This is a genomic window from Streptomyces zhihengii (assembly GCF_016919245.1).
GTDB classification, from domain to species: Bacteria; Actinomycetota; Actinomycetes; order Streptomycetales; family Streptomycetaceae; genus Streptomyces; species Streptomyces zhihengii.
This window is the reverse complement of sequence record NZ_JAFEJA010000002.1, coordinates 768,405-883,747: the sequence shown is the minus strand read 5'-3', so window position 1 is coordinate 883,747 and position 115,343 is coordinate 768,405. Positions and strand designations below refer to the sequence as shown.

Annotated in this window: 88 protein-coding genes and 1 pseudogene (1 of these 89 only partly in view); 48 read left to right on the top strand and 41 right to left on the bottom strand. The window is 74.5% G+C overall.

Annotation, left to right across the window (positions count from 1 at the left end; all coding sequences use genetic code 11):
* The first annotated feature begins 2,003 nt into the window (after positions 1–2,003).
* The 12 genes from JE024_RS31610 (at position 2,004) to JE024_RS31555 (ending at position 18,118) form a co-directional block, all read left to right on the top strand.
* Positions 2,004–2,588, top strand: coding sequence for a hypothetical protein (locus JE024_RS31610; RefSeq protein ID WP_205377319.1), 585 nt, complete (start codon positions 2,004–2,006; stop codon positions 2,586–2,588).
* Positions 2,585–3,271: a hypothetical protein gene (locus tag JE024_RS31605; protein ID WP_205377318.1), complete on the top strand. Its 687-nt coding sequence runs from the start codon at positions 2,585–2,587 to the stop codon at positions 3,269–3,271. The genes JE024_RS31610 and JE024_RS31605 overlap by 4 nt, the downstream gene beginning before the upstream one ends.
* Before the next feature lie 5 nt (positions 3,272–3,276).
* On the top strand, positions 3,277–3,666 hold the full coding sequence (locus JE024_RS31600) for a LysM peptidoglycan-binding domain-containing protein (RefSeq protein ID WP_205377317.1): 390 nt from the start codon (positions 3,277–3,279) through the stop codon (positions 3,664–3,666).
* Positions 3,656–4,795 carry a hypothetical protein gene (locus tag JE024_RS31595; protein ID WP_205377316.1) on the top strand — a complete coding sequence of 380 codons (1,140 nt, stop codon included), beginning with the start codon at positions 3,656–3,658 and terminating at the stop codon, positions 4,793–4,795. The genes JE024_RS31600 and JE024_RS31595 overlap by 11 nt, the downstream gene beginning before the upstream one ends.
* Positions 4,796–4,841: 46 nt before the next feature.
* On the top strand, positions 4,842–5,372 hold the full coding sequence (locus JE024_RS31590; protein ID WP_205377315.1) for a phage baseplate assembly protein V: 531 nt from the start codon (positions 4,842–4,844) through the stop codon (positions 5,370–5,372).
* Positions 5,373–5,398: 26 nt separating this feature from the next.
* Positions 5,399–5,770 (top strand): hypothetical protein, encoded by a 372-nt coding sequence (locus tag JE024_RS31585; protein WP_205378449.1) that lies wholly within the window; start codon positions 5,399–5,401, stop codon positions 5,768–5,770.
* Complete coding sequence (locus tag JE024_RS31580; RefSeq protein ID WP_205377314.1) at positions 5,767–6,144, top strand: GPW/gp25 family protein; 378 nt, start codon at positions 5,767–5,769, stop codon at positions 6,142–6,144. The genes JE024_RS31585 and JE024_RS31580 overlap by 4 nt, the downstream gene beginning before the upstream one ends.
* Positions 6,141–9,329: a putative baseplate assembly protein gene (locus tag JE024_RS31575; protein WP_205377313.1), complete on the top strand. Its 3,189-nt coding sequence runs from the start codon at positions 6,141–6,143 to the stop codon at positions 9,327–9,329. Before JE024_RS31580 ends, JE024_RS31575 begins: the two co-directional genes overlap by 4 nt.
* Positions 9,326–13,390 (top strand): putative baseplate assembly protein, encoded by a 4,065-nt coding sequence (locus JE024_RS31570; protein ID WP_244883285.1) that lies wholly within the window; start codon positions 9,326–9,328, stop codon positions 13,388–13,390. Before JE024_RS31575 ends, JE024_RS31570 begins: the two co-directional genes overlap by 4 nt.
* 22 nt (positions 13,391–13,412) lie before the next feature.
* Complete coding sequence (locus JE024_RS31565; protein WP_205377312.1) at positions 13,413–15,569, top strand: hypothetical protein; 2,157 nt, start codon at positions 13,413–13,415, stop codon at positions 15,567–15,569.
* A 95-nt stretch (positions 15,570–15,664) separates the two neighbouring features.
* Positions 15,665–17,215, top strand: coding sequence for a DUF6519 domain-containing protein (locus tag JE024_RS31560; protein WP_205377311.1), 1,551 nt, complete (start codon positions 15,665–15,667; stop codon positions 17,213–17,215).
* Between the two features lie 27 nt (positions 17,216–17,242).
* Complete coding sequence (locus tag JE024_RS31555; protein WP_205377310.1) at positions 17,243–18,118, top strand: peptidoglycan-binding protein; 876 nt, start codon at positions 17,243–17,245, stop codon at positions 18,116–18,118.
* An 82-nt stretch (positions 18,119–18,200) separates the two neighbouring features.
* Here JE024_RS31555 and JE024_RS31550 read toward each other — a convergent pair whose 3' ends face one another.
* The 6 genes from JE024_RS31550 to JE024_RS31525 form a co-directional block, all read right to left on the bottom strand.
* Positions 18,201–18,416, bottom strand: coding sequence for a hypothetical protein (locus JE024_RS31550; RefSeq protein WP_205377309.1), 216 nt, complete (start codon positions 18,414–18,416; stop codon positions 18,201–18,203).
* Positions 18,417–18,564: 148 nt separating this feature from the next.
* Positions 18,565–20,106, bottom strand: a complete 1,542-nt coding sequence (locus JE024_RS31545; RefSeq protein ID WP_205377308.1) for a hypothetical protein — start codon at positions 20,104–20,106, stop codon at positions 18,565–18,567.
* Positions 20,103–22,088, bottom strand: a complete 1,986-nt coding sequence (locus JE024_RS31540) for a hypothetical protein (RefSeq protein ID WP_205377307.1) — start codon at positions 22,086–22,088, stop codon at positions 20,103–20,105. Before JE024_RS31540 ends, JE024_RS31545 begins: the two co-directional genes overlap by 4 nt.
* A gap of 156 nt (positions 22,089–22,244) precedes the next feature.
* Positions 22,245–23,639, bottom strand: a complete 1,395-nt coding sequence (locus JE024_RS31535) for an NADP-dependent succinic semialdehyde dehydrogenase (RefSeq protein ID WP_205377306.1) — start codon at positions 23,637–23,639, stop codon at positions 22,245–22,247.
* Between the two features lie 46 nt (positions 23,640–23,685).
* The gene (locus tag JE024_RS31530; RefSeq protein ID WP_205377305.1) at positions 23,686–24,072 is read right to left on the bottom strand and encodes a hypothetical protein; all 387 of its coding nucleotides are present in this window, start codon (positions 24,070–24,072) and stop codon (positions 23,686–23,688) included.
* Positions 24,073–24,360: 288 nt separating this feature from the next.
* Positions 24,361–25,053: a DUF6629 family protein gene (locus tag JE024_RS31525; RefSeq protein WP_205377304.1), complete on the bottom strand. Its 693-nt coding sequence runs from the start codon at positions 25,051–25,053 to the stop codon at positions 24,361–24,363.
* A gap of 684 nt (positions 25,054–25,737) precedes the next feature.
* Here JE024_RS31525 and JE024_RS31520 point away from each other — a divergent pair.
* Together JE024_RS31520 and JE024_RS31515 are read left to right on the top strand one after the other, a co-directional pair.
* Positions 25,738–26,652, top strand: a complete 915-nt coding sequence (locus JE024_RS31520; protein ID WP_205377303.1) for a S1 family peptidase — start codon at positions 25,738–25,740, stop codon at positions 26,650–26,652.
* 156 nt (positions 26,653–26,808) lie between these two features.
* On the top strand, positions 26,809–27,042 hold the full coding sequence (locus tag JE024_RS31515; protein WP_205377302.1) for a hypothetical protein: 234 nt from the start codon (positions 26,809–26,811) through the stop codon (positions 27,040–27,042).
* Between the two features lie 355 nt (positions 27,043–27,397).
* Here JE024_RS31515 and JE024_RS42400 read toward each other — a convergent pair.
* Positions 27,398–27,712, bottom strand: a pseudogene (locus tag JE024_RS42400) (ATP-binding protein); the annotation flags it as partial.
* A 235-nt stretch (positions 27,713–27,947) separates the two neighbouring features.
* Here JE024_RS42400 and JE024_RS31510 point away from each other — a divergent pair.
* Genes JE024_RS31510 through JE024_RS31500 form a run of 3 tightly spaced genes read left to right on the top strand, consistent with a single transcriptional unit; the run spans position 27,948 to position 32,200 of the window.
* The gene (locus JE024_RS31510) at positions 27,948–30,299 is read left to right on the top strand and encodes an FHA domain-containing protein (RefSeq protein ID WP_205377301.1); all 2,352 of its coding nucleotides are present in this window, start codon (positions 27,948–27,950) and stop codon (positions 30,297–30,299) included.
* A gap of 6 nt (positions 30,300–30,305) precedes the next feature.
* On the top strand, positions 30,306–31,211 hold the full coding sequence (locus tag JE024_RS42395; protein ID WP_244883284.1) for an SH3 domain-containing protein: 906 nt from the start codon (positions 30,306–30,308) through the stop codon (positions 31,209–31,211).
* Positions 31,211–32,200, top strand: a complete 990-nt coding sequence (locus tag JE024_RS31500; RefSeq protein WP_205377300.1) for a serine/threonine-protein kinase — start codon at positions 31,211–31,213, stop codon at positions 32,198–32,200. Before JE024_RS42395 ends, JE024_RS31500 begins: the two co-directional genes overlap by 1 nt.
* Positions 32,201–32,217: 17 nt before the next feature.
* Here the strand turns inward: JE024_RS31500 and JE024_RS31495 are convergent, their stop codons facing one another.
* Positions 32,218–33,501 carry a streptophobe family protein gene (locus JE024_RS31495; protein WP_205377299.1) on the bottom strand — a complete coding sequence of 428 codons (1,284 nt, stop codon included), beginning with the start codon at positions 33,499–33,501 and terminating at the stop codon, positions 32,218–32,220.
* 159 nt (positions 33,502–33,660) lie between these two features.
* Between JE024_RS31495 and JE024_RS31490 the strand changes: the two genes are divergently transcribed.
* The 3 genes from JE024_RS31490 (at position 33,661) to JE024_RS31480 (ending at position 38,224) form a co-directional block, all read left to right on the top strand.
* Positions 33,661–34,986 (top strand): DUF6777 domain-containing protein, encoded by a 1,326-nt coding sequence (locus JE024_RS31490; protein WP_205377298.1) that lies wholly within the window; start codon positions 33,661–33,663, stop codon positions 34,984–34,986.
* A 184-nt stretch (positions 34,987–35,170) separates the two neighbouring features.
* Complete coding sequence (locus JE024_RS31485) at positions 35,171–36,655, top strand: extracellular catalytic domain type 1 short-chain-length polyhydroxyalkanoate depolymerase (protein ID WP_205377297.1); 1,485 nt, start codon at positions 35,171–35,173, stop codon at positions 36,653–36,655.
* Positions 36,656–36,808: 153 nt separating this feature from the next.
* Positions 36,809–38,224 carry an alpha/beta hydrolase family protein gene (locus JE024_RS31480; protein WP_205378447.1) on the top strand — a complete coding sequence of 472 codons (1,416 nt, stop codon included), beginning with the start codon at positions 36,809–36,811 and terminating at the stop codon, positions 38,222–38,224.
* A gap of 165 nt (positions 38,225–38,389) precedes the next feature.
* Here the strand turns inward: JE024_RS31480 and JE024_RS31475 are convergent, their stop codons facing one another.
* Entirely contained in the window at positions 38,390–39,841 is a 1,452-nt protein-coding gene (locus JE024_RS31475) for a GH1 family beta-glucosidase (protein WP_205377296.1), read from the bottom strand.
* A 213-nt stretch (positions 39,842–40,054) separates the two neighbouring features.
* Here JE024_RS31475 and JE024_RS31470 point away from each other — a divergent pair, with 213 nt between their 5' ends.
* Positions 40,055–41,071, top strand: coding sequence for a LacI family DNA-binding transcriptional regulator (locus JE024_RS31470; protein WP_205377295.1), 1,017 nt, complete (start codon positions 40,055–40,057; stop codon positions 41,069–41,071).
* Positions 41,072–41,204: 133 nt separating this feature from the next.
* The gene (locus JE024_RS31465) at positions 41,205–41,618 is read left to right on the top strand and encodes a DUF6479 family protein (RefSeq protein WP_244883283.1); all 414 of its coding nucleotides are present in this window, start codon (positions 41,205–41,207) and stop codon (positions 41,616–41,618) included.
* A gap of 165 nt (positions 41,619–41,783) precedes the next feature.
* Here JE024_RS31465 and JE024_RS31460 read toward each other — a convergent pair whose 3' ends face one another.
* On the bottom strand, positions 41,784–42,008 hold the full coding sequence (locus JE024_RS31460) for a hypothetical protein (RefSeq protein ID WP_205377294.1): 225 nt from the start codon (positions 42,006–42,008) through the stop codon (positions 41,784–41,786).
* Positions 42,009–42,253: 245 nt separating this feature from the next.
* Here JE024_RS31460 and JE024_RS31455 point away from each other — a divergent pair, with 245 nt between their 5' ends.
* From JE024_RS31455 to JE024_RS31445, 3 genes are read left to right on the top strand one after another with little or no spacing between them, the layout of a single operon-like run.
* Positions 42,254–42,790, top strand: coding sequence for a (2Fe-2S)-binding protein (locus JE024_RS31455; RefSeq protein WP_205377293.1), 537 nt, complete (start codon positions 42,254–42,256; stop codon positions 42,788–42,790).
* On the top strand, positions 42,787–43,773 hold the full coding sequence (locus tag JE024_RS31450) for an FAD binding domain-containing protein (protein ID WP_205377292.1): 987 nt from the start codon (positions 42,787–42,789) through the stop codon (positions 43,771–43,773). The genes JE024_RS31455 and JE024_RS31450 overlap by 4 nt, the downstream gene beginning before the upstream one ends.
* Positions 43,770–45,884, top strand: coding sequence for a xanthine dehydrogenase family protein molybdopterin-binding subunit (locus tag JE024_RS31445; RefSeq protein WP_205377291.1), 2,115 nt, complete (start codon positions 43,770–43,772; stop codon positions 45,882–45,884). The genes JE024_RS31450 and JE024_RS31445 overlap by 4 nt, the downstream gene beginning before the upstream one ends.
* Here JE024_RS31445 and JE024_RS31440 read toward each other — a convergent pair.
* Positions 45,835–46,650, bottom strand: a complete 816-nt coding sequence (locus JE024_RS31440) for a uracil-DNA glycosylase (protein ID WP_205377290.1) — start codon at positions 46,648–46,650, stop codon at positions 45,835–45,837. The genes JE024_RS31445 and JE024_RS31440 overlap by 50 nt on opposite strands.
* A complete protein-coding gene (locus JE024_RS31435; protein WP_372449887.1) occupies positions 46,650–49,304 on the bottom strand; it encodes a SpoIIE family protein phosphatase in 2,655 nt (884 codons plus the stop codon). Before JE024_RS31435 ends, JE024_RS31440 begins: the two co-directional genes overlap by 1 nt.
* A gap of 97 nt (positions 49,305–49,401) precedes the next feature.
* Here JE024_RS31435 and JE024_RS31430 point away from each other — a divergent pair, with 97 nt between their 5' ends.
* Positions 49,402–50,325 (top strand): MurR/RpiR family transcriptional regulator, encoded by a 924-nt coding sequence (locus JE024_RS31430; RefSeq protein ID WP_205377288.1) that lies wholly within the window; start codon positions 49,402–49,404, stop codon positions 50,323–50,325.
* A gap of 336 nt (positions 50,326–50,661) precedes the next feature.
* Here the strand turns inward: JE024_RS31430 and JE024_RS31425 are convergent, their stop codons facing one another.
* From JE024_RS31425 to JE024_RS31380, 10 genes are all read right to left on the bottom strand, one after another.
* Complete coding sequence (locus JE024_RS31425) at positions 50,662–53,616, bottom strand: NHLP bacteriocin export ABC transporter permease/ATPase subunit (RefSeq protein ID WP_205378446.1); 2,955 nt, start codon at positions 53,614–53,616, stop codon at positions 50,662–50,664.
* Positions 53,617–53,650: 34 nt separating this feature from the next.
* On the bottom strand, positions 53,651–55,939 hold the full coding sequence (locus tag JE024_RS31420; protein ID WP_205377287.1) for an NHLP family bacteriocin export ABC transporter peptidase/permease/ATPase subunit: 2,289 nt from the start codon (positions 55,937–55,939) through the stop codon (positions 53,651–53,653).
* Positions 55,936–56,742 carry an HlyD family efflux transporter periplasmic adaptor subunit gene (locus JE024_RS31415; protein WP_205377286.1) on the bottom strand — a complete coding sequence of 269 codons (807 nt, stop codon included), beginning with the start codon at positions 56,740–56,742 and terminating at the stop codon, positions 55,936–55,938. The genes JE024_RS31420 and JE024_RS31415 overlap by 4 nt, the downstream gene beginning before the upstream one ends.
* Positions 56,743–56,951: 209 nt before the next feature.
* Entirely contained in the window at positions 56,952–57,170 is a 219-nt protein-coding gene (locus JE024_RS31410; RefSeq protein WP_205377285.1) for a type A2 lantipeptide, read from the bottom strand.
* Between the two features lie 534 nt (positions 57,171–57,704).
* Entirely contained in the window at positions 57,705–58,652 is a 948-nt protein-coding gene (opcA, locus tag JE024_RS31405) for a glucose-6-phosphate dehydrogenase assembly protein OpcA (RefSeq protein ID WP_205377284.1), read from the bottom strand.
* Positions 58,649–60,184 (bottom strand): glucose-6-phosphate dehydrogenase, encoded by a 1,536-nt coding sequence (gene zwf / locus JE024_RS31400; protein ID WP_205377283.1) that lies wholly within the window; start codon positions 60,182–60,184, stop codon positions 58,649–58,651. The genes opcA and zwf overlap by 4 nt, the downstream gene beginning before the upstream one ends.
* A gap of 284 nt (positions 60,185–60,468) precedes the next feature.
* Complete coding sequence (locus JE024_RS31395) at positions 60,469–62,904, bottom strand: beta-xylosidase/alpha-l-arabinosidase (RefSeq protein WP_205377282.1); 2,436 nt, start codon at positions 62,902–62,904, stop codon at positions 60,469–60,471.
* Positions 62,905–62,966: 62 nt separating this feature from the next.
* Complete coding sequence (locus JE024_RS31390) at positions 62,967–63,824, bottom strand: carbohydrate ABC transporter permease (protein ID WP_205378445.1); 858 nt, start codon at positions 63,822–63,824, stop codon at positions 62,967–62,969.
* A 5-nt stretch (positions 63,825–63,829) separates the two neighbouring features.
* Entirely contained in the window at positions 63,830–64,792 is a 963-nt protein-coding gene (locus JE024_RS31385; RefSeq protein WP_205377281.1) for a carbohydrate ABC transporter permease, read from the bottom strand.
* A 2-nt stretch (positions 64,793–64,794) separates the two neighbouring features.
* Positions 64,795–66,039 (bottom strand): extracellular solute-binding protein, encoded by a 1,245-nt coding sequence (locus JE024_RS31380; RefSeq protein WP_244883587.1) that lies wholly within the window; start codon positions 66,037–66,039, stop codon positions 64,795–64,797.
* 216 nt (positions 66,040–66,255) lie between these two features.
* Here JE024_RS31380 and JE024_RS31375 point away from each other — a divergent pair, with 216 nt between their 5' ends.
* The 5 genes from JE024_RS31375 to JE024_RS31355 all read left to right on the top strand — a co-directional run bounded on the left by JE024_RS31375 (position 66,256) and on the right by JE024_RS31355 (position 72,534).
* Positions 66,256–67,317, top strand: coding sequence for a LacI family DNA-binding transcriptional regulator (locus JE024_RS31375; RefSeq protein WP_205377279.1), 1,062 nt, complete (start codon positions 66,256–66,258; stop codon positions 67,315–67,317).
* Positions 67,318–67,658: 341 nt separating this feature from the next.
* Complete coding sequence (locus tag JE024_RS31370; protein WP_205378444.1) at positions 67,659–68,723, top strand: substrate-binding domain-containing protein; 1,065 nt, start codon at positions 67,659–67,661, stop codon at positions 68,721–68,723.
* 227 nt (positions 68,724–68,950) lie between these two features.
* A complete protein-coding gene (locus JE024_RS31365) occupies positions 68,951–69,739 on the top strand; it encodes an ATP-binding cassette domain-containing protein (RefSeq protein WP_205372873.1) in 789 nt (262 codons plus the stop codon).
* Positions 69,736–71,028, top strand: coding sequence for a sugar ABC transporter permease (locus JE024_RS31360; RefSeq protein WP_205372872.1), 1,293 nt, complete (start codon positions 69,736–69,738; stop codon positions 71,026–71,028). The genes JE024_RS31365 and JE024_RS31360 overlap by 4 nt, the downstream gene beginning before the upstream one ends.
* A gap of 189 nt (positions 71,029–71,217) precedes the next feature.
* Positions 71,218–72,534 (top strand): Tm-1-like ATP-binding domain-containing protein, encoded by a 1,317-nt coding sequence (locus JE024_RS31355; protein WP_205377278.1) that lies wholly within the window; start codon positions 71,218–71,220, stop codon positions 72,532–72,534.
* 137 nt (positions 72,535–72,671) lie between these two features.
* Here the strand turns inward: JE024_RS31355 and JE024_RS31350 are convergent, their stop codons facing one another.
* The 3 genes from JE024_RS31350 to JE024_RS31340 form a co-directional block, all read right to left on the bottom strand.
* Positions 72,672–73,148 (bottom strand): MarR family winged helix-turn-helix transcriptional regulator, encoded by a 477-nt coding sequence (locus JE024_RS31350; protein ID WP_205377277.1) that lies wholly within the window; start codon positions 73,146–73,148, stop codon positions 72,672–72,674.
* 65 nt (positions 73,149–73,213) lie between these two features.
* Positions 73,214–74,242, bottom strand: a complete 1,029-nt coding sequence (locus JE024_RS31345) for a S66 family peptidase (protein ID WP_205377276.1) — start codon at positions 74,240–74,242, stop codon at positions 73,214–73,216.
* A 196-nt stretch (positions 74,243–74,438) separates the two neighbouring features.
* Positions 74,439–76,847: a SpoIIE family protein phosphatase gene (locus tag JE024_RS31340; RefSeq protein ID WP_205377275.1), complete on the bottom strand. Its 2,409-nt coding sequence runs from the start codon at positions 76,845–76,847 to the stop codon at positions 74,439–74,441.
* 409 nt (positions 76,848–77,256) lie between these two features.
* Here JE024_RS31340 and JE024_RS31335 point away from each other — a divergent pair, with 409 nt between their 5' ends.
* The gene (locus JE024_RS31335; protein WP_244883282.1) at positions 77,257–78,462 is read left to right on the top strand and encodes a hypothetical protein; all 1,206 of its coding nucleotides are present in this window, start codon (positions 77,257–77,259) and stop codon (positions 78,460–78,462) included.
* Positions 78,463–78,658: 196 nt separating this feature from the next.
* Positions 78,659–78,841, top strand: a complete 183-nt coding sequence (locus tag JE024_RS31330) for a hypothetical protein (protein WP_147991948.1) — start codon at positions 78,659–78,661, stop codon at positions 78,839–78,841.
* Between the two features lie 39 nt (positions 78,842–78,880).
* Here the strand turns inward: JE024_RS31330 and JE024_RS31325 are convergent, their stop codons facing one another.
* The 3 genes from JE024_RS31325 to JE024_RS31315 all read right to left on the bottom strand — a co-directional run bounded on the left by JE024_RS31325 (position 78,881) and on the right by JE024_RS31315 (position 81,408).
* Positions 78,881–79,537: a maleylpyruvate isomerase N-terminal domain-containing protein gene (locus JE024_RS31325; protein WP_205377274.1), complete on the bottom strand. Its 657-nt coding sequence runs from the start codon at positions 79,535–79,537 to the stop codon at positions 78,881–78,883.
* A 71-nt stretch (positions 79,538–79,608) separates the two neighbouring features.
* Positions 79,609–80,724: a glycoside hydrolase family 12 protein gene (locus tag JE024_RS31320; protein WP_205377273.1), complete on the bottom strand. Its 1,116-nt coding sequence runs from the start codon at positions 80,722–80,724 to the stop codon at positions 79,609–79,611.
* A gap of 210 nt (positions 80,725–80,934) precedes the next feature.
* A complete protein-coding gene (locus tag JE024_RS31315) occupies positions 80,935–81,408 on the bottom strand; it encodes a VOC family protein (RefSeq protein ID WP_205377272.1) in 474 nt (157 codons plus the stop codon).
* 177 nt (positions 81,409–81,585) lie between these two features.
* Between JE024_RS31315 and JE024_RS31310 the strand changes: the two genes are divergently transcribed.
* Positions 81,586–84,033 carry a SpoIIE family protein phosphatase gene (locus JE024_RS31310; protein ID WP_205377271.1) on the top strand — a complete coding sequence of 816 codons (2,448 nt, stop codon included), beginning with the start codon at positions 81,586–81,588 and terminating at the stop codon, positions 84,031–84,033.
* A gap of 95 nt (positions 84,034–84,128) precedes the next feature.
* Here the strand turns inward: JE024_RS31310 and JE024_RS31305 are convergent, their stop codons facing one another.
* Entirely contained in the window at positions 84,129–84,983 is an 855-nt protein-coding gene (locus JE024_RS31305; RefSeq protein WP_205377270.1) for a glutathione S-transferase family protein, read from the bottom strand.
* A gap of 437 nt (positions 84,984–85,420) precedes the next feature.
* Between JE024_RS31305 and JE024_RS31300 the strand changes: the two genes are divergently transcribed.
* Positions 85,421–85,879, top strand: coding sequence for an RrF2 family transcriptional regulator (locus tag JE024_RS31300; RefSeq protein WP_205377269.1), 459 nt, complete (start codon positions 85,421–85,423; stop codon positions 85,877–85,879).
* A gap of 181 nt (positions 85,880–86,060) precedes the next feature.
* The gene (locus JE024_RS31295; RefSeq protein ID WP_244883281.1) at positions 86,061–87,302 is read left to right on the top strand and encodes an acyl-CoA dehydrogenase family protein; all 1,242 of its coding nucleotides are present in this window, start codon (positions 86,061–86,063) and stop codon (positions 87,300–87,302) included.
* 117 nt (positions 87,303–87,419) lie between these two features.
* Here the strand turns inward: JE024_RS31295 and JE024_RS31290 are convergent, their stop codons facing one another.
* On the bottom strand, positions 87,420–87,770 hold the full coding sequence (locus tag JE024_RS31290; RefSeq protein ID WP_205377267.1) for a hypothetical protein: 351 nt from the start codon (positions 87,768–87,770) through the stop codon (positions 87,420–87,422).
* Between the two features lie 368 nt (positions 87,771–88,138).
* On the opposite strand from JE024_RS31290, the gene JE024_RS31285 reads away from it, so the two are divergent.
* Entirely contained in the window at positions 88,139–89,062 is a 924-nt protein-coding gene (locus JE024_RS31285) for a glutamate ABC transporter substrate-binding protein (protein ID WP_205377266.1), read from the top strand.
* A gap of 120 nt (positions 89,063–89,182) precedes the next feature.
* On the opposite strand, the gene JE024_RS31280 is transcribed toward JE024_RS31285, so the two are convergent.
* The 6 genes from JE024_RS31280 to JE024_RS31255 form a co-directional block, all read right to left on the bottom strand.
* Positions 89,183–91,402 carry an NADP-dependent isocitrate dehydrogenase gene (locus JE024_RS31280; RefSeq protein WP_205377265.1) on the bottom strand — a complete coding sequence of 740 codons (2,220 nt, stop codon included), beginning with the start codon at positions 91,400–91,402 and terminating at the stop codon, positions 89,183–89,185.
* Between the two features lie 116 nt (positions 91,403–91,518).
* A complete protein-coding gene (locus tag JE024_RS31275) occupies positions 91,519–92,433 on the bottom strand; it encodes a carbohydrate ABC transporter permease (RefSeq protein ID WP_205377264.1) in 915 nt (304 codons plus the stop codon).
* Positions 92,430–93,785 carry a carbohydrate ABC transporter permease gene (locus tag JE024_RS31270; protein ID WP_205377263.1) on the bottom strand — a complete coding sequence of 452 codons (1,356 nt, stop codon included), beginning with the start codon at positions 93,783–93,785 and terminating at the stop codon, positions 92,430–92,432. The genes JE024_RS31275 and JE024_RS31270 overlap by 4 nt, the downstream gene beginning before the upstream one ends.
* Positions 93,786–93,796: 11 nt before the next feature.
* Entirely contained in the window at positions 93,797–95,128 is a 1,332-nt protein-coding gene (locus JE024_RS31265; RefSeq protein WP_205377262.1) for an ABC transporter substrate-binding protein, read from the bottom strand.
* A gap of 29 nt (positions 95,129–95,157) precedes the next feature.
* Positions 95,158–96,861, bottom strand: coding sequence for a glycoside hydrolase family 13 protein (locus JE024_RS31260; RefSeq protein WP_244883280.1), 1,704 nt, complete (start codon positions 96,859–96,861; stop codon positions 95,158–95,160).
* A gap of 233 nt (positions 96,862–97,094) precedes the next feature.
* Positions 97,095–98,363 (bottom strand): ABC transporter substrate-binding protein, encoded by a 1,269-nt coding sequence (locus JE024_RS31255; protein ID WP_205377261.1) that lies wholly within the window; start codon positions 98,361–98,363, stop codon positions 97,095–97,097.
* 165 nt (positions 98,364–98,528) lie between these two features.
* Between JE024_RS31255 and JE024_RS31250 the strand changes: the two genes are divergently transcribed.
* Genes JE024_RS31250 through JE024_RS31240 form a run of 3 tightly spaced genes read left to right on the top strand, consistent with a single transcriptional unit; the run spans position 98,529 to position 102,216 of the window.
* The gene (locus JE024_RS31250) at positions 98,529–99,035 is read left to right on the top strand and encodes a PadR family transcriptional regulator (protein ID WP_205377260.1); all 507 of its coding nucleotides are present in this window, start codon (positions 98,529–98,531) and stop codon (positions 99,033–99,035) included.
* The gene (locus JE024_RS31245; protein ID WP_205377259.1) at positions 99,032–99,904 is read left to right on the top strand and encodes an ABC transporter ATP-binding protein; all 873 of its coding nucleotides are present in this window, start codon (positions 99,032–99,034) and stop codon (positions 99,902–99,904) included. Before JE024_RS31250 ends, JE024_RS31245 begins: the two co-directional genes overlap by 4 nt.
* A gap of 2 nt (positions 99,905–99,906) precedes the next feature.
* Positions 99,907–102,216 carry an ABC transporter permease gene (locus JE024_RS31240; protein WP_205377258.1) on the top strand — a complete coding sequence of 770 codons (2,310 nt, stop codon included), beginning with the start codon at positions 99,907–99,909 and terminating at the stop codon, positions 102,214–102,216.
* Positions 102,217–102,306: 90 nt separating this feature from the next.
* Here JE024_RS31240 and JE024_RS31235 read toward each other — a convergent pair whose 3' ends face one another.
* A complete protein-coding gene (locus tag JE024_RS31235) occupies positions 102,307–102,966 on the bottom strand; it encodes a response regulator (RefSeq protein ID WP_205377257.1) in 660 nt (219 codons plus the stop codon).
* Positions 102,963–103,961: a sensor histidine kinase gene (locus JE024_RS31230; protein ID WP_205377256.1), complete on the bottom strand. Its 999-nt coding sequence runs from the start codon at positions 103,959–103,961 to the stop codon at positions 102,963–102,965. Before JE024_RS31230 ends, JE024_RS31235 begins: the two co-directional genes overlap by 4 nt.
* Positions 103,962–104,224: 263 nt before the next feature.
* Here JE024_RS31230 and JE024_RS31225 point away from each other — a divergent pair, with 263 nt between their 5' ends.
* The 7 genes from JE024_RS31225 to JE024_RS31195 all read left to right on the top strand — a co-directional run bounded on the left by JE024_RS31225 (position 104,225) and on the right by JE024_RS31195 (position 109,477).
* A complete protein-coding gene (locus JE024_RS31225) occupies positions 104,225–104,551 on the top strand; it encodes a TraR/DksA C4-type zinc finger protein (protein WP_205377255.1) in 327 nt (108 codons plus the stop codon).
* Positions 104,552–104,626: 75 nt separating this feature from the next.
* Positions 104,627–105,148, top strand: a complete 522-nt coding sequence (locus JE024_RS42390; protein ID WP_372449886.1) for a TraR/DksA family transcriptional regulator — start codon at positions 104,627–104,629, stop codon at positions 105,146–105,148.
* A complete protein-coding gene (locus JE024_RS31215; protein WP_205377254.1) occupies positions 105,145–105,966 on the top strand; it encodes a rod shape-determining protein in 822 nt (273 codons plus the stop codon). Before JE024_RS42390 ends, JE024_RS31215 begins: the two co-directional genes overlap by 4 nt.
* 217 nt (positions 105,967–106,183) lie before the next feature.
* On the top strand, positions 106,184–106,804 hold the full coding sequence (locus JE024_RS31210) for an Rv1733c family protein (RefSeq protein WP_205377253.1): 621 nt from the start codon (positions 106,184–106,186) through the stop codon (positions 106,802–106,804).
* A gap of 117 nt (positions 106,805–106,921) precedes the next feature.
* Positions 106,922–107,929 (top strand): Acg family FMN-binding oxidoreductase, encoded by a 1,008-nt coding sequence (locus JE024_RS31205; RefSeq protein ID WP_205377252.1) that lies wholly within the window; start codon positions 106,922–106,924, stop codon positions 107,927–107,929.
* Between the two features lie 96 nt (positions 107,930–108,025).
* Positions 108,026–108,739, top strand: coding sequence for a response regulator (locus JE024_RS31200; protein ID WP_205377251.1), 714 nt, complete (start codon positions 108,026–108,028; stop codon positions 108,737–108,739).
* A gap of 123 nt (positions 108,740–108,862) precedes the next feature.
* Positions 108,863–109,477, top strand: coding sequence for a VOC family protein (locus tag JE024_RS31195; RefSeq protein ID WP_205377250.1), 615 nt, complete (start codon positions 108,863–108,865; stop codon positions 109,475–109,477).
* A 35-nt stretch (positions 109,478–109,512) separates the two neighbouring features.
* On the opposite strand, the gene JE024_RS31190 is transcribed toward JE024_RS31195, so the two are convergent.
* On the bottom strand, positions 109,513–110,532 hold the full coding sequence (locus tag JE024_RS31190) for a serine/threonine-protein kinase (RefSeq protein WP_205377249.1): 1,020 nt from the start codon (positions 110,530–110,532) through the stop codon (positions 109,513–109,515).
* 285 nt (positions 110,533–110,817) lie between these two features.
* On the opposite strand from JE024_RS31190, the gene JE024_RS31185 reads away from it, so the two are divergent.
* Positions 110,818–112,206, top strand: coding sequence for an MFS transporter (locus JE024_RS31185; protein ID WP_205377248.1), 1,389 nt, complete (start codon positions 110,818–110,820; stop codon positions 112,204–112,206).
* A 445-nt stretch (positions 112,207–112,651) separates the two neighbouring features.
* Here the strand turns inward: JE024_RS31185 and JE024_RS31180 are convergent, their stop codons facing one another.
* Positions 112,652–114,541: a helix-turn-helix domain-containing protein gene (locus JE024_RS31180; RefSeq protein WP_205377247.1), complete on the bottom strand. Its 1,890-nt coding sequence runs from the start codon at positions 114,539–114,541 to the stop codon at positions 112,652–112,654.
* Between the two features lie 131 nt (positions 114,542–114,672).
* On the bottom strand, positions 114,673–115,343 hold the 3' portion of the coding sequence (locus JE024_RS31175) for a 3-hydroxybutyrate dehydrogenase (RefSeq protein WP_205377246.1). The gene runs 169 nt beyond the window's last position; the window shows 671 of its 840 coding nt (coding positions 170–840); its start codon lies beyond the right edge, outside the window — the gene reads right to left on this strand; it ends in the stop codon at positions 114,673–114,675.

Below are 115,343 nucleotides of genomic sequence, written 5' to 3'. Positions count from 1 at the left end.
CGCTGAGCGCGATCCTGCGGGCGCTGGGCATGGTCCTCGACTGGCTGAAGGCCGTCCGCGGCGGAGGCGCGGGCATCCTCTTCGCCAAGGCCGTCGCGGCGGGCGTGGTCGCCCTGCTGGAGGTCCTGTACCAGGCGCTGCTGAGCGGCATCGGCAAGTACGTCTCGAAGGTGGGCCGCCGGCTGAAGGACGTGGCGGCGAAGCTCGGCAAGCCGAAGCCGGGCAAGCCCAAGGGCCCGGGCGCACCGGACGCGCCGGCGGACGGACGGCCCGCGAAGCCGGAGGACCGGGCGCCGGGGAGGCCGGGGACACCGCCCAAGGACCGTCCCACCGACCCGAAGCGCCCGGCCCCGCCCAAGGCCCCCGCTCCCCCGAAGAAGCCGGCCGACCGCCCGAAGCCCCTGAGCACCACCGCCCCCACCCGCCCCAAGGACTCCGCCCGCCCCGACCGGCCCAGGGAGACGTCACGGCCCCAGGACACGGCCACTCCGAAGCCGCGCACCACGGACCCGTCCCGCCCCAGGGACACCGGCCGCCCCGACCGGCCCGGCGACAGGACCCCGGACCGGGACCCGAAGCGCCGGGACGACACCTCCCCCGACAGGCGCAGCCCCGACCGGGACGACGCCGGGCGCCGTCCCCGCCCGAAGGACGACAAGGACAGGGAGAGGGGCCGGCACAAGGACAGGGACGACAAGGGCAGGGACCGCAGGCCGAAGGACAAGGACCCGGCCGAGGCAAAGCAGCGGAGAAAGGACGAACGGAAGAAGAAGGAGGACTCCAAGGAGTCCAAGGACGAGCGCCTGCGCAAGATCGTCGCGCGGCTGCGCCCGAAATTGAACTCGGCTCTTCGCCGGTTGACGACAGGCAAGGCCTTCGAGTTCCTGCTCCGTGGAGCCAGGGTCTGGTATCGGCTCACGGATCTTTCATTCGAACGGGACCAGCAGTTCGACGTCATCGCCAAGCTCAACCCGGAACAGCGTGCAGCCGGAGGATTCCGACTCACAGGGGCAGAATTGCGCGAACTGGTTCACGAGGTGTCTCGTGACATGCTGCAGGATCCACGGGTTCAGGCTGCGGCAATCCGCATGCGGCTCGAGAAGATGGCCGACCCGGATGCCACACTCGATGTGAACTCGGCAGCCGACTTCCCGGGAGCCGTCGAGTACTTACGTGGCCGCGGAAGCAATCTCGCCGTGTCGACACCTTCCGGTTCACAGAATGTCAGTCCACACCAGCCGCCGGTGGACGCCATGGAGAACTATCGGGTCGGCCAGGACCGCGAACCCGTTCAGGAGCAGAACAAGCAGGGCGAGATCAATGCGTACACCCAAATAGAACTCGGCAGCACGAAAAGCGGCAAGCCGATCCCGTCCACCTACCCGAACATCGCAAAGAAGATCGAAGAACTGGCGGCGGAAGGACTGCAGGGGCCAACGCTCGCGGGTGCGCTTCACAGCTTCACGACCTTCGGAAGAATGCCAGGAAACCTCACCCCCGCCCAGAGGCGACTGATTCGCGAACTCCACTGGCTCGTCTTCGTGCGCGAGTCCGTCCGGAACCCCGCCAATCTTGGCTACGCGGCCATGCTCACCACTTTGATCGGCGCAGGAGATGTCGACTGGGACGAGGCGTTCAGGGGATACCAAGGTGGGCGCAATGCCAGAACCGGCCGCTGGCACGGCAGAAGGCGTCCCTCCCGGATCGGCGGGCGCGGACTGCATCCCATGTCCATGCTCGGGGCCGTGGCAGCGGCACGGCAATTGGTACAAGGCGTCGTCGGAAGAAAGAAGAAGAACGAAAAGGGAATCGAAGAGGACAGCATGGCACAACAACGCCGTGATGAACTGGTAAGGCGTGAGATAGAGTTGGCGGAGCGCTGGGCCCGAGCACAGACCGGAAATTCCGAGATTGTCGGCGAAACAGAACAAGATGTCATGAGCGAGGGGCGGCGCCTCGTGCGGGACTACATGTGGAACTACTACGGACTGTAAGAGGAAGCCGTGACGGACTATGACATCCGACTGACCCTGCGACCCGAGAAATCGGAGGCATCGATGGTCAGCTTGGCCATGAGAAACAGATGGGATATGCGCGTAATGGGAAACCGGAATGCGGACGTCTTCACTAACGTGTGGGTGACCTCTGCGGGAGTCTCGGTCCACTATGTTGAGGATCCACTCACCGGAACTCCCTTCGTCACACTCCGCGGCGCCGGCTCGGACGAGGCAGCTGAGCTGATCAAGACATCCTGCGATGTCTGGGAGTTTCCTGAAGCCGTGCAGGCGCTTGCCACGGCCACTGATCGGGACGATCGGCTCAGGGCGGCGTACGCGGCGGCGTTCACGGCCCCTGACCAGCCCGTGGAGGAATTGGTCATCCTCTTCCGTGCCATGGCTGCCGACTCCGATCCGGGAATCCGCCAAGCGGTGATTGTGTCCAGCGCCTACACGCCTTGGCCGCCCCTGGTCGACATCGTGCGCCACTTGGCGGTGAACGACTCCGTCGACCACGTGCGGGAGAACGCCCGGGTTCTGCTCGAAGGCATGCGTATTCACGGTGACACGAACGAGCGGGACAAGCGATGACCCGCTACCCCGACATCCCCAAACCCATCCGCTCCGGCATCGTCCTCGTCGACCCCGAGCGCGGCACCCCCCAGCGCATCATCGTGCTCCAGTTCAACCCCGACACCCTCGAACGCAGCCTCGCTCCCCAGTCGGCCGGGGGGAGTGGGGATTCGGGGGGCGGGGGGAGCGGGGGCGGGGATCGGAACGAGGCGTTGAGGCTGAAGGGGCCGGCGCAGGAGACGTGGAAGTTCACGGCCGAGATCGACGCCACCGACCAGTTCGAGGTGGCGGCCCCCGACGGGATCCATCCGCAGCTCGCGACGCTGGAGATGCTCGTCCAGCCCACGACCGCGCAGTTGCGCGAGGCCACCCGGCTGAGCCGGAAGGGGACGATCGAGATCACGCCGATCGAGATGCCGCTGACCCTGTTCACCTGGGGCAGCAAGCGGGTGATGCCCGTGCGGCTGACGGAGCTGTCGATCACCGAGTCCGCCTTCGACGTCCACCTCAACCCGATCCGGGCGAGTCTCGCCGTCGGGATGAAGGTGCTCACGGTCAGCGATCTGCCGGCCGGGCACCGCGGGGCCGAGCTGTACCTGGCGCATCTCGCGCAGAAGGAGCGCCTCGCGCGGTCGGCGCGGGCGGGGAGTCTGGGGGCGCTCGGGCTGACCGGGGCCGACATCGGGATGGGGAGGGCGTGAGGCGCATGACCGAGCCGTACGAGGGGACGGGCCCGCTCGACGCGATACCGGGCGCCCACCCGTACCCGCGCTCCAGCCGCTACCACGACGCCGTGATCGCGGTGCACCGGGCGGCCGACGGGACCGAGGTCCGCTACACCGAGCGGCGGTTGCTGCCGCCGCTCCCGGACCCGGGGGACGAGGAGACCGCCCCGCACACCGTCGCCGACGGCGAGCGCCCCGACCTGCTGGCCCAGCGGTACTTCGGCGACCCGTCCCAGTGGTGGCGGATCGCGGACGCCAACCCGGTGCTGGATCCGGCGGAGTTGACGGACGAGCCGGGCCGGGAGATCGACGTGCCGCTGCCGGGCGGCTTCCCGCACGGGACGGCGCAGGGGGGCCTCCGTGGGCGATGAGCCGGTGGGCGGCGGCCCCGTCCATCTGACGCTGCGGATGGGGCCGAAACTGACGCGTCCGGTGCCGCGGGAGGTCGTGGAGGCGCTGCTGTCGCTGCAGATCACCAGCACCGCGGGGGAACGCAGCGGTTTCCAGATGGCGTTCGACCTGACGAAGCGGGGCGCCATCACCGGGACGCTGCTCCCGGAGGGCTTCTTCGACCCGCGCACCCGGGTGATCGTGTCGACGACCGTCAGGGGCGTGCCGACGGTGCTCCTCGACGGGCTGATCGTGCGCCAGGAGGTCGGGGCGAGCAATCAGCCGGGGCAGAGCACCCTGACGGTGACGGGCGAGGACCTCACCGTCCTGATGGACCTGGAGGAGCGGACCGACCGCTTCCCCAACCTCTCCCCCGCGGAGCGGGTCCGGCGGATCCTCGGCAGGTACGTCGACTACGGCATCCAGCCGGACGTGCGGCCGGAGCAGATCTCGCAGCCGCCCCGGCAGCAGTTGCGGGTCGAGTACCAGAGCGCGACGGACCTGGGGTACGTGAACGAGCTGGCCCGCGCCAACGGCTTCACCTTCTACCTGGTGCCGGGGCCCGTCCCCGGGGTGTCCGTCGCCTACTGGGGGCCGCAGCGCCGGCTCGGTACGCGGCAGCACGCCCTCAACGTGAACATGGACGTCAACTCCACGGTCGACCAGCTGACGTTCGCGTACGACGGCGCGGCCCGCGAGGAACCGCAGGTGCGCTGGCAGGACCCGCTGTCGCGGGAGTCGACGCTGCTCCCCCAGCCTGACATCGGCCCGCTGCGGCCGCCGCTCGGCCGGCGCGCCACTCCGGCGCTCAAGCGCCGGCGCCTGGCGGGCACGGCGAAGCTCGGTCTCGAACAGGCGCGGGCCGAGGCGCTGGCCCGGGCGGCCACCTCGGCGGACTCGGTGACCGGTTCGGGGCAGCTCGACGTGAACCGCCACGGGTACGTGCTGCGCCCCCGTGAGCTGGTCGGGGTGCGGGGCGCGGGGGTCACCTACGACGGCGACTACTACGTCACCTCGGTCACCCACAACCTGACGCCCGGCTCGTACCAGCAGAACTTCACGCTCTCGCGCGAGGGGCTGGTCGCCCGCGGCACCACCGTACGGCCCTGAGAGGCGTTCCGGCGCCGCACCGTCGCAGGAAGGAAGCGGACACCGCATGGCAGCAGGAGGCAACAACCGGTTCCTCGGCAAGTTCCGGGGGCGGGTGGTGAGCAACGACGACCCGCTGAGGATCGGGCGGGTCACGGTCAAGGTGCCGGACGTGCTCGGTGACGAGGTGTCGACGTGGGCGCTGCCGTGCCTGCCGTTCGCGGGCGACCGGTCGGGGCACTACGCGGTGCCCTCGGCGGGAGCGGGCGTGTGGGTGGAGTTCGAGCAGGGCGATCCGAGCTACCCGATCTGGTCGGGCTGCTGGTACGGCGACCGTTCGGAGCTGCCGCCGGACGCGCTCACCGGGTCGCCGGCCCATCAGAACGTGGTGATCCGCACCTCGGACCGGCACGCGTTCGTGATGGGCGACGTGCCGGACGGCGGCAGCGGCATCCGGTTGCAGGCCGCGACGGGCGCGTACATCCAGGTGGACGAGAAGGGCGTGACGATCGCCGACGGCCAGGGGGCCTCGGTGCGGCTGACGGGCGGTCAGGTCGACATCAACGACGGCCGCCTGGTCGTGCCGGCGAAGAGTTGAGACGGGCAGGGAGACGGGGAGTGGCGATGGTGTCCGGTGACGGTGGCGGCCCCGGCGGGCCGGGGAACGTGGTGAGCGCGGCGAGCGGGCTGCACTGCCCGCACGGCGGGCGGGTGTTCGCGGTGTCCGGGCCCGGTGGGCGCGGCGGGGTGCGGGCCGACGGGCACGCGGTGCACACCGCGTCCGACGTGTTCGCCGTCGCGGGATGCCGCCACACGGTGAACGGGACGCCCGAGCCGTGTCTGTCGGTGCGGTGGAGTCCGCGCCCCGGCGGGGTGCTGGTCGACGGTGCGCCGGTGCTGCTGGGCACCTCGGGGGCGCAGTGCCTCGGCGCGGCGCTGGTCCCGCAGGGCGCGGTGGCCGTCACCGCCGGCCGGGGCGGGGTGGTCTGCGGATGAGGCCCGTACGTCATGACATCGCGTTCCCGTTCCGGGCCGACCTGCGCGGCAGGACCGCGCACGCCGGAGCCGACGGGCATGTGTGCGACCTGATCGAGCAGTTGCTGTTCACCAGCCCCGGCGAGCGGGTGATGCGTCCCGACTTCGGCTGCGGGCTGCTGGACCTGGTGTTCACCCCGAACAGTCCCGAACTGGCCTCCGCGCTGGAGCTGTCGGTGCAGGCGTCGCTCCAGCGCTGGCTGGGCGAGCTGATCGAGGTGGAGGCCCTGGACGTGGTGAGCGAGGAGAACGTGGTCCGGGTGTATCTGCGCTACACGGTGCGCTCCACGGGGAGCCTGCGTGACGAGATGTTCGAAGGGAGCGGGCCCGTATGAGCCGGCTGGAGGGGGACGTCCGCCGCGGCAGCGGACGGCGGGGCGCGGTCCGGGGGGCCGGTCTCGGGGGTGTGGACGCGGTCGAGGCCGGTGACGACGGACTGACGCTGACGGTCACGTTCCTGGGCAAGGCCCCGCACGGGCTGGGCCCGGAGAACATCCGGATCGACGGCGGGCGGCGGGTCTCCGGGATCGCCGCGGTCGAGGTCGCGGTGGAGCGCGAGGAGGACCCGGAGCTCGACGACCGGCTGCTCGTCACGCTGGACCGCACCGGGGACGGCGGCCCGTACCGGCTGTCGGTGGTGGACACCGATCCGTACGGCCGTCCGGGCACCGAGCCCTGGCCGGGCTTCGACCAGCGGTACTTCTCGGCTCCGTTCGTCTTCGCGAGCGAGCGTCCGGCGGCGTTCGATCCGGGCGGGCCGCGGCCCGCCCCGGCGTCGGTGCCGCCGCCGTCGCCGCTGACCGACTACACCCCGCGGGACTACGAGTCGGTGCGGCGGCTGATCCTGGACCGGCTGGCGCTCACCACGCCGGGCTGGACGGAGCGGAACCCGGCCGATCTCGGCGTCACGCTGGTGGAGCTGCTGGCGTACACGGCGGACCGGATCTCCTACCAGCAGGACGCGGTCGCGACCGAGGCGTACCTGGACACCGCCCGGCGCCGGGTGTCGGTGCGCCGGCATGTCCGGCTGATCGACTACCCGATGCACGACGGCGTCAACGCGCGGGCGTTCGTGACCGTCGAGGTGGCCCGGGAACTGACGCTGGTGCCGGGGACGTTCCGCTTCGCCGCCGTCGACATCGCCCGGCTCGGGCCGCGCGACCGGCCCGAGATCGGGACGGTGATCGACGACGGCGACCTCGCGGTGCTCGGCGAGCGGGGCACGGTGGAGGTGTTCGAGCCGGTGGCGGCGGACGATCCGCTGGTGCTGCGGCCCGCGCACAACACGATCCGCTTCTGGACCTGGGGCGGCGAGGTGTGCGCCCTGCCCGCGGGCGCCGTCTCCGCGACGCTGCGGGACGAGTGGGCCGACGAGGAGTGCGATCGCCGTTCGCTGGAGCTCGCCGCCGGCGATCTGCTGGTGATCGAGGAGGTGCGGGGGCCGCGTTCGGGCACGCCGGGGGACGCCGACCCGGCGCACCGCCGGGCCGTGCGGCTGACGTCGGTCACCCCGGGTGTGGACCGGCTGTGCGGACAGCCGGTGCTGGAGGTGACCTGGGCGCGCGAGGACGCGCCGGACTTCCGGGTGTGCCTGACGGCGCGGGCGGGCCTGGACTGCGAGCCGGTGGAGGACGTGAGCGTGGTCCGCGGGAACGTGGCCCTCGTCGACCACGGCCGGTCGCTGACGTTCGGGGGCCGGGAGCCGGAGACGGTGACGGTGCCGCCGGGGCCCGCGGTCCTCGGGTCGTGCGATCCGGCGGGCTGCCAGGACGGTGACGGCGGCAACGCGGTGGCCGGCCTGATCGGTCTGCGGCTGGACCGGGCCGGGCGCGGGAAGGCCCTGACGGCCGCCCAGGTGCGCGAACTGTTCGAGGGGGTCGGCGAGGACGCCGTCGCCCGGGCCGGTATCGGACTCGAACTGGCGGGCAGGCGGCGGGAGAAGGTGGTGCCCGGGACGGCGTACGAGCAGGCCGGGGCGCTGCGGACGCTGCTGGCGCAGACGGTGTACCCGGGGATCGCACCGCGGCTTCGGCCGGTGCTCGGGCGCTCCCCGGTGGTGCAGTCGGTGCCGTTCCCGCTGTCCGCGCATGTGTCGGCCGGGCAGGCGGCGCTGCTCGCCGCCGTCCCCGGGCGGGTGCGGGGGCGGCTGGTGGAGCTGTGGCGCAGCGCCCGGGACGGCGACGGCCTGTCGGAGGCGGAGACCGCCGAGCTGACGCTGCTGTTCGGGCTGCGGGTGCTGGAGCGGTTCGAACTGCGCCGCCGCCCGGTGGAGGCACTGCGGGAGCTGCTGCACCGCAGCGAGCGCCTGCTGGCGCCGAAGCTCCGCCGGCTGGCGGTGCTGACGGCGCGGGCCCGTGCGGGCGCGGTGCTCGACGGGTCGGTCGCCTGGGAGATCGCCCGTACCTGGGGACCCGCCCACGCGGTGGGGCTGCACCCGGACGAGCCCTCGCTGCGGGGGCCCGCCGCGGCCGTGCGGCAGGATCCGCGCGAGGCGCTGCCCGCGGTGCGGTCGGTGGACGGCGGGGAGGTCTTCGTGCCCCGGCGGGATCTGCTGGCCAGTGGTCCGCGGGACCGGCACCTGGTGGGCGAGCTGGAGGACGACGGGCGGCTGGCCCTGCGGTTCGGCGACGGCCGGCACGGTGCGCGGCCGCGGCCGGGCGCCCGGCTGGAGCTGCACTACCGGATCGGCGGCGGGACGGCGGGCAACGTGGGCGCCGAGGCGATCGGCCATCTGGTGCTGTGCCGGGACGCCGTGGCGGTGGACGCCGGTGACCCGGTGCCGGTGGCGGGGGTGCGCAATCCGCTGCCCGCGGTGGGCGGCACGGGGCCGGAGCCGCTGGAGCAGGTGCGCCGGCTGGCCCCGCTGGAGCTGCGGCGGACCCGGCTGCGGGCGGTGACGGCGGAGGACTACGCGGAGCTCGCGGCGGCGCTGCCGGGGGTGCAGCGGGCGGCCGCCGAGATCCGCTGGACGGGCAGTGCGCAGGAGGCGCATGTGGCCGTCGACGCGCTGGGCGACGCCGAGCCGACGCCCGAGCTGCTGGACTCGGTCGCGTACGCCCTGGAGCGGTTCCGGCGCATCGGTCACGAGCTGGTGGTCGGGCCGGCCCGTGCCGTGCCGCTGGACGTGGCGCTGCGGGTGTGCGCGGCGCCCGGGCACCAGCAGGGGCGGATCCTCGCCGAGCTGTACGCGGTGCTGGGCGGCCGGCGGCTGCCGGACGGGCGGCTCGGCTTCTTCCATCCGGACGCGCTGACGTTCGGCGAACCGGTCCGGCTGAGCCGGCTGGTGGCCGCCGCCGCGTCGGTCCAGGGGGTCACGGACGTCCGGGTGGTGCGGCTGCGGCGGCTCCACGCGGGCGGCCACGCGGCCGACCGGCACGGCCCCGGCGCCTGGGACGAGGACTCGGCGTTCGAGGAGGGCCTGCTGCGGACGGGGCCGCTGGAGATCGCGCGCCTCGACAACGACCCGGACCGGCCCGGGAACGGCCGGCTGTCCATCGAGATCGGCGGAGGTGCCCGATGAGCGGCGCGTGCGGCTGCGGCTGCGGCGGTGGCGGCCACGACGAACGCCTGGCGCCGCGGGCGCCGTACAACCCCCCGGGCCGTACGGCGCTGGACTACCGGGTGGGCGAGTACGGTTCGTTCCTCGCGGCGATGCTGGACCGGCTGGCCTCGCCGGCGTATCCGGCCCTCGGCGGTCTGACGGTCCGCACACCGGACGATCCGGTGATCGGACTGCTCGACGCGTGGGCGGTGGTCGGCGACCTGCTGACCTTCCACGGGGAGCGGATCGCGGACGAGGCGTATCTGCGGACGGCGGACGGGCACCGCTCGCTGGCGCTGCTGGGGCGGCTGGTGGGGCACCGGCCGCGGCCGGGGGTGGCCGCCGGCACCTATCTCGCCTACTCGCTGGACCGTGATCCGCGGGAGGCGGAGGTCCCGGTGCTGATCCCGCGGGGTGCGCGGAGCAACAGCGTGCCGGTGACGTCGGACGAGGAGTCGCAGGTCTTCGAGACGAGCGAGGAGCTGACGGCGCGGGCGTCGTGGAACGAGCTGGCCGTGCGCAGGCGTCGGCCGGCCCTGCTGACGCCCGCCGACCTGGGCCGGCGGGCGGAGATCCACCTCTCCGGCACGGCGACGGGGCTGACCACCGGTGACCGGCTGCTGTTCGTGTTCGCCTCGGCCGCGCCGGGCCCGGGCGACCCGGGCTCCGACGGCGCGGCCGTCCCCGGCGGGACGGCTTCCGGCGGCACGGCCTCCGCGGGCGCGGTCACCCCCGGCGGGACGGCTTCCGGCGACGCGGCCTCCGCGGGCGTGGCCGTCCCCGGCGGCGCGGCCTCCGGCGACGCGGTCACCCCCGGCGGCACGGACTCCGGCGGCTCGGCCGCCTCCGCCGGCGGGGCACTCGGCGACGCCGCGTCCGCCGGCGCGAAGGCCGACCCGGCCCCGCCCCCCGGGCAACGGCTGCTGCTGCCGGTCGTCCGGCTGCGGGTGGACCGCGAGGACGAGGTGACGGCGGTCGGGCTGCCCCCCTCCCCTCCCCCGTCGCTGCGCGAACTCGTCGCCGAACTGCGCGAGTGGATCGCCGAGGACGAGCCGTGGCCGCACGACGGCGGCCCGGCGCCGGAGCGGCCCCACCCGCGGCCCGTCAGCCGGTACGTCGACGTCTTCGACGCCCAGGTGCTCGCACCCCTGCGCGCCGACCTGGACGCGATCGCCTCCCCGGCCGCGTTCGCGGCACGCCTCGCGGAGCCGCACGAACGGCTCGCGGAGGCGCAGGCGGTGGCGGCCGCGCACGAGGACGCGGCCGCGTGGTTCGAGCGGCTGGAGGCCGTCGTCGGCGAACTGCGCGAGCGGGCGGCGGAGCTGGAGCCCTCCCGTCCGGCCCCGGCGCCCGCCGCACCGGCGGCGTCCGGGCACACGGCGCTCGGCGCGCTCGGAGCGGTGCTGCCCGCGCTGCGTGCGGCGCCGCCCGCGCGCCCCGGCACGGCCCGGGTGCCCTCCGGCGCCCGCCCCGTGGTCGGCGCCGAGCTCGGGGCGCAGGTGCTCGCCGCGCTCGACCCCGCTGTCGCGGAGGGCCTGTACGCGGCCTGGCGGCGGACGGCGCCGGGCGGTGCGCCGCTGCTCGACGAGGTGCAGGCGATGCGGGTGACCAGTGCGCCCTTCGGGGCGACGGCGCCGCTGCGGCCGGTGCAGGACGAGCGGGGGCGGGTGATCCGGCAGGCCGACTGGCCGCTGGTGGGATCGGCGCTGACCACGATGCGGCTGGTGTTCGACACGGCGGGCCGGGTGCCGGAGCGGGCCGAGTTCCAGCACACCGGGACCGGCGCGTCGGTCCAGGTGTCGGAGAACCTGCCGTCCGAGCGGACGTTCGGCCTCGGTCCGGGACGGGTGACGCTGCTGACCCGCTCGGGCCAGGACCACGACCTGAGCTGGCTGAACCGCCGCCCGGCGGACTCGCAGGAGCCGGGGGTCACGGCGCGGCTGCACGACGGACTCCCGGAGCGGACCCTGTTCGTGTCGCGGCCCGGTCAGGACGGCCGCGTCCATGTGGCCGTGCAGAACGGCGGGGAGCCGGCCGACTGGTGGCTGGCGCCGGGCGAGAGCCGCCAGGTCCGGCAGGGCGACGTGGAGGTGACCGCCGCGTACACCGTCGGCGGTGAGCCCGCCAACGTCGTCGTGGGCGTCGCCACCCTCACGGCCGACGCCGGCAGGCTGCGGGTGCTGCCCCTGGAGTCGGTGCAGGACTCGGTCACGGTGGGGAGCTGGGTGGCGATCGAGCGCCCCCGCAAGGGAGTCGCCGATCCGGGCGGCGTCCCGGGCGACCCCGGGCTGCGGTTCGTCACGACCCGGGTGACGGGGGTGCGCACCGCCGTGTACACGGACTACGGCGTCACCGGCCGCGGCACCGAGCTGACGCTGGCGGACCCGTGGCTCGACGAGCACGACGTGCTGCTGTCCAACATCCGCGACACCACGGTGCACGCGGGCGGGCTGCCGCTGCGGCTCGCCGACGAGCCGCTGGGCGAGGACGTGCACGGGGACACCGTCGAACTGGCGGAGCTGTACGACGGGCTGCGCCCGGGGCGGCGGCTGATCGTCACCGGCGAGCGCACCGACGTGTTCGGGGAACCGGGCTCGGGCTCGGGCGTCACCGGGACCGAGGTGGTGGTGGTCGCCGGCGTCGACCAGGTCGTCGACCCGCTGCTGCCGGGCGACCATGTGCACACCCGGCTGTCCCTGACCGCGCGTCTGGCGTACCGCTACCGCCGCGACACCGTGCGGGTGCTGGGCAACGTGGTCGCGGCGACGCACGGCGAGAGCCGGGACGAGGCGATCGGCAGCGGGGACGCGGACCGGCCGAACCAGGCGTTCGCGCTGTGGCGGTCCCCGCTGACCTGGCTGCCCGCGGGCGACCGGACCCCGGGCCCGGACTCCCCGCACCTCGCGTTCGGCGCGGCGCCGGTGCTGGAGATCAGGGTCGACGGCCTGCTGTGGCACGAGGTGGACAGCCTGGCCGGCCGCGGGCCGCGGGAGCGGGTGTACGTGACGGGCACGGCGGACGGGCACACCACGGTGAACTTCGGCGACGGCGTCAACGGCGCCCGGCTGCCGACCGGGAGCGAGAACGTGCGGGCCCGCTACCGCTTCGGCACCGGCCGGGCGGCCAATGTGCGGGCGCACCGGGTCACCCAGGCGGTGACCCGTCCGCTGGGGGTCACCGGGGTCACCAATCCGCTGCCCGCGTCCGGCGGCGCGGACGCGGACGGGCCGGGGCTGACGCGGCGCAATGTGCCGTCGGCGGTCTCCGCGCTGGACCGGCTGGTGTCGGTCGGGGACTACGAGGACTTCGCCCGGTCACGGGCGGGGATCGGCCGCGCGGTCGCCCGGGAGCTGTTCGACGGGCGGCGGCGGGTGCTGCACGTGACGGTCGCGGGGGTGGACGACGGCCCGCTCGCGGACGACTCGGAGGTGCTGCGGTCGCTGCGGTCCGCGCTCGCCCGCTACGGGGACTCCCGGCTGCCGGTGCGGGTGGACGTGCGGGAGCCGGTGCTGCTGCTGCTCGCGGCGCGGGTGCGCACGGAGCCGGACCACGGCTGGGACACCGTCGGGCCCCGGCTGCGGCAGGCGCTGCTGCGCCGCTTCGGGCCCGGGGAGCGTGAACTGGGGGCGCCCGCACTGCTGTCGGACGTGCTGGCGACGGCGCACCGGGTGCCGGGGGTCGGCCATCTCGACGTCGACGTGTTCGACGGGGTGGCCGCCTCGGCGGGCGCGGCGGGTCTCGCCGGGCCGGCGGAGCGTGCGGCGCAGGGGCCGGCGTCCGCCGTGCCGGCCGGGCAGGCGGCGTACGAGGAGGTGGTGCACCGGGTCACCGCCGAGGAGGGCGAGACGCTCACCGACGTGGTCCGCGCCACCGGGGTCCCGCTCGCCCGGCTGCTCCGGCTCAACCCGGACGTCACCGACACCGGGCGGCTGGCGAAGGGGCGTGCCCTGCTCGTGTTCCGCGGGATCCGTCCCGCGCGGCTCGCCCTCTTCGCCCCCGGCGTCCCGGACACCCTCCGGCTCACGGAGGTCACCGCATGAACACCGAGGAAGGGAAGGCCGCATGAGCAGGGAGCCGGACGGGCTCGCGGAGCTGCTGCCGCAGTGGCACCGGCTGCGGGACACCGGGACGGGGGAACAGCTCCGGGCGCTCCTGGCGGTGATCGCCGAGCAGGCCGATCTGATCCGCGAGGGCGTCGAGCAGGGGTACGACGACCTGTTCGTGGAGACGGCGGCGCCCTGGGTGCTGCCCTACCTGGGCGATCTGGTGGGCTACCGGACGCTGCCCGGCTACGAGCGGGTGCGTACGGACGGCCTGGGCGGGCCCGGCGGGGAGCCGCTCGCACGGCTGGCCGAGGCCGTCGCGCCGCGCCACGACGTGGCGCGCACGGTCGCGGACCGGCGGCGCAAGGGCACGCTGCACCTGCTGGAGGAGCACGCCCGGGAGGTCGCCGACTGGCCGGCTCGGGCCGTGGAGTTCTCCCGCCTGGTGGCCCATCACCAGCCGGTGCGGCTGTACGGGACGGGCACGGCGGCGGCCGATGCGCGGCGGGCGCGGCGCGGCCGCACGGCCGACGTCCGCCAGGGTCTCGAACTGGATCTGGCCGGCGGGCCGTTCGGCTCGGTCGCCCGGTCGGTGGACGTGCGCAGGGCGGGCTCGCCCCGCCGCCGGGGCGGGTGGACCCCGGCCGGCACGGGCCTGTTCGTGTGGCGGCTGAAGCCGTACGCGGTGACCCGGGCGCCCGCGTACTGCGTGGACCGGGCGCGCAGCCTGTACACGTTCTCGATCCTCGGCAACGACTCCCCGCTGGTGACGCTGCCGGTGCCGGAGCCGTCGGCGACGCACATCGCGACGGTGGACAACGTGCCGGCGTTCATCGGGCGCAGGCTGCTGGCGGACCGGCTCGCCGACTACTACGGGCCGGGGAAGAGCTTCACCGTCTGGCGCGACGGCCAGGGCGAGCCGGTGCCGATGGCGGACATCGTGGTCGCCGACCTCTCGCAGTGGCGCTACCGCCCGCGGCGCGGTCAGGTGGCCGTGGACCCGGTGCTCGGCCGGATCGCGTTCGGCTCGCGGTCGGCGCCCCGGCAGGGCGTGTGGGTGACGTACCACTACGCGTCGGCCGCGGACACCGGCGGCGGCGAGTACCCGCGTGAGCGCGGGACGCCGCCCGCGGCCCGGGTCTACCGGGTGGGGCCGCGCCGGGCCCATCAGAAGATCATGGACGCCTACGAGGCGTGGCGCGAGGACCGGCGGGCGGGCCGCTGCGGTCCCGACGGCGTCATCGAGATCACCCACAGCGGCGCCTTCCAGGAGCAGCTGGACTTCGAGCTGGAGCCCGGGGACCGGCTGGAGGTACGTGCCGCCGAGGGCTGCCGGCCGGTGGTCCGGCTGCTGGACTGGTACAGCAACCGGCCGGACGCCCTCAACATCCGGGCGCGGGAGGAGGACTGCCCGCCCGGCGCCGAGCCGCCGCGGATCACGCTGGACGGTCTGCTGGTCACCGGCCGCGGGCTGCATGTGAGCGGCCCGGTGGGCGCGGTGGTGGTGCGGCACTGCACGCTGGTGCCGGGCTGGTCGCTGGAGCCCGAGTGCTCCCCGCACTCGCCGGACGAGGCGAGCCTGGTCCTGGAGCGGACGACGGCGTGCGTGCGGATCGAGCACAGTGTGCTCGGCACGATCGAGGTCGTCGGGGACGAGGTCCGGCACGATCCGCTGCCGATCCATCTCCACGACAGCGTGCTGGACGCGACCGGGCACGGGCGCGCGGCGCTGTCCGCCCCGGACTGCGCGCCGGCCCACGCCGTGCTGCACGCCCGGCGTGCGACGGTGATCGGCGAAGTGCACACCCATGCCGTGGAGATCGCCGAGAACAGCGTGTTCACGGGACGGATGCGGGTGGCCCGGCGCGGGGTGGGCGGTCTGCGGTACTCGTACGTGCCGCCCGGCTCGCGCACCCCGCGCCGCTACCGCTGTGTCCCGGACGGCCCCGGGGAGGCGGGCGTGCGGCCGGTGTTCGCGAGCGAGCGCTACGGCACGCCCGCGTACGCCCGGCTCGCCGACGGGTGCCCGCCCGCGATCCGGCGCGGGGCGGACGACGGCTCCGAGATGGGCGTCTTCCACGACCTCTACGAACCGCAGCGGGAGGACAGCCTGCGGGCCCGGCTCGCCGAGTACACCCCGGCCGGCACGGACGCCGGGATCTTCCCCGTCACCTGAGGCGCCGGGAGCCTCCCGGTGCCCGGGGCGCCGGGGGCTCCCCGCCACCTGACACGACGTCGAACCGCCGAACCTCCCGAGGGGGACCCCAACTCATGCACGCAGACATCTCCCGTGTCACGTTCCGGCCGGAACGCAGCTACGCGGCGGTGATCGCCCAGCAGGGCCGGGTCCAGCTGGACGCGGACGCCAACGAGCAGGCCGCGATCCAGCTGCACCAGGCCAGGACCACCGCCCGAGACCTGATCGGGCGGCACGGCGGCCCGCGGGACGCGCTCGGCTTCGCGATCGGCTTCCTCGCGGGGAGCAGGGAACTCGACGACCTGTCGATCGGGGGCGGCCGCTACTACGTGGACGGCATCCTGCTCGACGCCGGCCGCCCCGCCGCCGGGGTGCCGGTGCCGGAGGACGGCGCGGACGGCGGCGCCCCGGCGGACGGCGCGCCGGAGCCGGAGGCGACCTGGACGTACTGGGACCAGCCCCACGCGCACCGCGATCCGGAGCGCCCCGGCGACCGGCTGCCCGCCCGGTTCCCGTACCTGGCCGCGCTGCGGGTGTGGGAGCGGGCGGTGACCGCCGCCGAGGACCCGTTCCTGCGGGAGCCGGCGCTCGGCGCGGCGCTGCCGGACACCGCCGCGCGCCTGAAGACGGTGTGGCAGGTGGTGCCCGTGCCGGGGGACGCGCTGGACCTCCCCGACGGGGCGACGAAGGACCAGGTGCGCGCCGCCTTCGACACCTGGGCCGCGGCACAGGGGCCTTCGGCCCGGATGGCGGCCCGCGCCGAGCGCCCCGACCGCGCGGACGAGGACCCGTGCCCGCTGCCGCCGGAGGCCCGCTACCGGGGCCCGGAGAACCAGCTCTACCGGGTGGAGGTCCACGAGGGCGGCGCTGCGGGCGACGCGACGTTCAAGTGGTCGCGGGAGAACGGGTCGGTGACCTTCCCGGTCGACGGGCTCGACGGCACCTGGGTGGAGGTGGCAGCGCTCGGCGGCGACGCCAAGCTCGATCTGAACACCGGCGACTGGGTCGAGTTCACCGACACCGCGTACACGGAGCGCCGTGAGCCGCTGCCGCTGCTGCGGGTCGAGGAGCTCGATCTGCCGGGCCGCCGGGTGCGGTTGTCCGAGGAGCCCCACCCGTCGGTGGGCCGGCGCCCGGAGCTGCACCCGTACCTGCGGCGCTGGGACCACCGGCCGCCGGCGGCGCGCGGCCGGGGCGCCGACCGGACCCGCGGGGGCGCCCTGCGGATCGAGGAGGGCGCCTGGATCGCGCTGGAGGACGGGGTGTTCGTCCACTTCGGGCGCGGCGGGACGTACCGCACCGGCGACCACTGGACGGTCGCGGCGCGTACGGCGACGGGTGACGTGGAGTGGCCCGCCGACGCGGCACGGCGTCCGCTGCTGATGGCGCCCCACGGTGTCCGGGTGCGTCACGCGCCGCTGGCCTGGGTGCTGGGCGAGGGCAGTGTCGCCGATCTGCGCCTGGCGTTCGGGCCGTCGGCGGCCCCGCTGCCGGCGGCGGACGCCGAGGCACTGGACGCGGAGGCGGACGCCGAGGCGGAGGCGCTCTCGGCCGAACGGGACGCGAACGCCGGTTCACCGGGCCCGGAAAGCGGGCAAAACGATCAGGGACGGTCCGAGAGCTGACGGTCGGCCCGGGAAAGGAGCACCACCATGGCTACGCCTCTGTCCGCCGACAGATTACTCAAAGCCCTGCGCGACGAAGGTCTGCGCGTCGTCGAGCACCGGAGCTGGCGGACCCACAACCGCAACCACAAGGGGCCCTGGGGCCCGGTCAACGGCGTGATGATCCATCACACCGTGACCTCCGGCACCCAGAGCTCCGTCGAACTCTGCTACAACGGGCACTCCAGCCTGCCCGGCCCGCTGTGCCAGGGCGTGATCGCCAAGGACGGCACGGTGTACCTGGTCGGCAACGGCCGGGCCAACCACGCCGGTCTCGGCGACGACGACGTGCTGCGCGCGGTCGTCAACGAGACGGCGCTGCCCGTGGACAACGAGGCCAACACCGACGGGAACCGGCACTTCTACGGCTTCGAGTGCGTCAACCTCGGTGACGGCAAGGATCCTTGGCCGGCCGCTCAGCTGGAGGCCATCGAGAAGGCGTCCGCGGCGATCTGCCGGGCGCACGGCTGGTCGCAGCGCTCGGTGATCGGCCACAAGGAGTGGCAGCCGGGCAAGGTCGATCCGCGCGGCTTCACCATGGACGCGATGCGCGACCGGATCCGGCAGCGTCTGGGCGGCAACCCCGACGGCCCGCCGGCGCCGCCCGCGCCGCCGCGCTACGAGCCCTTCCCCGGCGCGGCGTTCTTCCAGGCGGGCAGACGCAGCGCCGTCGTCACGGCGATGGGCAAGCGGCTGGTGGCCGAGGGCTGCGGCCGCTACGAGGTCGGGCCGGGGCCGTCCTGGTCGGAGGCCGACCGCAAGTCCTACGCGGCCTGGCAGCGCAAGCTGGGCTACTCGGGCAGCGACGCGGACGGCATCCCCGGCAAGACGAGCTGGGACAAGCTGAAGGTGCCCAACGTCTGAGCCGCCACCCGGTCCGGGCCGCGCCCCTCGCGGGCACGGCCCGGACCGGGGTGTGCCGGGCCCCCTGTGCGCGGGCGCCGGCTCAGCGGTCCCCGTGGGATGCCTCCAGCCACTCCAGTGCCCACGGCTCCAGGTCCAGCACGGCCCGTTCCACGAGGACGGCCAGGTCGCGGTGGGTCCACGCGTCCCCGTGCTCGGCGCGCAGCCCCTCGCACAGCCCGAGCAGCTTCCTGACGGTGGGCAGGGACAGTCCGTACGCGTACGCGGTGTCCTCGATCATCCGCTCCATGACGCTCATGCCGGACCAACGAGCCGTCGCGGGCCGAGGACACCGACCACCCCGCCACCACCGCCACCACCGAAGACGCCCGGGACGCCGGGGCCACCGAAGACGCCCGGGCCACCCGGACCACCGCCGCGGCCGGCGGCGCTCACCTGCCGGCCCCTCAGGTCCGGCTCGCCGTGCAGTCCGCCGGTGTGGGTCTGCCCGTCGGCCAGGCGAGGCCGACGAAGCGGATGCGGCCGGGGGCGTCGGGGGACAGCTCCACGACCGAGACGGCCTTGTTGTAGGGGTTCCCGTAGTTGTCGAGGCAGATCCAGCCGCTGGCGCCCTCGACCTTGCCCATGCCGTGCAGCCGCAGCCAGGCGTCGCCGATCCGGCCGAGGGCGGGGATGACGGGGTCGCTGTCGTCGCGCATCCGGATGGCCGTGATCGCGGTGAGGCCCGCGTCGTAGAAGGTGATGGTCCGGGAGTCGGTGAGCTCCACCTCGCCGATGTCGCCGGCCTCCTCGCCCGCGGCCAGGTCGGCGAGGGTGCGGTACGCGGCGGCCGAGCCGCCGGTGGCGGGGGCCCCGCGGCTCGTCCAGGCGTCGGGGTGGGCGACGGCCGCGTACTGGAGGGTGACGCCCTTGCGGAAGGCGTCCCAGTCGAGGAGGTCGTCGGAGGAGAGGGTGGAGGCGCCGGAGCCGGTGATGACGGTGTACTTCTTCTCGGTGCAGCCCCGGTTGCCGAGTTCGTTGACGAACTGCCGCAGCTGGACGGGGCGTCCGGCGAAGTAGATGACCCGGGCGGGCGAGGTGCAGATGGTGTCGACCATCTGGTCGAAGGCGTTCGCGGTGGTGCCCTCCTCGTGGAACTCGTCGGGCGCGCGGTACTGCTCGGGGGCCCTCGGCGATCCCGCGGTCCGTTCGGCGAAGGCCCGCTTGAGGGCGTCGACGTAGTTGTCCCCGGTGCGGATGTCCTCGACGACGAGGGTGTGCTTCGGGTCGATGTCCTTGTTGAAGTGGGACAGGGCGCGGGCCTGGTCGGTGGTGGTGGGCACCACCCGGGCGAGGCCGGGGTAGGCGTCCGGCCGGGCGGCGCTGTTGCCGAGGTCGTCGGCGGTGATGGGCCCGCCGACGACGGGGATGCCGCGTTCCCGGGTGAGGTAGGCGATGGCCGCCTGGGTGGTCGCGGTGGAGACGTCGAAGCCGATGACGGCCCGCAGGTTGTCCTTGCCGGACTCGGACATGTCGCCGAGCTGCTCGGCGACGGCGCGCCAGTGGTCGTGGTTGCGGCCCGGGTTGGCGAGCAGCAGCCGGATCGCGGGCTTCTTGCTGTTGGAGTCGTGGTTGGCCCGGTACTGGGCGAGGTAGGCGCCCTGGACCTCGTGCAGGGTCTTGCGCTGCTCGAAGGGCTGGGCGGCCGTCATGGGGAGCATCACGGCGACGGAGACATGGGGCTCGTCGCGGACGCGTTCGTTCTCGGCCTTGATGCGGGCGCTGACGGCGGCGAGGTTGTCGGCGAACACGAAGCTTCCGTCGGTGACCCCGGTGCACTCCTTGCGGCCGTCCGGGCCGCGTTCCTCGATGCCCTGCCCGCAGGCGGGGTCGGGGCCGAGGACGGCGTACGCGATCCAGGCCGCGCCGCCCAGCACGACGAGGGCGCCGAGGAGGGCGACCGCCTTGGTGAGCGGACCGCCGGGGAGTCTGCGGAGGAACGACGTCATGACGGAACCCCTTCCGGGACGGGCAGGTCGGGGGCCTGGTCCCCGGCCCGCAGACGGGCCGGCCAGGCGGCGGACGCCTCGCGGTAGGCGGCGTGCGCGGCCCTGTTGCCGTACAGCGTCTCCAGCGCGATGCGGACGGTGGTCAGTTCGTCCTCGCGGGGTGCGAGGGTCAGCGGGTCGGACAGCCGCCACAGCAGGGGGACGAGACTGGCGACGGCCTCGTGCTGCGGGCTGGGCTCGTCGCTGCCGCAGGCGGTGCAGGACAGGGGCGCGCCGGGGGCCGGCGGCTCGTAGCCCGGCCGGGGGCGGGGCGCGGAGCAGACGGTGTTGAGGGTGGTCAGCCAGTGGGCGGGGGCGGTGGTGGTGAAGCGGTGGTGCAGCGCGCAGACGACCTCCTCGGTGCGGCCGACGGCGAGGGTGTGGTGGAGGTAGGTGTCGCCGCGCGGATCGCACAGGGAGCGCAGCCGCAACTGGGTGTCGCGCCAGCGCTCGTGGGTCGTGGTGGCGGCGAACCGGTGGCGCAGCACCAGGTCGAGGGCGCGGTCGCCGTCGAGGCAGGAGGTGTGCCGGTAGTCGTCGGTCTCGCGGACGCGGGCGGCCACGAGGTCCCCGGAGTGGTCCTCGGGGTGCGCGAAGGTCCACAGGCCGCGCCGGGTCGCGGCGTCGGCGGCGGCGGAGAGCAGCACCAGCCGCTCCCGCATGACCGGGTCGGGCAGCAGCCTGGCGAGCAGGTCGGGGGCGGCGGCGTCGAGGAGGTCCGCCGTGGCGAGGCTCCCGGTCTCCCGGACGCCGCGGACGGCGGTGTCGGCGAGGGTCCGCGCGCTGGCGGCACGGCCGCCGCTCCAGCGGGCCACCAGCCGGGGCAGGTGGTCGGGGTAGTCCACGGCGCTGAGCATCTCGGCGATGTGGCCGCTCTCCACGGCGGGGATGCTCAGCACGAGGGGCCCGGCGTCCGGCAGGGCGCCCGCGGCGTCCGTGAGCGGCGGGTGCGCCGCGCCCCGGCCGAGCCGGGTGGCGAGGACGACGGGCCGGGTGACCGGGCCGGTCCCGGGGGCCCAGCTCCTCTCCAGCAGACCGAGGAAGGCGCGACCGGTCGGGGTGTGGGCGTTGTCCACCAGGAGCAGCGGGCGCGGTTTGCGGTTGAGCCGCCGCAGCCGGCCGTAGCACGCGTCGATGTCGTCGAGGAGGGCGGCGACCAGGTGCTCCTCGGCGGTCCGCCGCCGGTCGTCGAGGCGCCGGAAGACGCGGACGAACTGGAACAGCCGCTGGAGCGAGTCGCCCTGGTAGCCCTGGGATCCGTGCAGCCGCGCGCCCCACCAGGCGAGGGCGCCCTTGTCGGGCTCGCCGCGCAGGAGCTGCTGGCGGGCGGCGTCGAGGACGATGCCGGCGAGGGCGTCGAGGCCCGGTACGGCGGAGAGCACCTGCGGGAGGTTGGCGGTCACGAGGTCGAACCAGCGGCCGAGGCTCTCGCGGCGGCGGCGCAGGTCCGGGTCCTCGGCGGTGACGAGGGTGCGCAGGTCGGCCTCGGCACGGCGCAGGTCCGGCGGCCGTACGTCGCGCTCACCGGTGTTCGCCGGGCGCCACGCGGTCACCACCAGCAGCCCGAGGGAGAGCCGGGGGAAGGCGAGCGCCTTGCCGAAGTGGCGTACGTCCAGGCCGAGCCGGTACGCCAGCACGTACAGGAGGTGGGTGAGGCGGGAGGCGTTGGGGGCGTCCTCGTCGGCCAGGTCGGCGACGCCCGGTTCGCCGAAGCCGGGCGCGTCGAGGTCGACCCGGGCCAGCGGGACGCGGCCGCTGTAGGCGTCGTGGACGGCGTCGATCAGCGCGGTCCGGCCGCTGCCGCGGCCGCCGACGATCTCGACGACCGGGGCGCCCGCGGGGAAGGCCAGGGGGACCTGGTAGTTGCCGGTGTGGTGGAGTCCGACGAGCCGGGGCACGAAGTCCTCGTGCAGCGTCTGCTGGCCGTGCAGTCTCCCGCCCATCGGGCTCCCCCGTCTCCCCCGGGCGCGACGGGCTGATCAACTCGCCGCGCACAGAGGGAACTTACCCGACGGGAAGGCCGCTCACGAGGGTTGTGCGGGCCTGTTGTGCACGGTACCGAACTGTGACGTGACGCTGTGTCAGCACCCCGGCGCCGCCTATTCCTCGCCGTGCCACAGGGTGGTGATGTTGCAGAACTCGCGGATGCCGTGACCGGAGAGCTCGCGCCCGTAACCGGACCGCTTGACGCCGCCGAAGGGCAGGGCGGGGTGGGAGGCGGTCATGCCGTTGAAGAACACCCCGCCGGCCTCGATGTCCCGGGAGAACAGCTCCTGTTCCGCCCGGTCGCGGGTCCAGGCGTTGGAACTGAGCCCGAACGGGGTGTCGTTGGCGAGGGCGACGGCCTCCTCGGGGCCGGTGACCCGGTAGAGGGTGGCGACGGGGCCGAAGGCCTCCTCGCGGTGGATGCGCATCTCCTCCGTCACACCGGTGAGCACGGTGGGCTCGTAGTACCAGCCGCGGTCGAACCCGGGGGGCCGCCGGCCGCCGCAGGTGGCCTCGGCGCCGTGGGCGACGGCGTCCTCGACGAGTTCCTCCAGGTCGGCGCGGCCCTGCTCGGTGGCGAGGGGGCCGACGTCGGTGGACTCGTCCATGGGGTCGCCGACGGTCAGCTCCCGCATGGCGGCGGTGAACCGGTCGCGGAACGCGTCGTGGACGTCCTCGTGGACGATGAAGCGCTTGGCGGCGATGCAGGACTGGCCGTTGTTCTGGACACGGGCGGTGACCGCGGTGGCGACCGCGCGGTCGAGGTCGGCGGAGGGCATCACGATGAAGGGGTCGCTGCCGCCGAGTTCCAGGACGGTCTTCTTGATCGCGTCGCCGGCGGCCGAGGCCACCGCGCGGCCCGCCGGTTCGCTGCCGGTCAGGGTGGCCGCGGCGACCCGGGGGTCGCGCAGGACCGCCTCCACGGCGCCGGAGCCGATGAGCAGGGTCTGGAAGCAGCCCTCGGGGTAGCCGGCACGGCGGAACAGGTCCTCCAGGTAGAGGGCGGTCTGCGGCACGTTGGACGCGTGCTTGAGGAGACCGGTGTTGCCGGCCATCAGCGCGGGCGCGGCGAAGCGGACGACCTGCCAGAGCGGGAAGTTCCACGGCATGACGGCGAGGACGACGCCGATCGGCCGGTAGCGCACGACGGCGCGGGTGGCACCGGAGTCGCGTACGTCCTTCTCGTCGGGGTGCTCGTCGGCGAGCAGCCCGGCGGCGTGCCCGGCGTACCAGCGCATGGCCTTGGCGCACTTGGCGGCCTCGGCCCGGGCGGCGGTGACGGGCTTGCCCATCTCGGTGGTCATGGTGCGCGCGATGCCGTCGCGGTCCTCGTCGAGCAGGTCGGCCGCGCGGTGCAGCAGCGCGGCCCGCTCCTCGAAGGAGGTGGTGCGGTGGTGGGTGTACGCGGCGGACGCCGCGGCGATCCGCCGCTCGACGTCGCCGTCGTCGAGGGCGTGGAAGGTCTTGAGCGTCTCCCCCGTGGCGGGATCGACGGTGGCGATGGGCATGGGGTCTCCTGTGGTGGCTCGGGCCGGCGGCGGACGCCCCGGATGTTCAGAAGCGTTCGGTGGGGATGCCGCTGGTCAGCCGGAGCTGCACGTCCTTCTCCTGGTCGCCGGCCGCCATGCCCTCCTCGCGGACGGCGAAGCTGGCGTTCAGGGTCTCGGTCATCCGGTCGACCGCCCAGTAGCCGCCCTGGAGCTCGACCGTCACGGGTGCCGCGAGCGTGACCGGCTCCGGGCCGGCCAGCGGGTGGGACACGTCGAAGGTGGTGGCCCAGACGGTGTCGTGGCCTTCCGCGGTGTCCTTGGGCGTCTCGTGCGCGGCCCGGTCCGAGGTGTACGAGCGGCCGAGTGCGCGGAAGACGGTGTCCGCGTCGTCCGGGGAGCAGCCGGTGAGGGTCACGACCACCGACTCCTCGTGCTCCTGTGCTGTGTTCACCGTGGTTCGCCTTCCGTTCGTGCGTCGTCGCCGCCGCCCGCGCCGGGCGGGCCCTTGCCCTCCCAGCCTCACCCTGCGGGCGGGCCGGTGCGACCGGGCGGGCGGCCGGCGTCCTGCGGGTACCACCGGAGACCGGGCTCATGCACGGTCTCGGGGTCCGGGGTCGTGCACGGTCACTGAGGCCGGGGTCATGCACGGTCCCGGGGCCCGGGGTCGTGCACGGTCACTGAACCCGGGGTCACGCACGGTCGCGGGGGCCGGGGTCGTGCACGGTCACTGAACCCGGGGTCACGCACGGTCGCGGGGGCCGGGGTCCCGGGAACCCGCGCCGCGGAGGCCGGCCGCCCGGTCGGGGCGGCCCCGGTCGGCCGGCCGCAGGCTCCAGGAGAGGAGGACGAGGGAGGCGACGGCCGCGACCGCGCACCAGGTGGACACGAACGCGGTGCGCCACAGCAGGGCGCTGACGAGCGCCCCGGCGCCCGCGAGCGCGCCGAGCAGCCGCAGCCGGGTGTCGTCGGCGAGCAGCAGCGAGCCGACGGTGGCGAGCAGGTAGCCGCCCAGCACCAGGGCCGGCCAGGGGACGCCGATGCCGTATCCGACGGTGTGCTCGCGGATGTCGGCGCTCACCTCGGTGGTGGCGAGCACATGGGTGAGGACGGCGGCCGTCACGGCTCCCGCGGCCGCGGGCACGGCCAGCCGGGGGCGGACGCGGGCGGGTGAGGCGAGCAGGGTGCCGAAGGGGATCCAGACGGCGAGCAGGGGCAGGGCGATCACGGCCCAGGCGGTGGTCCAGGGGCCGCTGCCGCCGCCCCGGTGCCAGAGTGCGGCCTCGACGATCTGGTGGGCGCCGAGCAGCAGGGGGAGGGCGGCGAGCGGCAGCTCCCGGGGGCGGCCCCGGCGCAGGGTGACGGCGGTGGAGGCGAGACCGGCGGCGGTGATCACGGTGCCGGCCGCGAGGTCGGCCGTAGCACTCCAGCACATGCGCTCACGGTACGACGGTCGGGATCAGGACACCGCCGGGCACCGGGCGAACGGGAGCGATCGCGGCATTTGGGTGCCGGACGGGGGCCGGGGCCGCGGATGTCCGGGGCGGCGCCCCGGGCGCCGCCCCGGGGGCACGGCCGGTGGGAGCGGGCCCACGGGGCGGGGCCGGTGTGTGCGGACGCCACCGCCGGGCGGGCCGGGTGGGCCGCGGCGGCGCGGCCGGCCGGGAGCCCCGCGCACGGGGGTGCTCCGGACGGGCCCGCGGACCCGTTGCGGAACGAGGCGTTCCTGATCAGCCCGCCGAACGGCACCCCGCCGCACGGTGCCCCACGGCACCCGCGCGAGACCGGAGTGGTCCATTCCCCAACCATCGAGCTGACGGACGCTCAGCAAACGGTCCGTTGCTTTTGCTCTTTCTTTGCCCGGCGCGCCACCCCTCCCTCCGGCCGGGCGCACCCCGCCGCCGCACCCCCCGCGGTGACACGCGTCCACGGCCGCGAGGGGCGGACGCGCGTAGCGCGGCCGAAAGGCGATCTTGTCGCGACTCCTGTCGCACCCCAGGATTCACGGTGTCGCGATTGACAGGCTCATGACCGGCACCAACCCTTCGCCGGCCGTCCGTCTCTCGCTCTTCCACGGGCCCGCCCACCCAACGGGCCCCGATCCCCCACGGAGGATGCAGTGAAGATCAAGCGCATGTCCCCCCTCGGCGGTATGACCAGAGGCGCCCGGCTGATCGCCGTCGCGTCCGCACTCGTGGCCGCCTCCGCGCTTGCAGCCCCCTCGGCCATGGCCGAGGCAGCCCCCCAGAAGGCCACCGTCGCGCAGCTCGCCCAGGCGGGTGAGGCGGTCCTCGACGCCGACGTGGCGGGCACCGCGTGGTACACCGACCAGGCGACCGGCAAGGTCGTCGTGACGGTGGACTCGACCGTCTCCGCCGCGGAGATCGCGACGATCAAGAAGGAGGCCGGCGACCGCGCGGGCGACCTCACGATCAAGCGGACCGAGGGCACCTTCAACAAGCTCATCGCCGGCGGCCAGGCCATCTACGCGGGCGGCGGCCGCTGTTCGCTCGGCTTCAACGTCCGCAGCGGCAGCACCTACTACGCCCTCACCGCCGGTCACTGCACCGCGATCGGCAGCACCTGGTACACCAACTCCTCGTCCACCACCCTCCTCGGCACCCGGACCGGATCGAGCTTCCCCACGAACGACTACGGCCTGATCCGCCACGCCAACGCCTCGGCCGCCGACGGCCGGGTCTACCTCTACAACGGCAGCTACCGGGACATCACCACCGCGGGCAACGCCCGTGTCGGGCAGTCGGTCCAGCGCAGCGGTTCGACCACGGGCCTGCACGGCGGCACCGTCACCGGCCTCAACGCGACCGTCAACTACGGCGGCGGCGACGTCGTCTACGGCATGATCCAGACCAACGTCTGCGCCGAGCCCGGCGACAGCGGCGGCCCGCTGTTCTCCGGCACCACCGCGCTCGGCCTGACCTCGGGCGGCAGCGGCAACTGCTCCTCCGGCGGCACCACGTTCTTCCAGCCTGTCACCGAGGCGCTCAGCGCCTACGGCGTCAGCGTCTTCTAGCCGGGCGCGCCTTCGGGCGCTCCCCCGCTCGTCGCACCAGCCGGCGGCCCGCCCTCGGGGGCGGGCCGCCGGCCGCTTTCCCTCCCGGCTCCCGCGCGTTGTCAGAGGCGCGCGAGATGCTTGACGGTCCGACACCTTCACGAGGGGAAGAGCGAGATGAACGAACCGGAACGCGCCGCCGCGCAGGCGTATCTGCGTCTGCTCCAGACCGCCAGAGCCGCACTCGCCGATCCGCGGGCCGCCCCGCAGGCACTGCCGATGCTGGCGGCGCCGATGGCGGAGGCCGACGCCGCCCTCGGCGCCGTCGGACTCGCGGGCAACGAGGCGGACTTCTTCCGCCTGGTGGCCGGGCTGCATCCCGCCGAGCGGCCCGACAGGAGCGCCGCGTGACACCCCACGGCGGCCGGCCCCCGCCCCCGCGCGCGCCGGGCCCGGCCGCCCCGCACGGCATCACGGGACACCTCCGGCGCCGCCCCCGTCCCGGGGGGGACGGGGGCGGCGCCGGGGGTGCGGACGCGGGGCCCCGGCGGTGGGCGGGCCCCGCCGGGTTAAGTGGCCGGGCCCCCGCGCGGGCCGGATCGGCCGGCGGGCCGGCGGCCAGCGCCGCGGGCAGCGGGCGGAACTCGACGGCGGGCACCCTCGGCGCGCGCTGTCCGCGCCCGATCCGCTCGGACTGCTTCACCCGCCTGGTGAACCAGATCACCTTGCCGTCGTCGGTGCCGCAGGTGCCCCAACTGTCGCTCAGCTTCGCGACCTTGGCGAGACCGCCCCGGCTGGGCACCGAGGTGCGCAGCGGCGGCAGACGCCGGTCGCGGTCCGCGACGGAGGCGCTGAGCCGGCTGCCCGTCCAGCGCAGTTCGACGACGCACGTCTTGTCGCCCTCGACATGCCGGACGACGTTGCCGACGAGCTCGTCCAGGGCCCCGCAGACGGGGGCGACCTGCGACGCGAGGTTCCAGTGGCGCAGATGCGCGGCGACGATGCGCCGGATCTGCGGCACGCGTTCAGGTGTGGCGGGTACTTCGATGGTGTAGTGACACGCGGAAACCGGGACGTTCATGACCGTGGCTCCTCACCGCGACGGCCCTTCATTCGTGGATGGTCCCCGAGTACGAAGAGTGAGCACTTGTCGCTTCTGGGTCACCACGAGGATGACCCGGCTCCGCCCGCCCCGCAACCCGCACGGCCCGCGCCCGGTCGGCCCAATCGCCCGCCGTGCCGCCTGACCTGCGCGACCCCCGCCACCGGGGATCGGCCGTCGGGCGACGGACCTCCCGGATCGTTAGAATTCGGACATGGCAGAGCGGCCTCCCATGCCGACGGCGCCCGAACTCCTCGTGGAGACCGATCAAGGCTCCACGCTCGTGAGTCCGAGCCGGGACTACCACGTCGGCCGCGATCCCCTCAGCGACATCGTGATCGACGACGCGCGGGTCTCCTGGCACCACGCGGTGCTGCACGCCGAGGACGGCCACTGGACGGTGCACGACGAGGACAGCACCAACGGCACCTACGCCGAAGGGCACCGCGTGCGCACCTGGGACATCGGCCCCGGCAGCGTCATCCGCTTCGGGAACCCCGCGGACGGACCACGTGCCACCCTCGTCGGCCGCGCTCCCCCGCGGCCCGCCGCCCCGGCCCGGCCGTCGGCGGTCTCGATGCCCGCCGCCACCGGCACCTTCCGGCAGCCCACCAGCGTCCGGCCGCTGCCCGCGCGCACGGTGCGGATCGGCCGCTCGCCCGACAACGACCTCGTCGTCGACGACCTGATCGTCTCGCGCCACCATGCCGAACTGCGCTCCCTCGACGCCGGCGGCTACGAGATCGCCGACCTCGGCAGCCACAACGGCACCTACCTCAACGGCCGCCCCGTGGATGTCGCCCCGCTCGGGCAGGGCGACATCGTGGGCATCGGGCACTCGGCGTTCTGCCTGGTCGGCGACGAGCTCCAGGAGTTCGTCGACACCGGCGAGGTCTCCCTCGACGTGCAGGGCCTGGCCGTCTCCGTGGACAAGGGCCGGCGCACCCTGCTGGACCACGTGTCGTTCCCCGTCGGCGAGAAGTGCCTGCTCGCCGTCGTCGGTCCGAGCGGCGCGGGCAAGTCCACGCTGCTCAACTCCCTGACGGGGCTGCGGCCCGCCGACGAGGGCACGGTGCTGTACGACGGCCGCGACCTCTACCGGGACTACGCGGAGCTGCGCCAGCGCATCGGCCTGGTCCCCCAGGACGACATCCTGCACGCCCAGCTCACCGTGCGCCGGGCCCTCGGCTACGCGGCCGAACTGCGCTTCCCGCAGGACACCGCGCGCGAGGAGCGCCGGGAGAGGGTGGCGGAGGTGATCCGCGAACTCGGCCTGGAACAGCGGGCCGACCAGCCGATCCACAGCCTCTCCGGCGGTCAGCGCAAACGCGTCAGCGTGGCGCTGGAACTGCTGACCAAACCGTCGCTGCTGTTCCTGGACGAGCCGACCTCGGGCCTGGACCCGGGCATGGACCGCTCCGTGATGCACATGCTGCGCGGTCTCGCCGACGACGGGCGCACGGTGGTCGTCGTCACCCACAGCGTGCTGAGCCTCGACGTCTGCGACCGGCTGCTGATGCTGGCGCCGGGCGGGCGGATCGCCTACTACGGTCCCCCGGACGACGCGCTGGCCTTCTTCGGCTTCGAGCAGTGGCCCGAGGCGTTCGAGGCGTTCGAGAACGACAAGGACCGCGACTGGGCCGGGACGTACCGCGCGTCGCCGTTCCACGAGCGGTACATCGCCGGGGCGACCCGGCAGCCGCCGCACGAGGACGCCGGCCGGGCCGGGCCCGTCGCGCCGCCGCCGAAGGCGCAGAGCTGGGGAGCGCAACTGCGCACCCTGGTGCGCCGGTACACCGCCGCGCTGAGCGCCGACCGGACGTTCCTCGCCATCATGATCGCGCTGCCCTTCGTGATGGGGGCGATGGCCCGCGCCCTCGCCGGCAGCACCCTCGACCGGGAGACGGCGATGAACGCGCTGCTCATCCTGTGTGTCGGCGGTGTCCTCACGGGCGCGGCGAACGCGGTGCGGGAGCTGGTCAAGGAACGCGTCATCTACCAGCGGGAGAGAGCCGTCGGCCTGTCCAGATCCGCCTATCTGATGTCGAAGGTCGTGGTGCTGGGCACGATCACGGTGCTCCAGGCGGTCGTGCTGACCCTGGTGGCACTCGCCGGTGTCGATCTGGGCGCCCCGGGCGGCGAGGGCGTCCTGCTGCCCCCGCTGGTGGAGATCACCCTCGCGGTGGCGCTGCTGGCGTTCACCGCGATGATGCTCGGCCTGCTGGTGTCGGCCCTGGTGCGCAAGGAGGAGGTCACCATGCCGCTGCTGGTGCTCCTCGCGATCGTCCAGGTCGTCTTCTGCGGCGCGCTGCTGAAGCTGGACGGCGTCGCGGTGATCGAGCAGCTCGCGTGGTTCGTGCCGTCCCGGTGGGCGCTGGGGGCGATGGCGGGCACGATCGGGCTGGGCCGGATCGTGCCGGGCGACCTGACGGACGACGCCCTCTTCGAGCACTCCGCGGCCGTGTGGCTGCTGGACATGGGGATGCTGGTGGTGCTCTCGGTCCTTTTCGGCTTCCTGGTGTCCCGGCTGCTGCGGCGGCACGAACCGGCGATCATGCGAAAGTAGGCGCCTGTGACGAGCTGGGACTTCGCCCCCACGCATGTCGTCCCCCGGGCCGGACTCCCGGCCTGGGAGGGCCCGGACACGTCCCGGCCCACGGTCCCGCTGGACCCGCTGCTGCCCGTGCAGCTGCTGGAGCGCCGGGGCGACTGGGCGCAGGTGCTGTGCGTCAACGGCTGGTCGGCCTGGGTGGACGGCCGGCTGCTGGTCTCGGTCCCGGCGGACCCGCCGGCCGCCGGACAGCCGGCGGCCCGCACCGCCGACCCCCGGCCGCTGCTGGCGCGGGCCGAGGAGGCGCTCGGCCGCTACCGGCGCGCCGCCGGGGAGCTCGCGGACGGGAGCCTCGACGGCGAGACGTTCCGGCTGCGGACGCGCGGCCTGAAGGTGGGGATGGTCGTCGACGGCGAGTCGGTGTGGCTGTACGACGCCGAGCACGAGCGGTGGGTGCACTGCGACGGGCGGCGGCTGTCGACGCTCGCCGCGTCGGCGGAGCCCGCCGTGCAGCCCGGCCGTGCCCCCGCCGCACCGGCGGCACCCGGCGCGGCGGGCCCGGCGGACCTGACCCGGGTCACCGGCGCCGACCCGCCCCGCCCGCCGGACGGCCCCCGGCCCGCCGCCGTCGAGGACCCCCCGCCGCCCACCCGCGTCGTCCCCGACCGGGAGGCCCCACCCCCGGACACCGACGCACCCCCACCCACCCGCGTCGTCCCCGACCGGGAAACCCCGACCCCCGACACCGACCCACCCCCACCCACCCGCGTCGTCCCCGACCGGGAAACCCCGACCCCCGACACCGACCCACCCCCACCCACCCGCGTCGTCCCCGACCGGGAAACCCCGACCCCCGACACGGACGTGCCGCCGCCCACCCAGGTCGTGGACGGGCGGGGCGGGCCGGTGCGGCAGGGTGAGGACTGATGCCGCCGGACAGCTCGCTCCCGGGGGGCCGCCCCTCGGAGCTGGTCGGGAAGCAGGTCGCCGACTACCTCGTCGAGCGGGAGATCGGGCGCGGCGGCATGGCCGTCGTCTACCGGGCGCGCGACCTGCGCCTCGACCGCACTGTCGCACTCAAGCTGCTCGCCCCGGAGCTGGCGCGCAACGACACCTTCCGCAAGCGCTTCACCCACGAGTCACGAGTGGCGGCCTCCATCGACCATCCGCACATCGTGCCGGTCTTCGAGGCCGGCGAGACGGAGGGGCTGCTCTACATCGCCATGCGGTACGTCGCCGGCCAGGACCTGCGCGTGCTGCTGGACCGCCGCGGTCCGCTGCCCTTCGCCACCGCCTGCCGCATCGCCGCCCAGGTGGCCTCCGCGCTGGACGCCGCCCACGCGCACGACCTGGTGCACCGCGATGTGAAGCCCGGCAACATCCTCGTCGCGGAGGGCACCGACAGCGACCATCCCGAGCACGTGTACCTGACGGACTTCGGCCTCACCAAGAAGTCCCTCTCGCTCACCGGGTTCACCACGGTCGGCCAGTTCGTCGGGACGCTGGACTACGTGGCGCCCGAGCAGATCTCGGGCCGCCCCGTCGACGGGCGGTGCGACGTCTACAGCATGGGGTGCGTGGTCTTCGAGACCCTGACCGGCGGCCCGCCGTTCCGCCGCGACGACGACATGGCCCTGCTCTGGGCCCACCAGTACGATCCGGCGCCGGCGCTGACCTCGCAGCGCTCCGACCTGCCGGCGGCGGTCGACACGGTGATGGAGCGGGCGCTGGCGAAGAGCCCGGAGTCCCGCTTCGACTCGTGCGGACGCTTCGTCGCCGCCCTGCGCGCGGCGGGGAGCGGCCGCCCGGTGGTGCGGACGGCGACCCGGGTGGACGGCGGGCCCGCGCCCGAGGGGGCGCCCGGGCCCCCGCCGGATCCGCCCGCCTGGGCGCGGCCGGTCTTCCGGGGCCCGTAGCCCCGGCGGGCCGGTGGTCAGGGCCGCGGGGCCGGGGGCGCCTCGCCGTGGTGGCGGAAGCGGGTCGCCAGCAGACCGCAGAGGAAGCCGGACACCAGCCCCCATCCGGCGCCCAGCAGGAACGCCTGCCAGAGCATGGGCCGCAGCGACACCTCTCCCCCGAGGTCGCCGCCGAGGTCGCCGATGCCGAGGAGGGAGAGCCCGAAGTGCGCGGAGACCCGGGCGAGCAGGGACACCGCCGTCAGGGTGAGCGCGAGGGCGACGGCCATGCGCAGCGCGTGCTGCCAGGGCCGCACCCGGGCGGACGAGCGCACGGCCATGAGGAAGGCGGCGCCGAACACCAGGAGGGCGGCCACCACCAGCAGCCACCAGGCGCGGGCGTCGCGCTCGGTCAGCGCGCCGAGGTCGAGGGTGGCGAGGTCACCGGTGCGCAGCACCTCGTCCAGGAGCTGCGGCATCGGGAGGCCGAAGGGCCCCTTCACGGTGCCCTCCCAGCCGGTGCCGAGGCCCACGGTCAGCGCGAGCCACATCAGGTTGGGCAGCCCGAGCAGGATCACCGCGAGGGTCTCGGCGGCGTGCCCTCGGGTGGCGGCGACGACGATGCCGATGACGACGCCGATGGCCAGGGTCGCCAGCAGCAGCGCGACCATCGCGTACGCGGCGGGGCGGACGGCCTCCTGGAAGCGCAGCAGCCGCGGTGGCAGGGGTGCGCCCCGGGAGACCAGCAGGGCGAGCGCGAGGACGCCCGCCAGCCACAGCAGGCCGATGACGAGCGTCTGGGGCACCTCGGTGCGGAAGCCGACGCGCGGTGTCGCGCCGAACACGTCGCCGATCAGGCCGCCGGTGGGGTCGTCGAACTCGATGGTGAAGGTGTGCCGCGCGACGGCGGCGAGCACGCCCAGGCAGACCAGCCACAGCACGGCGATGCGCAGGGCCCAGCCCGCGAGTTCGGGGGCGCCGGCCACCGCGCGGCGGCGCAGCGGGCGCAGGAACAGCGCGGCGGCCACGAGGGCGCCGACCACGGTCACGGAGAGCGGCAGGGCGTCGAGCGCGGCGTCGGACCGGGCGATCTCGCCCGCGTCGCCCGCGACCTCGACGGAGCCGCCGACGGCGAGGACGACGACGGCGGCCACGACCTGGGGGAAGGCGCCGTCGGGCAGTCCGGTGGCGCCGGACGCCCACAGCCCGAGCACCGCGGTGACGATCATGGCCAGATAGCCGGCGAGGACGGCGGCGAGGGCCTGCGGCCAGCCGTGGGCCGCAGGGGTACGGGCCGGCTCGGCCGTTGCGTGCTGACTCACACGGACACGCTAAGCAGGGCGGACGGGGCCCGCTCCCCGGGTGGGCCGACCGCGTCCGCTTGCGGGCCCCACGGAGGGCGGGCACACAATGAAACACGGTGCGCGGCCCGGCGGGGAGTTCCGTCTCCCCCGCTCCGCCGCCCCTGGGAGGTAGTGCCCATGAGCATCGAACCGCCGTCATCCGGACGTCCCGCGGGCCCGCCGTCGGGTCCGCTCTCCGGGCCGTCCCGGCCGGGCGCCGGAGGTCCGCCGTCCGGCCCGTCCGGAGGATCCGCGCCGGGTTCCGGCGGGCCCCCGTCCGGTTCCGGGGAGGGCCCCGGCCCCGGCGGTCCCCCGCCGGGACCGCCGAGCGGTCCCGGCGGGACCGGCGGCAGCGGTGGCGCGCACGAGGGGCCGCCGGGGGACGCCGGGGGCCCGGGCGGTCCGCAGCGGCCGTGGTGGCGGTCGGCGCCGAGGATCGCGGCCGTCTCGCTGCTGGTCGTCGCGGCGGTGGTGGTGACGGTGGTGCTGACCCGGCCCGGCGGCAGCGGTTCCGGCAGCGCCGAGGGCGAGGTCTTCCTCCAGGCCGCCAGCGCCGACGGCCCCGATCCGTTCACCGGGTCGACCGCGCGGGACACGTCGCCGGCGCCCGCGCCCAGCACGTCGAAGCCGGCTCCGAGCGCGTCCGGCACCAACGTCACGCGCGCCGTGGGCGGTGCCACGCCCGGCCTGTACGGCGGCACCCGCGACGTCGCGAGCTGTGACGTCGAGCAGCAGATCCGGTCGCTCGGGGCGGACGCGTCGAAGAACGAGGCGTTCGCCGGCGCCCAGGACATCTCCCCGGGCCAGGTGCCCGCGTATCTGCGCTCCCTGACGCCGGTTCAGCTCCGGATGGACACCCGGGTCACCAACCACGGATTCCGGGACGGGAAGGCGACGCCGTACCAGGCCGTCCTCCAGTCGGGCACCGCGGTGCTCGTCGACGACCGGGGCATCCCGCGGGTGCGCTGCGCCTGCGGCAATCCGCTGCGTCCGCCGGTCGCCCAGGAGACCACGCCGAAGCAGACCGGCACACCGTGGCCCGGGTACCGCGCCTCGCAGGTCGTGGTGGTGACGCCCGCCCCGCGCGACGTGGAGACGTTCGTGCTGTACGACCCGAAGACCGGCGAGTGGATCGCCCGTCCGGCCGGTGACACCGGCAAGCACGACAAGAAGACCGAGCCTCCCGAGCGCACCTCCCCCTCGCCGTCCACGCGTACGCCGTCGGACGGCACCACCGAGCCCGGCACCTCCTGTCCGCCCGGCGGCGGTCCCGCCTGTCCCGGCGACGAGTCCGGGCCGGCGTCCGACCCGGCGACGGAGCCCCCGCCCGGGGAGTCCCCGCAGAGCCCCGCGCCGGAGGAGCCGCCCCCGGCGTCCGAGGCGCCGCCGGGCGAGCAGTCGGGCCCGGCCGCGGGCTCCGACGCGCCGGCGCCCGGCTCCGAGGCCCCCGCCTCGCCGGGCTGACCGTCACCGGTGCCGCGTCCGGCCCGGAGCTGTTTTCGCGACATGCCGTAGCAGTCCGACTCCGCATCGCGCAAGGGTGTGTGACACGCCGTCGGCGGCCCACGCTATGGGCCGCCGTCCCATTTCTGGGCCCGGCGGTCCCTTCCTACTGTGACCGGCATCTCAGTGACCCGCGGAGGTTCGGATGTCTGTGCACGAGTACCGGAGGGAAAGCGCCCGCCCGGCGCGGCGGACGGTGAGCCGGCTGCTCGCCGTCCTCGCCGTCCTGCTGGGCGGCCTGTGGTTCACGCCCGTGGCGCCCGCGCAGGCGGCCGTGACGCTGGAGCGGGTGACCGCCTTCGGCGCCAACCCGGGCGCGCTCCAGATGTACGTCTACCGGCCGGCGTCGCTCGCGCCCTCCCCCGCCGTCGTCGTGGCCCTGCACGGCTGTACGCAGAGCGCCCAGGTCTACGCGGACAACTCCGGGCTCACCGCGTTCGCCGACCGCCACGGTTTCCTGGTGGTGTTCGCCGGGACCACCTCGTCGAACAACCTCAACAGCTGCTTCAACTGGTTCCAGACGACGGACAACCGGCGCGGCCAGGGCGAGGCGGCGTCCGTCCGCCAGATGGTCGCCCACGCGGAGAGCGCCTGGGGCGCCGACCCCTCGCGCACCTTTGTGACCGGCCTGTCGGCCGGGGGCGCGATGACCTCGGTGATGCTCGCCGCCTACCCGGACGTCTTCGAGGCCGGCGCGGTCGTCGCCGGGATCCCGCACGACTGCACCGCGGACAGCGGTCCGTACCTGTGCATGAACCCGGGCACGGACCGCACGCCCGCGGTGTGGGCGCAGCGGGTGCGCGACGCGTATCCGTCCTACGGCGGGCCGTGGCCGAGGGTCGCCGTCTGGCACGGCGACAACGACACCACCGTCGCCCCGCTGAACGCCGCGGAGCTCAGGGACCAGTGGACGGCCGTGCACGGGACGGACCAGACGCCGGACCGGTCGGACACCATCGGGACCAACGGCACCCGGCGTGAGCAGTACACGGACGCCGGGGGCCGGGTGGTGGTGGAGGTCGACCGGGTGCCGTCCATCGGCCACGGCACCCCCGTCGACCCGGGCACCGGGCCCGACCAGTGCGGGAGCACCGGCACGGCCCACTTCATCGACTCGATCTGCTCCAGCCGGTGGATCAGCGAGTTCTTCGGGCTCACCGGGGGCGGCACCGGGCCGGGGCCCGGCACCCTGCCCGCGCCCGGCGGGCTGAGCGCGCAGGCCGCCTCCGACACCTCGATCGTCCTGCGCTGGAACGCGGTCGGGGGCGCCGCCGGATACGCCGTCCACCGGGGCGGCAGCCGGGTCGCCGTGGTCTCCGGCACCACCTGGACCGACACCTCGCCGGCGCCCGGTTCCACCCACACCTACACCGTCGCCGCGCGGGACGCGGCGGGGACCGAGGGCGCGCGCTCCGCGCCGGTCACCGCGACGACCACCGGCTCCGGCGCGGTGTGCTGGACCGCCCACAACTACGCCCATGTGCAGGCCGGCCGGGCGACGACCACGGGCGGGCTGGTGTACGCGAAGGGGTCCGGCCAGGCCATGGGGCTCTACAACACGTTCGTCACCCACACCCTCAAGGAATCCCCGGTGGGTCACTACACCGTGGCCGACGGCGCCTGCCCCTGAGCCGCGCCCCCGTCCGCCATCCGGTCACCGGACCAACCGATCACCCGAGCACCGTCACCGGCGGCCCGCCGGTGACGGTGCCGTCACCTCACCTCACCGAATTTCACGTCATCAGGAGGCTGTTCCGTGCCGTCCCCCTCGTCCCCCGGCGTCCTGCCCGCGGCTCCCGGCCGGCCCGCCCGGCGCGGGTCCCGGCGGGCCGTCCGGCTCGTCGCCGGCGCCGCGCTGCTGCTCGGCCTGGTCGCCGTCCCCACGGCGCAGGCCCGTGAAGGCGGCCACTGCGCGCGCCAGGCGTCGCTGCGCGTCCCCGGCGCCGCCCACCAGGAGGTGTCCTGCCTCGGTGAACTGACCACCGCGGGCACCGTCGCCTCCGGGCACACCGACCAGGCCGACTGGGCGGGCCTGACGCCGGCGGGGCTCGCCGTGCCCTCCGGTGTGCCCGGCATCCAGATCGACGGCTACTTCCCGGACGACTCGACCACCAACACCAACCACGGCTGGCAGCACGACTCCCAGTTCGTGATCCGGCTGCCCGACCGGTGGAACGGCGGCCTCGTCGTCGCGGGCTCGCCCGGCAACCGGGAGCAGTACGCCAACGACCGGGCGATCTCCGACTGGGTGCTCTCCCGCGGCTACGCCTTCGCCGCCACGGACAAGGGCAACACCGGACTCGGCTTCCACCGGGACGGCGACCGGCCGGGCGAGGCGATCGCCGAGTGGAACGAGCGCGTCACCCAGCTCACCAGGGCGGCCCGCACAGTCGTCGCGCAGCGCTACCGCGAGCGGCCCCGGCACACGCTGATGACCGGCATGTCCAACGGCGGCTATCTGGTGCGCTGGCAGCTGGAGAACCACCCCGGGCTGTACGACGGCGGCGTGGACTGGGAGGGCACGCTGTGGCGGGCCGACGGCCCCAACCTGTTCACCTTCCTGCCGCCGGCGCTGACCGCCTACCCGCGCTACGCCGCGGGCGGCCCCGGCGCCGCGGACGCCCACCGGGAGATGCTGGCCGCCGGGTTCCCGGCGGGGTCGGAGTTCCTGTGGCCGTACCACCACCAGTACTACTGGGACCTGACGCAGCGCATCTACCGCGAGGAGCTGGACCCGGGCTTCGACGGGGCGGCCGAGGCGGGGACGCCGTTCTGCGCACCCGGCACCCCGGCGTGCGACACGGACTACGACTACGCCTCACGTCCGCGCGAGGTGCACCGGGCGGTGGACCGCATCGCGCTGACGGGAAGGATCGGCAAGCCGCTGATCACCCTGCACGGCACGCTGGACGTGCTGCTCCCGATCGGCGAGGACTCGGACGTGTACGCCCGGATGGTGCGCGACGCCGGGCGGGAGAAGCTGTTCCGCTACTACCGGATCGAGGGCGGCACCCACACCGACTCGCTCTACGACGTGTTCCCCGACCGGCTGCGTCCGCTGACGCCGTGCCACCGCTCCGCGTTCACCGCGCTGGAGTCGTGGATCGGCGGCGGGCCGAAGCCCGCGCCGAGCCGCACGGTCGCCCTGCCGGCCGACCGGAGCGGGCTGCTGACCGACTGCGCCCTCGGCCGCGGCTGACGGCCCCGCCCGCCGGTTCGTTCCGCCGCTCCCCCGGCGGAACGAACCGGCGGGCGCGCACGGGTCAACGGACCGGCGGGCGCGCACGGTTGGACGAACCGGCGGGTGCGCGACGGATGGGCCGGCGGGCGCGCACGGTTGGACGGACCGGCGGGCGCACCCCGTTCAGGCCAGCGGGTCCAGCCTGCCGGTGCGCGCGAGGCCCGCGTACCAGCGGGCGCTGGACTTGGGGATGCGGGTGCCGGTCGGGTAGTCCACGTACACGGCGCCGAAGCGCTTGCTGTAGCCGTAGCCCCACTCGAAGTTGTCCAGCAGCGACCAGAGGAAGTAGCCCCGCACGTCGACGCCCGACTCGATGGCCCGGTGCACCGCCTCCAGATGGCCGTGGAGGTAGGCGACCCGGTCGGGGTCGCGGACCTCGCCGCCGGGGTTCACGTAGTCGTCGAAGGCCGCGCCGTTCTCGGTGATCATCATCGGGGTCCCCGGCAGATCGGCCGAGAGCCGGCGCAGCAGGTCGTACATGCCGCTCGGGTCGACGGCCCAGCCCATGGCCGTGGTGTCCCCCGGCGGCAGGTGGAAGGCCACGCCCGAGGCCCCGGGCCAGGGACTGTGGGCGCTGCGGCCGTGCCCGTCGGAGGTGTGGGTGGCGCCGTCCGGGGAGGCGGCCGACACCACGGTGGGCGTGTAGTAGTTGACGCCCAGGAAGTCCAGCGGGCGGCGGGCGGTGGCGGTGTCGCCGTCGCGCACGAACGACCAGTCCGTGAGCCCCGCGGTGTCCTCCAGCAGGTCGTCCGGGTAGGCGCCGTGGAACATCGGCCCGGTGAAGATCCGGTTGGCCAGGGCGTCGATGCGGCGGACGGCGTCCGCGTCGGCGTCGCTCGCCGTCAGCGGCCGCACATGGTGGACGTTGAGCGTCACCGAGACCTGGGACTTGGACGGCAGCGCGGCCCGCAGCGCCTGGACCGCCCGGCCGTGGGCCAGGTTCAGGTGGTGCGCGGCGCGCAGGGCGGCGACGGGGTCGGTGCGCCCGGGGGCGTGGACGCCCGAGCCGTAGCCGAGGAAGGCGCTGCACCAGGGCTCGTTGAGGGTGGTCCAGGTGGTGACCCGGTCGCCGAGCGCCTCGGCGGCCAGCTCCGCGTAGGCGGCGAAGCGTTCGGCCGTGACGCGCTCCGGCCAGCCGCCGGCGTCCTCCAGTTCCTGGGGCAGGTCCCAGTGGTAGAGGGTGGCGACGGGCTTGATGCCCTTGTCGAGGAGTTCGTCGGCGAGCCTGCGGTAGAAGTCGAGGCCGCGCTGGACGGCGGGGCCGCGGCCGGTGGGCTGGACCCGCGGCCAGGAGATCGAGAAGCGGTAGGCGCCCACCCCGAGGTCGGCCATGATCGCGACGTCCTCGCGCCAGCGGTGGTAGTGGTCCGTGGCCACGTCTCCGGTGTCGCCGTTGCGGACGCGGCCCGGGGTGCGGGCGTAGGTGTCCCAGATGGAGGGGGTGCGGCCGTCCAGGGCCGCGGCGCCCTCGATCTGGTAGGCGGCGGTGGCCGTACCCCACAGGAAGTCCGGCGGGAAGGTGCGGGCGGCGGAGAGCTGGTCGTCGGGCACGGGGCGGCGGATGGCGGTGGCCACGGGGTTCCTTTCCCGGAGTTGACGGTGGGTACGTTCCCATTCGAGGGTGGGAACGTGCCCAATCCGAGGTGGGAACGTACCCACCCGATGTCCGGAAGACTGACGCCCGGGCGCCGCCGGTGTCAAGGAGCCGGTGGGCGCACGGTCGGGAGCACCGGGCGTTCTGGCACAATGCGCCAGGTGAACGGCCCGGCCGAAGCACGAGGAGGGTCCATGGGGGGCGGTCAGCGACCGACCATCAAGACCGTCGCCGCCCGCGCCGGCGTGGGCCGCACGACGGTCTCGCGGGTGATCAACGGCTCGTCCCTGGTCAGCGACGAGGCGCGCAGCGCGGTGATGACCGCGATCGCGGAGCTCGGCTACGTGCCCAATTCGGTCGCCCGCGGCCTGGTGACCAGCAGGACCGACTCCGTCGCGCTCGTCGTCCCGGAGTCGGAGAGCCGGCTGGGCTCGGAGCCGTACTTCTCCGCCGTCATCCGCGGGGTCAGCACCGGCCTCGCCGACACCCGCACCCAGCTCCAGCTCGTCCTGGTGCGCGACGCGGGCGAGCGGGACCAGCTCACGCGCTCCGTCACGGAACGCCGGGTCGACGGCGTGCTGCTGGTCTCGGTGCACGCCGACGACCCGCTGCCCGGCCTGCTGGAGGAGATGGGCCTGCCGACCGTGCTGGCCGGCCGCCGCTCCCCCGGCGAGTCGCTCAGCCATGTGTACGCGGACAACCTGGGCGGCGCGGCCTCGGCCGTGCGGCATCTGCTGGCGGGCGGCCGCCGCACCGTCACCACCGTCGCGGGGCCGATGGACATGGACGTGGGTCTGAGCAGGCTGCGCGGCTGGCGGCAGGCGCTGGACGCGGCCGGCCGGCCGTCCGGCGAGGACCTGGTGGCCGTCGCCGACTTCACCGAGGAAGGCGGCCGGCGGGCGATGGGCGAGCTGCTGGACCGGGTGCCGTCGCTGGACGCCGTCTTCGTGGCCTCCGACGTGATGGCGGCGGGCGCGCTGCGCGAGCTGCGCACCCGGGGCCGGCGGGTGCCCGAGGACGTGGCGGTGGTCGGCTTCGACGACTCGTTCCTGGCCCGGCACACCGATCCCCCGCTGACGACCGTGCGCCAGCCGGTGGAGGAACTCGGCGTCACCATCACCCGGCTGCTCCTGGCGGAGATCGCCGACCCTGCGACGCCCCGGCAGCACGTCGTGCTGCCGACCGAGCTGGTCGTGCGGGGATCGGCGTAGGACGCGGCGGACCGGGCACCCGGCCCGGGCGGGGCCGCCGACGGGCGGCCGGGCGGGCCCCGGAAGCGCCCACGCCTTAGGACGTCCGGGTCGAAAGCTGTCATATCCGGGGCAAACTGGGTAGTCGCTATCCATGACCACTCACAGTCCTCCGGCACAGGGCGCCCTCACCGATCTCGCCGCGGGCGAGGGCGCACCAGCAGTGATCGTCTTCCTTCTCATCGTGGTCGGTCTGCTGGTCCTGCTGGTGTGGATCGTCTGGCAGGTGGGAGCGCGCAGGCGGCGCGACGCGGCGCCGACCCGGGACGAGCTGCCCACCCCGCCCGACCACCGCACCCATGTCGAGAGCCGTCTCGAACCCGACGAGGTGGACCCCTCCCAGGGCCGCCAGACACCGGGACGCCTGACCCCGCACGAGATGCACGGCTACGGGAACATGGGCGCGCGCCCCTCCGCCGAGGAGCCGCCGCGGCCCGAGCCCGGCGCCGAAGGGGACACCGGCCCAGGTCACGAAGGCGGCCGGCCGGGCGCAGGCCCGGGCGTCTGATCCCCCGCCGGACGGCCACCGCGCCGGGCGATCCACCGCCCGGCGCGGCTCGCGCACGTCCGGGGCGGGCCGGGCCCGGACGGGCACCGTCGGCAGCCTCCGGGCCGCACGGCCGGTGCCCGCACCCCCGGCGGGGGTGCGGGCACCGGATCTCACCGCGTCGCGTCAGTCGTCGCCGCGGACGATGTGCGCCTCGGGTCCCGCCTCGCGGGGCTCGCGCTCCGTTCCGGCATCCCGCCGGATCACGGCGGGGCGGCAGATGCGCACCCGTTCGTCCTCGGGTACGCGGCTGGTGGTCGGTCGGGGGTAGGCCCGGGTGTCCACGGCCTCCATCTCCTTCGGTGTCTGCGTACCGGCCTGCGTCTTCAGCGCCGGTCGGGCGTGCGCCACGGCCGGGACGGCGGCACAGGGCCGCCGGTCGCCGGCCGGTCACGGCACGCACATCCGATCGGTGTACCCCGATCGGCGCACAATATTCGCTTAACCGTACGAACAGTCATCTCCGGCGGCCGTTCTCCGCCTCCCGCGGGCGGGAGCACGGGCGCCCCTGTCCGGCGCGCGCTCCGGCCCGATCCGGCACAGGCTGGGAGGCACGCCCCAGCGGGGAGCGCCCCGCACGGAACGGAGGACGGCACGTGGAGTCCAGCGCACGACCCGACGACCCGGCCCAAGCGTCGGTGGTCACCCTGCACGTCAACGGCGTCGCCCGCACCGTGGCGCTCGACCACCGCACCACCGTCCTGGACGCCCTGCGCGAGGGGCTCGGGATCACGGGCCCGAAGAAGGGCTGCGACCAGGGGCAGTGCGGTGCGTGCACGGTCCTGGTCGACGGGCGGCGGGTGCTGAGCTGCCTGCTCCCCGCGGTGGCGTACGACGGGGCGCGCATCGTGACGGTGGAGGGCCTCGCCGGCGACCGGGGAGCGCATCCCCTCCAGGAGGCGTTCGTGGCCCGGGACGCGCTGCAGTGCGGCTACTGCACGCCGGGGCAGCTCTGCTCGGCCGCGGGCCTGCTCGCGGAGGCCCGGGAGGGGCACCCGTCGCTGGTGACGCGGGGTACCGAGGGGCCGGTGGAGCTGACGGCGGAGGAGATCCGGGAGCGGATGAGCGGCAACATCTGCCGCTGCGGCGCCTATCCCGGCATCGTGGCCGCCATCGAGGACGTGGCCTCGTGAAGCCGTACGGATACCTGCGCGCGTCGACCACCGGCGAGGCGCTCACCGCCTGGGCCGCCCGCCCCGGGGCGCAGTACCTCGCCGGGGGCACCAATCTGGTCGACCTGATGAAGCTCGGCGTGGCCGCGCCCCGGATGCTGATCGACGTGCGCCGGCTGCCGCTGGACTCGGTCGACGCGACGCCGGACGGCGGCCTGCGCATCGGAGCGACGGTCCGCAACAGCGACCTCGCCGCCCACCCCGCCGTACGCACCCGCTACCGCGCGCTGTCGCAGGCGCTGCTGGCCGGGGCGTCGCCCCAGCTCCGCAACTCCGCGACCACCGGCGGCAATCTGCTCCAGCGCACCCGGTGCACGTACTTCCAGGACGTCGGCAAGCCGTGCAACAAGCGCGAGCCGGGCACGGGCTGCCCCGCCGTGGAGGGGATCCACCGGGATCTGGCGGTGCTGGGCCACTCGCCGCACTGTGTGGCCACCCACCCCTCCGACATGGCCGTGGCCCTCGCCGCCTTCGACGCCACCGTGCGGACCGAGGGCACGGACGGCCCCCGGTCGCTGCCGGTCACCTCGTTCCACCGGCTGCCGGGCGACCGTCCGGACGTGGACACGGAGCTGCGGCCCGGCGAGCTGATCACCGCGGTCGACCTGCCGCCCGCCCCCGGCGTCCGCTCGGTCTACCGGAAGGTGCGCGACCGTGCCTCGTACGCGTTCGCGCTGGTGTCGGTGGCGGCCTGCCTGGCCGTCGAGGACGGCCGGATCCGGCATGCCTCGCTCGCCTTCGGCGGGCTGGCGCACCGCCCGTGGCGGGCGTGGACGGCCGAGGAGCGGCTGCTCGGGGCCGCGCCGACGGCGGCGGTGTTCGAGCAGGCCGCGGAGGCGGAGCTGGACGCGGCCGAGCCGCTGCGGGACAACGCCTTCAAGGTGCGGCTCGCGGGCGATCTGGCCGTGCGGGTCCTGACGGAACTGGCCGGGGAGGCGGCATGACGGAGACGGGACGCGTCCTCGGCGCCGGCGCCGAGCGCAGCGAGGCGCGCGACAAGGTCACCGGGCGGGCCCGGTACGCGGCGGAGTACCGGCCGCCGGACCGGCTGCACGCCTGGCCGGTGCCCGCAACCGTCGCCCGCGGCCGGGTCACGGAGATCGATCCGGGCCCCGCCCTGGCCGTGCGGGGGGTGCGGGCGGTGCTGACCCACGAGAACGCGCCCCGGGTCGCCGCCCCCGACGACGCGACCCTCGCGGTGCTCCAGGACGACCGCGTCCCGCACCGCGGCTGGTACGTGGCGCTGGTGGTGGCGGACACGCTGGAGAACGCGCGCGCCGGGGCGGCGGCGGTGCGGGTGTCGTACCAGACCGAGGAGCACGATGTGCTGCTCTCCCGCGACCGGCCCGGTCTGCGCACCCCCGAGGAGGCCAACGGCGGTCATCCGGGTCTGCGCGAACGCGGCGACCCGGACGGGGCGTTCGCGTCGGCGGCGGTGCGGGTGGAGGCCGAGTACGCGCTCACCGCGCTGCACAACCATCCGATGGAGCCGCACGCGGCGACCGCCCACTGGAAGGACGACGGCACCCTGACCGTGCAGGACTCCAGCCAGGGCGCGAACACCGTCCGCGAGGTGCTGGCCCGGATGTTCGGGCTGGAGCGCCGGCAGGTGACCGTGGTGTCCGAGCACGTCGGCGGCGGCTTCGGGTCCAAGGGGACGCCGCGGCCGCACGTGGTGCTCGCGGTGATGGCGTCCCGCCACACGGGGCGGCCGGTCACCCTGGCGCTGCCGAGGCGTCAGCTCGCCGCGGTGGTGGGCCACCGCGCGCCGACCCTGCACCGGGTGCGGCTCGGCGCGGGCGCCGACGGGGTGATCACCGCGCTCGACCACGAGGTGGTGACCCGTACGTCGCGGGTGCGGGAGTTCGTGGAGCAGGCCGCGGTGCCGGGGCGGGTGATGTACACCTCCCCCAACAGCCGTACGGTGCACCGGGTCGTGGACCTGGACGTGCCGACGCCGTCGTGGATGCGGGCGCCCGGTGAGGCGTCCGGGATGTACGCGCTGGAGTCGGCGATGGACGAGCTGGCGGAGGCCGCCGGCATCGACCCGGTGGAGCTGCGGCTGCGCAACGAGCCGGACACCGAGCCGGACAGCGGGCGGCCCTTCAGCAGCCGCGGTCTGCCCGGGTGTCTGCGCGAGGGCGCGCGGCGCTTCGGCTGGCAGGAGCGCGATCCCCGCCCCGGTGCCCGGCGGGAGGGCGACCTGCTGATCGGCTCGGGTGTCGCGGCCAGTACCTATCCGGTGCTGATCGGCCCCTCGCGGGCGAGTGCGACCGCGGAGCCCGGCGGGCGTCATGTGATCCGGGTGAACGCCACCGACATCGGCACCGGCGCGCGCACCGTGCTCGGGCAGATCGCGGCGCAGGCGCTGGACGTGCCGCTGGACGCGGTGCGGGTGGAGGTCGGGAGCACGGAGCTGCCGGCCGCGCCGCTGGCGGGCGGCTCGTCGGGCACGGCGTCCTGGGGCTGGGCGGTGCACCGGGCGTGCGAGGCGCTGGCGGCGCTGCTGGCGGAGCACGGCGGGACGGTGCCGCCCGAGGGGCTGACGGCGACGGCCGACACCCGGGAGGAGGCCGGCGCCGAGGTGCCGTACGCCCGGCACGCCTTCGGCGCGGTGTTCGCGGAGGTCTCCGCCGACACGGTGACGGGCGAGGTCCGCGCGCGTCGGCTGCTGGGCGTGTTCGCCGCCGGGCGGATCCTCAACCCCCGTACCGCCTGGTCGCAGTTGACGGGCGGGATGACGATGGGGCTGGGGATGGCGCTGACGGAGGGCAGCACGCTCGACGCCCGCTTCGGCGACATCGCGGAGTGCGACCTGGCCTCGTACCACGTGCCGGTCTGCGCGGACGTGCCGTCCGTCGAGGCGTACTGGCTGGAGGAGGACGACCCGCATCTCAATCCGATGGGCAGCAAGGGCATCGGCGAGATCGGGATCGTGGGCACCGCGGCGGCGATCGGCAACGCGCTCCGTCATGCGCTGGGGGCACGGCTGCGGGAGCCCCCGTTCACTCCGGACAAGGTGCTGGCCCGTCTGCACCGAGACCCGCGCCGCTGACACGGGCGGCGCGGGTGAGCACGTCCAGCAGCATCGCCGGGGTGAGGCGGCCGGTGGAGACGTTGCGCCGGCTGGGGTGGTAGCTGCCGAGCAGATGGAGCTCCCCGCCGCCGTCGGCGCGGCCCAGGACGTGGTGGGCCCCGTGGCCGAACGCCGGGCGGGGGCGCGGGACGTCGTAGCCCGCGTCGGCCAGGACGGGCAGCACGGCCTGCCAGCCGAAGGCGCCGAGCACGACGACCGCCCGCAGCCGCGGCAGCAGGGCGAGTTCGGCGGCGAGCCAGGGCCGGCAGGTGTCGCGCTCCGCGGGCGTGGGCCGGTTCTGCGGCGGCGCGCAGTGGACGGGCGCGGTGACGCGGGTGCCGAGCAGCACGAGGCCGTCGCCGCGGTGCGCCGACTCCGGCCGGGAGGCGAGGCCCGCCCGGTGCAGGGCGGCGAAGAGCACGTCCCCCGCGTCGTCGCCGGTGAACATGCGCCCGGTGCGGTTGCCGCCGTGGGCCGCCGGGGCGAGTCCGACGACGGCGAGTGCCGCGTCCTCGGGGCCGAAGCCGGGGACGGGGCGGGCCCAGTACTCCTCGTCGCGGAAGGCGGCGCGCGGGGCGGCGGCCACGCTCTCGCGCCATTCCACCAGGCGGGGGCAGGCCCCGCAGCGGGCGACCTGCCGGTCGAGCGCGCCGGCCGAGGCGCAGCGGGGCGCGGTGCGGGCGGGGAACGACGGGTCGCCGGGCGCGGGCCGTCCGCCCGTGCCGCCGGAGCGGCCGGGGCCCATCAGGCGTCCTCGTGCGCGGCGCCGGACGCCTCGCCGGGCGCCTCGTCGTGCGGCGGGGTGGTGCCGGGGGCCTCGCTCCAGCGGGCGGCGAGGAGCAGGGCGATGTCGTCGGGGCGGTCGGTGGTCCGGCGTGCCTCGTTGATCAGCCGGTCGGCGGTGTCGCCGAGCGGGGAGGCGCCGACGTCGCAGAGCATGAGGCGCAGCCGCTCGATGCCGAAGTCGATGTCGACGCCGGGCACTTCGACGAGCCCGTCGGTGAACATGGCCAGCACCGCGCCGCGTTCGAGGTAGAACTCCGTCACGGGGTACTCGGCGTCGGCGTCGACGCCGAGCACCACGCCGCCGGGCAGGTCGAGCACCTCGGTGCGGCCGTCGGGCCGGCGCAGCAGGGGCTGGAGATGGCCCGCCCGCACGGCCTCGGCGCGGCCGGCGGCGGGGTCGAGCAGGATGTAGCAGCAGCTCGCGAACTGGCCCGGGTCGAGGTCGATGAGCAGCCGGTTGGTGCCTCCCATGACCTCCGCGGGCCCGTGGCCGCTGACCGCGAGGGCCCGGACGGCGCTGCGCAGCTGGCCCATGGTGGCGGCGGCGGACACGCCGTGGCCCTGGACGTCGCCGATGACGATGGCCACGCCGCCGGCCGTCTCGACGACGTCGTACCAGTCGCCGCCGACGTCCATCCCCTGGGTGCCCGGGAGGTGGCAGGCCACGGTGTCGAGCTGGTCGACGACGGGCAGCCGGCGGGGCAGCAGCCCGTCCTGGAGGCCGCGGGCGAGCGCGGCCTCCGAGTCGTAGCGCTGGGCGCGCTGGAGGGCCTGGGCGATGAGGCCGGCGAGCGCGGTGAGCACGGTGCGTTCCTCGGGGCTGAAGCCGCGCGGCTGGTCGAAGCCGAGGATGCAGGAGCCGACGGGCCGCCCGGAGGCGATCAGCGGCAGGAAGGCGCGGGCGCCGACATGGGCGTCGAGCGGGATGCCGGGATACGCCTCGGCGAGGTGGTGCATCGACTCGAAGAAGAGCGGGCGCCCGCTGGTGAGGGTGTCCACGCCCGGGATCTTCTCGTCGAGGCCGACGCCGTCGAAGCGGTGGAGGAAGCCGCGGGGGAAGCCGGTCTCCCAGGAGAGGTACAGATGGCGGTCGTTGAGGAGGTAGATGGCGAGCTGGCGTCCGCCGAAGGCGGGCAGCAGCTCCTCGGTGACCACGGCGGACACCTGGCGGGCGGTCACCGCCTCGGTGAGGGCGATGGCGAGGGCGACCGGCCGGTAGAGGGCGACGGCGCGGTCGGCCGGCGAGCCCATGCCGGTGCCGGGGGCGACGACCGAACCGGGGGCGTAGGCGGGCTGGTCGGCCGGGCCCATGGTGACGGTGAGGCCGTCGTACCCGGCGAAGACCGAGACGGACAGCCAGCCCTGGTCGCGCTGGACGAGGAAGTTCGCCGGGTCCCCGGAGAGCAGGGCGGAGCGGTAGTAGTCCTCGTAGGCGGGCTGCCCGAGCCAGGGCACGGCCTCCCACAGGACGGTACCGAGCAGGGCGGAGCGCGGCAGGCCGACCAGGGTCTCGGCGTGGCGGTTGACGTAGGTGACGCGGCCGAGGCGGTCGAGGGAGCAGACCCCCTGCGGCAGCCGGTCCGCCGACTCGGCGACCACCGGCCCGGCGCCGAGGTCCACGAGGAAGCCGGTCAGCCGGGTGGCGTCGGATCCGTCGCGCCGGCGCCTGCGGCGACCGGACATCTCCACCAGGTGGGGCCGCCCGTCGGAGCCCTGGAGGCGGATCCTTCGGGTGACGGGGCGGTCGGACTCGGCGGCGTGCAGGGCGACGGCCCGCAGGCCGTACGCGTCGGCGGGCTCGACGCGGGAGGCCACCTCGTCGACGGTCAGGGGCAGGCCCGGCGGGGTGCCCATGATGGCGCACCAGCCGTCGTCGCCGTCGACGGTGCCCTCCTCCAGGTCCCAGTCGAAGGTGCCGAAGCGCACCGGCGGCGAGCTCACGCTCGGCAGGGTGACGGCCAGCGGGTCGCCCTCCCACTGGATCCGGCCCTCGGCGGGCATGGCGGCGAGCGTCTCGCCGAGCCGTGCGGCGATGTCAGTGACGCGCCGCCGGTCGGCCTCCTCGACGGTGCGACCCGGGGTGCCAGGGCGCAGCACGGCGATGATCCCGAAGGTCTCGCGCCGGTGGATGATCGGCACGTACAGCGATCCGAAGGGGAAGGGCAGTCCGGCCATCAGCTGGGGGTAGCGGCGCATGGCCTCCTCGGCGTCGCCGAGGTAGACGGGCCGGCCGGAGCGGTACGCCTCCGAGTGGGGGAAGGGCCGGTTGACGTGCATCCGCCACCAGTGCCGGAAGAGGTCGGACGGCAGCCCGGCGATCACCGCGAGGAGCAGCAGCTCCGGGGAGGTGGTCCGCATGTAGAGGCCCCCGGCGAAACCGCCGACGGCCTCGATCGCGGCCGCCTCCGCCTGGGCGAGGACCATCGCCAGGTCGTCCGGCGCCGCTCCCCCGCCACGGGCGCCGGGGGGCGGCTGCGGGGCAGGCTCGGGCGTCGCCGGACCGCGCTCGCCGGAGGCCGCGGGTCCGGGGCGCTCGGCGTCGGGGGAGGGCCGCCGGCCCGCGCCGTACCGGGTCATCCCCTCAGCATGCTCCCGGGCGGGCGTGGTCCGCATCTCCGTGCGGGGCGGCGGCCGGTGGTCCGCGGGCGGGCCGGGGGGCCGGGGCGCTTGAGCTAGATTGAACACGGGCCGGACGACGAGGAGGCACACGGTGCCATCAGGGCAGCAGGCGCGTGCGCAGGCGGCGGCGATCACTCCGGGGCGCCAGGCGCCGGTGACGGAGGCCGCGCCCGCGGACCGGGTCCGGGCCCTGTTCGGCAGTCACCGGCTGTCCCCGGGGCAGCGCCGGATCGCCCAGTACATGATCGACCATCTGACCGAGGCCGCGTTCCTGTCGATCACGGACCTCGCCGAGCGGGTCGGGGTCAGCCAGCCGTCGGTGACCCGGTTCGCCACGAGCCTCGGGTACAGCGGTTTCCCCGCGCTGCGGGAGGCGTTGCAGCCGATCGCGCTGAGCGCGGTGGCGGGTGTCCAGGAGACGCGGGAGCAGATCCGCCGCAACGAGCTCCAGGCCGCGGTCGACGCCGAGATCGAGAACCTGGAGAGCCTGCGCCGGGTGTTCGCCGACACCGACCAGGTGCTCGACGTGGGCCGGGAGCTGGCCCGTTCGGTGCCGCTGACGGTGCTGGGGCTGCGGATCTCGGTGTCGCTGGCGGAGTACTTCGCGTACGCGGCGCGCCGGATCCATCCCGATGTGCGGCTGGTGACACGTGGCGGGACGGTGGCGTTCGACGCGCTGCTCCAGTCGCGTGAGGCGGGCGGGAGCTGGGTGCTGGCGTACGCGATGCCGCGGCACGCGAACGAGACGCTGGCCGCGCTGCGGGTGGCCCGCGGTACGGGGCTGCGGGTCGCGCTGATCACGGACCTGACGCTGGGGCCGCTGGTCGACGAGGCGGATGTGACGCTGACGGCGGGGACGGGGTCGCGGCTGGTCTTCGACTCGTACGCGGCGCCGGCCGTGCTGTCGGCGGCGGTGCTCCAGGCGATGGCCGACGCGGATCCGGAGCGGACGCAGGCCCGGCTGGAGGGCTATGAGCAGGTGGCCGACCAGCAGGACTTCTTCATCGAGGATTGACCGGCGCCCTCCCCCGGTTCCGCCGTGCGGTGTGGACATCCGGTGTGACCTGCGTGTTCGGTGTGGACGTCCGGCGACCGTCGTGCATGTAATTTTTCATACCCTTGCGTACTCGACGGTATATATATTTACTTCTCCTGGCGGCCGCTTCCCGTGTCCACGGAGCCCGGCCGCCGCATCCCCGAACATCCGGTGACGGCGCTTCCTCCTCGCGCCGGGCTCCGGTGTTCAGCCCGGGCACTCCGCCGTACCGCGGAATGTCCGTTGGCGGTCCCGGTCAACCCCTGGGCCGGGACCGCCACAAGCCCCGCTCCCCCGGCCTCGCGCCGGGGGCCCTCAGGCGAGCTGCCGGCGCACCAGCGCGTGCAGCCGCCCGCCGGGATCGGCCAGCAGGTCGGCCGGGCGGCCCTCCTCCACGATCCGCCCCGCGTCCATCACCAGGACCCGGTCGGCGTCGAGCACGGTGCTGAGCCGGTGGGCGATGACGACCCGGGTGGCGTTCAGCGCGCGGGTCGACGCGATGACGGTGCGCTGGTTCTCGTTGTCGAGGGCGCTCGTCGCCTCGTCGAGGAAGAGGATCCGCGGCCGGCGCACCAGGGCCTGGGCGATCATCAGCCGCTGGCGCTGCCCGCCGGAGATCGCGCCGCCCTGCGCGATCATGGTGTGCAGGCCCATGGGCATGCGCCGGATGTCGTCGGCGAGGCCGGCCATCTCGGCCGCGGCCCACACCTCGTCCTCGTCGAAGCTCCCCGCGCCGCTGATGCACTCGCGGACGGATCCCGTCAGCGGCTGGGCGTTCTGGAGCACCACACCGCACTGGCGGCGCACCGCGGCCCGGTCGAGGGCGGAGAGGTCCTGCCCGTCGTAGAGGACCGCCCCGGTGTCCGGCCGCTCGAAGCCGATGAGCAGCCGCAGCAGCGTGGACTTGCCGCAGCCGCTCGGGCCGACGACGGCGACGAACTCGCCGGGGGCGATGCTCAGCGAGACGTCGTCGAGGATCGCGGGGCCGTCGCCGGTGTAGCGGAACGACACGCCCCGGGCCTCGACGGCGCCGGTCAGCGTGCCGGGCCGGCCGCCGGCGCCGCGGACCTCGGGCAGTTCGTCCAGGATCGGCCGCACCTGCTCGAACATCGGCAGCACCGCGACGGCGGACACCAGCACGCCGGTGAGCTGGGTGACGGCGGCCAGCAGCATGGTGGCCGCCGCGTTGAAGGTGAGGAACTCGCCGGCCGACATGCTGTCCCGCGCCGGGCCGGCGAGCAGCATGAACATCACCAGCGTGCACAGCGGCAGGTAGACCGCGTCGAGCACGCCCGTCCAGTTCCTGATCCGGCCCACCCGCTGCTGGAGTTCGCGGGTGCGGGCGAACTCCCCCGCCCAGGCGGCGTACGCGAAGCCCTCCGCGGCCGCGACCCGCAGCTTCGGCAGCCCGCGCAGGGTCTGGAACGCCTGGTTGTTGAGCTTGTTGCCCAGTTCGACGAGCCGGCGCTGCCCGCGCACCTGCCACAGCCCCATCACCAGGAAGACGGTGGCGATGACGAGCAGCATGCCGATGGCCGCGAGGGCGAGCGGGACGCTGAACCAGAGCAGCAGGGCCACGTTGACGAGCCCCACGGTGCCGGACTGGACGGCGACCGGGGCGATGCCGGAGAGCACCCGGCGCATCGAGCTGATGCCCATGGCGGCGCTCGCCAGTTCGCCGGTGGAGCGCTCGGTGAAGAAGCGCGCCGGCAGCCGCAGCAGCCGGTCCCAGACGGCGGGCTGGAGGGTGCTCTCGATACGGCCCTCCATCCGCAGGATGGTGAGGTTCTGCATCAGCATGTACGCGGCGGACACCACGGCCGCGATCATGACGGCGACGGCGGTCGTCACGATCGGCCCGGTCTCCGCGTTCGGGACGTACTCGCCGAGCACCCGTCCGGTGGCGAGCGGGACCAGCGCGCCGACCAGGACGGTGACCAGGCCGCCGAGCAGCAGCCTGCGCAGGTCGGGGGCGGATCCGCGCAGGGCGAAGCGGGCCAGCCCGCGCAGGCTCGCGGGGGTGTCCGGCAGCGGGCGGCAGAACATGGTCGCCCGGGGCTCGAAGCCGTCCGCCTCGTCCCTGCCCACGCGGGTGCGCGAGCCGGTGACCGGGTTCAGCGCCTCGTAGCGGCCGCGCCGCCACAGCAGCGCGACCGGGGCGCCGGAGGCCGCGCGGTGGCCGACCAGCGGGCCGGCGTCGGTCCGCCACCAGTCGCCGGTGAGCCGGACGGGGCGGGTGCGGATCCGGGCGGCGGCGGCCACCCGCTCGACCGGCGGCAGACGCTCGTCGTCGGCGCCGCCGCGCGGGACGTCCGGCAGGTCGATGCCCGAGGCCCGGGCGACGGCCGCGCACACGGCGAGGACCGCGTCGTCGCCACCGGCGCCGAGCGGTGCCCGGCCGCCGGAGCGCCTGCCGATGGAGTCGGCCAGCGCCCGGTCGGCCCGGGCGCGCACGTCCTCGCCCGCCCTGATCCCGGCGGCGGCGCGGTCCTCGTGGGCGCGTTCCTGCTCCTCGATCCACTGGTCGACCGCCGCGAGCAGGCGGTACTGCTGGTTCACCATGCGCTGCCACAGGGCGCCGTCGACGAGCAGGTCGCCCGCGAAGTCCGCGCCGTGCGCGGCCCCGTGGCGGACGCCGCCCGGGTCGACGGGCATCCACAGCACGTCGTCGTCGGCCGTGCCGCCCTCGCCGGCGGGGCGGCTGTCGAGCGGGGCCTGGAAGAGCACGCCGAGGCCGCGCCCGACCCCGAGCGCGAAGGCGTACTCCGTACCGGCCCAGGGGTCGGTACGCGGGGCGGGGTGGTGGTCCCCGGGGCCGTGCGGTCCGGCGCCGGTGGCCCACGGGTCGGCGGCGTACGGGGCGACGCCGTACGGGTCGTTGGTGTACGGGGCGGTGGCGTAGTCGTTGGCGTACGGGTCGGTGGCGTACGGCTCCGGGTACAGCTCGCGCAGGGGGACGCGGCGCAGCAGGCACTCCGAGGAGGGGCGTCCGACCAGGGTGTGACGGGGGCCGTCGACGGGGCCGATCAGCAGGGTGCCCGCCTCCAGCCGGCCGAGGAAGTGCCAGTGGCCCTCCTCGGCGGCGTCGACCGCGAACAGGTCCAGGAAGCCTCCGGCCACCAGCCAGAGCACCTGCGGGCCCTCCAGGTTGAGGCTGCGGAGCCCGGTGGTGTCGACGGGGCCGCCCAGGGCGCCGAACGCCGCGACGACGGGGTCGGTGTGCGCGGCGGCGGGGGCGTGGCCCGCCGCACGGGGGCGGGGGACGGACATGCCGCCGTCGTACGGGGCAGGGGGGACGGACACCTCAGCGCTCCTTGACGAGTTCGGCGTAGGCCCCGCCGGCGGCGACCAGGTCCTCGTGCCGGCCGCGCTCCACGACCGAGCCGTGGTCGAGGACCACGATCTCGTCGCTGTCGCGCACCGTGCTGAGGCGGTGGGCGATGACCACACAGGCGCAGCCGCGTCTGCGGATGTTGTCGATGACGACCCGCTCGGTCTCCGCGTCGAGCGCGCTGGTGACCTCGTCGAGCACGAGGACGCTGGGGCGTCGGACGAGCGCCCGGGCGATCTCCAGGCGCTGGCGCTGGCCGCCGGAGAAGTTGCGGCCGTCCTGTTCGACGCGCCCGTGGATGCCGTCGGCCCGGGCGGACACGACGTCGAGGACGGCGGCGTCGCGCAGGGCGGCGGCGACGGCCTCGTCGGTGATCGACGGGTCCCACAGCGCGACGTTGTCCCGCACGGTGCCCTCGAAGAGGAAGACGTCCTGGTCGACGAAGGAGACCGAGGCGGCGAGCGCGCTGCGCGGGATGTCCTCCAGGCGCTCGCCGTCGATGCGGACGGTGCCCTCCCAGGGCCGGTACAGGCCCGAGATCAGCCGGGAGACGGTGGACTTGCCGCTGCCCGAGCCGCCGACGAGCGCGACCTGCCGCCCCGGTCCGACGGCCAGCGAGAAGCCCCGCAGCAGGGGCGCGTCGAGGGGGCTGTAGCCGAAGGTGATGTCCTGGAGCACGACATGGCCCTTGAGCCTGCGGGTGCTGGGGGCGGGCGCCTCGCGGGAGCAGAGGCCGTCCACGGGGAAGTTCTCCACGTCCTTGAGCCGGGCGACGTCCGCGGCGAAGTCCTGGATGCGCCCGGCCACGGAGTTGAGGCGGGTGATCGGGGCGGTGAAGCGGGCGACCAGCGCCTGGAAGGCGACCAGCAGACCGATCGAGAGGTGCCCCTCGACGGCCCGCAGTCCGCCGATCCACAGGATGAGGGCGCTGTTGAGGGTGGCCAGGGCCGGCGCGACGACCGCGAGGAAGGCGCTGGGCACCCCGAGGCGCTGCTGGACCTCCAGGGTCGTGGCGTGCTGCCCGGCCCAGCGGCGGAACCAGCCGTCCTCGCCGCCGGTGGCCTTCATCGTCTCGATGAGCTGGAGCCCGGTGTAGGAGGTGTTGGTGAGCCGGGCGCTGTCGGCGCGCAGCTTCTGGGTGTCGGTGGCGCGCAGCCGCAGCACGATCCGGATGGCCACCACGTTGAGCAGGGCGATGCCCACGCCGAAGACGGTGAGCTGGGGGTCGTAGCTCCACAGCAGGGCGGCGTAGAGGACGACCACCACCCCGTCGACGGCGGCCGCCGCCAGGTCGCGCGCGAGGGTCTCCGCCACCGCGTCGTTGGACTGGAGCCGCTGCACCAGGTCGGCCGGGCTGCGCTGGGCGAAGAACGTCACGGGCAGCCGCAGCAGATGTCTCAGGAACCGGGCGCTGCCGAGAGTGGAGGAGATGACGCGGCCGCGCAGCAGGTTCGCCTGCTGGAGGCCGGTGAGCACGGCGGTGAGCACCACCAGGGCGGCCAGCGACGCGAACAGCGTGCCGAGCAGCGAGGTCTGTCCGCCGATCAGGAACAGGTCGATGTAAGTGCGGCTGAGCGCGGGGACGGCGGCGCCGACGGCGACCAGCAGCAGGCTGGCGAGGAGTGCCGCGAGGAGGGTGCCGGTGGTGCCGCGCAGCCGGGCGGGGACGGCGCCGAGGACGCCGGGCCTGCGGCCGCCCCGGGTGAAGTCCGGGCCGGGTTCGAGGACGAGGGCGACCCCGGTGAAGCTGGTGTCGAAGTCCTGGTCGGACACGAACCGGCGTCCCCGGTCGGGGTCGTTGATGTGCACGCCGCGGCGGCCGGGGCGGCGGGCCGGGCCGTCGTAGACGACGTAGTGGTTGAACTCCCAGAAGAGGATGGCGGGCGCCCGGACGCCGGCGAGGGCGGTGGCCTCCATCTGCATGCCCTTGGCGGTGAGTCCGTAGCCGCGGGCCGCCTTCAGGATGTTGCTCGCCCGGGAGCCGTCGCGGGAGACGCCGCAGGCGATGCGGAGTTCCTCCAGCGGCACATGGCGTCCGTGGTGGGCGAGGACCATGGCGAGCGCGGCGGCGCCGCACTCGACGGCCTCCATCTGGAGCACGGTCGGGGTGCGGACCGCCTTCGGCCTGGGCTGCCCGCGCTTCGGGCCCGCCCGTCGGCCGCCCCGGCGGCCGGAGCGCGCCGGCTCCGGGCGGTGTCTGCGGCGGCCGCCGGGCTCCAGGCGCCGCTGGGCGGGGGCGGCGGTGTCGCCTGCGGGGGTCACGGCAGCAGCCAATCGATCGGGTGCTGGGCGTCGGTGTGGACCGAGCCGCTCGCGAGGGTCATGGATTCGAGGGCGTGGGGCGGGCCGCCGGAGGTGGACCAGGCGTAGCCGGACGCGGTGCGCGGATCGGGGTCGAGCTCCACGAGCACGGCGACGGGCAGGCCCTCGGCGGAGAACTGCTCGCCGAGCTGACCGCTGCCGAGGAAGGCGGTGATGCGCCGGCTGGTCTCGGCGGTCCGGCCGACGGACTTCACCGTGCCGCGCAGCACTCCGTACCGCTGGGCGGCGACGGACTGCACGTTGAGGTCGACCCGCGCCCCGACGGGGACGTCGGGGCCGCTGCCCGCGGGCACGTAGAGGACGGCCAGCAGGGGGTCGCCGGCGGAGCGGGCGCGTTCGACGGCGGCCACGTCGCCGCCGGTGGTGACGACGGAGCCGATCGCGGCGACGAGGGCGGTGACCCGGCCGGCGGCGATGGTGCGCACGACGGTGTCGCCGCCCGCGGTGCGGACCTTCAGCAAGGGGGCGTCGGCGGCGACGCGTTCGCCCTCCTCGGCGAGCACCTCGGTGACCTGGCCGGAGACCGGGCTCTGGAGCACGTAGCTGCCCTGGGCGTGGGTGAGCACGCCGGGCGCGGTGACGGTGGAGGTCACGGTGCCGGTGACCGCCCACACCGCCGCGGCGGCCATGGCGGCGAGGGTGACCGCGAGGACGAGCAGCCCCTGGGGGCGCGCGTAGCGCACCGGGATGTCGATGTCCTCGGGCGACCGCAGTCTGGAGAGGGCCTGTTGGCGGAACTGCACGACACGCTTCCCTGGGCTGCCGGGGGATGTTCCGTGCCGCCTCCCGTACCGGGAGGGCTCGACGGAGCGTCCCGTCCTACGGGCCGTGCGCGGCACGGCGGGGGCTGACGGCCGTGTGCCCCGGAACCTGGCTGGTTCCGGGGCACACGGCACGGCGGTGCCGGCAGAGCGGGCCGGCGGGCCGCGGCGGTCCTGTGGACCGGGAGACCTTACAGACCGGCGACGAGGCCGGTGACCGGGCCGGTGAGGGCGGCGGTGTTGATGCCGGTGGCGCCCTCGACGACACCGGTCACGGTGGCGACGGTGCCGGAGACCGGGGCGATGCTGTCCAGAGCGGCGGTGGCGTTGCCGACCACGGCGCTGTGGAGGCCGCCGGCCACGTTGTCCAGCTCGCTGTCGGAGATCTCCTGGGTGGGGACGAAGTTCATGGAGAAGCTTCCCTTCGGATGGATGGTGCGAATCTGACGGCGTCCGGCTGTCCGATCGGTTCGCCGGCCGCCTGCGGGGGTGGGGGGAGATTCCCGGGTCAGGACCAGGAATCGCTTTCCCGCGGTGCGAAGGATCAAAGCACGTATGCGTGTTGACGGCCCAATCCCGAACGGGCCGCGACAGGCCGTTCGGGGCCTTTTCGCGGCGCCTTATCGCGGGAACGTGCACGCCTCTACATGAATCGGGGCCACCTTCTTCACGGGATCGCCCGGGAGGGGGCGCCGGCCCGCCGAACAGCCGTGAAGACAAACGGGACATGCCCGCACAGAGAGCTGTTTCCCCAGGTCAGCGACTTGCCTACGGTGCGGAGACAATGTGCCGCCTGAGCATTCGCTGTGCAGATCCGACGGAGGGACCGGAATGCGGGCGCCACGTCACACGGCCTTCACATGTCAGGGGCGCGGCATTTCGCCGCGCCCCTGAATTCGCTCACCCCGCGCGCCCGCCGCATCCGGCGGGCCCGCTCACCGCATTCAGCCGCCGTCCGCCTCCGGCTGCGGCGGCGGGGCGATGATTTCCGTGTGCAGCGCCGCCGCGTACGCCTCGTCCGGGTCGAGCCGGCGCAGTTCCTCCGCGATGAGTTCGGCGGTGCTGCGCACCTTCAGGGCGAGCACCCGGTTCGGCTGGCCGGGGATGGCCAGCCGGGCGACGGGCCCCTCCGGCCGGTCGATGTGGATCTCCCCGTCGGCCGTGCGCAGCCGTACGGCGGTGACGACGGGGCCGGCCGTGACGACCTGCTCCACCGGCACGCCGAGGCGGGCGCAGAACCAGCGGGCGAGCAGTTCGGCGCTCGGGTTCTCCGCCTCGCTCTCCACCACCGCCGACAGCACCTCGGTCCGCGCCTGGTCGAGGGCGGCGGCGAGCATGGAGCGCCAGGGGGTGAGGCGCGTCCAGGCGAGGTCGGTGTCGCCGGGCTCGTATCCGTCGGCGCGGGCGGCGAGTTCGCGCAGCGGCTCCTCGACGGCGTAGGTGTCGGTGATCCTGCGCTGGGCGAGGGAGCCGAGCGGGTCCCGGGCCGGGACCGGGGGCGCGTCGACGGGCCACCAGACGACCACGGGGGCGTCGGGGAGCAGCAGCGGGAGCACCACCGAGTCGGCGCGGTCGGCGAGTTCGCCGTGCAGCCGCAGCAGCACGGTCTCCCCCGCGCCGGCGTCGCTGCCGAGGCGCACCTCGGCGTCGAGGCGGGTGTCGTGGCGGTCCCGCGGGGAGCGGGCGTGCCGCTTGATGACGACGAGGGTGCGCGAGGGGTGCTCGCGCGAGGCGTCGCCCGCGGCCCTGATGGCGTCGTAGGCGTTCTCCTCGTCGGTGACGATGACCAGGGTGAGGACCATGCCGACGGCGGGGGTGCCGATCGCGCGGCGGCCCTGCACCAGCGCCTTGTTGATCTTGCTGGCCGTGGTGTCCGTGAGGTCGATCTTCATGGCCTGCGCCAGCTCCGTCCGTCTCGTGCGAGCATCTCGTCGGCTTCCGCCGGGCCCCAGGTGCCCGCCGGGTACTGCGCGGGCGTGCCGTGCCGCGCCCAGTGCTCCTCGATGGGGTCGAGGATGCGCCAGGACTCCTCGACCTCCTCGGTGCGCGGGAACAGGTTGGCGTCGCCGAGCAGGACGTCGAGGATGAGCCGTTCGTACGCCTCGGGGCTGGACTCGGTGAAGGACTCGCCGTAGGCGAAGTCCATGGTCACGTCGCGCAGTTCCATGGAGGTGCCGGGGACCTTGGAGCCGAAGCGCATGGTCACGCCCTCGTCCGGCTGCACCCGGATGACCAGGGCGTTCTGCCCCAGCTCCTCGGTGGCGGTGGAGTCGAACGGGGAGTGCGGGGCGCGCTGGAAGACCACCGCGATCTCGGTGACCCGGCGCCCCAGCCGCTTGCCGGTGCGCAGGTAGAACGGCACCCCTGCCCAGCGGCGGTTGTCGATGCCGAGTTTGACGGCCGCGTAGGTGTCGGTCGTCGAGCGGGGCGCGATGCCGTCCTCCTGGAGGTAGCCGACGGCCTGTTCGCCGCCCTGCCAGCCCGCCGCGTACTGGCCGCGCACGGTGTGCAGTCCCAGGTCGTCGGGGAGCCTCACGGCCCGCAGCACCTTCAGCTTCTCGGTGACGAGGGAGGAGGCGTCGAAGGCGGCGGGCTCCTCCATCGCGGTCAGCGCGAGCAGCTGGAGCAGGTGGTTCTGGATGACGTCGCGGGCGGCGCCGATGCCGTCGTAGTACCCGGCCCGGCCGCCGATGCCGATGTCCTCGGCCATGGTGATCTGCACATGGTCGACGTACGACCGGTTCCAGACCGGCTCGAACAGGGTGTTGGCGAACCGCAGCGCCAGGATGTTCTGGACGGTCTCCTTGCCCAGGTAGTGGTCGATCCTGAAGACCTCGTCGGGCGCGAAGACGTCGTGGACGATCGCGTTGAGGTCCTCGGCGCTGGCCAGGTCGTGGCCGAACGGCTTCTCGATGACCGCGCGGCGCCAGGAGCCGGCGGGCGCGTCGGACAGGCCGTGGTCCTTGAGCTGCTGCACGACCTTGGGGAAGAACTTGGGCGGCACCGAGAGGTAGAAGGCGAAGTTGCCGCCGGTGCCCTGGGCCTTGTCGAGGTGCTCGACGGTCGCCCTGAGCTGTTCGAAGGCGCTGTCGTCGTCGAAGTCGCCCTGGACGAAGCGCATCCCCTCGGCGAGCTGCTGCCACACCTCCTCGCGGAAGGGGGTGCGGGCGTGCTCGCGGACGGCGTCGTGGACCTCCTGGGCGAAGTCCTGGTCGGCCCAGTCGCGGCGGGCGAATCCGACGAGCGAGAAGCCCGGGGGCAGCAGGCCGCGGTTGGCGAGGTCGTAGACGGCGGGCATCAGCTTCTTGCGGGACAGGTCTCCGGTGACTCCGAAGATCACCAGCCCGGAGGGGCCGGCGATCCGCGGCAGTCTCCGGTCGAGCGGGTCCCGCAGCGGATTCTCCCAGCCGCTGTTCTCCGACATGGGGTCAGTCCTCCTTGTGCGAACGGCGTTTCGAGTGCGTCCGCTCCGAGGATCGCACCTGCGCCCGTCCGGGGCCCGTTTCGGCCCGCTGCGGCCGCGTCGCGCGGCACCCGCCGGGGCGGTCGCGTCCCGAGCGGCCCCGGGAGGCGGTGACGTTCCCGGGTACGCGGCGGCCCCCGGGAGCGGGGCGCTCCCGGGGGCCGGCCGTCGCGGGGGCGCCGCGCGGCGGCCCGGCACGGTGAACGCTCCCGGGGCGCCGCGCGGCCCGCCTCCCGGGCCCGGTGTCAGCCGGTGACGGGGGTGATCCGCACCGGGCAGTGCATCCGGCGGTCGCGGCCGGCCGGGCGCTGCGGGCCGGCCAGCCGCAGCCGGACGGTGTGGCGGACGTCGTCGGCCGAGCTCGACGACGCCAGCCGCAGCTCCAGCTCGCCCGGCTCGACGATCCGCTCGCCGCCCAGGCCGGTGAACGACGCCAGGTCCGCGTGGAAGCGGAAGCCCACCCGCGCCGCCTCCCCGGCGGCCAGCGGCACCCGGGCGTAGCCCACGAGCCGCGCGTGCGGGCGGGTGGTCTGGGCGACCGGGTCGTGGAGGTAGAGCTGCACGACCTCGGCGCCGTCCCGCGCACCGGTGTTGCGGACCACCACCTCGACGTGGGCCTGGCCGTCGGTGGCGATCTCCCCCGGCACCGGTGCCCCGGCCTCCCAGGCGAACGACGTGTACGACAGGCCGTGGCCGAACGGGTAGAGAGGGGTGGGGTCGAGGTTGCTGACACCGCCCGCGAGACCGAGCGGCGGCTGGAGGTACGTCCAGGGCTGGCCGCCGGGCCCGTAGGGCACGGAGACGGGCAGCCGGCCCGAGGGGTTGACCCGCCCGGACAGCACACCGGCCAGCGCGGGCCCGCCCTCCTCGCCGGGGAAGAATGCCTGCACCACGGCGGCCAGCCGGTCGGCCCAGCGGCCCAGCGCGTAGGGGCGGCCGGTCACCAGGACGGCGACGACGGGTGTGCCCGTGGCGAGGAGGGCGTCCAGCAGCTCGCCCTGGACGCCGGGCAGGGACAGGTCGGCGGCGTCGCACCCCTCCCCCGAGGTACCGCGTCCGAACAGGCCGGCCCGGTCGCCGACGACGGCGACGCAGACGTCGGCGTCGCGGGCGAGCGCCACGGCGTCGGCGATGCGCGAGGTGTCGGGGCCGGTCACGTCGCAGCCCTCGGCGAACCGCACCGCGGCCCGGGGGAACTCCCCGGTGAGGGCGGCGAGGACGGTGGGGATGTCCACCCCGACGGGGACGCCGGGGTGGGAGACGCCCACATGGCCGGGGAAGGAGTAGCAGCCCAGCATGGCGAGGGGGTCGTCCGCGCGGGGGCCGACCACGGCGACGCGGGCGGGCGCGTCCAGCGGGAGCACTCCCCCGTTGTCGGCGAGCAGGACGACGGACCGCTCGGCGAGCAGCCGGGCCGTCTCGCGGTTGGCGGGCGTGTCGAGGTCCACGGTGCCGCGCACCGTCTCGGGTGCGGGCGCCTCGTCGGAGCCGGCGAGGACGGGGGGCAGCGGGGACCAGTCGGCGTCCAGCAGGCCGAGCGCGCACTTCTGGAGCAGCACCCGCCGCAGCGCCCGGTCGACGAGCGCCTCGGGCACCGCGCCGTCGCGCACGGCGGCCACGAGCGCCTCGCCGTAGGAGCGGACGGTCGGCAGCTCGACGTCGACGCCCGCGGCGAGCGCGACCCGGGCGGCGTCCGCGCGGTCGGCGGCGACCTTGTGCAGGGTCTCCAGGAAGCCGATGCCGAAGTAGTCGGCCACGACGGTGCCGGTGAAGCCCCAGTCGTCGCGGAGCAGTCCGGTCAGCAGCCGGGGGTCGGCCGCCGCGGGGACGCCGTCGATCTCGGCGTAGGAGTGCATCACCGAGCGGGCGCCGCCGTCGCGCAGGGCCATCTCGAACGGGGGGAGGATGACGTCGGCCAGTTCACGGGCGCCGGCGCGCACCGGGGCGAGGTTGCGGGCGCCGGCCGAGGCGGAGTAGCCGGCGAAGTGCTTGAGGGTGGCGACGACTCCGGCCGACTCCAGTCCCCGGACGTAGGCGGTGCCGATGGTGGCGACCAGGTACGGGTCCTCGCCGACGGTCTCCTCGACCCGGCCCCAGCGCAGGTCGCGGACGACGTCGAGCACGGGGGCGAGTCCCTGGTGGACGCCGACGGAGCGCAGGTCGTCGCCGATCCGGCGGGCCATCCGGGTGACGAGCTCCGGGTCGAAGGCGGCGCCCCAGGCCAGCGGCACGGGGTAGGCGGTGGCGCCCCAGGCGGTGAAGCCGGCGAGGCACTCCTCGTGGGTGAGCGCGGGGATGCCGAAACGGTTCGCCTCGACGATCCGCCGCTGGGCCCTGGCCAGTGCCAGGGCGCCGGTCGCCGGGTCCACGGGCGCGGTGCCGAAGGGCCGGGTGAGCTGGCCGAGTCCGCGGGTGATCAGGGTGTCCCAGTCGACGGGGTCCACCATGTCGTTCTGGTGCGGCGCCACGCCGTCGCCGTCGGTGTCCGCGCCCACCCACACGCCGTAGAGCTGGGCGGTCTTCTCCTCCAGCGTCATCCGTCCGATGAGGTCGCTCACCCGCTCCCCGGGGGCGAGCGAGGCGTCGCGCCAGGGACCGGAGGGGTGGTGCGGGGCGGGCGCGGCGCCGGTGACGGACGCGCCGGACGCGGGCGGTGCGTCCGGTGCAGGGGGGATGGCCATCGGGCAGGTGTTCCTCTCGTCGTTGCGGGCCGGGACGGGCGGGCGGCCGGAGGAGGGCTTCCTCACTTGCCGCCGACTCCCATCAGGCCGTTGATCAGGGCGCGCCGGGCGAAGAGGTAGACCGTGAAGATCGGGATCACGGAGAGCACGACGGCGGCGAGCAGCGCGGGCACGTTCAGCCCGAACTGGCCCATGAAGTTGAAGAGTCCGAGGGTCAGCACACGCTGCTCCTCCGACTGGGTGAGGATGAGGGGAAAGAGGAAGCCGTTCCACGCCTGGAGCGCGGAGAAGATCACCACGGTGCTGATGCCCGCCCGGCTCATCGGGACGGTCAGCGTCCACAGCATCCGCAGCGGCCGGGCGCCGTCCAGCGCCATCGCCTCGTACAGCTCCTCGGAGATGTCGCGCATGGTGGAGGTCAGGACCAGCACGGCGACGGGCATCGCGAAGGCGGCGGTGGGCAGGATGATCGCGAGCAGGGTGTCGTACATGCCCATCTCGGCGATGAGCATGTACAGCGGTACGACCACCGCCTGCGCCGGGATCGCCACCCCGAGCAGGAAGGTCCGGAAGACCGCCATGGAGGCGCCGCTGCGGGTGCGCACGGCGACGTAGGCGACCGGCACGGAGAACACCAGGACCAGGGCGACGGTCGCCACGGCGACCACGGCCGTGTTCCCCATCAGGGTGAGGAAGCCGCTGTCCAGGACGAAGCCGTAGTTGTCGAGGGTGGGATCGGCGGGCGGGGCCAGCGGGTTGCCGGACAGCGCCTGGTCCTGCCGGGTCAGCGAGGACGACAGCAGGGTGTACAGCGGCAGCAGCACGACGACGAGCCAGACGAGCGCGCCCGCGCCGGCGACCGGGTTCCCGAGGCGGCGCGGACGGCGGCCGGGGCGGGCGGCGGTGGAGTGCGCGGACATCGCGGTCACATCCCTTCCCTGGTGGAGCGCATCGCGCCGAAGCCGCTGAACCTGACCATCAGCAGCGACAGTCCGGTCGCGACGACGACGAGCGCGGTGGCGACGGCGCTGGCGTAGCCGAGGTCGTAGCTCTGGAAACCGACGCGGTACATCAGGTACGGCACGATGGTGGTGTCGGTGCCCGGCCCGCCCTTGGTCATGATCAGCACGGTGTCGAAGTAGGTCAGCGAGCCGACGATCATGAGCACCGACGAGGTGGTGACGGTGTTCTTGAGCTGCGGCAGGGTGATCGAGAAGAACTGCCGCAGCGGGCCCGCGCCGTCGATCGCGGCGGCCTGGTAGAGGACTTGCGGGATCTGCCGCATCCCGCCCTGGTAGATCAGGGTGTGGAACGGCATGAACTGCCAGCCGCCGACGAAGGCGACGGTGAGCAGCGCCCCGGTGGAGGTGCCGAGGATGTTCGGGTCGATGCCGAACCAGGGCCCGATCTCCTTGACGACGCCGAAGTTGGGGTCGAGCAGGGCGTGAAAGAGCACGGAGATCGCCGTGGTGGAGAGCAGCAGCGGCAGGAAGAACACCGCGGACAGCACGGCCCGGTTGCGCTGCCGGCCGGCCGCCCAGACACCGAGCAGCAGGGCGACGGGCGTCTGGAAGAGCCAGCTGACGACGGTGAGCAGCGCGCTCAGCCGGGCGGCCTGGAGGAACTCGGGGTCGCCGAACAGGCGGGTCCAGTTGTCGAGGCCGACCGGGGTGGGCGAGGTGAGCCCGTCCCAGGACGTGAAGGACAGGTAGACGGCGAGTCCCATCGGCACGACGGCGAACAGGCCGAAGAACAGGAGGCCGGGCACGGCCCAGGCCACGGAGGGGCGGCCGGACGCCCGGCGCCCGTCCGCCGCACGGCGGCGGGGCCGAGGGCCCGCCGCCGCGCCGGTCCGCTGCTTCTCGAGCGGTGTGGTGAGTGTCGTCATGGCTACGTGAGGGCCTTGAGCGCCGCGACGAACTGCTCGGGTGTGGACCTGCCGGCGAAGAGCTTGTTGATCTCCGTCAGCATCGGGGTGGCCTGGTCGGCCTCCAGGGCCTGGTCCCAGGAGAGAGTGAAGTCGGGGGCGCGCTGGACCATCTCGTACTGGAAGGCGGCGAAGCCGGGGTTGGGCGAGGAGGCCAGCGTCTCGCCGGCGTCCGCGGTCGTGGGGATGTCGCCGTTGGCGACGAGGGCCTTGGTGTAGTCCTGCGAGGCCATGTGCTTGAGGAACGCGAGGGCGGCGTCCTTGTGCTTGGTCCGCGCGTTGACGGACCAGTAGTTGGTCGGGTTGCCGACCACGTTGCCGGCGTCGCCCGTGCCGCCGGTGACGGTGGGGAAGGCGGTCCAGCCGAGGTCCTTCGCGGCGAAGTCGGGGGCCTTGCCGAGCTGGGTCGAGTACTCCCAGGAGCCCATCAGGTGCATGGCGGCCTTGCCCTGGGCGAACAGCGCGGGGGCGCCGCCGTTGGAGTAGGAGACGGAGGTGAAGTTCTTGCCGAACGCACCGTCGTCGACGAGCTGCTTCGCCATCGTGGCGGCCCGCAGGACGGCCGGGTCGCCCCAGGCGGAGGAGTCGCCGTTCTGGATCTTGCGGAAGACGTCGGCGCCGCCGATGCGGTCGAGCAGGTACTCCAGCCACATGAGCTGCGTCCAGGCGTCGGTGCCGCCGAGGGCGAAGGGGGTGATCTTCTTCGCCTTGAAGACGGTGACGGCCTCGGTCAGGTCGTCCCAGGTCTTCGGCGGCTGGAGTCCGTTCTCGGCGAAGAGGGACTTGTTGTAGAAGAGGATCACCGGCTGCATCCCGCGCATCGGGACGCCGTAGACCTTGCCGTCCAGGCTGCCGGCGGTGACGACCGGGGAGAGGAAGCCGTCCTTCAGGACGGGGTCGCTCGCGAAGGCGGAGGTGAGGTCGACGAGCTGGCCGGCGTCGACGTAGGGCTTGATGGAGCCGCCGCCCCAGTTGAAGAAGATGTCGGGGGCGTTGGGCGAGCCCATGGCGGTGCGCAGCTTGTTGACGTACTCGGCGCCGGGCACGGAGACGAGCTTGACCTTGACGTCGGACGTCTTGTTGAACGTCTCGACGGCGGCCTGCTGCACCTTCACGGCGTCATCGCCGTAGACGTACGCGGTGAGGGTGCCGCCCCCTCCCGCCGCGTCCCCGCCGCCCGAACCGCAGCCCGCGAGGACGGCCGCCATGGCCGTGGCGGCGATCGCCGCGGTCCATCGCACCGCTGTCGACCTGCCGCGCGCTCTGTCCGACCCCATACCGCACCTCACCGAAACTTTCGAGTTGCTTGCCGAATGTTGCCGGAACCGTACGAGCGGGTTTCCGGCCCGTCAAGAGGCGGAACGGAGGTTCCACGATCGAAAGTCGGACCTTGCGCGCAAGGGGCGGCAGGCTACGATCGCGGCATGAGACCCGCCAACGCCCACCCCCGGCCGGAGCAGGAGCCGTCGCCCGAGGGGCCTGCCGCGGGCGGTGCCACACTCGCCGCCATCGCCCGAGCGGCCGGGGTGTCCGCCCCGACAGTTTCGAAAGTCCTGAACGGCCGCGCGGACGTCGCCCCGGCCACCCGCACCCGGGTGGAGGCGCTGCTGCGGCAGCACGGCTACCGGCGGCGGCGCAGCCCGGCGCAGCAGTCGCGGATGATCGACCTCGTCTTCCACGAGCTGGAGAGCTCCTGGGCGATGGAGGTCATCAGGGGCGTGGAGAACGTCGCCCGCGAGGAGGGCCTGAGCCTGGTGCTCTCCGAGAGCGCGGGCCGGCTGATGCCGGGGCAGACCTGGGTGGACGGGGTGCTCGCGCGCCGGCCGGCCGGGGTGATCCTGGTGCTCTCCGACCTCGACGCGGCCCAGCGCGCGCAGCTCACCAGCCGCAACATCCCGTTCGTCGTGGTCGACCCGGCCGGCGACCCGGGCGACGACCTCCCGTCGGTGGGCACCACCAACTGGCAGGGGGGCCTGGCCGCCACCCGGCATCTGCTGGAGCTCGGCCACACCCGCATCGGCGTGATCGGCGGGCCGTCCCGGATGATGTGCAGCCGCGCGCGGATAGACGGCTACCGTTCCGCGCTGGAGGCGGCGGGGGTGCCCGTCGACCCGGAGCTGCTGCGCGAGGGCGACTTCCACCACGAGGCCGGACACGCGGCGGGCATGGAGCTGCTGCGCCTGCCCGACCGGCCGACGGCGGTCTTCACCGGCAACGACCTCCAGGCCCTCGGGCTCTACGAGGCCGCCCGGGAGCTGGGCCTGCGCATTCCCGAGGACCTGAGCGTGGTCGGTTTCGACGACCTGCCGCTCGCGCGCTGGGTCGGACCGCCGCTGACCACGGTGCGCCAGCCGCTGACGGAGATGGCGGAGGCGGCCGCCCGGCTGGTGCTCGACCTGGGGCGCGGGCGGCGTCCTGCGGCCACCCGGGTCGACCTGGCCACCACGCTGGTGGTGCGCCACAGCACGGCTCCGCGCCGGAACTGACCGGAGCCGCCGGAGGGGCGGCCGGGACCACTCGGTCCCGGCCGCCCCTCCGGCGTATCGGCGAGCAGACGCCCCAAGATCCGCCCTGACTTCAAGAGTTGAAGCATTTTCCCACTCGTGCACCCCCCTGGCCGATACCAGAGGCCCCCGGGGCCGCCTCGCGTGCCACTACTGAAGGAACGCAGCCTTTTCCATCTCGTTAACAATTCACTTCTTGACGTCGGACTTCACGCCGAGTTGACTTCCCCTACCTCGGCCGCCCAGTCGGCCATGTCAGGGAGGGTCCCCCAATCGTGAACGCACATCTGCGTCGTGCCGCCGTCGCGGCCGCCGCCACGGCCATGGCCGTCTCGCTCGCCGCGTGCGGCAGTGCCAAGGAGTCCGGCGACAGCGCCAAGGAGCCCGCGGAGAAGAAGGGCAACGACATCACCGTCGGCCTGCTCCTCCCGGAGAACCAGACGGCCCGCTACGAGAAGTTCGACAAGCCGCTGATCGAGGCCGAGATCAACAGCCTCACCCAGGGCAGGGCGAAGGTCGTCTACGCCAACGCCAAGCAGGACGCCAGCCTGCAGACGCAGCAGGTCGACACCATGATCACCAACAAGGTCGACGTGCTGATCGTGGACGCGGTCGACTCGAAGGCCATCGCCGGCGGTGTGAAGAAGGCCAAGGACGCCGGCATCCCGGTCGTCGCCTACGACCGCCTGGCCGAGGGCCCGATCGACGCCTACACCTCCTTCGACAACGAAGAGGTCGGCCACGTCCAGGGCAAGGCGCTGCTGGAGGCCCTGGGCGACAAGGCCGAGGGCGGCCGGATCGTGATGATGAACGGCGCGATCACCGACCCGAACGCCGCGCTGTTCAAGAAGGGCGCGCACGCCGAGCTCGACGGCAAGGTCACCGTCGGCAAGGAGTACGACACCAAGGAGTGGAAGCCGGAGAACGCCAACGCCAACATGGAGGCGGCGATCTCGGCCCTCGGCAAGGACAAGATCGTCGGCGTGTACTCCGCCAACGACGGCATGGCCGGCGGCATCATCACCGCTCTCAAGGCCGCCGGCGTCACCCCGCTCCCGCCCGTCACCGGCCAGGACGCCGAGCTCGCCGGTGTGCAGCGCATCGTCGCGGGTGAGCAGTTCATGAGCGTCTACAAGCCCTACGAGCCGGAGGCCGAGGCGGCGGCCAAGATGGCCGTGGCGCTGGCACAGGGACGTTCGCTGGCCGCGCTCGCCGACTCCAAGGTCGACAGCGCGACGACCAAGGGCATCCCCACCTACCTGGTGCCCGTCGTCTCGCTGACCAAGGAGAACATCAAGGACACCGTCGTCAAGGACGGCGTCTACACGATCCAGGAGATCTGCACCCCGAAGTTCAAGGCGGCGTGCGACGAGCTCGGTCTGAAGTAACCAACAGCGGGAACCGGGCCGAGGCTCCGGTTCCTTCCGGGGCGGTTGTCGTCCCGTGGAAGCCTTTCGGTGTCCCGTCTCCGTCCTTCAGCCCCCGCTGCGGGGACGGGATGCCGGGGGGACACTCGCGTGTGGTGTCGTCCGCACGCGGTTCGTACTGCTCAGCCACCGTGCCGCCCCCAGACAGCGGGGGGTGCGGGATCCCCGCCGGTCAGGCGGCGAAGGAGATGGTTCACGTGTCCGCTACGCCCGTGTTGGCGTTGCGCGGGGTCTCCAAGCGGTTCGGTGCCGTCCAGGCGCTCACCGACGTAGAGCTTGAGGTCCACGCCGGTGAGGTGGTCGCCCTGGTGGGTGACAACGGTGCCGGAAAGTCCACGCTGGTCAAGACGATCGCCGGTGTGCACCCGATCGACGAGGGCGCGATCGAGTGGGAGGGCCGCAAGGTCTCCATCACCCGCCCCCACGACGCCCAGGACCTGGGCATCGCGACGGTCTACCAGGACCTCGCGCTGTGCGACAACATCGACGTCGTCGGCAACCTCTACCTCGGCCGGGAGCTGCGCAAGCGCGGTGTCCTGGACGAGGTGGAGATGGAGCGGCGTGCGCTGGAGCTGCTGAAGACGCTGTCGATCCGGATCCCGAGTGTGCGGATCCCGATCGCGTCGCTGTCGGGCGGTCAGCGTCAGACGGTGGCGATCGCCCGTTCGATGCTGGGCGCGCCGAAGCTGGTGATCCTGGACGAGCCGACCGCGGCGCTGGGCGTGGAGCAGACCGCGCAGGTCCTGGACCTGGTGGAACGGCTGCGCGAGCGGGGTCACGCGGTGATCCTCATCAGCCACAACATGGCGGATGTGAAGGCCGTCGCGGACAAGGTCGCGGTGCTGCGGCTGGGCCGCAACAACGGTGTGTTCGACGTGAAGTCGACCTCGCAGGAAGAGATCATCTCCGCCATCACCGGTGCCACGGACAACGCCGTGACCCGCCGTGCGGCGCGCAACGCGGAGGTCCAGAAGTGACCGGCATCGACAAGACCACCACCACCGCGGACGTGCCGGTCGGCAACCCGGAGGCCGCGCACGACGCGGTCACCGCGGTCGACCCCCGCCTGCTGGTGCGCGAGCAGGGCCTGAAGGGCTACCTGTCGGAGTTCCGGCGCAAGCTCCACGCCGGCGACCTCGGCTCGATCCCGGTCGTCATCGGCCTGATCGTCATCGCGGTGATCTTCCAGAGCATGAACGGGCAGTTCCTCTCCGCGGAGAACCTGTCCAACATCGCCGTGACCATGGTCGCCACCGGCATGATGGCCGTCGGCATCATCTTCGTCCTCCTCCTCGGCGAGATCGACCTGTCCGTCGGCTCCGTGTCCGGCGTCTCCGGCGCCATCGTCGCCGTCCTGTCGGTCACCCACGGCATGAACGAATGGCTCGCCGTCCTGGTCGCCCTCGTGAGCGGCGCCGCGATCGGCGCCCTGCACGGCTTCTTCTTCGCCAAGATCGGCGCCCCCGCGTTCGCCGTCACCCTCGCCGGCCTGCTGTTCTGGCTCGGCTTCATGCTCCAGCTCCTGGGCGAGAACGGCACCATCAACCTCGACGGCGAAGGCGTCGTCGGACAGCTCACCACCTACTACTTCACCGACGTCGCCGCCGCCTACGGCCTCGCCGCCCTCGCCGTCGCCGGCTTCTTCCTCTCCTCCTTCCTCGACAACAAGCGCCGCGCCACCGCCGGCGTCCCCTCCCGCCCCCTGTCCGACATCGTGCTGCGCACCGTCGTCCTCGCGGTGATCGCGTTCGCCGCCGCGGTGATGTTCAACCAGTACAAGGGCCTGCCGCTGGCCCTGGTCCTGTTCCTCGCCGTGCTCGTGATCACCGACTTCGTGCTCCGCCGCACCGCCTACGGACGCAAGATCTTCGCCCTCGGCGGCAGCGTCGAGGCCTCCCGCCGCGCCGGTATCAACGTCACCGCCGTCCGGGTGTCCGTCTTCGCCCTCGCCGGACTCTTCGCCGCCGTCGGCGGACTGTTCTGGGCCTCCAAGATCGCCGCCGCCAACCAGAGCGCCGGCGCCGGCGACCTCCTCATGAACGTCATCGCCGCCGCCGTCATCGGCGGCACCAGCCTCTTCGGCGGCCGCGGACGCACCTGGAACGCCCTCCTCGGCGTCATGGTCATCGTCTCGATCCAGTACGGCCTCGCCCTCGAAGGCATCGCCACCCCGATCCAGTACATGATCACCGGCGGCGTCCTCCTCGCCACCGTCGTCATCGACTCCATCACCCGCAAGACCCAGAAGACCGCAGGCCGCGCCTGAGGTCCGCCGCCCGGACACGGGCGGCCTCCCGTACGCCGACGGGGTCCCACCCACGGGGGGTGGGACCCCGTCGGCGTGCCCGGGGCGACGGGGCGTGCCCGGGGCGACGCCGGGGTCACGGTGGTGGGCGGGGCACGGGGTGTGCGGGCACTCTTGCCGACGGGCCGGATGTCGCGAACAGTACGGGCCATGGCGACAGTCGTGCTGGTGGGGACGCTGGACACCAAGGGTGTGGAGTACGGCTGGCTGCGGGAGCGGCTGCTCGGCCAGGGGGTCGAGGTGCTCGTCGTCGACACCGGCGCGCTCGGCACACCCCGGATCGCCGCCGACGTGCCCGGCGAGGACGTGGCCCGTGCGGCGGGGGCGGACCCGGAGGCGCTGCGCGCCGCCGGGGACCGCGGCGCGGCCGTGACCGCCATGGCGGACGGCGCGGCGGAGATCGTCTCCCGGCTCTACGCCCGGGGCCGGCTCCACTGCGTGCTCGCGATCGGCGGCAGCGGGGGCACCTCCATAGCCACCCGCGCGATGCGCGGACTCCCGCTGGGCGTGCCCAAGCTGATGGTGTCCTCCATGGCCTCGGGCGACGTGGCGCGCTACGTCGGATCGTCGGACATCACCATGATGTACAGCGTCGTCGACATCGCCGGCATCAATCCGGTGCTGGCCCCGGTGCTCGCCAACGCGGCGGACGCGGCCGCCGGCATGGCGAAGGGCTTCGCGGCCTCGCCCCGTGCCCTGCACCCGGCCGCCCTGGCGTCGGGCGGCCGGCCCCTGGTGGCGGCGAGCATGGCGGGGGTGACCACCCCCGGCGTGGACGCGGCCCGCGCCCGCCTCGCCGAACTCGGCTACGAGGTGCTGGTGTTCCATGTCAGCGGCACCGGCGGGCGGACCCTGGAGTCCCTCGCGGGCCAGGGCGTCTTCGCCGGGGTGCTGGACCTCACGCTCAGCGAACTCGCCGACGACCTGGTCGGCGGCATCCTGACGGCCGGCCCGGACCGGCTGACCGCCGCCGGGCGCGCCGGGGTACCGCAGGTGGTGAGCCTCGGGGCCCTGGACATGGTGAAGTTCGGCCCGCCCGAGACGGTCCCCGCCGCCCTGCGCCACCGCGACCCGCTGGTGCACAACCCCTCGATCTCGGTGATCCGCACGACGCCCGGGGAGTGCGAGGAACTGGGCCGCCGGATCGCGGCCAAACTGCGCACGGCCCGGGGCCCGGTGGAGGTGTGTGTACCGCTGCGCGGGCTGTCGACCCTGGGCGCGCCCGGCGGGCCGTACCACGACCCGGCCGTGGACGGGGCCCTGTTCACCGCGCTGCGGGCCGGGCTGGAGGGCAGCGCGGTGCGCGTCGTGGACCACGACACCCACATCAACACCGAGGAGTTCGGCCGGTCCACCGCGGACCGGCTGCACCGGCTGATCCCCGCGGCGCGCCGCCCGGGGGCGGCACCGGTCGAGCCGACGGCGGAGCGCGGCGGGCCCCCGGGCGCGCCGGGGGCGGGTGCGTGACGCGGGCGGGACGGCCCCGCGGAGAGCCGGGGCGGCCGGTGCGTGACGGTCCCCCGCCGGGCGGGGGCGGCCGTGGGTGACGCTCCCGCGGAGAGCGGGGCGACCTGCCTGACGGGGGCGCTGACCGGCCCGGCCGGTCAGCCGGTCGGCGGTTCCGCCGGGACCTCCGCGGGGACGGCCAGCAGGGCCGTCAGATCGCGCACGAACCCCGCGGTGCGCTCGCTGTCCGTGCCGCCGAGCGGGGCGAGCTGGGTGTCGATCAGCCCGTGGACGATGCCGACGGCCCGGCCGGTGACCTCCTGCCCCCGCGCGGTGAGCGCCAGCCGCACCGCGCGGCTGTCGACGGCGTCCCGGGTCCGCTCCACCATCCCGGCCGCCTCCAGGGAACGGGCCAGCTTGGAGACGTAGAGCGCCTCCAGCCCGGTGTGGTCGGCCAGTTCGCGCTGGCTCGGCCGGATCCCGGACCGGTCGAGCCCCCGCAGGGTCGCCACGACCGAGTACTGCGCGTGGGTGAGCCCGAGCGGCGCCAGCGCCCGGTCGACGGCCACCCGCCACTTCATCGAGAGCCGCCACACCAGGAAGCCCGGCGTCGCTCCCGCGGTCTCATCGCTCATGCCCGGCACCGTACATGGCCGCGGCCGCCCCTCCCCGCGCGGCCCCGCCGCGCGCCGGACGGCCGTCAGTCCAGCGTCTGCGTCAGCTCGGCGCGCTCCGCCGTGAGCACCACCCGCCCGCGGGCTCCGTTGACCAGGGGCAGGTACGGCGGGACGTGCCCGCACTCGACGTCCGCGACGATCGGCACCCCGAGGGAACCGAGCGCGTCCAGGACCGCCTCGTGCTGGGTCAGCGAGGGGGCGTCGGCGCCGGGCGACCGGGCCACGAGCACGGCGTTCGCATGGTCGAAGAAGCCGGCGAGCCGCATCCCGTGGAGATTGCGGCAGATCTCCAGGGCGTCGTCGCCACCCGCCTCCACGTAGACGAGGAGCCCCTCCGGCGCCTCGGCGCGCGCGAAGGCGGAGACGTCGAGATACGGCGAGCCCGTGAGGTTGCTCAGTGTCTCGATGCAGCCGCCGATCAGACGCCCCTCCGCTGCCACGTCCCCGTCGCCGTCCAGCCTGGTCCACCGGCCGGGGGTGTCGAGGGTGAGGTCGCGTACGCCCGGGTCGCTGGCCCAGTCGTCATGGCCCGCGGCACGGTGACGGCCCGGCGGGATCTGGGTGAAGCGGTGCCCGCGCGGAGCCGCCACGACGTCCAGCCAGGACAGCAGCCCCGCGGGCGGCCGGTAGGGGGTGTCCATCAGGTTGTTGCCGTGCAGCGTCGCCGTGCCGGTGAGCAGGGTCAGCGGCGTCATGAGCGTCGACATGTCCGAGTACCCGACGAGCCAGGTCGGCTCGGCCTCCCGCAGCGCGTCCCAGTCGAGCAGCGGCAGGAGGTCGATCGCCGTCTCCCCGCCCCACGGCGGGACCACGGCCCTGATGCCGGGATCCGTCAGCATCGCCGTCAGCTCACGGGCCCGGTCGGCGGCGGGGGCGCTGACGTGGCCGGAGCCGTCCATGCAGTCACCGGTCACGACCTCGTATCCGCGTGCCCCGACCTCGGAGACCGCCACGGCGAGGCGCGCGCGCAGTTCCTCGGGGACTCCGCTCGACGGCGAGGTGACGCCGACGCGGTCACCGGGACGCAGGGGCTGGGGGAAGCGCAGGGGCATGCGGCGGATTCTGGCAGGCGACCGCGGCCCGTCTCCACCGGATTGCGGCCTCCCGGGAGCCACCGTCTCCACCGGATCACGGCCCACCCGGAGCCACCGTCTCCACCGGATCGCGCCCACGGACGCCGCCCCGGCGTCCACCCCGCCGTCCGCCCCGGAGCCGGCGGCCGCGCGCCACTCCGGTATCCGGCCCGGATCAGGCGCCGGCCGGCGGCAGTTGCTGCTCGGTCCAGATCGTCTTGCCGTGGGCCGTGTACCTGCTGCCCCAGCGGTGGGTGAGCTGGGCGATCAGGAACAGGCCGCGGCCGCCCTCGTCCGTCAGCCGCGCCCGGCGCAGATGGGGCTGGGTCTGGCTGGGGTCGGAGACCTCCAGGACCAGGCGCCGGTCGCGGATGAGGCGCACGCCGACGGGGCCGCCGGCGTAGCGGATGGCGTTGGTGACGAGTTCGCTGACGATCAGTTCGGTGGTGAACACGAGCTCGTCCAGGCCCCATGCGGCGAGCCGGGCGGTGACCTCGGCGCGTGCTTCGGCCACCACCTTCCCGTCCGCCGGGAACTCCCAGGTGGCGACGGAGTCCTCCGGGGTCACGGCGAGCCGGGCGAGCAGCAGGGCGGCGTCGTCGTCCGGCGGGTCGGCGAGGAAGGGGACGAGGAGGGTGCGGCCGATCTCCGGCACGGGGCGCGCCGGCTCGGCCGCGGCCCGGCGGAGGTGTTCCGCCACCGGTGCCGTGCCGGCCGTCCCGTCCCCGGCGAGCGATCCGGCGGTGAGCGCCAGCATGTCGCCCCGGCCCAGCTCCAGTTCGACGGGCTCGAAGGGCGCGCCGTCCAGTCCGAGCGCCGGTCCGGTGGGCATGTCCACCGCCGCGGTGGTGCCGCCGGCGGCGGCGAGCAGCGGCGGCGCGTGGCCGGCGCTGGCCAGCAGGCAGCGGGCGGTGACGGGGTCGTAGACGGCGTAGAGGCAGGTGGCCCCGCGCACGGACCCCTCGGTGTCACCGGGTGGTTCGTCCTCGGCGAGGCGGACGACGAGGTCGTCGAGGTGGGTCAGCAGTTCGTCCGGCGGCGGGTCGAGGTCGGACAGGGTGCGGACCGCGGTGCGCAGGCTGCCCATGGCGGCCGCGGCGCCGAGCCCGTGGCCCCGGACGGTGCCCACCACGAACGCGACGCGCGCCGACGACAGGGTGATGACGTCGAACCAGCTTCCGCCGGTGCCCGCGACCGTCCGGCCGGGCACGTAGATGCCGGCGGTCTCGGCCGCGGTGAGTTTCAGGACGGGCCGAGGCAGCAGGCTCCGCTGGAGGGATTCGGCGGTGCGGCGTTCGCGGGTGTAGCGGCGGGCGTTGTCGATGGCGAGACCCGCGCGCGAGGCGATGTCCTCGGCGACGGAGGCGTCGTGCGCCTCGAAGGGCGGCCGGTCGCCGGCGCGCCAGAGCCCGACGGCGCCGAGCACATGCCCGCGGGCCTGGAGCGGGACCACCATGAACGAGGCGGCCCGGTCGGCCAGCAGCAGGCGGATCCGGTCGGGGTCGCCCGTGATCCTCGGCCGCAGCGCGTCGAGGTCGGCGACGATGACGGCGGAGCCGAGCCGCAGCCGGTCGCTCTCGTAGCCCTGGACGCGCAGGATCTCGCCCGGCTGGTACAGCTCGCCCGGCCAGACGCCGTCGGACGCGACCGCCGCCACCCGCCGCAGCGGCGCCCCGGTCGCGAACTCCCCCGGCTCCTCCCCCACCAGCACGGTCTCGGTGATGTCCACCGACGCCAGATCGGCGAAGGCGGGCACCAGGAGGTCGGCGAGGACCTGGGCGTTGCGGCCGGTCTCCAGTGAACGGCCCAGCGCGGAGGCGGCGGTGGCGACGAGGGCGGAGCGGCGCTGCGCCCGTTCGCTCTCGGTGACGTCGGTGAAGGTGACGGCGACACCGTGCACGGCGCCCGCCTCGCCGGAGAGCCGCAGCGCCGACAGCGAGATGGTGCGGTCGCTGTGCGGCGCCTGGACGAGCCGGGCCGAGGTGACGAAGTCGACGAGCGGCACCCCGGTGCTGGCCACCCGGCGGAGCTGGGTCTCGATGACGGCGGCGTCCTGAGGGGTCAGCAGTTCGTGCAGCCTGCGCCCGATGGCGCTGCCGTCGCCGCCCGCTTCGATGAGCCGCTGCACGTCCTCGGGCAGCGGGTTGATCCGCAGCAGCCGCAACTCCTCGTCGTGGATGGCGAGGCCGATGCCCGACTGGGAGGTCAGCGCCCGCATCAGCGCCTCGTTCTGCTCGCGGCGGGCGACGGTGCCGGCCGGTACCAGGCGCAGCACGGCGTGCGCGTCGCCCGTGCCCTCGACGGGCAGCAGGGCGCAGAGCACGGGCTCCGGCCTGCCGTGGAGCACCGCGCTCTCGGAGAGGGGGCAGGGGCCGGAGGCGCCGGCGCGCAGCCGTGGCCAGACGCCGGGGTCCGCGAAGAGGTCCCCGGCCCGGCGGCCGGTGAGCGCACCGGCCGGTTCGCCGATCAGCGCGAGCGCCTCGGCGGTGCAGGCGAGGATCGTGTCGTCGGCGCCGACCACCACCAGCGCGCAGCCCTCGGGGTGCCGGGTGTCCGCCACGGGGGCGTCGCCGTCGGTGCTCACTGGGCGATCATTCCCACGGGGCGCTCCCATGACCTGGCGGTCGGCGATCGGTGTGTGCGGTGAAGGCTCGGCCCCCGAGCCTTCATTGAACTCCAGCCGGTCCGGCGCCGCCCGTCGGGGCGCGGGCCCGGGGCGTACGGGGGGTGCGGGATCTGATACGGCCGCCGTGGGAGGCCGCCCGGAGCCAGATGCTGGGCAAAGACGGCACGGGGCGGTACCGGACGGGGGCCGGGGAGCCCCGCGGGAGGGCGGCGGCGTGGCTCTCGTCGCCCTGTCGGCCCAGCGCCGGGGTTCCCGGATGGCGCAACGCGCCGAACTGGGCGGTAGTGGGAGGCAGTGCGCCAACAGCGCAGCACGAACGAGTCGAACCAGCGGACCTGACAGAAGGTCCGCGAACGGAGTCCGCGCCATGACATCCGACCCCTTCAGCACCGACACGGCCGACCGCGAGGACGAGCGGCGGCCCTCCCGCACCGCATCGGCACCGGAACCCCCGTTCGCGGTCGACGCCCTCCCCGCTCTGCCGCCCGCGGGATCCCTCGCGGTGGCGGTCACCGGGAAGCCGGACGACCTGGACCGGCGGACGTCGCGTCCGGCACGCGCCCGGGACGACGAGGACACCGGCACCGGGGCCCCGGAGGAGCCCGGCCGGCGGGCTCCGGACACCGGCGACGAGCCCGCCGGGGGCCGGGACGCGGACACCACCCGGGTCGGTGCGGACGACGCCGGCGCGGACGACGGTGAACCGGTGCACACCCTGCTGCGGACGGCCGCGACCGAGCGTCCGCTGGAGGAGGTCGCCGCCCTCGTCACCCGCCTCCAGGAGTCGGGCGAGGTGTCGCGGCCCGCCGACGTCGCCCTGCGTGCCGCCGCGGTCGCCCGTCCGCTGGACGAGGTACGGCAGTTGATGGCCCTGCTCAAGGAGTCCGGCCACGACCTCGACCAGGCCGGCACCACCCTGCGGGCGGCGGCCGTCGGCCGTCCGGTCGACGACGTGGTCGAACTCGTCTCCATCCTGGGCACGGACAGCAGCGACTGGCGGGCCGACACGGACCGGCCGCGGGAGGCCCGCGCCCCGGAGCCCGCGGCGGGCGACGCCGCGGCCGCCGCGCCGGACACCGGGCGCAGGCGGCAGAAGCGTTCCGGGAAGCAGGGCGGCTGGCACGCGTCGGCGCTGAACAGCGCGCTCGCCGCCGGTCCGGCCGGCCACAGCGTGTCGCCGGCGCTCCGCTCCGTGCTGCGCTGGCCCGCCGCGCTCGCGCTGTTCGCCTGCGGTGTGATCCATGTGCCCACCGACCTCGCGGGTCTGCGTTCCGGCGGCTACGCCGAGACCCTGTCCGTCGCCGTCACCCTGCTGTGCCTGGTGGGCGGTGTGTGGCTGGCGGTGCGGGACACCCTGGTGATGTGGGCGGCGGCCGCGGGACTCGCCGTCGGCATCATCGCCCTCCACGCGCTCGCCGGGGCGGGCACCGCGGATCTGCTGAACAGCAGCCTCGGTGACTCGTTCACCTGGGCCAAGGCCCTGGCGGTGCTGAGTTCGGCGGCGGCCGCCCTGCTGGCGGGGACGGTGCTGGTGCGCCGGACCGGCAGGGCGGGTGCGGCGAAGGGCGCCTGACACCCCGCGCTCCCCGGTGCCCGGACGGCCTCGGCCGCCCGGGCACCGCCGTGTCCGCTCCGCCGCGCACGGCCTCGGGACCGGAGCGAAACCGCAGGTCAAGGGCGCTGTCCTCATCCGTTCGAGTGTTCCGTGTCGTTCTGCGACGATGGGGTACGTGACGGGGACGGCACGAACGCACTGAGGAGGTCCCTCCATGGAGCAAGGCAGCAACCGGGTGAGCCCCCGCAAGGACGACGAGATGAAGCACGAGGTCGCGGGGTACCTGCGGGCCCGTCAGCAGCACACGCGTATGGAGCTGGCGAACGACCCGGAGCCCGGCGCCGACGACGCGGTGCCCGAGGGACCGGGCGCCCCGCGCTCACGACGGAGCAGGTGACCGTACGGCCGCCGCGGCCCCGCGCCGCGCCCGGAGGGCTCAGGCCCCCGGTTCGCCGTACCAGCGCCACGCGGTGCGGCGCGGGAGGCCGGGCAGTTCGCCCCGCCCGGTGGCCCACAGCAGTGCGGGCCAGGGGCCGTGGCCGGCCGGCACGTCCGGGAACAGCCGGGTGAGCACCCGCGCGCACAGCTCAGCCGGCGGTTCCCACTCCAGCCCGAGGCCCTCGGCCACGTCATGGGTGTGGACGAGGGTCTCGACGACGCCCATGGCGGCGAAGCCCTCGGGGTCCGAGGCGCCGAAGACATGGTGTCCGCGGACGTCCGGCGGCGTGGTGCGCACCATCGCGACGAGCAGCGCGCCGCAGCTCTCCACGACCTGGACGAGCCCCTCCCGGCCGGCCTTCGGGTCGGCGAACACCGTGCTCGCGGGCCCGCCGGGCCGGCGGGCCCCGTAGCGGAAGGGCACCTCGCGGTCCGGCGGGCCGGTGCGCAGGCCGAGTTGGGCGGCGTAGGCGAAGAGATCGTCGGCGAGATGCTCCACGGTCTCGCGGCAGTCCCAGGTGAGGGTGCCGGCCGGCCGCTCCCACGCCGCGTCGTCCGCCGCGGACCGCAGCAGGTCCGTGCACAGGCGTACGGCGTGGTCCACGTCCTCGGCGGTGACGGGGCCCGGGGCGGGTGCGGTGGTCCGGTGCGGCATGCCGGGACCCTATCGCGCGGGGTACGGGGGCCGGTCGGCGCCGGCCCCCGGCCCGTGCGGGCTGCGGTCCGTCAGCTCACGGTGCAGGCGCGGCCGTTGAGGGTGAAGGCGGACGGTTCCGCGTAGCTTCCCGTGTACGTGCCCTGGAAGCCGAAGGACTGCGTCCCACCCGCTTGGATTCGCCTGTTGAAGCCGCTGTCACGCGCCGTGACCGCACCGCTGGACGGGGTGAGGGCGGCGTTCCAGGCACTGGTGACGCTCTGGCCCGCGGGCAGGGTGAAGCCGAGCTCCCAGCCGTCGACCGCCGCGGTGCCGCTGTTGCGGACGGTGACCTCGGCCGTGAAGCCGCCCTGCCAGACGTTGGGGGTGTAGGCCACCGCGCAGGCGCCGGGCTCGGCGGGCGGCTCCTCCTCCCCGCCGCCGTTCCCGTCCTCGACGGAGGTCGAGAACGAGTGGACGGCCAGACCGGCCCCGCCCTGCCAGGGCTCGAAGCCGGCCTGGACGCTGGTCAGGTACCAGTTCGGGGCGGCCATGCCCCGGCCGACCGTGTGGTCGACGAAGTCCATCACGTCGAACGACCAGCTCGGCAGGGCGGAGGGGGCGACGAAGGAGATGACGTCGTTGCCGCCGTTGTTGCCCGTCCACACCTCCCAGGTGCGCCCGCCGACGGTCGCGTTGCCCACCGGGGAGCCGATGGGCTGGATCGGGCCGACGCGGTTGAACCAGATCATGATCTCGGTGCGGTTGACGCCGTCCTTCTTGGGCTGCGGGTCCAGCCAGATGTCGAAGGAGGCGTTGTAGACGGCGTTCTGGACGAAGCCGTAGGAGATGCTGGTCGGCACGGACCCGATGGTCGAGAGCTGCTTGGGCAGCCGGGTGCCGGGCGCGCAGTTGGTGTAGTGGCAGCCGTCGAAGAGCGACGGGTAGGACTTGGGCGCGCCGTTGGTGGGGACCGAGCCGTCGGCGCGGGTCACCGTGAATCCGGTGTCCGTGGCGTTGACGCACTGGGTCTCGCCCGTGCCCCAGCGGTTGTTCTGGACCACATAGCGGCCCTGGATGACGGTGCTGCCGTACTGTTCGCAGATCTGCACGTCGGCCTGTGCCGGCAGGGCGCCGGTGAGCAGGGCGGCAAGGGTGCCCAGCGTCATCAGCAGGGCCGTCGCGGCGGCTCGCAGTCGGTGCTTCATGGTGTCCCTTCAGCAGTGGGGGTGTGCTTTGGGAGCGCTCCCATTACCGCTGACGGACTGTAGGAGTGTTTCGACCCTCTGACAAGACACGGCGCATCGATTGATGCGTGCGTTCAACCCTTGTCGCCACCGGCACCCCGCCCGGGCGCCCGCGGGGCCTCGGGCGGGGCCGCCCCGCGGGCCCCGGGGGAACAGGCGCCGTACCGCCCGTCAGGCGCCGTCCGCCGCGGCGCGCAGCGCGGCGACGTCGAGCTTGTGCATCCCGAGCATCGCCTTCATCGCCCGCTGGGCCCGCTCGGGGTCCGGGTCCTCCAGGAGCTCGCCCAGCGCGGCGGGCACCACCTGCCAGGAGAGGCCGTACCGGTCCTTGAGCCAGCCGCACGGCCCCTCCTGGCCGCCCTCCCCGAGCCGGGACCAGTAGTGGTCGACCTCCTCCTGGTCCGCGCAGTCGACGAGGAGGGACACGGCCTCGGTGAAGGTGAAGTCCGGACCGCCGTTGATGGCGGTGAACGGCGTCCCGTCGAGCACGAAGTCGACGGTCAGCACGGTGCCGGCGGCGCGCGGACCGGCCTCGCCGTAGTAGGAGACGTGCGTGATCCGCGAGTCGGGGAAGACCGAGACGTAGAACTCCGCGGCCTCCCTCCCCTGCGTGTCGAACCAGAGATTCGGGGTGATGCGCGGCATGGTCGCTCCAGGTTCTCGGTCGGCCCCTCGGCGTCCGGCGAGGTGCCGGCGGTGTCTCGCTCCTGCCTCAGTGGTGACCGACGCGGCCGCCGGAACTCATCGGCACGCCCCCGGAAGCGGTCCGGCGGCGCCCGGGTGGGGGTGCGGGGGCGTGGCGCACGGCGGAGGATGGAGGCGATGACCGGTTCCGTGACCTTGATCAGTGAGAGCCCGGAGGACCCGTTCTCGCAGGGTCGCGCCGTCTCCGTGGTGCTCGACACGCACGGCCTGATCACCGGATGGAGCGAGCGCGCCGAGGAGTTGCTGGGGCACTCCGCGGCCGAGGTGCTCGGACGTCCGGCGATCGACGTGCTCGTCCCCCCTGCGGACCGGGCGACGGTGCTGGAGGCCGTCGCCGCGTGTGTGCGCGACCGCGGCTGGTTCGGCGTGGTGCCGGTGCGCGCCGGGGACGGCGGCACCCTCGGCTTCGGCGTCCGGGCCCGGCTCGTCGCGCGGGCCGGCGGGGAGTGGGAGTGGTACGTCGTCGGGGCGCCCGCCGCCGAGGTGGTGCAGTGGGAGATCGACCGGTCGGTGATGGACGGGCTGTTCCGCACCTCGCCCATCGGTCTGTCGGTGCACGACACCGACCTGCGGATCCTGCGGGTGAACCGGGCCGTCGCGCACATCGGCGGTATCCGCCCCCACCAGGCACGCGGCTTCCGGATCGGCGACTTCCTGGTGCGCGAGGACGCCGACCTCATCGAGGACCGGCTGCGCAAGGTGCTGGAGACCGGCACGCCGCTGATCTTCACGGAGCAGTCCTGCCGGCTGCTCTCCGCCCCGGCCGAGGAGCGGTACGTCGCCGTCTCCGCCTTCCGCATGCAGGACGCCACGGGCAGGGTGCAGGGCGTCACCCTGATGGTCGAGGACGTCACCGACCGGTACCGGGCGCAGCGCAGGCTGGCCCTGCTCAGCGCGGCGGGCACCGCGATCGGCACCACGCTGGACGTCGCGACGACCGCGGACGAACTGGCCGCGGCGGCCGTGCCGGGGCTGGCCGACTGCGCCTCGGTGGACCTGCTGGAGCAGGTGAGCCGGGGCGAGGAGCCCGTCGCCGACGGCTCGGGCGGCGCGGTGCGCAGGACGGCGCTGCACAGTGTGATCCCCAAGGCGGACCTGCCGATGTTCCCCGTCGGCTCGCTCAACGTCTTCCCCGGCGATTCCGTGCAGGCCCGCTGCCTGGCGACCCGGCGGCCGGTGCTGGAGCCGTACATCGACTCCTCGCACGTGCCCAAGGGCTACGAGCACATGGACCTGTCCGGCCACAACGGCATGCACTCGCTGATCGTGGTGCCCCTGACCGCGCGGGGCCTGGTGCTCGGCTTCATGAGCCTGTGGCGGTCGCGGCTGCCGGAGCCGTTCGAGGAGGACGATCTGACGCTGGCGGGCGAGCTCGCCTCCCGTGCGGCCGTGTCGATCGACAACGCGCGCCGGTTCACCCAGCAGCGGCGCACCGCGGTCGCCCTCCAGCGCAGACTGCTGCCGCGCGAGCTGCCGGTGCACCCGGCGGTCGTGGTGGCGCACCGCTACATGCCGGCCGGGGGCGCGGCCGGGGTGGGCGGCGACTGGTTCGACGTGATCCCGCTGTCGGGCGCCCGGGTGGCCCTGGTGGTGGGCGACGTGGTCGGCCACGGCATCAACGCGGCGGCGACCATGGGCCGATTGCGCACGGCCGTGCACACCCTGGCGGATCTGGACCTCGAACCGGACGAGGTCCTGTCCCATCTCGACGACCTGGTGACACGGCTCGCGGGCGAGCAGGAGCCCGACCAGGAGGGCACCCCCGGCGAGCAGGTGGTGGGGGCGACCTGTCTGTACGCGGTCTACGACCCGGTGTCCCGGCAGTGCTGCATCGCGCGCGCCGGGCACCCCCCGCCGGTGCTGGTGACGCCGCAGGGGCAGGTGAGCGTGCCGGACCTGCCCGTGGGGCCGCCGCTGGGGCTGGGCGGGCTGCCGTTCGAGACCGCCGAGCTGACCCTCCCGGAGGGCAGTGTCGTCGCGCTGTACACCAACGGGCTGATCGACGGCGCCCGCCACGACGTGGACGCGGGGCTCGCCCGGCTGTGCCGCAGTCTCGACCGGCCCGGGCGCCCGCTCGACACCATGGCCCAGGAGATCGTGGACGCGCTGCTGCCCGCCCGGCCGGCCGACGACGTGGCGCTGCTGCTGGCCCGCACCAAGACGCTGTCGCCCCGGCTGGTCGCCACCTGGGAGCTGTCGGCGGAGGCGACCGCACCGTCACGGGCACGGCGGCTGACCGCCGAGCAGCTCACCACCTGGGGGCTGGACGAGCTGGTCTTCACCACCGAGCTGATCGTGAGCGAGCTGGTGACCAACGCCTACCGCTACGCCGGCGGGCCGGTGACGCTGCGGCTGATCCACCATCACCGGCTGATCTGCGAGGTCACCGACCCGAGCAGCACCTCGCCGCATCTGCGGCGGGCCCGCACCACCGACGAGGGCGGGCGCGGGCTGCTGCTCGTCGCGCAGCTGACGGAGCGCTGGGGCACCCGGCACGCCCGCGAGGGGAAGACCGTCTGGACGGAGCAGCTGCTGCCCGACCCGCCGCGCGACGGGACGGGGTGAGCCCGCCGCGCGGCGGGGTGCGCACGGCGCCCGGCCGCCCCGCCGCGCGGTGACCCGGCGGGACGGGCGGACGGGCGGGGCGGCACGTCGGGCGGTCAGGCGGTGGTGCGGCCCGCCGAGGCGTACCAGTCGACGATCTGCATCGCCGCGCCCGCGGCCTCCTGTCCCCGACATCGGGCGTGGTGGCGGCGGGTGATGGCGTCGAGGTCGAGCAGCGGGCCGAAGGCCGGGTGGGCGGCGAGCCTGCGGGCGTAGGCCCACAGGGCGGGGTGGGCGGCGATCCGGTCCACGGCGTCCGCGTCGAGGTGCCAGCGGTGGACGGTGTCGAGCTGGACGAGGGTGGTCCACACCTGCACATCGGCCGCGGTGAGCCGCTCCCCGAGGACGAACTCCTGCTCGCCGAGGCAGCGTTCGAGGGAGCCGAGTGCGTCGAGGAGGGTGCCGAGCGGTTCCGCGTGGGCCCCGTGCTCGATGCCCAGCTCGCCCGCGCTCTGCGCCGCCTCGTCGATGCCCTCGGTACACAGGCGGCCGACGGCCTCGATCCGCCGCGCGTCGGCCCGAGGGTGGAGCTCGGGCCCGGCGGAACCGAAGCGCAGGGCGAGGTCGCGCTCGATGTCGGGCGCGTGGGTGCTGACGACCCGTCCGGTCCAGGCGTCGCTGAGCACGGGGGCGGCTGCGGGGCCGCGGTGGTGGTGGGAACTGGCCTCGTACAGCGGGCGGAGCGAGGTGAATCCGCCGTCCGGGGTGTCCGGGACGGCGGGCAGCAGCTCGACGGGCAGGAGGTCGCCGAGACCGAGCAGCCGGTGGGTGACGGCGATGCGCAGGGAGCCGGGGCACGGCAGGGACAGGTGGAGCCGGTAGCGGTGCGGCGCGGCGTAGTGGCCGCTGCTCATGTCGCAGCCGATGCGGCCGCGGAAGGCGGGCGCGGCGGCGGAGGGTGTGGCGGACATGCGTCTCCCTGGGGCTGATCGGTGGGCACAGGGGAATGCGGCGGCCCGTCGGCGCGGCACTGCCGGACGACGGGGGGGGCCGGGCCCGGGACGGCGCGTGCGGGCATCACGAAGGTGCCTGTCGCACGGTGGGCGAGGCCGGAAAGGGACGCGGTGGCGACGGTGCCGCCGCGGCGCCGTCAGGAACTGGCGGCGCTGCAGACGCGCAGGAGATCGATGTGCCGGCGGCAGGTGAGCAGCAGCGGCCGGCGCGGCGCGCGGCCCGGTTCTGCCCCTGGATGCCTCATGACGTCCTGTCCGTCCGTCCGTCCCCCGGCGGTTCGCCGGGCTCTGCGACGAGTGTCGAGTCGCGCGGCGGCACCGTCAAGGGTGCGGACGCGAGCCCGTGGGGACCGGGGGCGGTTACCGGCATCGGGGACGTACGGGATACTGCGGCCATGCGCATTTCAGCCAGGGCCGACTACGCGGTGTGTGCCGCCGTGCTGCTCGCCGCCGCCCCTGGCGGGGGGCCGCTGAAGGCCGAGGCGATGGCCGAGGCCCAGGACATCCCGCACAAGTTCCTGGAGGGGATCCTGGGCGACATGCGCCGGGGCGGGCTGGTGCGCAGCCAGCGGGGCGGCAACGGCGGCTACTGGCTGGCGAGGCCGGCGGAGGCGATCAGCGTGGCCGACGTCATCCGCGCGGTGGACGGTCCGCTGGTGTCGGTCCGGGGCGTGCGGCCGCCGGAACTCTCCTACACCGGGCCCGCGGAGCCGCTGCAGCCGCTGTGGGTGGCCCTGCGGGCGGGGGTGCGGCAGATCCTGGAGGGGGTCACGATCGCGGCGATCGCCGCCGACCGGCTGCCGGAGGGGGTCTCGGCGCTGACCGAGGACCCGGCCGCGTGGACCAACCCCTGAGCGGGCCGCCGCCCGCGTCCTGACGTTTCCTCACATTCCGTCCGCGCGCGGCGTCGACGGTCCGGAATGCGGATGCCCGGTGTCCACCCCTCGAACGCCCTCTTGGGAGCGCGCCGGACGTCTGACACCATCTATCCCTACTATTCCAGTAGGAAACATGGGATTCCCTGTGAGGTGGGCCGTGCGTACGTCGACTCGGACAGGCCGTACGGCCGACGACGAGCTGTGGCGGCGGGTGGTCAGCGAACTCGCCGACGACCTCGCGGTCGACGCCCTGACCCGTGACCGCGCGGGCAAGCCGCCGTACGACGAGGTCGCCCGCCTCAAGGAGGCGGGCCTGCCGGGCCTGCTCGTGCCGCCGGGAGCCGGGGAGCGCGGGACGGATCTGCGCGGCGCCTGCGCGGTGCTGGGCGAACTCGCGGCCGCCGACAGCTCGGTGGCCGAACTCCTCGCCCGGCACTACGCCCTGACCTGGAGCGGCCGGCTGTTCGGCACCCCGGCGGACGCGGAGCGGTTCGAGCGGCGCACGGCGGCCGGCGGGCATCTGCTCGCCGGCGGCGTCGACCTGCCCGAGACGGCGGCCGGCCCGCCGCTCACCCTGCGCACGACGGGCAACGGCCGGATGCTGAGCGGCTGTCGCACCCTGGAGGCCGGCGCCACGGTCGCCGACTGCCTGGTCGTCGACGCCTCCCCCGCCCCCGGCGGCGATCCGCTCGTCGTGCTGGTGGACCCGGCCCACCCGGGCGTCCAGGTCAGCCCCGCGCCCGAACGCCTCGGGCAGCGGCTCACCGGCGCCGGCAGCGTCGTCTTCGACTCCGTACCGGTGACGGCCGACGACGTGGTGGGAGCGGTGCCGCGCGACGAGCGGGCCCTCGCGCCGCTCACCGCGCTCACACCGCTGGTCCTCCGGCTGCTGCTGAGCCATGTGGCCCTCGGCACCGCGGAGGGGGCGCTCGCCGAGGCCCGGGACATCAGCCGGGCGGCCCGGGCGGCGGATCCGCGCGAGGGCGGCCGCCTCTTCGACGGGGTGGACGGGCGCCCCGCCACCGACCCGTATCTCCTGCTCGCCTACGGGGAGTCGGCGACCGAGGCCCATGCCGCGGCCTCCGTCGTGGAGCGGGCGACCGCGGCCCTGGCGGACGGTCTGGCGGCCGGCCGGGAGCTGACCGCCGACGAGAGCGCGGACATCGCCGCGCTGGTGGGCGCGGCCGAGGCGGTCACCGCCCGGTCGGCCGTGCACATCACCACCCGGGTGCTCGGCCTCTTCCCCGGCGCCGGCCCCGCGGCGGCCGACCCCGGCCTGGACCGCTTCTGGCGCAACGCACGGGTGCTGACGGCCCGTCACTCCGCCGCCCACAGCCTGCGCGACATCGGGGACCACTACCTGAACGGAAGCCTGCCCCGGCTCGCGGGCCACCGCTGACGGTCGGCCGGGCCGCGGCCGAGCCGTCGCGCCAGGCACCGGGAGCGCGGTCGAGCGGTCACGCCACGGCACCCGGGAGCAAGGCCGAGCCGTCGCGACAGGACGCCGGCGCCGCGGTCAGGCGGTCGCCGTCACCGCGCCGGGGCCGCGGCCGAGCACCCGCAGTCCGGGGCCGGCCGTCCCGGCCTCCAGCAGGGCGCGGGTGACCGGGCCGTCGGCCACCACCGCGAGCGGCACCCCCGCCTGGTCGCACAGGCGTTGGGCCCGCAGCACCGTGCTCAGCGCGGCGGCGCTCACCACGGACGCCCCGATCTCCATGACGACCGCCCGGGGCAGGTACATCCGCACCAGATCCGTGAACTGCTGGGACAGCGCGGCGCGTTCGCTGATCCGGACGTCGCCGTCCAGCGAGACGAGCAGGACACCGCGGTCGAGGGTGTGGGTGAGCACGAGGAACCATCCGATCATGCGGGGATCTCGGGGATCCGCCCCATTCGCCGGCCCCATGGAGGGGTGCGTCGCTGGCCCTATTTAGGGGCGCGGCGGCGCGTACCGCAACACGCCACACCAGAGCGGGGCGAAACGCTTCACCGGGCGCCGCGGCCGGCTGGTGGCATATGCACGCCACCTGCACGATCCCCCCGCCCCGTGTCCGGATTGTGATGCTCAAGTTCCGCTCAGATGTACTGCCGGGGGGACATCCCAGTCCATAGGGTGCGGGAATCGGGGGGCGGTGCAGCAGGGGGAAGAGCCGTGCGCCCGGTGCGGGAGGACCCGGCGCGACGAAGCGCGGGGCGGTTCTCCCCCGGTTCGTTCGGAAGAAGGAAGTCGCACCCATGAACCCCTGCAAGTCGGCCGCGTTCGCGGCGGTCACCGTGCTTGCGATCACCCTCACCGCCACCTCCTGCAGCTCGGACTCCGGTTCCCCGGACTCCGGACCGTCGGACGGCACCACCTCCGCCGACCGGCCGCGGCTTCCCACCTACGAGGTCGCGACCGGCGTCTCGATCGACTCGCCGACCCTGGAGCGGGCGCAGAAGGCCGGCAAGATCGTGATCGGCGTCAAGAACGACCAGCCCTTCCTCGGCTTCCAGGACGAGAGCGGGCAGCGGTCCGGCTTCGACATCGAGGTCGCCAAGATGATCGCCGCCGATCTCGGCTTCGCCCCGCGGCACATCGAGTTCAAGACGGTCGACACCGGCAAGCGCGAGGCGGCCATCGCAGCCGGGCAGGTGGATCTGTACGTGGGCACGTACACGATCAACGACGAGCGCAAGAAGAAGGTCGGCTTCGCCGGGCCGTACTACCTGGCCGGCGCCGACCTGCTGGTCCGCGCCGACGACCGGACCATCGGCGGCCCGTACTCCCTCCAGGGCAAGACCGTCTGCTCGGTGACGGGCGCGACGGCGCTGAAGGAGATCCAGAAGGAGGAGTACAACACCACCACGGTGGGCACCGAGAAGTACTCCCAGTGCGTGGACAAGCTCGTGAAGGGCGAGGTCGACGCCGTCACCACGGACGACGCCATCCTCATGGGGTACGCGGCGCAGGTCCCCGGCAAGCTCAAGGTCGTCGGCAACCCGTTCACCGAGGAGCCCTACGGCATCGGGATGAACAAGGACGACACGGCGCTGCGCGAGGCGGTGTCCGACGCCATCGAGGAGCACGACGCCAACGGCGACCAGGAGAAGGCGTACGACGCCACCCTCGGTCTGTCCGGCTCCAAGTACGGCGGCACGCCGACCGTCGACCGCTACTGAGTCCGCGTCCCGCGCGGACGGTCCGCCCCCTCCGCCATACCGCGACACGGCGCGTGCCGCACGCACCACCGCCCCGGCCGGGCGGACCCGGGCCGGGGCGGTGGCGTGCCGCGGCGGACGTCAGGCGAGCGTGGCGAGCGCCTGGTTCAGCGTCTCGGAGGGACGCATCACGGCCGACGCCTTGGCCGGGTCGGGCTGGTAGTAGCCGCCGATCTCCGCCGGGGAGCCCTGCACGGCGATCAGCTCGCCGACGATGGTCTCCTCCTGCTCCGCGAGCGTCTTCGCCAGCGGGGCGAAGGCCTCCGCGAGCTGCGCGTCGTCGGACTGGGCGGCCAGCTCCTGCGCCCAGTACAGGGCGAGGTAGAAGTGGCTGCCGCGGTTGTCGATGCCGCCGAGGCGGCGGCTCGGCGACTTGTCCTCGCCCAGGAACGTGCCGGTGGCGCGGTCCAGGGTGTCGGCGAGGACCTTGGCACGGGCGTTGCCGGTAGTCGTGGCGAGGTGCTCGAAGCTCACCGCGAGGGCCAGGAACTCACCGAGGCTGTCCCAGCGGAGGTAGTTCTCCTTGACGAGCTGCTGGACGTGCTTCGGGGCGGAGCCGCCGGCGCCCGTCTCGAACAGACCGCCGCCGTTCATCAGCGGGACGACCGAGAGCATCTTGGCGCTGGTGCCCAGCTCCAGGATCGGGAAGAGGTCGGTCAGGTAGTCGCGGAGCACGTTGCCGGTGACGGAGATGGTGTTCTCGCCGCGGCGGATGCGCTCGACGGACAGCTGGGTCGCCTCGACCGGCGCCAGGATCCGGATGTCCAGGCCCTCGGTGTCGTGCTCGGGCAGGTAGGCGTTGACCTTGGCGATGAGCTGCGCGTCGTGGGCGCGGGTCTCGTCCAGCCAGAACACGGCCGGGTCGCCGGTGGCGCGGGCGCGGGTGACGGCGAGCTTCACCCAGTCCTTGATCGGCGCGTCCTTGGTCTGGCACATGCGGAAGATGTCGCCGGCGCCGACGGTCTGCTCCAGGACGGCGTTGCCCTCGGCGTCGACGACGCGGACGGTGCCGGTGGCCGGGATCTCGAACGTCTTGTCGTGGCTGCCGTACTCCTCGGCCTTCTGCGCCATCAGGCCGACGTTCGGGACGGTGCCCATGGTGGCCGGGTCGTAGGCGCCGTTGGCGCGGCAGTCCTCGATGACGGCCTGGTAGACGCCCGCGTAGCTGCTGTCCGGGAGGACGGCGAGGGTGTCGGCCTCCTGGCCGTCGGGGCCCCACATGTGGCCGGAGGTGCGGATCATGGCCGGCATCGAGGCGTCGACGATGACGTCGGACGGCACGTGCAGGTTGGTGATGCCCTTGTCGGAGTCGACCATCGCGAGGGCCGGGCCCTCGGCGAGCTCGGCGTCGAAGGACGCCTTGACCTCGGCGCCCTCCGGCAGCGACTCCAGGCCCTTGTAGATGCCGCCGAGGCCGTCGTTCGGCGTGAGGCCGGCCTTGGCGAGGACGTCGCCGTACTGCGCGAACGTCTTCGGGAAGAAGGCGCGGACGACGTGGCCGAAGACGATCGGGTCGGAGACCTTCATCATCGTGGCCTTGAGGTGCACGGAGAACAGCACGTCCTCCGCCTTCGCCCGGGCGACCTGGGCGGTGAGGAACTCGCGCAGGGCGGCGACGCGCATCACGGAGGCGTCGACGACCTCGCCGGCGAGGACGGGTACCGACTCGCGCAGCACGGTGGTGGAGCCGTCGTCACCCTTGAGCTCGATGCGCAGGGTGCCGTCCTTCCCGACGACCGCGGACTTCTCGGTGGACCGGAAGTCGTCGACGCCCATGGTGGCGACGTTCGTCTTGGAGTCGCCGGTCCAGGCGCCCATGCGGTGCGGGTGGGCCTTGGCGTAGTTCTTGACCGAGGCGGGGGCGCGGCGGTCGGAGTTGCCCTCGCGCAGGACCGGGTTGACGGCGCTGCCCTTGACCTTGTCGTAGCGGGCGCGGATGTCGCGCTCCTCGTCGGTCTTCGGCTCGTCCGGGTAGGCCGGGAGGGCGTAGCCCTGGGCCTGGAGCTCGGCCACGGCAGCCTTGAGCTGCGGGATCGAGGCCGAGATGTTCGGAAGCTTGATGATGTTCGCACCGGGCGTCTTCGCCAGCTCGCCGAGCTCGGCGAGGGCGTCGTCGATGCGCTGGCCCTCTTCGAGGTACTCGGGGAACTGGGAGATGATCCGCCCCGCGAGCGAGATGTCACGGGTCTCCACGGTGACACCGGCCGTCGATGCGTACGCCTGGATCACAGGCAGGAACGAGTACGTCGCCAGGGCGGGCGCCTCGTCGGTGTGCGTATAGATGATGGTCGAGTCAGTCACCTGGTGCTCCGCTCTCCACGTCTGCAACATTGCTCGACATCAAGATATCTCGTGAGCGGTCCCTGTTCGAACGCGGCCCGCCCCCCGTGGGCGGGCCGCGTTCGAAGGGGCTGCGGCTACTTCACGGATCCCGCCATCACTCCCTGGACGAAGTGCCTCTGGAAGGCGAAGAACACGACCAGCGGGACGATCAGCGACAGGAAGGCGCCCGGGGCGAGGACGCCGATGTTGCTGCCGAACTGGCGCATCTGGGACTGGAGCGCCACGGTCAGCGGCTGCGAGCCGCTGTCGGCGAAGAGCAGCGCCACGAGCATGTCGTTCCACACCCACAGGAACTGGAAGATCGCGAGGCTGGCGATGGCGGGGCGGCCGAGCGGCAGCACCAGCCGGGAGAAGATCCGCCACTCGCTGCCGCCGTCCATCCGGGCGGCCTCCAGCATCTCGCGCGGAATCTCCGCGAAGTAGTTCCGCAGCAGGAACACCGCGAAGGGCAGCCCGTAGGCGACGTGGAAGAGGACCACACCGGCCACCGTGCCGAACAGCCCGACGGCTCCGAAGAGCTTGGCGACCGGCAGCAGCCCGATCTGGACGGGCACCACCAGCAGGCCGACGACCACCAGGAAGACCGCGTCCCGGCCGGGGAACTCCAGCCAGGCGAAGGCATAGCCGGCGAGGGCGGCGATGCCGACGACCAGCACGGTGGTGGGGACGGCGATCAGCACCGTGTTCCAGAAGGCGGTGGTGATGCCGGAGTCCTGGAACAGCGCGGTGTAGTTGTCCAGTGACAGCTGGGAGGGGTCGGTGAAGGCCGTCCACCAGCCGTCGGACGCGTTGTCGCTCTCGTCGCGCAGCGAGGAGAGGAACAGGCCCGCCAGCGGAGTGATCCACACCAGGGCGACGACGATCAGCAGCGCCTGGACGGCGGAGCTGCTCAGCAGGCGTCCGAGCCGGCCGGTTCGGCGGCTCCGGCCGGCGTCCGCCGGGGGCGCGGGGGTGACGGGCCGCCGTTCGGCCGTGAGGTGGCCGCTCATGCGCCGCTCCTTCGGAAACGCCGGATGTTGAAGATCATCGCGGGGACGACCAGGAGGAGCAGCAGGACGGCGAGCGCGCTGCCGAGCCCCTGGTCGTTGCCGCCGCCGAAGGACACCAGCCACATGCGGGTCGCCAGGACGTCGGCCTCCTCCTGCACGGGGCCGGGGGCGATGATCCACACGAGGTCGAAGACCTTCATCACGTTGATGACGAGGGTGACGAAGACGACGGTGAGCACCGGGGCGAGCAGCGGCACGGTGATCCTGCGGAAGATCTGGCCCTCGCTGGCACCGTCCATCCGGGCCGCCTCCAGCGCGTCGCGCGGGATGGAGGCGAGGCCGGCCCCGATCAGCACCATGGCGAAGCCCGTCCACACCCAGAGGTAGGCGCCGATGATCGCCGGGGTGACCAGCGCGGGGCCGAGCCAGCTCACGCCCTCGTAGGGCGCCGCGAAGTTCGCGGCCGGCAGCCGGTAGGTGTACCCGTCGCCGTCCAGTCCGGTGAAGCGGAAGGAGCCGTCGGCCGCCGTGGTGGCCGTGGCGACGGCCTTGCCGTCCCGCACCGCCTCGACGGTCATGCCCGGCAGGCCCTTCTCGCCGGGGTCGACCTCGCCCGGGGTGCCCTTGCCGCCGGGGGCGAAGTCGAGCCAGACCACTCCCCCGAGCTCGCCCGCCGGGGGCGGCTCGCCGGCCGCGTCGGCGGCGCCGCCGGGCATGTCCTCGGGGGCGATGCCCACGAAGCCGAGGGCCGCCGCCTCGCCGGGGCCGTAGGCGGTGCCGGTGGTGTACGGGCCGCCCGCGCCGCCGGTGAGTCCCTGGCCTTCGCGCGCCCGTGCCGTCGGGTAGGCGGCGGGGTCCTCGAAGACGTCGTGGACCTCGGTGACGACGGCGTTGAGCACGCCCCGGTCCGGGTCCTGCTCGTAGGCGAGCCGGAAGATGATGCCGGCGGCCAGGAAGGAGACGGCCATGGGCAGGAACAGCACCAGCTTGAACGCGGTGGCCCAGCGCACCTTCTCGGTGAGCACCGCGAGCACCAGGCCGAGCCCGGTCAGCAGAGTGGGCGCCACGACGACCCAGATGGTGCTGTTGCGGATGGCCTTGAGGGTGGCCGGGTCCCGGAAGATCTCCGCGTAGTTCCCGGCGCCGACGAAGCGGTCGCCGCTCGCGTCGAAGAGGCTGCGCCCGACGGAGAAGACGACCGGGTAGACCACCAGGGCGCCGAGGAGCAGCAGGGCGGGCAGGACGAAGGCGACGGCGAGCAGGCGCTTCCTGCGCCGGGCGCCGCGGCGGGGGTCCGCCGGGGCCCCGCGCCGCGGGGGTGCCGCGGCGCGGGTCGTGTGGGTGTCGGCCATGGTGTGCGGCCTCAGTTCCCGTAGGCCTTGGCCGCCGCGGCCTCCAGCTTCGCGGCGGTGCCCTTGGGGTCGGACGGGTCGCGCAGGAAGTCCTGGAGGAGCTTCCACTCGCCCGCTCCCTTGGTGCCGCCGAAGGCGGCGGGCGCCTGGTCGGACATGTCGAAGCGGACCGCGTCGCCGGCCTTGACCAGGGACTCGGCGGTCTTCTTGGCGGTGTCGTCGGAGTACGCGTCGAGGCTCACGTTCTTGTTCGGCGACAGGAAGCCGCCGGCGCCGGCCCAGATCTCGGCGGCCTCGGGGGTGGCCAGGAACTCCAGCAGCTTCATCCCGGCCTCGGCGTTCTTGCCGTCCTTGAGGACGACCGCGGCGTCACCGCCGCTGACGACGGGCGCCTCGCCGCCGCCGACCGGGGGGAACGGGAAGAACTTGGCGTCCTCGCCCGGCTTGCGGCCGAACTCGTCCTTGGCGACGCCGCCGACGAAGTCGCCCTCGTAGACCATGCCGGCCTTCGGCTCGGGGCCGAAGACCTGCTCGACGGAGGCGGGGAAGTCCGTGCGCAGCGCGCCCTGGGCGCCGCCGGCGACGAGCTGCTTGTCCTTGAAGACCTCGCCGAGCGTGGTGAGGGCCGTGACGACGCTCTCGTCCGTCCACTTCAGCTCGTGCTTGGCGAGCTGGTCGTACTTCTCCGGCCCGGCCTGGGAGAGGTAGATGTTCTCGAACCAGTCGGTGAGGGTCCAGCCGTCCTCGCCGGCTATCGCGAAGGCGGGGCGGCCGGAGTCGGCGAGGGTGCGGCCGGTCTCCAGCATCTCCTCGTAGGTGCCGGGCTCGCCCACGCCGGCCTGGGTGAAGGCGTCGGGGCTGTACCAGACCGTCGACTTGTGGGCGGCCTTGAAGTAGAGGCCGTAGTAGGCGCCGTCGACGGTGCCGTACTCCTTCCACACCGGGGCGACGCCGTCCGCGGCGGTCTTCGCCGCGGTGTCGGACAGCGGCGTGAGCCAGCCCTCCTGGGCGAACTGCTGGAGGACGCCGACCTGCGGGACCATCACCACGTCGGGGGCGTTGCCGCCCTCGATCTTGCTGCCGACGAACGTGGAGACGTTGTCGCCGGAGGGCACGAAGACCGTCTTGGCGCCGGTCTTCTCGGTGAAGGCGTCGAGCACCTTCTTGAAGTTCTTCTGTTCGCTGCCGGTCCACACGCCGGCCACGGTGACCGTCTTGCCGCTGAGCTCGCCTCCGCTCGCGGGGGTGGTGCTGCCGCCGCAGGCGGTGGCCGTCAGGGCGACGGCGAGCGCGGCCGCCGCGGTGGCGGCGATGCGCCTGGGGGTGCGGGGGTTGGATCGCATGGTGGTTCCTTCCGTCGGTGAGGGTCGGGTCACAGTGAGGGGGCGGCGGGCCGCTCGCCGGTGTGGTCGGCGGTCCACCAGGCGGCGGTGGCGCCGGGGAGCACGCCGTCGGGGCAGGGGCCGCTGGAGAGCAGCGGGGTCCCGGTGACGGGTGCGGGCACGGGGTCGGTGCCGAAGTTGACCGCGCAGACCAGTCCGTCGCCGCGGACCATGGCCAGCACCTGGGGCGGGGCGTCCAGCCACCGCAGCGTGCCGTCGCCCAGCTGGGGCAGCGAGTGCCGCAGCTGGAGGCCGTCGCGGTAGAGGTGCCAGAAGGAGCGGGTGTCGGCCAGGGCCCGGTCCGTGGCGTGCTCGGCGAACCACTCGGGCTGCGGCAGCCACGGCCGGGCCCCGGCCGCGCCCTGGCTGAAGCCGAACGGGGAAGCATGGCCGGACCAGGGCAGCGGGACGCGGCAGCCGTCGCGGATGTGCTTGCGGCTGCCGGTGCGGCGGAAGATGGGGTCGGTCAGCACCTCGTCGGGGAGGTCGAGGACCTCGGGGAGTCCGAGCTCCTCGCCCTGGTAGACGTAGGCGGCGCCGGGGAGGGCCAGCATCAGCAGGGCGGCCGCGCGGGCGCGGGCGGCGCCGAGTCCGCTGCCCTCCACGCCGGGCTCGCCGGCGTAGCGGGTGACAGTGCGGACCTGGTCGTGGTTGTTGAGCACCCAGGTGACGGTGGATCCGGTGCCGGCGATGTCCCGGACGGCCTCGTCGATCACGGACCGGAAGGCGGCGGCGTCCCAGGGCGCGCTGAGCAGGTCGAAGAAGAACGCCTGGTGCAGTTCGTCGGGGCGCACGTACTCGGCGTGCTCGCGCGCGGTGGGCACGGACACCTCTCCGACGAGCAGCCGCTCGCGGCCGTCCAGCGCCGCGTACTCGTCGCACACCCGGCGCCAGCGCCGCCAGACGTCGTGCACCTCGGGCTGGTTCCAGGCGAGCGGGTTGACGGAGTCCCGGCTGCGCTCGTCGGCCTCCGGGTCGTCGGAGTCGGGCAGTTCGGGGTGCTTGAAGAGACCGGCCGCGACATCGATGCGGAAGCCGTCGACGCCCCGGTCGAGCCAGAAGCGCAGCACGGACTCGAAGGTGTCCCCGACGGCCGGGTCGCGCCAGTTGAGGTCGGGCTGCTCGGGGGTGAACAGGTGCAGGTACCACTCCCCCGGGGTGCCGTCGGGCTCGGTGGTGCGGGTCCAGGCGGGCCCGCCGAACATCGCGCGCCAGTTGTTGGGGGGCTCGTCGCCGCCGGGGCCGCGGCCCGGCGCGAAGTGGAAGCGGGCGCGGGCGGGGCTGCCGGCGGGGGCGGCGAGCGCCTCGCGGAACCACGGGTGGGCGCTGGAGCAGTGGTTGGGGACGATGTCGAGCAGCAGCTTCAGCCCGAGGCGCCGGGCGTCGGCGGTGAGCCGGTCGAACTCGTCGAGGTCGCCGTAGACGGGGTCGACGTCGCAGTAGTCGGCGACGTCGTAGCCGTGGTCGTGCTGCGGCGACGGGTAGAACGGGCTGAGCCAGATGCCGTCGACCCCGAGCTTGCGGAGGTAGGGCAGTCCGGCGCGGACGCCGGCCAGGTCCCCGATGCCGTCCCCGGTGCTGTCGAGGAAGCTGCGGACGTAGACCTGGTAGATCACCGCGTCGCGCCACCAGGCGTCGGGGGCCGCGGCGGCGCGGGAGAGGTGGCCGGTGCCGGCCACGAGGGTGCTGAGCATCTCGCGTCAACCGTTTCTGCTGGATGCGAGGGCGCCCCGGATCGGGTGCGTCGTTATGCATGCATGTTAAGTAGGCGTGTCTGACAGGTGTCAACGGAGAGAGCTGAAACCGGCGAAAGCTGGGGGCTTTTGACCTGCATTGCCCCACCCCTGGAGTCGGGAACGGACCGGAGCAGCAAAGAACCCCTACTTAACAAGTAAGTAGGGGTTCATCGGGGTGGGACGACGCGGGCTCAGCCCCGGCGGGAGATCGCCGACAGCTCGCGGGCCAGCCGTCCGACGGCCAGGTCCGGGCTCTGGCGCAGCGCCATGACGTCTTGCGCGACCGCCTGCACGGCGAGGCTCACCTGGTCGTAGCGCGGGCTCTTGGGCCGGGGCACGGCTGTCAGCACGCTCTCGCGCAGGGTGGGCAGATACGGGTGGTCCCGGATCAGCGCCGGGTCCTCGTAGAGCGCCGCCCGCACCGGCGGGAGGGCCCCCTCGGTGAGCACCCGCCGCTGGACCCGTTCGCCCGTCAGGTACGCGATCAGGTCGGCGGCCGACGCGGGGTGGCGCGAATGGCTGCTGACGGCGAGGTTGGACCCGCCGAGCACACTGGTGCCGGGGCCGTCGGGCCCCGGCAGGGGCACCGTGCCGATCCGGCCGGCCACCGGGGAGTCCTTCGCCGCGGCCTCGGCGTACACGTAGGGCCAGTTGCGCAGGAACAGCAGCCGCCCGTCCTGGAACGCCTGCCGGGACTCCTCCTCCTTCCAGCCGAGGGCCTCGCGCGGGATCCACCCCTCGCGCACGCCGGCGGCCAGGAAGGAGAGCCCGTCGCGGGCCGCCCGGGAGTCCACGCTCACCCGCGCCCCGTCGTCGCGCAGCACCGAGCCGCCCGCCGAGTGCACCGCCTCGGTGACGTTGACGGTCAGGCCCTCGTAGGGCAGGAACTGGCCCGCGTAGCCGTCGAGTCCGTGGCGCGGCGCGAGGGTGCGGGCCTGCCGGGCGAGCTCGTCCCAGGTGCGCGGCGGCTTCTCGCCCGCCTGCTCCAGGACGTCCTTGCGGTAGTAGAGCAGTCCGGCGTTGGTCACGTACGGGACGGCGTACAGCCGGCCCTCGAAGGTGGCGGTGTCCACGACCGGGCGCAGGAAGGCGTCCAGCGGGAAGCGGCCGCGCTCCAGGGGCGCTATCCAGCCCGCCGCGGCGAACTCCGAGGTCCACGCGACGTCGATGTTGAGGACGTCGAACCGGTCGCTGCCGGACCGCAGTTCGCTGATCATCTGGGCGCGGGTCTCGTCCGCGGAGTCGGGCAGCTCGACCAGGGTCACCCGTTCATCGGGATGCCGCTCGTTCCACTCGCGGATCAGCGGCGGCAGATAGCCGGTGAGATCGCCGGCCGTCACCAGGGTCATCGGCCCGCGGCCCGGCGGCTCCTGCCCGCCCCGCACGCCGAAACCGGCGTAGCCGGCCACCACCACCGCCGCGACCAGGAGTCCTCTACCCGCGGCACGCATCCACCGCATAGGTTCCTCCCAGCACGATCCGGCTGCGCCGCCGACCATCGTGGCCTATATATACCCGTTAGGCATGGGCGATACTAGACGTGCAGGCGGACCGGCCGGACTGCCGGGCCGTCCGGCGCGCGCCGGGCCGGCAGGAAACCACGGAGCGGGAGAGAGGGGACGGGCGTGCGGCTGCCGCTCCTGGCACTTCTCACCCGCGGTCCCGCGCACGGCTACGAGCTGAAGCTGGACCTTGAGAAGCTCCTGGGCGCCGCGTACCCTCAGCCGAACGTCGGCCAGATCTACGTCACCCTCGGCCGGCTGGAGAAGAGCGGTCTGATCGACGGCGAGGACGTCGAGCAGGCGGGCCGGCCCAACAAGCGCACGTACCGGCTGACGGCCGCGGGGCGTGAGGCGGTGCTGGCCTGGTTCGAGGAGACCCACGACGAACCGCGGGTACGGGACGAGTTCTTCATGAAGCTCGCCCTCGCGCCCGAGTCGGGGCTCGCGGACCCGGTGGCACTGATCAACCGGCAGCGCAGGCAGTACCTCAACACCATGCGGGAACTGTCGCGGCTGGCCGCCGCCGAGGACCGGGACAACCGGATCTCCCAGTTGCTGATCGAAGGGGCCATGCTGCACCTCCAGGCCGATCTGGACTGGCTGGAACGCTGTCAGGAGGAGCTGGAATGAGCGAGGCCGCGCCCGCCGGCGACCACCGCGAACCCCCCGCCGCGCCCGCGGACGGGCCGGGCCCGGCGGACGCGCCCACCGGCCGGCCGGGCACGACCCGGGCGCCCGCTGAGGGGACGGGCACGGCGCCCACGCCCATCCTGCGGGCCGAGCAGCTCACCAAGACCCACCACGGCGAGGGCGCGGCCGTGCACGCCGTGCGCGGCGTGGACCTGACCGTCCAGCCCGGCGAGTTCGTCGCCGTCACCGGCCCCTCCGGCGCGGGCAAGTCCACCCTGCTGCACCTCATGGGCGGGCTCCAGCGCCCGGACAGCGGGCGGCTGTGGCTCGACGGCGAACGCGTCGACCAGTACCGCGAGGCCCGCTGGGCGGTGCTGCGGCGGCGCCGGGTCGGCATCGTCTTCCAGTTCTTCAACCTGGTCTCCAACCTCACCGTCGCCGACAACGTCGAGCTCCCCGCCCTGCTCGCCGGGGCGTCCCCGGCGGCGGCCCGCGCGTCGCGCGCGGAGCTGCTCGCCGAACTCGGGCTCGAAGGCCGGGAGAAGTCCGTGCCGGGCGAGCTGTCCGGCGGCGAACAGCAGCGCGTCGCCCTCGCCCGCGCGCTCGTCAACCACCCCGCCCTGCTCCTCGCCGACGAACCGGCCGGCAGCCTCGACAGCAAGGGCACCCGGGAGGTGCTGCGGCTGCTGACCCGCTTCCACCAGCGGGGCCAGACCATCCTGATGGTCACCCACGACGCCCGGATGGCCAGCGCGGCCGACCGTGTCATCAGCTTCTTCGACGGCCGGATAGCCGACGACGCGATGCTCGGCAGCGCCGCGCGCGGCGGGCGCCACGGGGTGTCGGGCGTGCTCGAACTCAAGGAGTGAGCGTGCGGGCGACTCTGCGCTGGGCCAACGCCGATCTGCGCGCGCACCGCGGCGAGGCGCTGTTCGTGGTGCTGGCCAGCGCGGGTGTGATCGCCTCGCTGCTGCTCGCCGGAGCACTCCTCGGATACGCCGCCAACCCCTGGCAGCGGGTCTTCAACCAGTCCCAGGGCGCCCACATATGGCTCCACACCCGCGGCGGCGCCGACACCGCGGCGCTCCGGGACCTCGAAGGCGTCACCTCCCTCGCCGGCCCCTACCGCACGGCCGACGCCACCGCCGCGTCCCGGGGCGCGCGGGCGGGCATCGAACTGCGCGCCACCGGCGCGCAGCTCCCCCGGACCGGACGGCCCCTGCTCACCCGGGGTCAGTGGCTCGCCTCCCGGACGGACGAGATCGTCCTGGAGAGCTCCGTCGCCCAAGCCCTGTGGGCCGAACCGGGCGACACCCTGCGGGTGACCGGCCCGCGCGGCGCCGCGCACACGCTGCGCGTCGCCGGGATCGCCGAGGCCGCGGAACCGCGTTACCGGCCCGGCGGCCAGCCGGGGACCGGCTGGGTGCTCCCCGGCGCACTGGACACGGTCGCCCCCGGGTCGCACGACCAGACGGTGGGCCTGCGCCTGGCCGATCCGGACGACACCGACTTCATGGTGCAGCGGGCCGTCACCGTGCTCGGTGCCGACCGGGTCGCGCAGGTCACCAAGTGGGAGCAGGCGCGGGCCGAGGCCGGCGACGACGACCGGCTGCTCGGGCTGCTGTTCGCCGTGTTCGGTCTCGGGGCGCTGCTGGCCGCCGCGCTCGCCGCCTCCGGCGCGGTCGCGGCACGGGTGCGCGGGCAGCTCAGGGACATCGCGGTGCTCAAGGCCGTCGGCTTCACCCCGGGGCAGGTGGTGCGGGCGTTCCTGCTCCAGCATCTGGCGTTCGCGCTGCTCGGGGTCGCGCTCGGATCCGCCGCGATCGCGGTGGTCGGCTCCCGGATTCCGGGCAGGATCGGCGACGCGGTCTCCGTGTGGCAGGACCTGCCGGGCCGGGCCGCCGTGATGACCGGTGTGCCGGCCGGCGCGGTGCTGCTGATCGCGGCCGCCACCTCGCTCGCCGCCTGGCGGGCGGGCCGGGTGCCGCCGGTGCCCGTGGCCCGGGCGGCTCAGCCGCTGCCGTCCCCGATGACGGCGCTGGGGCGCCGCGCGCTCGGGATGCGGGTGCCGCCCGCGCTGGTGCTGGGCTGGCGGGCCGCGTTCCCCCGCCGGGGCCGCACGCTCCTCCAGGTGGCCCGGCTGGCGCTGCCGCTGGTCCTGATCACGGTGGCGCTCGTCGCCTGGTCGACCCTGGACCAGTTCCGCGACCGGCCGGAGCGCATGGGGCTGCCGACGGCGCTGACCGTGCGCGCGGCCCAGCCCGGCGGGCCCGCGGACGCCGAGCTGCGGGCGACGCTGACGCGGGTCCCGGGGGTGGCCTCCGCCCATCCCGGCGCGGAGATGGCCGCCCTGGTGCCCGGCCAGACCGGCACGATCACCCTGCGCGGCCTCGGCACCGACGCCGAGCCGTACCCCTCCGCCGTGGCCGAGGGCCGCTCCCCCGCCGGGCCGGACGAGGCGGTCGCCGGGCAGGGACTGCTGGACCTGCTGGACGCCCGGGTCGGGGACTGGGTCCGGATGACGGTCGGGGGCCGGCCGCAGATCCTGCACATCGTCGGCCGCAGCATCGAACCGGAGTCCGGCGGGCGGGTGGTCACCACCACCCTGGACACACTGCGCGAACGCGATCCGCTGCTGCGGCCGGGCTTCCAGGCCCTGGTGCTGAGCGAGGGCGCGGACCCGCGCGCGGTCGCCGCCCGGGTGGGCGCCGCGGCGGACGGCACGCTGGAGGTCCGGGTGACGCCGAACCCGGCCGACCGCCTCGAACCGGCCCGGGCCGTGATCGCCGCGCTGATCGGCGTCCTCGCGCTGATCGGCCTGATCGAGCTGCTCACCCTCATCGGCACCGAGGTGCGCGACCGGGCGCGTGACCTGCTCGCCCTGAAGGCGATCGGGCTGACCCCGCGCCAGATCGGCGCGGTGATCGTGACGGCGGCCGGGCTGACGGCGCTGGTCTCCGCCACCCTCGGCACGTCGGCCGGCGCGCTGGCCGGGCACTGGCTGGTGGACGCGCAGGCCCGGACGAGCGGCATGGGGGCGGGCGTCGCCCAGGTGCCCCCGTTCACCGTGCTGCTGGCGGTCGCGGCCGCCGCCGTCGCCGGGGCCGTCGCGGCGGCCACCCTGCCGGCGACCCGCACGGCCCGGCGACGGCTGGCGGACTCGCTGAGCGAGACGCTGTAGCCGCCCGCCGGCACAGCGGTGCGCGGCGGGCGGCGGGGCGTCCCACGGGGGCGGGGCTCCCGGCGCGGCGCTCGCGCGGCCGCGGCGCGCTCAGGGCTCGATCAGGCCGGACCGGATCGCGTAGCGGGTGAGCGCAAGCCGGTCCCGGAGCCCCAGCTTGCTCAGCAGGTTCGCCCGGTGGCGCTGGACGGTCTTGACGCTGATGAAGAGCGTCTCCGCGATGTCCTTCGACGACAGCCCCTCCGCCACCAGCTTCAGGACCTCCTCCTCCCGCGCCGTGAGGATCTCGCCCCCGGCGTCCTCGCCGAGGCGGGCGCGGTCCAGGTAGTTGCGGATCAGCGCCGTGACGGCCCCGGGGTAGAGGAAGGACTCGCCGCGCATCGCGGCCCGGCACGCCGCCACCAGGTCGCGGTCGGCGACGGACTTGAGGACGTAGCCGCAGGCCCCCGCCTTCAGGGCCTGGAAGAAGTACTGCTCGTTGTCGTACATGGTCAGCATCAGGATGCGCAGCCCCGGCCGGAGCGACGCCAGTTCGCGCGCGGCCTGGATGCCGGTCATCCTCGGCATGCCGATGTCGAGGACCGCGAGGTCGACCTCGTGGCCGCGGACCATCTCGACGGCCTCCGCGCCGTCGCCCGCCTCGGCCACCACCCGCAGACCGGGCTCCCCGTCGAGGATGAGCCGCACGCCCCTGCGCACCAGCGCGTGGTCGTCGGCGAGCAGGATGCGGATCTCCGGTGTGTCCGTCATGGCAGCCCCTCCTCGGGGGCCGCCGGGGCGAGCGGCACGAAGGCCGGCGCGAGCGGTGCCACCGGCACCGTCAGCCGGACGCGGGTGCCGCCCCGCCCGGTGGCGCCGATGTCGAGCGAGGCGCCCAGCAGCAGGGCGCGTTCGCGCATGCCGCGGATGCCGGCGCCGTCGCGCGCCAGTCCCACACCCCGGCCGTCGTCGGTGACGGTCAGCGTCACCGCGCCGGGCGTACCGGTCAGTTCAAGGGTCACGTTCCCCGCCTCCGCGTGCCGGGCGACATTGGTCAGACTTTCCTGGGCGACCCGGTAGACGACGAGTTCGCCGACCCGGTCGAGGCCGGGCAGGCCGGCGCCGAAGCGGCGCTCGACGCGCAGCCCGGTGTGGGTGGCGAACTCGACCGCGAGCGAGGTCAGCGCGCTGACCAGCCCGAGGTCCTCCAGCACGCCGGGGCGCAGCCGGCGGGCGAGCCGGCGGACCTCGTCGAGGCTCGCCCGGGTGGTCTCCTGCGCGAGCCGCATGTCGTCCCGCAGCGGCCCGCCGGACTGGTCGGCCGCCCGCTTCAGCGTCAGCAGGACGGCGGTCATGCTCTGGCCGACCTCGTCGTGCAACTCCTGCGCGATCCGGCGCCGTTCGGACTCCTGGGCGTTCAGGGCGCGGGCGCTGCTGGCGGCCCGCTCGGCCTCCAGCCGCTCGATCATCTCGTTGAAGGTGTGGATCAGCTCCCCGACCCCGCCGTGGCCCGGCACGGGCAGACGGCCGCCGGGCCGGAGGAGGTCGACGGTGGCCATCTGCCGCGTCAGCCGGTCCAGCGGCGCCAGGCCGACGCGCAGCAGCGCCGCGTTGGCGACCAGCATGACGCCGAGCCCGCCGAGAAGGATCACCGCCTCCGTCAGCAGTACGGGCACGGAGACCGTCACCGGCGCCCACAGCAGCAGCGCGGTGGCGACTCCGAGCACCAGGGCGTTGAGCGCGAAAATCCGCCAGAACAGGGACACGGCGTACCTGACCTCCTCCTTCGTCGCAGGTGCTACCACTATGGGCCACCCGGGGAGGGTGCCGGCACCGGGCCGGGGACCCCGGGCCTCTACACCATGGGAGCCCCCGCAAATGGGGTCCGGGCCCGATGGCTCGGCGCGCGGGAAAGGGCGAGGGTGGCAGTCAGGAACCCCTTGGCCTCCGCACCGCCGCCCGGCGGTGCGGACGTGCGTCCGCGGCGCCCGCCGCACGACGCCGCGGCCGCCGCCCCGAAAGGAACGCCATGTCGCCCGACGCGGCTCGCTCCGTCTCCCGTCCCCGCGGTGCCACCGACCCCGAGATCCGGCAGCGCCTGGAGCACGAGCGGGCCTCCCGCCTCACCCAGCTCGCGGCCATCGAGGAGGAGCGGCACGAGGCGCCGCGCGACCTGATGGTCGCGCAGCAGTCGGCGATCCAGCGGGTCCTGACCGAGATCGAGGCGGCCTTCGCCCGCCTGGAGCGCGGCGCCTACGGCCTCTGCGAGGGCTGCGCCCGGCCGGTCCCCGACGAGCGCCTGGAGATCCTCCCGTACGCCCGCTGCTGTGTCGCCTGCCAGCGCCGGACCGTGTGACGGCACCGCCCGGCCCGACCGACCCGCCCCGATCCACCGCGCACAGCGGACCGCGCACCAGGAGTGGTGACCGAAGTGAACAACCAGACGGCCGGCGTCCGCACCGCGGGCCCGGCGCCCGAGGACCTCGACGCGCTGCGCGAGGGCCTGCGCGAGCAGCGCGCCTTCCGCCGGGAGCAGTTGCGGCGGCTGTCCGCCCCCGGCCCGGGACCCGAGGACGCCTCCGGGCCGCACCGTGCGGCCGCCACGGCCGGCGCCGCCTGCGGGAGCGCCCCCGCCGCGCACGGCCCGGGCCGGGACGGCGCCGGGTACGCGCCGGACCGCGCCGGTGAGACGGAGGACGGGGCCGGACGGCGGGCCGGGCCGTACGCGGCGCGCCCGCGGGCGCGCTCGGCGGGCACCGTGTCCCGTGACCGGCTCGCCGCGTCCGCGCGGATGGTGCTCGCCGACGTGGAGGCCGCGCTGGCGCGCATGGAGGAGGGCCGCTACGGCAGCTGCCACCTCTGCGCCCGGCCCATCGCCCTCGCCCGGCTGACGGTGGTGCCGCAGGCCCGCTACTGCGGGCGCTGCCAGCACGTGCGGGAGGCGGGGCGGTGAGCCGCACGGCCGCGGAGGCGGACGCGGGGCGGCGCCACCCGCGGTGGCCCGCGTGCGGGCTCTGCCCGCGGTTCGCGATCGACATCGGCAGCGCCCGCACCCGGGCCTGGACACCCGGCAGGGGCGTCGTGCTGGACGTGCCGACGGTGACGTTCCCCGGAACGGGCGGGATCCACCCCGTGCAGCGGGGCGCCATCGTGGACACCGCCGGCGTGGCACGGATGCTGGACCGGCTGCTGGGCCGCCGCACCGCGGGCCCCGGCCGGCCGCTGATCGTCCTCAGCACCCCGGTCCTCGGCGGGCCCGGCTTCCGCGGGGCCGCGCTCGAAGCGCTGGAGGTGCTGCGCCCGCGCACGGTGCTGACGGTCCCGGCCGCGCGGGCGATCGCCCTCGGCGCGGCGGCGGACATGAGCCGGCCGCTGGTGGTCGTGGACCTCGGCGCGCAGGTGACCGAGGTCGCCCTGCTCGCGGACGGGGCGGTGGCGGACGCGTACCGGACCGCGCTCGGGACCACCGATCTCGACGACGCGATGCCGGTCGCCGACGTCGCCGGGGCGGTCGTCGCCATGGTCGCCGACATGCTGCGCGCGGACCGCACGCCGCAGTCCCTCCTGGCGCTGCGGCGCGGTGTGGTGCTGGCCGGGGGCGGCGCCCTGCGGCCGGAGATCGCCTACGCGCTGACGGACCGGCTGCGGGTGCCCGTGCGGCCCGCGACCGCGCCGCACACCGCCGCCCTGCGGGGCGCCGGCCAGATCCTCGCGGCCGTGCACCGCCATCCGGCGTCCGGCGTCCGGCCGGGCCGCGCCTGCGACGGGTGATGCCGCCGCGCCCGCGAACGATCCACCACGACGGGTGGTCCCGCCGCACCGCGAACGATCCACCACGACGGGTGGTCCCGCCGCACCGCGAACGATCCACCACGACAGGCGATCCCTCCACGCCCGCGAACGATCCACCACGACAGGCGATCCCACCACGCCCCGCGAACGATCCACCGCGCGACGCGGTGTCGCCCCCCTCTGCGAAGGAGCAGCCATGCATGACCCCGTCCCGCGCGCCCAGCCCCCTCCCGCGCACCGGCCGGCGCCGTTGTGGGGCCTGCGCCCCAACCCGCTGCGCCGCCGGTGCGACCTGGTGCGGGCGTGGATCACGCTGGCGCTGGCCGCCGTGGTCCTGGGCGCCGTGCCCGTCGTCTCCGTCGCCGTGGGCCGTGCCGTGCACGGGTCGCTCACCGCGGATGCCGAGGCGCGTGCCGCGAGCCTGCACCGGGTGACGGCGGTGCTGGAGCGGGACGCGCCCCGGCATCCGGAACCGGGCTCGGCGGAGGCGGACCTGGCCCGGTATCCGGCGCCGGTCCGCTGGACCGGCCCGGACGGCCGGGTGCACCGCGGCGAGACGGAGGTTCCGGCCGGGGTGACGGCGGGCAGCACGGTCCCCCTGTGGTGCGACGCCGAGGGCCGGGCGGCCCGGGCCCCGATGTCCGCGGCCGAGGTCCGCAACCGGTCCGTCGGCTGGGGGGCGACGGCGGGAGCGGCGGTCGCGGTGGCCGGGGCGGTCACGTACGCGGTGGTCGGGCGGGTGCTCGACCGGCGGCGGCTGGCGGAGTGGGACGCCGCCTGGGCGGCGGCCGCCCCCCGCTGGTCGGCCTCGGCCTGACCGGCGCACCGGACAGGGCCGTTCGGCCCTGTCCGGGCCGGTGCGCCGGAGGGACGATGGAGGGTGACGGGTCGGGGACTCCCCTCCGGCCCGAGGGTTGATGTGCGGGTGGTTTCCATGTCTGCTGCGTCCGTCCCCGGCCCGGAGGCCGTGTCCTCCTGGGTCGCCGATGCCGTACTGGCTCCGTCGATGCACAACGCGCAGCCGTGGCTGTTCCGTTACGACCGGATCCAGGGTGTGCTGACGCTGCTGCTGGACGCCTCCCGCACCATGCCGCGCACCGATCCCGCGGCCCGCGGCCTCCATGTCGGCTGCGGCGCCGCCCTGTTCAACCTGCGGGTCGCCGCGGCGGCGGCCGGCTGGGAGGCCCGGGTGAGCGTCCGCCCGGCCGGGTTCGCCCCCGAGCTGCTGGCCGCCGTCACCTTCGCCCCCGCGACCGGGGACGCGGCCGGGGACGGCCTCGCGGAACTGCACCCGGCGATCGCGCGGCGGCACACCAGCAGGGCGCCGTTCTCCGAGCGGCCCGTCCCCGGTGAGCTGCTGGACCGCCTCAGGCAGGCCGCGCTGGCCGAGGGCGGCGCCCTCGACGTCGCGGACGACTGGCGCGGCCACACCCTCACCGACCTGGCGTGGGACGCCGAGCAGGAGGAGAAGCTGTCGCCCGAGGCGCTGGAGGAGATCGCGCACTGGACGTCCGAGCGCGCCCGCGACGCGCCGGAGGGCATCCCCGCCTACGCGCGCGGCCCCCGCCGCCACGGCGGCCGGGCGCTGGTGCGGGAGTTCCCCGGCGCCGAGGCGGCCGGCGGAGCGGGTGAGGGCGCCGATCCCGGGACGGCCGTCTTCGAGTGGTCGCCGTGTCTCGCGGTGCTCGGCACGCGGCGGGACGAACCGGCGGACTGGGTGCGCGCGGGGCAGGCCATGGAGCGGGTGCTGCTGCGCGCGACGCTGGACGGGCTGTCCACCTCGCTCAACTCGCAGGCGCTCGAACACCCCGATCTGCGCTGGCTGCTCCGGGACCCGCTGTCGGGAGCCGCGTACCCGCAGATGCTCATCCGGCTCGGCTACGGCCCCGAGGCGCCCGCGACCCCGCGCCGTCCGGTGTCCGAGGTGCTCGTCGTCGACTGACCGGCACGGACCGGCCGGAAAGCGCCTGTTCCGTGGCACGGGAGGGTCCTTCGGCGAGAGGATCGAAGGGCAGGCCCACCCACCGGAGGAAGCACCATGACCGAGCCGTACCGTTCCCCGGACGACGCGCCGCGCACCGCCCCCGGCGAGGGCGGCATCCGGGTGCTGGTCCTCGACGACCACGAGGTCGTCCGCCGGGGCCTGCGCGATCTGCTCGACGCCGAACCGGACATCGAGGTCGTCGGCGAGGCGGCGACCGCGGAGCAGGCGCTGAACCGGGGTGTCGCCCTGCGGCCCGACGTCGCCGTCCTGGACATCCGGCTGCCGGACGGCGACGGCGTGACCGTCTGCCGTGAGCTGCGGTCCGCGGTGCCGGAGGTCGCCTGTCTGATGCTGACCTCCTTCGACGACGAGGACGCCCTGCTGGACGCCGTCATGGCCGGCGCCGCGGGGTACGTCCTCAAGCAGATCAAGGGGACGGACCTGGTCGCGGCGGTGCGCACGGTGGCGGCGGGCCGCTCGATGCTGGACCCGGCCACCACGGAGCGGCTGCTGCGCGCGCTGCGGGACCCGGCGCCCGCCCCCGCCGCGGACGGGCGGCTCGCCGGGCTGACGGAGCGGGAGAAGGACGTGCTGGCGCTGATCGGCGACGGGCTGACCAACCGGGAGATCGGCGAGCGGCTCCATCTCTCGGAGAAGACGGTGAAGAACCACATCTCGCGGCTGCTGGCGAAGCTGGGCGTGGAGCGCAGGGTCCAGGCCGCGGTGATCGCGGCGCAGGCCCTCGGGGAGGACGGCGGGACTCCGTGAGGGGTCCGCTCCCCGCTCCGGACGGGGGTGCTGCCGCCCCCGTCCGCGTGCCGGGCAGGGGCGCGGCCGCACCGATCAGGAATCGAGAAGCACCGGTCCCGGGGTGCCGCTTAGCGTGAGGACATGAGCTTCGAAACAGTCACCCTCGAGGTGGCCGACCCCACGGCCGCCGCCCGTTTCTACTCCGACCTCGGCCTGGGCACGCGGATCGGCCTGCGCGCGTCGGACGCGCCGACGTCCGGCTTCCGCGGCTTCTCGCTGTCGGTCACGGTCTCCCAGCCGTCCGGTGTGGACGCCTTCGTCGGCGCCGCCCTGGACGCCGGCGCCACGGCGCTGAAGCCCGCGACGAAGTCCTTCTGGGGCTACGGGGGTGTCGTCCGGGCGCCCGACGGGGCCGTCTGGAAGATCGCCACCTCGTCGAAGAAGGACACCGGCCCGCTCACCCGGGAGATCGAGCAGCTCGTGCTCCTGCTGGGGGCCTCGGACGTCGCCGAGAGCAAGCGGTTCTACGTGGAGCACGGCCTCACCGTGGCGAAGAGCTTCGGCCGCAAGTACGTCGAGTTCGCCACGTCGGGCCCGGTGAAGCTGGCCCTGTACGGCCGACGCGCCCTCGCCAAGGACGTCGGCGTCCCCGAGGAGGGCTCCGGGTCCCACCGTCTGGTGCTCGGCGGATCGGGCGCCTTCACCGACCCGGACGGCTTCGCCTGGGAGGCGGCCTCCCTGACGGCGGCGTCCTGAACCGCGCTCCCGCGGATGCCGGGAGGCGGGTGGGCTCAGGCCGGGGCCGCGGGCGGGGCGGGCGGGGACTGCCGGCTCCGGAGCCGGCCGCCCGCGGCCCGGCGTCGCCGCATCCACCGGAACGGCGACGCCGTACGCAGCGAGCCGGATGCCCTGCGGCGGGGTGTGCCGTCCGTCCGGCCCCCGTCGTCCGCCCCGGGGACGGCCTCGGGCGGCGCCCCGGGCAGTCCGCCCGGCACGGCGGACAGCTCCCGCACGCAGGCGTGCGCGTCCGGCCTGCTGTGCTCGTCCGGATCCGTCATGGCCTCCAGCAGGCCGGTGAGAGCGGGCGGGAGGCCCGCCGGGATGACCGGGGGCCGGTGCAGCCGCGCGACGGCGGCCGCCAACGGCACACCGCCGTACTCCAGTTCGCCCTTCAGCGATTCGAGGAGCACCAGGCCGAGGCTGTACACGTCCGCGGCGGGCCCCGCCTCGTGGCCCAGCACCTGCTCCGGTGCCATGTAGGCGGCCGTGCCCAGCAGGACGCCCGCGGCGGTCCGGGCGTCGCTGCCGCGCAGCCGGGAGATGCCGAAGTCCGTCAGGTACGGGACCCCGGTCTCCTCCAGGAGGATGTTCGACGGCTTGACGTCGCGGTGCACGATCCCGGCCGCGTGGACGTGGGCCAGCGCCGACGCCAGCGCGGCTCCGGTCCGTGCGACCTCGGCCGGCGTCAGCGGGGCCGCGGCGATGCGCCGGCTCAGCGTCGTCCCGCGCACGAGCTGCATGACCAGATAGGGCCGCCCGTCCTCCAGACCGCGGTCGTAGGCGGTGACCAGCCCGGGGTGCCGCAGCAGGGCCAGCAGGCGGCCCTCGTCGGCGCAGCGCTCCTCCGTCGGCGCCTCGCCGTCCGGGTGGAAGACCTTCATCGCCACGGGTCGCCGCAGGCGCAGGTCGAGCGCCTCGTACACCTCGGCGGCGCCGCCGCGGCCGATCAGGTCGTCGAGCCGGTAGCGGCCGGCGACCACATGGGCGGTGAGCCGGAGATCCCCTCGGGCGGCCCACGGGCGGACCTTCATCTGCGCTCCCTCCCGTGATCTCCCGCTTCCCGCCCGCTCACGCGTCCGGGCAGCGGGCCGGTGCCCGCCGTCGCGAGTTCGGACCTCGCCTACCCCCTCCGTCCCCGGACATCCTCCACGGCACCTCGTCCTCCCGTCACGGGGCGCCGCTCAGGGCCTCCATGGTGGGCGCGCGCACCCCGGCCCACAGAACTATGGTGTCCCACCACATACGCCTGTGACCTGCGTCTTCCTACGGTGTGGCGACACGGAAACGTCCCCGCCAACTGTCCGGAAGTGGTGTTCATGGCCGCCCCCGCATCCGCTCCACCAGCGCCGAACTCGCTCAAGCGCATCGTCGCCGCGAGCCTCATCGGCACCACCATCGAGTGGTACGACTTCTTCCTCTACGGCTCAGCCGCCGCTCTGGTCTTCAACAAGCTCTTCTTCCCGGACTCGGACCCGCTCGTCGGCACCCTGCTGTCCTTCCTGACCTATGCGGTGGGCTTCGCCGCCCGGCCCCTCGGCGCACTGGTCTTCGGCCACTACGGCGACCGGCTCGGCCGCAAGAAGCTCCTGGTGCTCAGCCTGCTGATGATGGGCGGCGCGACCTTCGCCATCGGACTGCTGCCCACCCACGCGGCGATCGGCTCCATGGCACCCGTCCTGCTGACCGTGCTGCGGCTGGTGCAGGGCTTCGCCCTCGGCGGCGAGTGGGGCGGGGCGGTGCTCCTCGTCTCCGAGCACGGCGACGCCAAGCGGCGCGGCTTCTGGGCCTCCTGGCCCCAGACGGGCGCCCCGGCCGGGCAGTTGCTCGCCACCGGTGTGCTCTCCGCGCTGACCGCCCTGCTCTCGGAGTCCGCGTTCCTCTCGTGGGGCTGGCGCATCCCCTTCCTGCTGTCCGGCGTGCTCGTGATCGTCGGTCTGTGGATCCGCCTCTCCGTCGACGAGTCCCCCGTCTTCAAGGCGGCCCTGGCACAGGCCGAGCAGCGCAAGGCGGAGGCCGGGAAGATCGAGAAGATGCCGCTGGTCGCGGTGCTGCGCCACCACTGGCGCGATGTGCTCATCGCGATGGGCGCCCGGATGGCCGAGAACATCAGCTACTACGTGATCACGGCCTTCATCCTCGTCTACGCCACGACCGCGGTGGACCTGAGCAAGCAGACCGCGCTGAACGCCGTGCTCATCGGATCCGCCGTCCACTTCGTGACGATCCCGCTCTGGGGCGCGCTGTCGGACCGGATCGGCCGCCGGCCCGTGTATCTGATCGGCGCGGTCGGCGTCGGCGCCTGGATGTTCCCGTTCTTCATGCTCATCGACCAGGCGTCGTTCGGATCGCTGCTGCTCGCCGTGACCGTCGGCCTGGTGCTGCACGGCGCCATGTACGCCCCGCAGGCGGCCTTCTTCTCGGAGATGTTCGCGACCCGGATGCGGTACTCGGGCGCTTCGATCGGCGCGCAGTTCTCCTCGGTCGCCGCCGGGGCGCCCGCGCCGCTGATCGCGACGGCGCTGCTGGCCGACTACGACTCGTCCACCCCGATCGCGCTGTACGTGATCGCCGCGGCGCTGCTGACGGTGGTGGCCATCGTCTGCGCCAAGGAGACCCGCGACCGGGACCTCAACGACGTGGAGCCCGGCGCGGAGCCGGCCGCGGACCGGATCCCGGCCCAGGCCGACGCCGCCCGCACCCTCTGAACCCGACCGCGCACGCCCGAAGAGGCGCGGGACCTCCCAGGTCCCGCGCCTCTTCGCGTGCCCGGCGACCGGGCCCGGCGCGGAGGCGCCCGGTCGGGCCCGGTACGGAGGGGGAGGCGTGCCCGGTCGGGCCCGGTACGGAGGCGCCCGGTCGGGCGCGGCGCGGAGGCGCCCGGAGCGGAGAGGCAGCGCCCCCGGACAGGGCACGCGGTGCGGAGGTGCCCGGTGACCGGGCCCGGCCCGCACGGGGCGGCGCGCCCGGACAGGGCGCGCGGGTGCGGGCGGGCAGGGCGCGCGGGTGCGGGCGCGCGGGTGCGGGCGCGCGGGTGCGGGCGCGCGGGTGCGGGCGCGCGGGTGCGGGCGCGCGGGTGCGGGCGCGCGGGTGCGGGCGGGCAGGCGGGCGCACGGAGCCCCGGGCGCGCGCGTCGGCGTCCCGGGCCCCGGGTCACTCCTCGGCGACCGCCGCGGACATGCCGTGCAGGCGCAGCGCGAGCTGGATCTCCAGGGCCCGCCCCGGGGACTGCCAGTCGGGGCCGAGCAGCCGGCCGATGCGCTCCAGCCGCTGGGCGACGGTGTTCACATGGACGTGCAGGTCGTCCTTGGTGCGGGCGGGGCTCATGCCGCTGGCGAAGTACGCGGCCATGGTGCCGACCAGGTCCGTGCCCCGGCGCCGGTCGTAGGCGACGACCTCGCCGATCGTGCGGTGCACGAAACCGTCGATGTCGCCCGGGTCGGCGAGCAGCAGTCCGAGGAAGCCGAGGTCCTGGGCGGCGGCGCCCTGGCCGGCCCGGCCCAGCAGACGCAGGGCGTCCAGACAGCGGCCGGCCTGTTCGTAGGCGGCGGCCACCGGTGTGGGATCGCCGGCGGGCGAGGCCACGGGCGACGAGGCGCCCACCGTGACGGGCTCGCGCAGGGTGCCGCCGAGCTGGCGGGCCGTCCGGCGGGCGAGCGCGGCCGGGGTGTCGTCCGCCCCCAGCGGCAGCAGCAGCACCGTGCCGCCGTCGCGGGCGGCGGCGAGCCCGGCGCCGGTGGCGGCCAGGTGGGAGGCGGCCGACCACAGACGCCGCCGGTCCGCGCTCTCCCGCGCGGCGGACGCCGGGCCCGCGCCGGAGCCCGGGCCCTCGATGCGGGCGGCGAGGACGACATGGGGCGTGTCCAGGTCGGCGCCGAGACGGGCCGCGCGCTCCCGCAGCAGCCGCGGGTCGCGGTCCGGCGCGTCGAGCAGGTCGTCGAGCAGCTCGCCGCGCACCCGGCGCTCGGCGTCGTGGGCGGAGCGGCGGGCGAGCAGCAGGAGCGAGGTCACCATGGCGGCCCGCTCCAGAGTGCGCTGGTCGACCGGGTCGAGGGCGGGGTGGCCGTGCAGGACGAGGGCCCCGAAGACCTCCCCGCCCGCGGACACCTCGGCGATCCAGTCGTCGCGGTGGCGGACGGCGTGCCCGTCGGTCCCGGCGTGCCGGGGCGCGTCCTCGGTGAACTCCACGGTGCCGCCGAGTATCTCGGACAGCGCGGCGGCCACGTCGTCGACCCCGCCGCCGCGCAGCACCAGCTCGGTGAGGCGGTCGTGCACGTCGGAGGCGCGCTCGATCACCCCGCTGTGGTCCTGGATGATCTCGTTCGCCCGCTCCAGTTCGGCGAGGGCGGAGCGGGTCTCGGCGAGCAGGTTGGCCGTGTCGATGGCGACGGCGGCGTGCGCGGCGAAGGAGGCCATCAGCGCGACCTGCTCGCGCTCGAACACGCGGGCCCTGCGGTCGGCGGCGAAGAGCACGCCGATCACCTGGCTGCCCAGCATCAGCGGTACGCCGAGGATGGCGACGAGCCCCTCGTCCTTGACGGCCGCGTCGATGGTCCCGGTGTGCTCGAAGCGGGCGTCCTCGAAGTAGCTGTCGGTCACGTAGGGGCGGGCCGTCTGGGCGACGAGACCGCCCAGGCCCTCCCCCATGCCCAGGCGCACCTGCTGGAAGCGGGCCGAGACGGACCCCTCCGTCACCCGCATGTAGGTGTCGCCGGCGACCGTGTCGTTGAGGCTGAGGTAGGCCACCTCGGTGCCGAGCAGCGAGCGCGCGCGCTGCACGATGGCGCGCAGCACCGCGTCGAGGTCGCGCAGCCCCGCGAGGTCGTGCGCGGTCTCGAAGAGCGCGGACAGCTCGGCCTCCCGCCGCCTGCGCCCCTCCAGCTCGGCGCGGACGCGCAGCGCGAGCTGCTTGGCGTGCTCCATGGCGGCGAGTGTCTCGGCGTCGGCGCCGTGGGCCCGCGCCATCAGCACGGGCCGGTCGTACGCCTCCGCGGCGGCGCCACGGGCGAGGAGCTCCAGGTAGGCGGCTTGGTCCAGGGACATGGGGACAGGATTACCCGTCACCGGTGCCCCGGCGCCAGCCCTGTGGAAAACTCCGCCCCTGGCCCCCGGGGCGGGCGGCCCCGGCGGCGTCCGGCCGGCCCCGGTCCGCTCGCCGGCGGGGCCGTCAGGTGTCAGTGCGCGGTCCATCCGCCGTCGAGCGCCACGGAGGTGCCGGTGATGAAGGACGCCTGCGGGCTGCACAGGTACAGCACCGCCTCGGCGACCTCGTCGGGCTCGATGAGCCTCTTGATCGCGGAGTCCTTGAGCAGGACGTCGGTGAGCACCCGCTCCTCGGGCAGGTCGTGGGCGGCCGCCTGGTCGGCGAGCTGCTTCTCCACCAGCGGGGTGCGCACATAGCCCGGGTTGACGCAGACCGAGGTGACGCCGTGGGGCGCGCCTTCGAGGGCCGCGGTCTTGGAGAGTCCTTCGAGACCGTGTTTGGCCGCCACATAGGCGGACTTGAAGGCGGAGGCGCGCAGTCCGTGGACGGAGGAGATGTTGACGATCCGGCCCCATCCCTGGGCGTACATGTGCGGCAGGGCTCCCCTGATCAGCCGGAACGGGGCCTCCAGCATCACCGTGAGCACGGTGTGGAACACGTCCGGGGGGAAGTCCTCGATGGGGCGGACCAGTTGCAGCCCCGCGTTGTTGACCAGGATGTCGGCGCCCGCGGCGACGGCCTCGGCGGCGTCGAGGTCGGTCAGGTCGAGCACCTCCGGCTCCACCGCGCCGGCCAGCGCCCCGGCCCCCTCCGCCAGGGCGGCCAGCCCGGCGGCGTCCCGGTCCACGGCTCTCACCTTGG

Excerpts from the sequence above, each read along its gene's own strand:
- JE024_RS31355 (WP_205377278.1), top strand. The coding sequence starts at position 71,218 with ATGGCGACAGTCGTGCTGGTGGGGACGCTGGACACCAAGGGTGTGGAG.
- JE024_RS31605 (WP_205377318.1), top strand. The coding sequence starts at position 2,585 with ATGACCCGCTACCCCGACATCCCCAAACCCATCCGCTCCGGCATCGTC.
- JE024_RS31515 (WP_205377302.1), top strand. The coding sequence starts at position 26,809 with ATGAACGAACCGGAACGCGCCGCCGCGCAGGCGTATCTGCGTCTGCTC.
- JE024_RS31445 (WP_205377291.1), top strand. The coding sequence starts at position 43,770 with ATGACGGAGACGGGACGCGTCCTCGGCGCCGGCGCCGAGCGCAGCGAG.
- JE024_RS31335 (WP_244883282.1), top strand. The coding sequence starts at position 77,257 with ATGACATCCGACCCCTTCAGCACCGACACGGCCGACCGCGAGGACGAG.
- JE024_RS31540 (WP_205377307.1), bottom strand. The coding sequence starts at position 22,088 with ATGGGCGGGAGACTGCACGGCCAGCAGACGCTGCACGAGGACTTCGTG.
- JE024_RS31190 (WP_205377249.1), bottom strand. The coding sequence starts at position 110,532 with ATGAAGGTCCGCCCGTGGGCCGCCCGAGGGGATCTCCGGCTCACCGCC.
- JE024_RS31425 (WP_205378446.1), bottom strand. The coding sequence starts at position 53,616 with ATGTCCGTCCCCCGCCCCCGTGCGGCGGGCCACGCCCCCGCCGCCGCG.
- JE024_RS31310 (WP_205377271.1), top strand. The coding sequence starts at position 81,586 with ATGACCGGTTCCGTGACCTTGATCAGTGAGAGCCCGGAGGACCCGTTC.
- JE024_RS31270 (WP_205377263.1), bottom strand. The coding sequence starts at position 93,785 with ATGGCCGACACCCACACGACCCGCGCCGCGGCACCCCCGCGGCGCGGG.
- JE024_RS31570 (WP_244883285.1), top strand. The coding sequence starts at position 9,326 with ATGAGCGGCGCGTGCGGCTGCGGCTGCGGCGGTGGCGGCCACGACGAA.
- JE024_RS31205 (WP_205377252.1), top strand. The coding sequence starts at position 106,922 with ATGTCTGCTGCGTCCGTCCCCGGCCCGGAGGCCGTGTCCTCCTGGGTC.
- JE024_RS31525 (WP_205377304.1), bottom strand. The coding sequence starts at position 25,053 with ATGTGCTGGAGTGCTACGGCCGACCTCGCGGCCGGCACCGTGATCACC.
- JE024_RS31580 (WP_205377314.1), top strand. The coding sequence starts at position 5,767 with ATGAGGCCCGTACGTCATGACATCGCGTTCCCGTTCCGGGCCGACCTG.
- JE024_RS31585 (WP_205378449.1), top strand. The coding sequence starts at position 5,399 with ATGGTGTCCGGTGACGGTGGCGGCCCCGGCGGGCCGGGGAACGTGGTG.
- JE024_RS31575 (WP_205377313.1), top strand. The coding sequence starts at position 6,141 with ATGAGCCGGCTGGAGGGGGACGTCCGCCGCGGCAGCGGACGGCGGGGC.
- JE024_RS31470 (WP_205377295.1), top strand. The coding sequence starts at position 40,055 with ATGGGGGGCGGTCAGCGACCGACCATCAAGACCGTCGCCGCCCGCGCC.
- JE024_RS31260 (WP_244883280.1), bottom strand. The coding sequence starts at position 96,861 with ATGCTCAGCACCCTCGTGGCCGGCACCGGCCACCTCTCCCGCGCCGCC.
- JE024_RS31490 (WP_205377298.1), top strand. The coding sequence starts at position 33,661 with ATGAGCATCGAACCGCCGTCATCCGGACGTCCCGCGGGCCCGCCGTCG.
- JE024_RS31485 (WP_205377297.1), top strand. The coding sequence starts at position 35,171 with ATGTCTGTGCACGAGTACCGGAGGGAAAGCGCCCGCCCGGCGCGGCGG.
- JE024_RS31315 (WP_205377272.1), bottom strand. The coding sequence starts at position 81,408 with ATGCCGCGCATCACCCCGAATCTCTGGTTCGACACGCAGGGGAGGGAG.
- JE024_RS31300 (WP_205377269.1), top strand. The coding sequence starts at position 85,421 with ATGCGCATTTCAGCCAGGGCCGACTACGCGGTGTGTGCCGCCGTGCTG.
- JE024_RS31550 (WP_205377309.1), bottom strand. The coding sequence starts at position 18,416 with ATGAGCGTCATGGAGCGGATGATCGAGGACACCGCGTACGCGTACGGA.
- JE024_RS31180 (WP_205377247.1), bottom strand. The coding sequence starts at position 114,541 with ATGTCCCTGGACCAAGCCGCCTACCTGGAGCTCCTCGCCCGTGGCGCC.
- JE024_RS31390 (WP_205378445.1), bottom strand. The coding sequence starts at position 63,824 with ATGTCCGCGCACTCCACCGCCGCCCGCCCCGGCCGCCGTCCGCGCCGC.
- JE024_RS31600 (WP_205377317.1), top strand. The coding sequence starts at position 3,277 with ATGACCGAGCCGTACGAGGGGACGGGCCCGCTCGACGCGATACCGGGC.
- JE024_RS31385 (WP_205377281.1), bottom strand. The coding sequence starts at position 64,792 with ATGACGACACTCACCACACCGCTCGAGAAGCAGCGGACCGGCGCGGCG.
- JE024_RS31365 (WP_205372873.1), top strand. The coding sequence starts at position 68,951 with ATGGTTCACGTGTCCGCTACGCCCGTGTTGGCGTTGCGCGGGGTCTCC.
- JE024_RS31565 (WP_205377312.1), top strand. The coding sequence starts at position 13,413 with ATGAGCAGGGAGCCGGACGGGCTCGCGGAGCTGCTGCCGCAGTGGCAC.
- zwf (WP_205377283.1), bottom strand. The coding sequence starts at position 60,184 with ATGTCGGAGAACAGCGGCTGGGAGAATCCGCTGCGGGACCCGCTCGAC.
- JE024_RS31330 (WP_147991948.1), top strand. The coding sequence starts at position 78,659 with ATGGAGCAAGGCAGCAACCGGGTGAGCCCCCGCAAGGACGACGAGATG.
- JE024_RS31320 (WP_205377273.1), bottom strand. The coding sequence starts at position 80,724 with ATGAAGCACCGACTGCGAGCCGCCGCGACGGCCCTGCTGATGACGCTG.
- JE024_RS31345 (WP_205377276.1), bottom strand. The coding sequence starts at position 74,242 with ATGCCCCTGCGCTTCCCCCAGCCCCTGCGTCCCGGTGACCGCGTCGGC.
- JE024_RS31275 (WP_205377264.1), bottom strand. The coding sequence starts at position 92,433 with ATGAGCGGCCACCTCACGGCCGAACGGCGGCCCGTCACCCCCGCGCCC.
- JE024_RS31560 (WP_205377311.1), top strand. The coding sequence starts at position 15,665 with ATGCACGCAGACATCTCCCGTGTCACGTTCCGGCCGGAACGCAGCTAC.
- JE024_RS31210 (WP_205377253.1), top strand. The coding sequence starts at position 106,184 with ATGCATGACCCCGTCCCGCGCGCCCAGCCCCCTCCCGCGCACCGGCCG.
- JE024_RS31255 (WP_205377261.1), bottom strand. The coding sequence starts at position 98,363 with ATGCGGTGGATGCGTGCCGCGGGTAGAGGACTCCTGGTCGCGGCGGTG.
- JE024_RS31410 (WP_205377285.1), bottom strand. The coding sequence starts at position 57,170 with ATGAACTTCGTCCCCACCCAGGAGATCTCCGACAGCGAGCTGGACAAC.
- JE024_RS31395 (WP_205377282.1), bottom strand. The coding sequence starts at position 62,904 with ATGGCCATCCCCCCTGCACCGGACGCACCGCCCGCGTCCGGCGCGTCC.
- JE024_RS31185 (WP_205377248.1), top strand. The coding sequence starts at position 110,818 with ATGGCCGCCCCCGCATCCGCTCCACCAGCGCCGAACTCGCTCAAGCGC.
- JE024_RS31465 (WP_244883283.1), top strand. The coding sequence starts at position 41,205 with ATGACCACTCACAGTCCTCCGGCACAGGGCGCCCTCACCGATCTCGCC.
- JE024_RS31290 (WP_205377267.1), bottom strand. The coding sequence starts at position 87,770 with ATGATCGGATGGTTCCTCGTGCTCACCCACACCCTCGACCGCGGTGTC.
- JE024_RS31265 (WP_205377262.1), bottom strand. The coding sequence starts at position 95,128 with ATGCGATCCAACCCCCGCACCCCCAGGCGCATCGCCGCCACCGCGGCG.
- JE024_RS31535 (WP_205377306.1), bottom strand. The coding sequence starts at position 23,639 with ATGCCCATCGCCACCGTCGATCCCGCCACGGGGGAGACGCTCAAGACC.
- JE024_RS31195 (WP_205377250.1), top strand. The coding sequence starts at position 108,863 with ATGAGCTTCGAAACAGTCACCCTCGAGGTGGCCGACCCCACGGCCGCC.
- JE024_RS31510 (WP_205377301.1), top strand. The coding sequence starts at position 27,948 with ATGGCAGAGCGGCCTCCCATGCCGACGGCGCCCGAACTCCTCGTGGAG.
- JE024_RS31325 (WP_205377274.1), bottom strand. The coding sequence starts at position 79,537 with ATGCCGCACCGGACCACCGCACCCGCCCCGGGCCCCGTCACCGCCGAG.
- JE024_RS31500 (WP_205377300.1), top strand. The coding sequence starts at position 31,211 with ATGCCGCCGGACAGCTCGCTCCCGGGGGGCCGCCCCTCGGAGCTGGTC.
- opcA (WP_205377284.1), bottom strand. The coding sequence starts at position 58,652 with ATGAAGATCGACCTCACGGACACCACGGCCAGCAAGATCAACAAGGCG.
- JE024_RS31590 (WP_205377315.1), top strand. The coding sequence starts at position 4,842 with ATGGCAGCAGGAGGCAACAACCGGTTCCTCGGCAAGTTCCGGGGGCGG.
- JE024_RS31245 (WP_205377259.1), top strand. The coding sequence starts at position 99,032 with ATGAGCGAGGCCGCGCCCGCCGGCGACCACCGCGAACCCCCCGCCGCG.
- JE024_RS31375 (WP_205377279.1), top strand. The coding sequence starts at position 66,256 with ATGAGACCCGCCAACGCCCACCCCCGGCCGGAGCAGGAGCCGTCGCCC.
- JE024_RS31235 (WP_205377257.1), bottom strand. The coding sequence starts at position 102,966 with ATGACGGACACACCGGAGATCCGCATCCTGCTCGCCGACGACCACGCG.
- JE024_RS31440 (WP_205377290.1), bottom strand. The coding sequence starts at position 46,650 with ATGGGCCCCGGCCGCTCCGGCGGCACGGGCGGACGGCCCGCGCCCGGC.
- JE024_RS31555 (WP_205377310.1), top strand. The coding sequence starts at position 17,243 with ATGGCTACGCCTCTGTCCGCCGACAGATTACTCAAAGCCCTGCGCGAC.
- JE024_RS31380 (WP_244883587.1), bottom strand. The coding sequence starts at position 66,039 with ATGGCGGCCGTCCTCGCGGGCTGCGGTTCGGGCGGCGGGGACGCGGCG.
- JE024_RS31435 (WP_372449887.1), bottom strand. The coding sequence starts at position 49,304 with ATGCGGACCACGCCCGCCCGGGAGCATGCTGAGGGGATGACCCGGTAC.
- JE024_RS31370 (WP_205378444.1), top strand. The coding sequence starts at position 67,659 with ATGGCCGTCTCGCTCGCCGCGTGCGGCAGTGCCAAGGAGTCCGGCGAC.
- JE024_RS31350 (WP_205377277.1), bottom strand. The coding sequence starts at position 73,148 with ATGAGCGATGAGACCGCGGGAGCGACGCCGGGCTTCCTGGTGTGGCGG.
- JE024_RS31200 (WP_205377251.1), top strand. The coding sequence starts at position 108,026 with ATGACCGAGCCGTACCGTTCCCCGGACGACGCGCCGCGCACCGCCCCC.
- JE024_RS31225 (WP_205377255.1), top strand. The coding sequence starts at position 104,225 with ATGTCGCCCGACGCGGCTCGCTCCGTCTCCCGTCCCCGCGGTGCCACC.
- JE024_RS31305 (WP_205377270.1), bottom strand. The coding sequence starts at position 84,983 with ATGTCCGCCACACCCTCCGCCGCCGCGCCCGCCTTCCGCGGCCGCATC.
- JE024_RS31545 (WP_205377308.1), bottom strand. The coding sequence starts at position 20,106 with ATGACGTCGTTCCTCCGCAGACTCCCCGGCGGTCCGCTCACCAAGGCG.
- JE024_RS31285 (WP_205377266.1), top strand. The coding sequence starts at position 88,139 with ATGAACCCCTGCAAGTCGGCCGCGTTCGCGGCGGTCACCGTGCTTGCG.